The 115,343-nt window shown below is 73.6% G+C and carries 87 protein-coding genes and 1 pseudogene (2 of these 88 running past the window's edge); 52 read left to right on the plus strand and 36 right to left on the minus strand.

All coding sequences use genetic code 11. The annotated features are described in order from the left end of the window. The 6 genes from mmsB to ACH4FX_RS13290 form a co-directional block, all read right to left on the minus strand. Positions 1 to 321 carry the start of a multiple monosaccharide ABC transporter permease gene (gene mmsB / locus ACH4FX_RS13265; protein WP_398478215.1) on the minus strand. The gene continues 921 nt to the left of window position 1, outside the view, so only the first 321 of its 1,242 coding nucleotides appear in the window; the start codon lies at positions 319 to 321; the stop codon falls past the left edge of the window. 7 nt (positions 322 to 328) lie between these two features. Beyond that, positions 329 to 1,912 (minus strand): ATP-binding cassette domain-containing protein, encoded by a 1,584-nt coding sequence (locus ACH4FX_RS13270; protein WP_398478416.1) that lies wholly within the window; start codon positions 1,910 to 1,912, stop codon positions 329 to 331. Positions 1,913 to 1,953: 41 nt separating this feature from the next. Next, entirely contained in the window at positions 1,954 to 3,066 is a 1,113-nt protein-coding gene (chvE, locus tag ACH4FX_RS13275; RefSeq protein WP_398478217.1) for a multiple monosaccharide ABC transporter substrate-binding protein, read from the minus strand. After that, a complete protein-coding gene (locus ACH4FX_RS13280) occupies positions 3,063 to 4,097 on the minus strand; it encodes a hypothetical protein (RefSeq protein WP_398478219.1) in 1,035 nt (344 codons plus the stop codon). The genes chvE and ACH4FX_RS13280 overlap by 4 nt, the downstream gene beginning before the upstream one ends. Before the next feature lie 100 nt (positions 4,098 to 4,197). Then, on the minus strand, positions 4,198 to 5,220 hold the full coding sequence (locus ACH4FX_RS13285) for a zinc-binding dehydrogenase (protein WP_398478221.1): 1,023 nt from the start codon (positions 5,218 to 5,220) through the stop codon (positions 4,198 to 4,200). Continuing rightward, entirely contained in the window at positions 5,217 to 6,377 is a 1,161-nt protein-coding gene (locus ACH4FX_RS13290) for a mandelate racemase/muconate lactonizing enzyme family protein (protein WP_398478223.1), read from the minus strand. Before ACH4FX_RS13290 ends, ACH4FX_RS13285 begins: the two co-directional genes overlap by 4 nt. A gap of 250 nt (positions 6,378 to 6,627) precedes the next feature. On the opposite strand from ACH4FX_RS13290, the gene ACH4FX_RS13295 reads away from it, so the two are divergent. Next, positions 6,628 to 9,231: an alpha-L-arabinofuranosidase C-terminal domain-containing protein gene (locus ACH4FX_RS13295; protein WP_398478225.1), complete on the plus strand. Its 2,604-nt coding sequence runs from the start codon at positions 6,628 to 6,630 to the stop codon at positions 9,229 to 9,231. A gap of 25 nt (positions 9,232 to 9,256) precedes the next feature. Here ACH4FX_RS13295 and ACH4FX_RS13300 read toward each other — a convergent pair whose 3' ends face one another. After that, complete coding sequence (locus ACH4FX_RS13300) at positions 9,257 to 10,081, minus strand: hypothetical protein (protein WP_398478227.1); 825 nt, start codon at positions 10,079 to 10,081, stop codon at positions 9,257 to 9,259. A gap of 383 nt (positions 10,082 to 10,464) precedes the next feature. On the opposite strand from ACH4FX_RS13300, the gene ACH4FX_RS13305 reads away from it, so the two are divergent. From ACH4FX_RS13305 to ACH4FX_RS13325, 5 genes are all read left to right on the plus strand, one after another. Continuing rightward, complete coding sequence (locus ACH4FX_RS13305; RefSeq protein ID WP_398478229.1) at positions 10,465 to 12,903, plus strand: SpoIIE family protein phosphatase; 2,439 nt, start codon at positions 10,465 to 10,467, stop codon at positions 12,901 to 12,903. 45 nt (positions 12,904 to 12,948) lie between these two features. Beyond that, on the plus strand, positions 12,949 to 13,320 hold the full coding sequence (locus ACH4FX_RS13310) for a hypothetical protein (protein WP_398478231.1): 372 nt from the start codon (positions 12,949 to 12,951) through the stop codon (positions 13,318 to 13,320). Further along, positions 13,293 to 13,724, plus strand: coding sequence for a winged helix-turn-helix domain-containing protein (locus ACH4FX_RS13315; RefSeq protein ID WP_398478233.1), 432 nt, complete (start codon positions 13,293 to 13,295; stop codon positions 13,722 to 13,724). The genes ACH4FX_RS13310 and ACH4FX_RS13315 overlap by 28 nt, the downstream gene beginning before the upstream one ends. Positions 13,725 to 13,850: 126 nt before the next feature. Next, positions 13,851 to 14,363 (plus strand): DinB family protein, encoded by a 513-nt coding sequence (locus ACH4FX_RS13320; RefSeq protein WP_398478234.1) that lies wholly within the window; start codon positions 13,851 to 13,853, stop codon positions 14,361 to 14,363. A 177-nt stretch (positions 14,364 to 14,540) separates the two neighbouring features. Next, positions 14,541 to 15,302 carry a hypothetical protein gene (locus ACH4FX_RS13325; protein WP_398478236.1) on the plus strand — a complete coding sequence of 254 codons (762 nt, stop codon included), beginning with the start codon at positions 14,541 to 14,543 and terminating at the stop codon, positions 15,300 to 15,302. A gap of 66 nt (positions 15,303 to 15,368) precedes the next feature. Here ACH4FX_RS13325 and ACH4FX_RS13330 read toward each other — a convergent pair whose 3' ends face one another. Beyond that, positions 15,369 to 15,776: a winged helix-turn-helix transcriptional regulator gene (locus tag ACH4FX_RS13330; protein ID WP_398478238.1), complete on the minus strand. Its 408-nt coding sequence runs from the start codon at positions 15,774 to 15,776 to the stop codon at positions 15,369 to 15,371. A gap of 233 nt (positions 15,777 to 16,009) precedes the next feature. Between ACH4FX_RS13330 and ACH4FX_RS13335 the strand changes: the two genes are divergently transcribed. The 8 genes from ACH4FX_RS13335 to ACH4FX_RS13370 all read left to right on the plus strand — a co-directional run bounded on the left by ACH4FX_RS13335 (position 16,010) and on the right by ACH4FX_RS13370 (position 27,375). Next, the gene (locus ACH4FX_RS13335; protein ID WP_398478418.1) at positions 16,010 to 16,825 is read left to right on the plus strand and encodes an alpha/beta fold hydrolase; all 816 of its coding nucleotides are present in this window, start codon (positions 16,010 to 16,012) and stop codon (positions 16,823 to 16,825) included. Between the two features lie 439 nt (positions 16,826 to 17,264). Then, positions 17,265 to 19,109, plus strand: coding sequence for an asparagine synthase (glutamine-hydrolyzing) (asnB, locus tag ACH4FX_RS13340; protein WP_398478240.1), 1,845 nt, complete (start codon positions 17,265 to 17,267; stop codon positions 19,107 to 19,109). Between the two features lie 31 nt (positions 19,110 to 19,140). Continuing rightward, a complete protein-coding gene (locus tag ACH4FX_RS13345; RefSeq protein WP_398478242.1) occupies positions 19,141 to 19,569 on the plus strand; it encodes a MarR family winged helix-turn-helix transcriptional regulator in 429 nt (142 codons plus the stop codon). A gap of 77 nt (positions 19,570 to 19,646) precedes the next feature. Then, the gene (locus tag ACH4FX_RS13350) at positions 19,647 to 21,092 is read left to right on the plus strand and encodes an MFS transporter (protein WP_398478244.1); all 1,446 of its coding nucleotides are present in this window, start codon (positions 19,647 to 19,649) and stop codon (positions 21,090 to 21,092) included. A gap of 142 nt (positions 21,093 to 21,234) precedes the next feature. Further along, positions 21,235 to 22,350: a polyprenyl synthetase family protein gene (locus tag ACH4FX_RS13355; protein WP_398478246.1), complete on the plus strand. Its 1,116-nt coding sequence runs from the start codon at positions 21,235 to 21,237 to the stop codon at positions 22,348 to 22,350. A 94-nt stretch (positions 22,351 to 22,444) separates the two neighbouring features. Next, positions 22,445 to 23,614: an FAD-dependent monooxygenase gene (locus ACH4FX_RS13360; protein WP_398478248.1), complete on the plus strand. Its 1,170-nt coding sequence runs from the start codon at positions 22,445 to 22,447 to the stop codon at positions 23,612 to 23,614. Positions 23,615 to 23,777: 163 nt separating this feature from the next. Then, positions 23,778 to 24,998, plus strand: coding sequence for an acyl-CoA dehydrogenase family protein (locus ACH4FX_RS13365; RefSeq protein WP_398478250.1), 1,221 nt, complete (start codon positions 23,778 to 23,780; stop codon positions 24,996 to 24,998). 127 nt (positions 24,999 to 25,125) lie between these two features. Beyond that, positions 25,126 to 27,375, plus strand: a complete 2,250-nt coding sequence (locus tag ACH4FX_RS13370; RefSeq protein ID WP_398478252.1) for a tetratricopeptide repeat protein — start codon at positions 25,126 to 25,128, stop codon at positions 27,373 to 27,375. 44 nt (positions 27,376 to 27,419) lie between these two features. Here the strand turns inward: ACH4FX_RS13370 and ACH4FX_RS13375 are convergent, their stop codons facing one another. Then, on the minus strand, positions 27,420 to 28,733 hold the full coding sequence (locus ACH4FX_RS13375) for a glycoside hydrolase family 27 protein (RefSeq protein ID WP_398478254.1): 1,314 nt from the start codon (positions 28,731 to 28,733) through the stop codon (positions 27,420 to 27,422). A 155-nt stretch (positions 28,734 to 28,888) separates the two neighbouring features. On the opposite strand from ACH4FX_RS13375, the gene ACH4FX_RS13380 reads away from it, so the two are divergent. After that, positions 28,889 to 30,445 carry a phytoene desaturase family protein gene (locus tag ACH4FX_RS13380; protein ID WP_398478256.1) on the plus strand — a complete coding sequence of 519 codons (1,557 nt, stop codon included), beginning with the start codon at positions 28,889 to 28,891 and terminating at the stop codon, positions 30,443 to 30,445. Between the two features lie 17 nt (positions 30,446 to 30,462). Here the strand turns inward: ACH4FX_RS13380 and ACH4FX_RS13385 are convergent, their stop codons facing one another. Next, positions 30,463 to 31,641: an FAD-dependent oxidoreductase gene (locus ACH4FX_RS13385; RefSeq protein WP_398478258.1), complete on the minus strand. Its 1,179-nt coding sequence runs from the start codon at positions 31,639 to 31,641 to the stop codon at positions 30,463 to 30,465. Positions 31,642 to 31,792: 151 nt separating this feature from the next. On the opposite strand from ACH4FX_RS13385, the gene ACH4FX_RS13390 reads away from it, so the two are divergent. Next, positions 31,793 to 32,896, plus strand: coding sequence for an NAD(P)H-dependent flavin oxidoreductase (locus ACH4FX_RS13390; protein ID WP_398478259.1), 1,104 nt, complete (start codon positions 31,793 to 31,795; stop codon positions 32,894 to 32,896). 16 nt (positions 32,897 to 32,912) lie between these two features. Further along, positions 32,913 to 34,478 (plus strand): acyl-CoA synthetase, encoded by a 1,566-nt coding sequence (locus ACH4FX_RS13395; RefSeq protein WP_398478261.1) that lies wholly within the window; start codon positions 32,913 to 32,915, stop codon positions 34,476 to 34,478. A gap of 3 nt (positions 34,479 to 34,481) precedes the next feature. On the opposite strand, the gene ACH4FX_RS13400 is transcribed toward ACH4FX_RS13395, so the two are convergent. Next, the gene (locus ACH4FX_RS13400) at positions 34,482 to 36,908 is read right to left on the minus strand and encodes a penicillin acylase family protein (RefSeq protein WP_398478262.1); all 2,427 of its coding nucleotides are present in this window, start codon (positions 36,906 to 36,908) and stop codon (positions 34,482 to 34,484) included. A 217-nt stretch (positions 36,909 to 37,125) separates the two neighbouring features. Between ACH4FX_RS13400 and ACH4FX_RS13405 the strand changes: the two genes are divergently transcribed. From ACH4FX_RS13405 to ACH4FX_RS13415, 3 genes are all read left to right on the plus strand, one after another. Beyond that, positions 37,126 to 38,673, plus strand: coding sequence for an acyl-CoA synthetase (locus tag ACH4FX_RS13405; protein ID WP_398478264.1), 1,548 nt, complete (start codon positions 37,126 to 37,128; stop codon positions 38,671 to 38,673). Between the two features lie 175 nt (positions 38,674 to 38,848). Beyond that, a complete protein-coding gene (locus tag ACH4FX_RS13410; protein ID WP_398478266.1) occupies positions 38,849 to 39,643 on the plus strand; it encodes a VOC family protein in 795 nt (264 codons plus the stop codon). A gap of 195 nt (positions 39,644 to 39,838) precedes the next feature. Beyond that, positions 39,839 to 40,399, plus strand: coding sequence for a GNAT family N-acetyltransferase (locus ACH4FX_RS13415; RefSeq protein ID WP_398478268.1), 561 nt, complete (start codon positions 39,839 to 39,841; stop codon positions 40,397 to 40,399). Between the two features lie 327 nt (positions 40,400 to 40,726). On the opposite strand, the gene paaK is transcribed toward ACH4FX_RS13415, so the two are convergent. Beyond that, positions 40,727 to 42,124 carry a phenylacetate--CoA ligase PaaK gene (paaK, locus tag ACH4FX_RS13420; RefSeq protein ID WP_398478270.1) on the minus strand — a complete coding sequence of 466 codons (1,398 nt, stop codon included), beginning with the start codon at positions 42,122 to 42,124 and terminating at the stop codon, positions 40,727 to 40,729. A gap of 119 nt (positions 42,125 to 42,243) precedes the next feature. On the opposite strand from paaK, the gene ACH4FX_RS13425 reads away from it, so the two are divergent. The 6 genes from ACH4FX_RS13425 (at position 42,244) to ACH4FX_RS13450 (ending at position 47,783) form a co-directional block, all read left to right on the plus strand. Then, a complete protein-coding gene (locus tag ACH4FX_RS13425; RefSeq protein ID WP_398478272.1) occupies positions 42,244 to 42,942 on the plus strand; it encodes an alpha/beta fold hydrolase in 699 nt (232 codons plus the stop codon). A gap of 166 nt (positions 42,943 to 43,108) precedes the next feature. Beyond that, entirely contained in the window at positions 43,109 to 43,351 is a 243-nt protein-coding gene (locus ACH4FX_RS13430) for a hypothetical protein (RefSeq protein WP_398478274.1), read from the plus strand. Between the two features lie 100 nt (positions 43,352 to 43,451). Further along, positions 43,452 to 44,525 (plus strand): RNA polymerase subunit sigma-70, encoded by a 1,074-nt coding sequence (locus ACH4FX_RS13435; RefSeq protein ID WP_398478276.1) that lies wholly within the window; start codon positions 43,452 to 43,454, stop codon positions 44,523 to 44,525. A 246-nt stretch (positions 44,526 to 44,771) separates the two neighbouring features. Beyond that, entirely contained in the window at positions 44,772 to 45,164 is a 393-nt protein-coding gene (locus ACH4FX_RS13440; protein ID WP_398478420.1) for a hypothetical protein, read from the plus strand. A 278-nt stretch (positions 45,165 to 45,442) separates the two neighbouring features. Next, complete coding sequence (locus tag ACH4FX_RS13445) at positions 45,443 to 47,026, plus strand: adenosine deaminase (protein WP_398478278.1); 1,584 nt, start codon at positions 45,443 to 45,445, stop codon at positions 47,024 to 47,026. Between the two features lie 130 nt (positions 47,027 to 47,156). Then, positions 47,157 to 47,783 carry a chorismate mutase gene (locus ACH4FX_RS13450; RefSeq protein ID WP_398478280.1) on the plus strand — a complete coding sequence of 209 codons (627 nt, stop codon included), beginning with the start codon at positions 47,157 to 47,159 and terminating at the stop codon, positions 47,781 to 47,783. On the opposite strand, the gene ACH4FX_RS13455 is transcribed toward ACH4FX_RS13450, so the two are convergent. Together ACH4FX_RS13455 and ACH4FX_RS13460 are read right to left on the minus strand one after the other, a co-directional pair. Next, on the minus strand, positions 47,778 to 49,067 hold the full coding sequence (locus ACH4FX_RS13455) for a cytochrome P450 (RefSeq protein WP_398478282.1): 1,290 nt from the start codon (positions 49,065 to 49,067) through the stop codon (positions 47,778 to 47,780). The genes ACH4FX_RS13450 and ACH4FX_RS13455 overlap by 6 nt on opposite strands. 348 nt (positions 49,068 to 49,415) lie before the next feature. Continuing rightward, positions 49,416 to 51,050 (minus strand): acyl-CoA synthetase, encoded by a 1,635-nt coding sequence (locus ACH4FX_RS13460; RefSeq protein ID WP_398478284.1) that lies wholly within the window; start codon positions 51,048 to 51,050, stop codon positions 49,416 to 49,418. A gap of 215 nt (positions 51,051 to 51,265) precedes the next feature. Between ACH4FX_RS13460 and ACH4FX_RS13465 the strand changes: the two genes are divergently transcribed. Genes ACH4FX_RS13465 through ACH4FX_RS13480 form a run of 4 tightly spaced genes read left to right on the plus strand, consistent with a single transcriptional unit; the run spans position 51,266 to position 55,421 of the window. Further along, on the plus strand, positions 51,266 to 52,066 hold the full coding sequence (locus tag ACH4FX_RS13465; protein ID WP_398478286.1) for a crotonase/enoyl-CoA hydratase family protein: 801 nt from the start codon (positions 51,266 to 51,268) through the stop codon (positions 52,064 to 52,066). A gap of 42 nt (positions 52,067 to 52,108) precedes the next feature. Further along, on the plus strand, positions 52,109 to 53,161 hold the full coding sequence (locus ACH4FX_RS13470) for a Zn-ribbon domain-containing OB-fold protein (RefSeq protein WP_398478288.1): 1,053 nt from the start codon (positions 52,109 to 52,111) through the stop codon (positions 53,159 to 53,161). Beyond that, positions 53,161 to 54,228: a lipid-transfer protein gene (locus tag ACH4FX_RS13475; RefSeq protein WP_398478290.1), complete on the plus strand. Its 1,068-nt coding sequence runs from the start codon at positions 53,161 to 53,163 to the stop codon at positions 54,226 to 54,228. The genes ACH4FX_RS13470 and ACH4FX_RS13475 overlap by 1 nt, the downstream gene beginning before the upstream one ends. After that, positions 54,225 to 55,421 (plus strand): thiolase domain-containing protein, encoded by a 1,197-nt coding sequence (locus ACH4FX_RS13480; RefSeq protein ID WP_398478292.1) that lies wholly within the window; start codon positions 54,225 to 54,227, stop codon positions 55,419 to 55,421. Before ACH4FX_RS13475 ends, ACH4FX_RS13480 begins: the two co-directional genes overlap by 4 nt. Before the next feature lie 23 nt (positions 55,422 to 55,444). Here the strand turns inward: ACH4FX_RS13480 and secA are convergent, their stop codons facing one another. The 4 genes from secA to ACH4FX_RS13500 form a co-directional block, all read right to left on the minus strand. Continuing rightward, positions 55,445 to 58,165: a preprotein translocase subunit SecA gene (gene secA / locus ACH4FX_RS13485; RefSeq protein ID WP_398478422.1), complete on the minus strand. Its 2,721-nt coding sequence runs from the start codon at positions 58,163 to 58,165 to the stop codon at positions 55,445 to 55,447. A 55-nt stretch (positions 58,166 to 58,220) separates the two neighbouring features. After that, entirely contained in the window at positions 58,221 to 58,589 is a 369-nt protein-coding gene (locus ACH4FX_RS13490; protein WP_398478294.1) for a hypothetical protein, read from the minus strand. Positions 58,590 to 58,892: 303 nt separating this feature from the next. Further along, positions 58,893 to 59,657: a GNAT family N-acetyltransferase gene (locus tag ACH4FX_RS13495; protein ID WP_398478424.1), complete on the minus strand. Its 765-nt coding sequence runs from the start codon at positions 59,655 to 59,657 to the stop codon at positions 58,893 to 58,895. A gap of 216 nt (positions 59,658 to 59,873) precedes the next feature. After that, positions 59,874 to 60,467: a TetR/AcrR family transcriptional regulator gene (locus ACH4FX_RS13500; protein ID WP_398478296.1), complete on the minus strand. Its 594-nt coding sequence runs from the start codon at positions 60,465 to 60,467 to the stop codon at positions 59,874 to 59,876. Between the two features lie 127 nt (positions 60,468 to 60,594). On the opposite strand from ACH4FX_RS13500, the gene ACH4FX_RS13505 reads away from it, so the two are divergent. The 3 genes from ACH4FX_RS13505 to ACH4FX_RS13515 all read left to right on the plus strand — a co-directional run bounded on the left by ACH4FX_RS13505 (position 60,595) and on the right by ACH4FX_RS13515 (position 64,610). Further along, positions 60,595 to 62,154 (plus strand): carboxylesterase/lipase family protein, encoded by a 1,560-nt coding sequence (locus tag ACH4FX_RS13505; protein WP_398478298.1) that lies wholly within the window; start codon positions 60,595 to 60,597, stop codon positions 62,152 to 62,154. Next, positions 62,154 to 63,149 (plus strand): L-threonylcarbamoyladenylate synthase, encoded by a 996-nt coding sequence (locus tag ACH4FX_RS13510; protein ID WP_398478300.1) that lies wholly within the window; start codon positions 62,154 to 62,156, stop codon positions 63,147 to 63,149. The genes ACH4FX_RS13505 and ACH4FX_RS13510 overlap by 1 nt, the downstream gene beginning before the upstream one ends. 1,221 nt (positions 63,150 to 64,370) lie before the next feature. Then, complete coding sequence (locus tag ACH4FX_RS13515) at positions 64,371 to 64,610, plus strand: DUF397 domain-containing protein (protein ID WP_398478302.1); 240 nt, start codon at positions 64,371 to 64,373, stop codon at positions 64,608 to 64,610. A 22-nt stretch (positions 64,611 to 64,632) separates the two neighbouring features. Here the strand turns inward: ACH4FX_RS13515 and ACH4FX_RS13520 are convergent, their stop codons facing one another. From ACH4FX_RS13520 to ACH4FX_RS13540, 5 genes are all read right to left on the minus strand, one after another. After that, complete coding sequence (locus ACH4FX_RS13520; protein WP_398478304.1) at positions 64,633 to 65,370, minus strand: leucine-rich repeat domain-containing protein; 738 nt, start codon at positions 65,368 to 65,370, stop codon at positions 64,633 to 64,635. 107 nt (positions 65,371 to 65,477) lie between these two features. Further along, a complete protein-coding gene (locus tag ACH4FX_RS13525; RefSeq protein ID WP_398478306.1) occupies positions 65,478 to 66,692 on the minus strand; it encodes an RICIN domain-containing protein in 1,215 nt (404 codons plus the stop codon). A 258-nt stretch (positions 66,693 to 66,950) separates the two neighbouring features. Next, positions 66,951 to 67,637, minus strand: coding sequence for a hypothetical protein (locus tag ACH4FX_RS13530; protein ID WP_398478308.1), 687 nt, complete (start codon positions 67,635 to 67,637; stop codon positions 66,951 to 66,953). A 436-nt stretch (positions 67,638 to 68,073) separates the two neighbouring features. Further along, positions 68,074 to 68,868 (minus strand): DUF2637 domain-containing protein, encoded by a 795-nt coding sequence (locus tag ACH4FX_RS13535; protein WP_398478310.1) that lies wholly within the window; start codon positions 68,866 to 68,868, stop codon positions 68,074 to 68,076. 66 nt (positions 68,869 to 68,934) lie between these two features. Continuing rightward, positions 68,935 to 69,183, minus strand: coding sequence for a hypothetical protein (locus ACH4FX_RS13540; RefSeq protein ID WP_398478312.1), 249 nt, complete (start codon positions 69,181 to 69,183; stop codon positions 68,935 to 68,937). A gap of 541 nt (positions 69,184 to 69,724) precedes the next feature. Between ACH4FX_RS13540 and ACH4FX_RS13545 the strand changes: the two genes are divergently transcribed. From ACH4FX_RS13545 to ACH4FX_RS13570, 6 genes are all read left to right on the plus strand, one after another. After that, entirely contained in the window at positions 69,725 to 71,251 is a 1,527-nt protein-coding gene (locus ACH4FX_RS13545) for a cytochrome P450 (protein ID WP_398478314.1), read from the plus strand. Positions 71,252 to 71,267: 16 nt separating this feature from the next. Then, positions 71,268 to 72,452, plus strand: coding sequence for a terpene synthase family protein (locus ACH4FX_RS13550; protein ID WP_398478316.1), 1,185 nt, complete (start codon positions 71,268 to 71,270; stop codon positions 72,450 to 72,452). A gap of 156 nt (positions 72,453 to 72,608) precedes the next feature. Next, positions 72,609 to 73,985, plus strand: a complete 1,377-nt coding sequence (locus ACH4FX_RS13555; protein WP_398478318.1) for a protoporphyrinogen/coproporphyrinogen oxidase — start codon at positions 72,609 to 72,611, stop codon at positions 73,983 to 73,985. Positions 73,986 to 74,249: 264 nt separating this feature from the next. Further along, entirely contained in the window at positions 74,250 to 77,180 is a 2,931-nt protein-coding gene (locus tag ACH4FX_RS13560) for an ATP-binding protein (RefSeq protein WP_398478320.1), read from the plus strand. A gap of 42 nt (positions 77,181 to 77,222) precedes the next feature. Beyond that, on the plus strand, positions 77,223 to 77,723 hold the full coding sequence (locus ACH4FX_RS13565; protein WP_365844847.1) for a hypothetical protein: 501 nt from the start codon (positions 77,223 to 77,225) through the stop codon (positions 77,721 to 77,723). Continuing rightward, entirely contained in the window at positions 77,720 to 78,220 is a 501-nt protein-coding gene (locus ACH4FX_RS13570; protein WP_398478322.1) for a hypothetical protein, read from the plus strand. The genes ACH4FX_RS13565 and ACH4FX_RS13570 overlap by 4 nt, the downstream gene beginning before the upstream one ends. A gap of 69 nt (positions 78,221 to 78,289) precedes the next feature. Here the strand turns inward: ACH4FX_RS13570 and ACH4FX_RS13575 are convergent, their stop codons facing one another. Beyond that, on the minus strand, positions 78,290 to 80,290 hold the full coding sequence (locus tag ACH4FX_RS13575; protein WP_398478323.1) for an N-acetylmuramoyl-L-alanine amidase: 2,001 nt from the start codon (positions 80,288 to 80,290) through the stop codon (positions 78,290 to 78,292). Between the two features lie 247 nt (positions 80,291 to 80,537). Next, on the minus strand, positions 80,538 to 81,671 hold the full coding sequence (locus ACH4FX_RS13580) for an aminoglycoside phosphotransferase family protein (RefSeq protein WP_398478325.1): 1,134 nt from the start codon (positions 81,669 to 81,671) through the stop codon (positions 80,538 to 80,540). A gap of 259 nt (positions 81,672 to 81,930) precedes the next feature. On the opposite strand from ACH4FX_RS13580, the gene ACH4FX_RS13585 reads away from it, so the two are divergent. Further along, entirely contained in the window at positions 81,931 to 83,439 is a 1,509-nt protein-coding gene (locus ACH4FX_RS13585) for a hypothetical protein (RefSeq protein ID WP_398478327.1), read from the plus strand. 172 nt (positions 83,440 to 83,611) lie between these two features. On the opposite strand, the gene ACH4FX_RS13590 is transcribed toward ACH4FX_RS13585, so the two are convergent. Next, positions 83,612 to 85,075, minus strand: coding sequence for a PP2C family protein-serine/threonine phosphatase (locus ACH4FX_RS13590; protein ID WP_398478329.1), 1,464 nt, complete (start codon positions 85,073 to 85,075; stop codon positions 83,612 to 83,614). A 322-nt stretch (positions 85,076 to 85,397) separates the two neighbouring features. On the opposite strand from ACH4FX_RS13590, the gene ACH4FX_RS13595 reads away from it, so the two are divergent. From ACH4FX_RS13595 to ACH4FX_RS13610, 4 genes are all read left to right on the plus strand, one after another. Then, complete coding sequence (locus ACH4FX_RS13595; RefSeq protein ID WP_398478331.1) at positions 85,398 to 86,822, plus strand: HEAT repeat domain-containing protein; 1,425 nt, start codon at positions 85,398 to 85,400, stop codon at positions 86,820 to 86,822. 124 nt (positions 86,823 to 86,946) lie between these two features. Then, the gene (locus ACH4FX_RS13600) at positions 86,947 to 88,074 is read left to right on the plus strand and encodes a glycosyltransferase family 4 protein (protein ID WP_398478333.1); all 1,128 of its coding nucleotides are present in this window, start codon (positions 86,947 to 86,949) and stop codon (positions 88,072 to 88,074) included. A 182-nt stretch (positions 88,075 to 88,256) separates the two neighbouring features. Next, on the plus strand, positions 88,257 to 88,700 hold the full coding sequence (locus tag ACH4FX_RS13605; RefSeq protein ID WP_398478335.1) for an Rrf2 family transcriptional regulator: 444 nt from the start codon (positions 88,257 to 88,259) through the stop codon (positions 88,698 to 88,700). A gap of 174 nt (positions 88,701 to 88,874) precedes the next feature. Then, on the plus strand, positions 88,875 to 90,116 hold the full coding sequence (locus tag ACH4FX_RS13610; RefSeq protein ID WP_398478337.1) for an amidohydrolase family protein: 1,242 nt from the start codon (positions 88,875 to 88,877) through the stop codon (positions 90,114 to 90,116). A gap of 35 nt (positions 90,117 to 90,151) precedes the next feature. On the opposite strand, the gene ACH4FX_RS13615 is transcribed toward ACH4FX_RS13610, so the two are convergent. Genes ACH4FX_RS13615 through ACH4FX_RS13625 form a run of 3 tightly spaced genes read right to left on the minus strand, consistent with a single transcriptional unit; the run spans position 90,152 to position 92,527 of the window. Next, entirely contained in the window at positions 90,152 to 91,213 is a 1,062-nt protein-coding gene (locus ACH4FX_RS13615; RefSeq protein ID WP_398478339.1) for a bile acid:sodium symporter family protein, read from the minus strand. After that, a complete protein-coding gene (locus ACH4FX_RS13620) occupies positions 91,206 to 91,649 on the minus strand; it encodes a hypothetical protein (RefSeq protein ID WP_398478341.1) in 444 nt (147 codons plus the stop codon). The genes ACH4FX_RS13615 and ACH4FX_RS13620 overlap by 8 nt, the downstream gene beginning before the upstream one ends. A gap of 14 nt (positions 91,650 to 91,663) precedes the next feature. Then, positions 91,664 to 92,527, minus strand: coding sequence for an oxaloacetate decarboxylase (locus ACH4FX_RS13625; protein ID WP_398478343.1), 864 nt, complete (start codon positions 92,525 to 92,527; stop codon positions 91,664 to 91,666). A 345-nt stretch (positions 92,528 to 92,872) separates the two neighbouring features. On the opposite strand from ACH4FX_RS13625, the gene ACH4FX_RS13630 reads away from it, so the two are divergent. Further along, complete coding sequence (locus ACH4FX_RS13630) at positions 92,873 to 96,559, plus strand: hydantoinase B/oxoprolinase family protein (RefSeq protein ID WP_398478345.1); 3,687 nt, start codon at positions 92,873 to 92,875, stop codon at positions 96,557 to 96,559. Here ACH4FX_RS13630 and ACH4FX_RS13635 read toward each other — a convergent pair. The 3 genes from ACH4FX_RS13635 to ACH4FX_RS13645 are packed head-to-tail and all read right to left on the minus strand — an operon-like array spanning position 96,536 to position 98,870. Next, on the minus strand, positions 96,536 to 97,423 hold the full coding sequence (locus ACH4FX_RS13635) for a biotin-dependent carboxyltransferase family protein (RefSeq protein ID WP_398478347.1): 888 nt from the start codon (positions 97,421 to 97,423) through the stop codon (positions 96,536 to 96,538). The two genes, ACH4FX_RS13630 and ACH4FX_RS13635, sit on opposite strands and share 24 nt — an antisense overlap. Then, a complete protein-coding gene (gene pxpB / locus ACH4FX_RS13640; RefSeq protein WP_398478349.1) occupies positions 97,420 to 98,097 on the minus strand; it encodes a 5-oxoprolinase subunit PxpB in 678 nt (225 codons plus the stop codon). Before pxpB ends, ACH4FX_RS13635 begins: the two co-directional genes overlap by 4 nt. Further along, positions 98,094 to 98,870, minus strand: a complete 777-nt coding sequence (locus tag ACH4FX_RS13645; RefSeq protein ID WP_398478351.1) for a LamB/YcsF family protein — start codon at positions 98,868 to 98,870, stop codon at positions 98,094 to 98,096. The genes pxpB and ACH4FX_RS13645 overlap by 4 nt, the downstream gene beginning before the upstream one ends. 252 nt (positions 98,871 to 99,122) lie before the next feature. On the opposite strand from ACH4FX_RS13645, the gene ACH4FX_RS13650 reads away from it, so the two are divergent. The 7 genes from ACH4FX_RS13650 to ACH4FX_RS13680 all read left to right on the plus strand — a co-directional run bounded on the left by ACH4FX_RS13650 (position 99,123) and on the right by ACH4FX_RS13680 (position 109,874). After that, positions 99,123 to 99,848, plus strand: a complete 726-nt coding sequence (locus ACH4FX_RS13650) for a GntR family transcriptional regulator (protein ID WP_398478353.1) — start codon at positions 99,123 to 99,125, stop codon at positions 99,846 to 99,848. Positions 99,849 to 99,969: 121 nt separating this feature from the next. Beyond that, positions 99,970 to 100,680, plus strand: a complete 711-nt coding sequence (locus tag ACH4FX_RS13655) for a DUF969 domain-containing protein (RefSeq protein ID WP_398478355.1) — start codon at positions 99,970 to 99,972, stop codon at positions 100,678 to 100,680. Further along, positions 100,677 to 101,645 carry a DUF979 domain-containing protein gene (locus tag ACH4FX_RS13660; RefSeq protein ID WP_398478357.1) on the plus strand — a complete coding sequence of 323 codons (969 nt, stop codon included), beginning with the start codon at positions 100,677 to 100,679 and terminating at the stop codon, positions 101,643 to 101,645. The genes ACH4FX_RS13655 and ACH4FX_RS13660 overlap by 4 nt, the downstream gene beginning before the upstream one ends. Positions 101,646 to 101,770: 125 nt before the next feature. Then, complete coding sequence (gene pcp / locus ACH4FX_RS13665; RefSeq protein WP_398478359.1) at positions 101,771 to 102,424, plus strand: pyroglutamyl-peptidase I; 654 nt, start codon at positions 101,771 to 101,773, stop codon at positions 102,422 to 102,424. Between the two features lie 55 nt (positions 102,425 to 102,479). Beyond that, positions 102,480 to 104,021: a hypothetical protein gene (locus tag ACH4FX_RS13670; protein WP_398478360.1), complete on the plus strand. Its 1,542-nt coding sequence runs from the start codon at positions 102,480 to 102,482 to the stop codon at positions 104,019 to 104,021. 130 nt (positions 104,022 to 104,151) lie between these two features. Further along, positions 104,152 to 105,048 carry a hypothetical protein gene (locus ACH4FX_RS13675; protein WP_398478426.1) on the plus strand — a complete coding sequence of 299 codons (897 nt, stop codon included), beginning with the start codon at positions 104,152 to 104,154 and terminating at the stop codon, positions 105,046 to 105,048. Positions 105,049 to 105,137: 89 nt separating this feature from the next. Further along, complete coding sequence (locus ACH4FX_RS13680) at positions 105,138 to 109,874, plus strand: hypothetical protein (RefSeq protein ID WP_398478362.1); 4,737 nt, start codon at positions 105,138 to 105,140, stop codon at positions 109,872 to 109,874. Here ACH4FX_RS13680 and ACH4FX_RS13685 read toward each other — a convergent pair. The 4 genes and pseudogenes from ACH4FX_RS13685 to ACH4FX_RS13700 form a co-directional block, all read right to left on the minus strand. After that, positions 109,852 to 111,003: pseudogene (locus ACH4FX_RS13685) on the minus strand (aromatic ring-hydroxylating dioxygenase subunit alpha); the annotation flags it as partial. The gene ACH4FX_RS13680 and the pseudogene ACH4FX_RS13685 sit on opposite strands and share 23 nt — an antisense overlap. Then, positions 111,000 to 112,205: an N-methyl-L-tryptophan oxidase gene (solA, locus tag ACH4FX_RS13690; RefSeq protein ID WP_398478364.1), complete on the minus strand. Its 1,206-nt coding sequence runs from the start codon at positions 112,203 to 112,205 to the stop codon at positions 111,000 to 111,002. The gene solA and the pseudogene ACH4FX_RS13685, both read right to left, overlap by 4 nt. Before the next feature lie 63 nt (positions 112,206 to 112,268). Then, positions 112,269 to 114,740, minus strand: coding sequence for an FAD-dependent oxidoreductase (locus ACH4FX_RS13695; RefSeq protein WP_398478365.1), 2,472 nt, complete (start codon positions 114,738 to 114,740; stop codon positions 112,269 to 112,271). After that, a protein-coding gene (locus tag ACH4FX_RS13700; RefSeq protein WP_398478367.1) for an S-(hydroxymethyl)mycothiol dehydrogenase crosses the window boundary here: on the minus strand, positions 114,737 to 115,343 show its 3' portion. It continues 479 nt past the right edge of the window; 607 of the gene's 1,086 nt are visible here — the last part of the coding sequence; its start codon lies beyond the right edge, outside the window; the stop codon is at positions 114,737 to 114,739. Before ACH4FX_RS13700 ends, ACH4FX_RS13695 begins: the two co-directional genes overlap by 4 nt.

The raw sequence follows: 115,343 nt of genomic DNA on the forward strand, positions 1-115,343 counted from the left end.
CACGGCGCCGACGAACGCGGCCAGCGAGCCGACGGACAGGTCGATGTGCCCCGCCACGATCACGATCATCATGCCCATGGCCAGGATGAGGATGTAGCTGTTCTGCTGGACGAGGTTGGAGACGTTGTTGGGCAGCAGCAGGGTGTTGCCGGTCCACACCTGGAACAGCACGACGATGACCGCCAGCGCGATGATCATGCCGTACTGCCGCAGGTTGCCGCGTACCACGGCCAGCAGCAGGGCGCCGGCGGACCGGCCGGGCCCGGCACCGGACGGCGGGCCCGCGGGGCGGTCGGCGGACGGTCGGACTGCGGTGGTCATGGGGGCCTCAGCTCTCGTCCGTGGGGGCGGGGCGGGCGGCCGGCGGTCCCTCGGGACGCGGCGGCCCGGCGGTCATCAGGCGCATCAGCGCCTCCTGCGACGCCTGCGCGCGGGGCAGCTCGCCGGTCACCCGTCCGGCCGCCATCGTGTAGAGGCGGTCGCACAGGCCCAGCAGCTCGGGGAGTTCGGAGGAGATCAGCAGCACCGCCTTGCCGCGCGCGGCCAGCTGCCCGATCACCGTGTGGATCTCGTACTTGGCGCCCACGTCCACCCCGCGGGTCGGCTCGTCGAGGATCAGCACCTCCGGATCGGCGAGCAGCCACTTGCCCAGCAGCACCTTCTGCTGGTTGCCGCCGCTGAGCCGGCCGACGGGCTCGAAGACGGTGCGGGACCTGATGCCCAGCGACCCGCGCAGGTCCTCGGCGGCCCGCCGCTCCGCGTGCCGGTCGACCACCCCGCGCCGGGCCAGCCCGGGCAGCGCGGCCAGCGAGATGTTGCGGTGCACGGTGTCCAGCAGGTTCAGGCCGTACGTCTTGCGGTCCTCCGTGACGTACGCGAGGCCGTGCGCCACCGCCTGCGGCACGGTGCGCAGCACGACCGGCCGGCCGCCGAGCCGTACGGTGCCGCCCGTGTACCGCCCGTAGGACCGGCCGAAGACGCTCATCGCCAGTTCGGTACGGCCCGCGCCCACCAGCCCCGCGAGGCCGACGATCTCGCCGCGCCCGACGTGCAGGGACGCCCCGTCCACCACCTTGCGCCGCTGGTCGGCGGGGTGCCGCACGGTCCACCGCTCGACGGCGAGCGCCGGGGCGCCCGCGTCCGGGCCCGCGTAGTGCGTCCGTGGCGGGAAGCGGTGGTCCAGGTCCCGGCCGACCATGGCGCGGATGATCCGCTCCTCCGGGACGGCCGGGGCGGCGCCGGGCCGGTCCCGTACGGTGAGCGTCTCGACGGTGCGCCCGTCGCGCAGCACGGTCACGGTGTCCGCGACCCGCCGGATCTCGTCCAGCTTGTGCGAGATCAGGACACACGCCACGCCCTGGTCCCGCAGCCGGCACACCAGCTCCAGCAGGTGGTCGCTGTCCGCGTCGTTGAGCGCGGCGGTCGGCTCGTCGAGGATCAGCAGCCGCACCTCCTTGGCCAGCGCCTTGGCGATCTCCACCAACTGCTGCTTGCCGACGCCGAGACCGGCGACGCGGGTGCGCGGGTCCTCGGCCAGGCCCACCCGTGCCAGGAGCGCGGACGCCTGCCGCAGCGTCTCGTACCGGCCGATGACGCCGCGCCGGGCCCGCTCGTTGCCGAGGAAGATGTTCTCCGCCACCGACAGGCAGGGCACCAGGGCCAGTTCCTGGTGGACGATGACGATGCCGCGGCGCTCGCCGGCCCGGACGTCGCGGAACGCGCAGCGCGCGCCGTCGAAACGGATCTCCCCGGTGTAACTGCCGTGCGGGTACACCCCGCTGAGCACCTTCATCAGGGTCGACTTGCCCGCGCCGTTCTCCCCGCAGACGGCGTGGATCTCCCCGGCGCGCACCGACAGCCGTACGTCGTCCAGCGCGCGGACGCCGCCGAACGTCTTGGTGATGCCGCGCATCTCCAGTACGGGCGCGTCCGTACGCACGGCTCCGCGCCCGCTCACCGGGCACCGCCCAGGTCGGCTGCCTTCAGGTAGCCCTCCTCGACCAGCAGCCGGGTGTTGCCGCGGTCCACGCTGACCGGGTCGAGGAGGAACGCGGGCACCACCCGCGCACCGTTGTCGTACGTCCGCGCGTCGTTGACCTGCGGCTTCCGGCCGTGCAGCACGGCGTCGCCCATCAGCACCGCCTGCCGCGCGAGCTTGCGGGTGTCCTTGTAGACGGTCTGGGTCTGCTGCCCGGCCAGGATGGACTTCACGGCGGCCAGCTCCGCGTCCTGCCCGGTCACGACCGGGTACGGGCGGCCGGCGCCGCCGTACCCGACGCTCTTGAGCGCCGAGATGACGCCGAGGGAGATGCCGTCGTACGGGGAGAGCACCGCGTCCAGCCGGGTGGCGCCGTAGTACTTGCTGAGCAGGTCGTCCATCCGCTTCTGCGCCGTACCGCCGTCCCAGCGCAGCGTGGTCGCCTGGTTCAGTGCCGTCTGGCCGCTGCCCACCACGAGCTGACCGCGCTTCAGGTACGGGCGGAGTTCGGCCAGTGCGCCGTTCCAGAAGTACCGGGTGTTGTTGTCGTCGGGCGACCCGGCGAACAGCTCGATGGTGAACCGCTCGCCCGGGCGCGCGTCGAGCCGCAGCTTGTCGGCGATGTAGCGGCCCTGGAGCCGGCCGACCCGGGCGTTGTCGAAGGAGGCGTAGTAGTCGACGTCCGGGGTGCCGAGCACCAGGCGGTCGTAGGCGATCACCGCGGCTGCGGCCTCCTTCGCGCGGCGCAGCACGTCGGTGAGCGCGGAGCCGTCGATCGCCGCCACGACCAGCAGCCGGTGCCCCTTGGCGACCATGTTCTCCAGTTGCGCGACCTGGTTCTCCACCCGGTCGTCGCCGTACTGGAGGTCCGTCCGGTAGCCCTTGGCGGCGAACTCGCGGGCCATGTTCCGGCCGTCGGCCAGCCATCGCTCGGACGATTTGGTCGGCATCGCGATGCCGACGGCGCCGCCGGAGCCGCCGGGCCGGTAACGGCTGCCGCCCCTGGCCTCCTGGCCGCACCCGGCCAGGCCGAGGGCGAGTGCCGCGGCCACCGCGGTGCGGCGGGATATGCGCGCGGGGCCGCTCACCGGCCCTCCTCGGGTACCGGGAAGCGGCGCAGTTCGCCCGGCAGCCGTGCGCCGGGCGGTGACATGCGGCCGTCGGCGCCGAGCCGGGCCAGCAGGTCCAGCACCAGCCGGCCGCGCCGCACCCGTTCGCGCGCGCTGTCCAGGGCGGCGGCGCGCAGCTGGGCGCCGTACGGGTACAGCACGGGGGCGCGGCTGAGGCCGAACTTGAGGTACAGCGGCGCGCCGCGCCGGACCAGCTGCGCCACGTCGTACATCCGCACGTAGCCGCCGAGGTCGTCGGGGGCCTCGACGTAGAAGTCCATGGGGGCGCGGGAGACCCGGCGGATCTGGGTGAGCTGGTCCAGGGAGAGGTCGCTGGGCACGTTCAGGGAGTCGGCGCCGAGCCGCTCGTAGATCTCGTACGCCGCCGGGTTGACCGGTCCGATCAGCGCGGAGACCTTGAAGGTGGTGTCGGCGGGCAGGGTGCCGGCCGCGCGCAGCCGGTGCAGCAGCCACAGCACGCCCTCGTCGGCGACGAGCAGGCAGCGCACGCCCAGGCCGGTGGCGCGCAGCGCGTCCTCGACGCAGCCGGCCACCGCCTCCTGACCCCGGGCGCGCGGCCCGGTGGCGCCGCCGACGTCCCAGGTGCCGCGCGGCCCGGTGAACAGGCACAGCTCCGTGCCGTGCGCGACGCAGGCCCCGAGCATGTCGCCGATCTCGGTGTCGGTCAGCATCCACACACCGCTGCCCTGGCTGACACGGTGGACGGGCACGCCGAGCCGCCCGGCCTCCGCGAGGACCGCCGTCAGTACTTCCGGCCCTTCCACGGAGGGTATTTCGGTACGCCAGGTGCCGCCGTCGGGGAACGTGTGCGGGGAGGCGTCTGCGGGGTCGTCGTCCGGGGCGGCGTGGCCGAGGGGGGCGAGGGCGCGGTTCGCGGGGTGGCGGAAGGGGAGGGGGACGGCGTCCGGAGGGGATTCGGGGGCGGAGTGGGGTTGGGGGCGGGGTTGGGGGTGGGTTCCGGATTCGGGGGTGGAGAGGGGTACGGACATGGGGCTCCTCGTTCGGTATGCCGGACGACGTTCGGTGGCGCGCACAGCCTGGTGCGTACCGCTGGGACACGGGCTCTTACGGCACCTGGGACACGGGCTCTTACGGCGCCGGACGCACCAGCACCTTCCCCACCTCCGGATCACCGCTCCCCACCAGCGCGAGGGCCTCGCCCCAGCGCTCCAGCGGGAAGGTGTGCGTGATCAGCGGCGCCGGGTCCAGCAGGCCCGTGCCGAAGGCCCGTACGGCATGGGTCCAGGCGGCGGACGGCGCGCCGAAGACGCCGCGTACGGTGAGGTGACCGGTCACCAGACGCACCGGGTCGAGGCCGTGGGCACCGGCTCCCGGCAGCCCGGTGAGGATGATCCGGCCGCCCCGGCGGGTGAGTTCGGCTGCCGCCGCGGCGGTTCCGGGCGCGCCCGCGGTCTCCACCACCACGTCGAAGCCGCCGGTCGCCGTGCCGGGGGAGTGGATTCCGGTCGCGCCCAGCGCCAGGGCCTGTTCGGCGCGGGCCCGGCGCGGATCGACGGCGATCAGCTCGGCGGGGGAGACGGCGGCCAGGAACCGTACGGCCAGCAGTCCGAGGGTGCCGGCGCCCAGCACCGCGATCCGCTCACCGGGCACCGCGCGGGCGGCCAGTGTGGCAGCGGCGGCCACCGCGGCCGGTTCCAGCAGCGCGGCGGCTCCGAGGTCCGCGTCGTCGGGCAGCGGGTGCAGCAGCCGGGCGGGCACCACCAGGGTGTCCGCGAAGGCGCCGGGCCGGGTGAAGCCGGTCTCGTCGTAGGCGGCGGCGCACAGCGAGGTCTCGCCGGCCCGGCAGCGCTCGCAGGTCAGGCAGGTGCGGAAGTTCTCGCCGACGACCTTGCGGCCGGTCAGCCCGGCCGGCACCCCGTCGCCGACCGCCACGACCGTGCCCGCCCACTCGTGGCCGGGCACGAGCGGGTAGCGGACGTACGGGGCGGGCCGCCCGCCGTCGTACACCTCGCGGTCGCTGCCGCACAGGCCCGCCGCCGCCACCCGCACCAGCGCCTCGCCGGGCCCGGGGGAGGGGGTGGGCGCGTGCACCAGGCGGTGCCGTCCCGGCCCTTCCACCAGGACGGACCGGGTGCGCGCGGGCGCGTTCACCGGCGCCCGGCGCCCGCTTCGCGCCGCTCCCACCCCTCGGCCCAGAGGTCGAAGCGGGCGGGCTGCTGCGGGAACTCGGCCGCCGCGTCGGTGTCCAGCTCGACGCCCAGACCGGGCGCGTCCGGCAGCGTGAAGTACCCGTCCACCACCTCGGGCGCGCCCTTGACCACCCGCTTGATGCCGGCGTCGGCGAAGTCGTTGAAGTGCTCCAGGACCTTGAAGTTCGGGGTGCAGCCCGCGAGTTGGAGGGAGGCCGCGGTGAGCACCCCGCCGCCCACGTTGTGCGGTGCGATCAGCATGTAGTGCGTCTCGGCGGTCGCGGCGAGCTTGCGGGTCTCCAGGATGCCGCCGAAGTGGCCGACGTCCGGCTGGACGATGTCCGCCGCCTGCGACGCGAACAGCTCGCGGAACTCGGTCCGGTCGTGGATGCGCTCCCCGGTGGCGATCGGCGTGTCCACCTTCCCGGCGACCTTGGCCAGCGCCTCCAGGTTCTCCGGCGGTACGGGCTCCTCCAGCCACGCCGGGCCGAAGGGCGCCAGTTCGCGGGCGAGCCGGACCGCGGTGGCCGGGCTGAACCGCCCGTGCATCTCCACCATCAGCTCCCGGTCCGGGCCGATCGCGTCCCGTACGGCCTCGATGAGCGAGACGGCGTAGCGGGTGGCGGCCGGGTCGAGTTCGAGGTGGCCGGTGCCGAACGGGTCGATCTTCAGTGCCTGGTAGCCGCGCTCCACCACGGCGCGGGCGGCGGCGTGGTAGCCCTCCGGGGTGCGTTCGGTGGTGTACCAGCCGTTGGCGTACGCCTTGACGCGGTCGCGCACCCGGCCGCCGAGGAGCTGCCACACCGGTACGCCGAGCGCCTTGCCCTTGATGTCCCAGCAGGCCGTCTCCACGCATGCGATGCCGGACATGACGATCTCCCCGGCGCGCCCGTAGTCGCCGTACTTCATGCGCCGCACCAGGTCCTCGACGGCGAACGGGTCGGAGCCGGTGATGTGGTGGTCCGCCGCTTCGGCGAGGTAGCCGAGGAGGGCGTCGGTGCGGCCCAGCATGCGGGTCTCGCCGACGCCGGTGAGCCCCTCGTCGGTGTGGACCTGTACATAGGTGAGGTTGCGCCAGGGGGTGCCGACGACGTGCGTGCTGATACCGGTGATGCGCACGGGAGCTGACCCTCCATCGTGTTCGATATTTCGTCACGTGTCCGAAATGGTGGCGTGACCGTAGTGAGCGCTGCCGGACGGTGTCAATGGGGGCGCGGGAAGCCGCCGCCGTTCGGCGGGAACGGTTCCCGCGCGGTGTGTGTGACGGGTGTTGACGCGGCGGCGCGCGGGGCGCATCCTCCCTCGCAAGCCGGGCGGTATTCCGCACGGCGTTCGATATACCGTACGCAGACGAGTGGAGGGGTACCCCATGGCGAGCGACGACGACCAGCGCCCGGGAGCGGTCCCGGGCGGGCCCGGACGAAGAACCGTGATCGCCGCACTGGGCGCGACGGCCCTGACCGAGGCGCTGCGCACCGGCGCCGCGCCGCCCGCCGCGGCGGAACCGGGCCCCGGGCTGCCCGCTCCCGTCGCCCACTGGGCCTTCGAGGAGGGCCGCGGCCCCACCGCCGCCGACAGCTCGGGCCACGGCCGCACCCTCACCCTGCGCGGCGGGGCCGCCTGGGGCGACGGCCACACCGGTCACGGCCTCGCGCTGGCCGGGCGCGCCTGCGCCACCGCCGACGGGCCCGCCGTCGACACCGCGCACGGCTTCACCCTGGCCGCCCGTGTCCGGCTCACGGCCACGGACGGCTTCCGCACCGCCGTCGACGGCACCGCCGTCAGCGCCTGCTACCTCCAACTGCGCGACGACACCCGGGCGTTCGCCTTCACCCGGCTGCCCCGGGACGCGGCCGACGCCAACGGCGCGGCCGCGATCGCCGGCGCGGGTTTCGCCCCCGAACCGGGGCGCTGGTACCACTTGGCCGGTGTCGCCGACGCGGCGGCGGGCGTCTTACGGCTGTACGTGGACGGCGTACTGGAGGGCGAGGTGCCCGACCCGGGAGGCTGGCGGGCCACCGGCGACACCACCGTCGGCCGCGGCCTGTTCGCCGGCGCCGAGGCGGACCACTTCCGGGGCGGCATCGACGACGTACGCTGCTACGACACCGCCCTGAGCGGCGCCCAGATCGCCCGGCTGGCCGGCGTACCGGAGCAGGCGACCACGCCGCTGCTGACCATCGACGCCCGCCGCCCCGGCCCCACCGTCCCGCCCCGGCTCGGCGGCATCTTCTTCGAGGACATCAACCACAGCGGCGAAGGCGGCCTGTACGCCGAACTCGTCAACAACCGCAGCTTCATGGCCGACGCCCGCACCCCGGTGCACTGGAGCGCCCTCGGCGGCGCCTCGATCGCCCTGGACCCCACCGCGCCGCTCAACGAAGCGCTCACCAGGTCCCTGCGGATCACCGTGCGCGGCCCCGGCTCCGGTACGGCCAACAACGGCTACTGGGGCATCCCCGTCCGCCCCGCCACCACCTACCGCGCCTCCTACTTCGCCAAGGCCGATGGCCGCACCGGGCCGCTCACCCTCGCCCTCACCGGCACCGACGGCACCGTGCACGCGCGGGCCGCCGCACCGGCCCCCGGCCGCGACTGGCGCCGCTACGACCTGACCCTGCGCACCCCGCCCACCGCCCCGCACACCACCGAAGCGCGCCTGACGCTGACCACCGCGGGCACCGCCGGCACCACCGGCACGCTCTGGCTCGCCCAGGTCTCCCTGTTCCCGCCCACCTACCGGAACCGCCCCAACGGGCTGCGCCCCGACCTGATGGCCGCGCTCGCCGCGCTGCGCCCCGCCTTCCTGCGCTTCCCCGGCGGCAACTACCTCGAAGGCAACGTGATCGCCGACCGCTTCGACTGGAAGAAGACCATCGGCCCCGTCGAACGGCGCCCCGGCCACCGCAACTCCGCCTGGGGCTACTGGTCCACCGACGGCCTCGGCCTGCCCGAATACCTCCAGATGGCCGAGGACCTCGGCTGCGAGCCGGTGCTGTGCGTGTACGCGGGCTACTCGCTCCACGGCGAGCACGTCACCGGTGACGCCCTGCGGCCCTTCGTGCAGGACGCGCTGGACCAGATCGAGTACGTCACCGGGCCCGCCACCTCCCGCTGGGGCGCCCGGCGCGCCGCCGACGGCCACCCGGCGCCGTATCCGCTCACCTACGTGGAGATCGGCAACGAGGACTGGTTCGACGTCTCCGGCTCCTACGAGGAGCGCTACGCGGCCTTCCACGACGCGCTCACCCGGGCGTACCCGCACCTGAAGCTCATCGCGACCACCCCCGTCCGCAGCCGCCCCCACGACCTCATCGACGAGCACTACTACCGCTCACCCGCCGTCTTCGCGGCGGGCTCCCACCTCTACGACCGGCGGGACCGCGCCACCCCCAAGGTCTTCGTGGGCGAGTGGGCGGCCCAGGAAGGCCGCCCCACCCCCAACCTGCGGGCGGCGCTCGGCGACGCGGCCTGGCTCACCGGCATCATCCGCAACAGCGACCACGTGGTGATGGAGTGCTACGCGCCGCTGTTCAGCCACGTACGCGACAACACCTGGGCCACCAACCTCATCGCGTACGACGGCCTGACCAGCTACCACTCGCCCAGTTCCTACGCGCAGCAGCTGCTGCGCACCCACCGGGGCGACATCGTGCTGCCCACCGCGGTCCGCGCCCTGCCCGGCCTGAGCGCCGTCACCACCCGCGACCGCCGGACCGGACGGCTCCATCTCGCCGTCGTCAACACCGGGGGGACGCCGCGCACCACGGCCGTACGGATCGACGGTGTCCGGGACGTCGGCCGCACCGGCCGCGCCGAGATCCTGACCGGACCCGGTCCGGAGGCCACCAACACCCTCGGCGAGCCCACCGCGGTGGCGCCCCGCTCCGTGCGGGTGAACGGCCTGGGTACGCGGTTCACGTACACCTTTCCGGCGTACTCGGTCAGCGTGCTGCGGTTGGAGGGGGACTGACGGGCCGGGGCACGGGTGCGGGCGCTCAGCCGAGCATCGGGCCGTCGGCCGCCGGCATGGGGGTGACCTTGCCGGGCGCGGGGGCGGTGACCTGCACCGGCTTTCCGAAGCCGGTGAGGTTCATCGTCGCCGTGGTGCCACCGGCGCCCAGCGGCCAGGAGAGCCGGGTACGGACGACACGGCCCTCGCGGTCCACCCAGGCGTCCGCCCATACAACCAGGTCGCCGAGGGCCTGCCGGGCGCGGGCGAGCTTCGCCCGGCCGCGCTCCGACATCCGCAGCGTGATCGTCTCGTCGTCGAGCCGGCCGCGGTAGCGCACGGCCGGCCTGCCGCCGACCTGCTCCTCGCCCGCCTTCTTCGCCTCGCGCATCCGGGACACCTGCTCCAGGACGTGCGCGGGGTCGTTCACGGGCGCCCGCAGGAGGTTCTGCGCCTCCGCCTCGTCCCGCCGGACCGATCCCCAGGTCCCCTGCTGGTCGGCGAACCCGCCGACGTAGACGGTGCCACCGGTGAAGATCTGCTCCATCTGCGGACCGGTGCCGGCGGCCGAGGCGGGGCCCTGGTGGAGGCCGGTCCTGAGCCGCCCCTTGCCGCCCGCCCAGTCGAAGTCGCCCTTGACGGTGAGGGTGTACGTCGTGGTGCCGTCGCCCATCTCGATCGTCTCGTCGATCCGGGCGCTGCTCCTGGTGGTGGCGGCCACGGCGGCCCGTACCGCCGCCCCGTGATCGACGGCCGGCGCCGACGCGGAGGCGGACGCCTTCGCGGGCCGCTTCGCCTCGTCCGCCGCCCCTCCGGAGCAGCCGGCGCACAGCAGTACCGCGGCGCCGAGGGGGATGAGGGCACGTCGCATGGTCTCTCCGTGGGAGGTGGGGGCCGAGTCGCCGACATACCCGCTCATGCCGGGAATGCGATCTTACGCGCACCTTATCGAGCACATGTGCGATGGGTGAGGGCGGAGCCGGGGACGAGGGCGGGCCGGGGCGGACTCCACCCGACGCCGGGCGCACCCCGCCACCGGGAGTACCCGCGGCGCCTCCCTTCGGGTGACGTTCGGTGCCCCTCCGCCCCCCCCGCCCGGCCGGGCGCCCGGCACCCCGCGCGCAGCCCGGGGCGCGGGGCGCGCGGGGCGAAACGATACTGGGGCAGAGCTGCGCGCATCATGGTTCCGGCCGTCCCGGGAGTCGCCGGAGGACGACGGCCGGGGCCCGGTCGGCGAGTCGAAGGGGCGAAGCGATGGACGCACCGGTGCCGGAGTTCGCCGAGCGCCCGGAGGACCCGTTCGCGTCGCGCCGGGCCGCTTCGGCGGTGCTCGACGAACGAGGCACGGTCGCGGGCTGGAGCGACTGCGCCGAGGACCTGCTCGGCTACCGGCCGCAGGACGTGCTGGGGCGGCGGGCGGACACCGTCCTGCTCCACGACGACGACCGGGCCGCCGCGGCGGCGGCCGCGGCCACGGCCCGGCGCGACGGCGGCTGGTCCGGCGTCCTGCCGGTGCTGCACCGCGACGGACGGCGCGTCGAACTGGGCTTCCGGGTCCGGCCCGTGGTCCGGGGCGACTCCGTGCACGAGTGGTTCCTCGTCGCCGCGCCCGCGGCCGAGGTCGCCCAGTGGGAGATCGACCGCTCCGTGCTGGACGGCCTGTTCCGGAACTCCCCCATCGGGCTGTCCGTCCACGCCCCGGACCTGAGCATCCTCCGTATCAACCGGGCCATCGCGAACATCAGCCGGCGCCCGGCCACCGCCCACCGGGGCCTGCGCATGGAGGACTTCCTGGTCGGGCCGGACGTGGCCACCATCGAGGAGCGGCTGCGCCGGGTGCTGGAGACGGGCCGGCCGCTGATCTTCACCGAGCAGTCGTGCCGGCTGCGGATCGACCCCGGCCGCGAGCGCATCGTGTCCGTGTCCGCGTTCCGGATGCGCGACTCCTCCTCGGGCCAGGTGCTCGGCGTCACCCAAATGGTGGAAGACGTCACCGACCGGCACCGGGCCCAGCACCGGCTCGCGGTGCTCAACCGGGCGAGCGCCCGCATCGGGACCACCCTGGACGTGGCGCAGACCGCCCGCGAACTGACCGAGGTCGCGGTGCCCGACCTCGCCGACGCGGTCTCCGTGGACCTGCTGGAGCCGGTCACCCGCGGCCAGGACCCCACCCGGGGGACGTATGTGCCGGTCCACCGGACAGCCGTGCGCTCCGTCGTCGCGGAGGGCCTGGACGTCATGTACCCGGTCGGCGAGGTGTTCCGGTTCGCCCCGGGTACGCCGCAGGCCGAGTGCCTCACCGAGCAGCGGCCGATCCTCGAACCGGACCTGGCGCAGAAAACCGGCTGGTACATCCAGGACCCGGAACGCTCGCAACAGGCCCTGCGCCTGGGGGCCCACTCGCTGATCGTCGTGCCGCTGGCCGCCCGGGGCCTGGTGCTCGGCCTGGTGAGCCTGTGGCGGGCGGAACGCTCCGAGCCGTTCGAGCGGGACGACCTCGTCCTGGCCCAGGAGTTCGTCTCCCGCGCCGCCATCTGCATCGACAACGCCCGCCGCTACACCCAGGAGCACCACGGCGCGCTGACCCTGCAACGCAGCCTGCTGCCGCGCGAGCTGCCCGAGCAACTGGCCGTCGAGGTCGCGCACCGCTACCTGCCCGCCGATCCCGCCGCGGGCGTCGGAGGCGACTGGTTCGACGTCATCCCGGTCTCCAGCGCCCGCGTCGCCCTCGTCGTCGGCGACGTCGTCGGCCACGGGCTGCACGCCGCGGCCACCATGGGCCGGCTGCGCACGGCGGTGCACACACTGGCCAACCTCGACCTCGCGCCCGACGAAGTGCTCTCCCACCTGGACGACCTGGTCAACCGCCTGGCCGAGGAGCAGGAGTCGGCCGCCGGCGGCCCGGAGAGCCCGCAGATCATCGGCGCCACCTGCCTGTACGCGGTCTACGACCCGGTCTCCCGCCGCTGCACCATGGCCCGCGCGGGCCACGTACCGCCCGCCGTGGTCGCCCCCGACGGCCGGATGAACCTGCCCGACCTGCCGGCCGGGCCGCCGCTCGGGCTGGGGGGCCTGCCGTTCGAGTCCGCCGAACTGGAACTCGCCGAGGGCAGCCTGCTCGCCCTCTACACGGACGGACTGCTGGAGGTACGCAAGAGGGATCTCGACGAAGGGCTGGCACTGCTGCGCAGAGCGCTGGAGCAGCCCGCATGCCGCCTGGAGGACCGCTGCAAAGCGGCGGTGGAGACGCTGTTGCCCGTCCACCCGCAGGACGATGTCGCGCTGCTCCTCGCCCGTACGCGCGCGCTGCCGCCGGAGAGCGTCGCCTCCTGGGAACTGCCCGCGGAACCGACCGCCGCGGCCGAGGCACGCGAACTGACCTCCGCCAAGCTGACCGAATGGGGCCTGGAAGAGCTGGCGTTCACCGCCGAGCTGGTGGTGAGCGAGCTGGTCACCAACGCCTACCGGTACGGCGGCACGCCCATCATCCTGCGGCTCATCCGCGACCGCTCGCTGATCTGCGAGGTCTCCGACCCCAGCAGCACCGCGCCGCATCTCAGACGCGCACACAGCACCGACGAGGGCGGGCGCGGCCTTCTCCTAGTGGCCCAACTCACGGACCGCTGGGGCGCCCGCCACACACGGGAGGGCAAGACTGTGTGGACCGAACTGCCGCTGCCGTCGGGGAGTTGAGACAGGCCGGGGTTTCGGGGGCGGCCGTTGGAGCGGGCTGCCGCGGTGGAGCGAGCGGCACGGTTACGCAGCGGCTGGTACGCGCGCTACCTCTGGACGTACGCCGCCGGGCAGTTGGTGCTCGTACCGATCGCCCTGCTGTGGCACGGGACCGTCGCCGCGACGGTCTTCGCGCTGGTCAACACGTGCCTCGTCACCGGGCTCACGGTGTACGCCGCGCGGCAGCGCAGCGTGCGGCGCGGTTTCGGGGCCCGGCACGGAGCGCTGATGGCCTGCTGGGGCGTCCTCTACAGCGCGGTGCTCCTCCTCGGGAACCTGGCGTTCGCGGACAGCCGGGTGTTCGCGGCCGTGGCCGCCGTGGCGTGTGCGCTGCCGCTCGCCGTGGGGGCGTGGCTGGAGACGCGGCGATCGTCGTGACGGCACAGCGGTTTCCGGCCGGATCGCGCGGCAGCCATCCTCGGCACGCCCTCGTGCCGCTGCTCAACTCGCCCGTCCGGCTCTCCGTGGTGGCGGCCCTCGCACCGGTGGAGAAGTCCGAGTTCGCCGTGGTGCGGGAGCTGGTGGAGGTCACCGACTCGGCCCTCTCCAAGCAGGTGGCGGCACTGGAGGCGGCGGGCTGGGTGGCCGTCGGCAAGGGGCGGGCCGGCCGCCGCCCGCGTACGTGGCTCTCACTGACGGCCGCGGGGCGCGCGGTCTACGAGCAGCATCTGGCGGCGCTGCGAGCGATCGCCGCAGGGCCCGGCGCGCGAGCCGACGCGTACGGCGGTGCCGTCTCCGACGGGGGCGGCCCCGCCGTCTCCGACGGGGGAACCGTGGGCTGAGACCGCGGACCGCTGGGGCCGCAAACGGCTGACGCCGAGGGCGCCGGCCGTAGGCCGGTCCGTGGCGGCGGCGCTCGCCCGCCGCTGTCCGGCCGCGTTGTCAGACCCCCGTGTCACGATGAGGACATGATCACACCCGAACGCCCACTGCCTCCCATGGACGCCGACGAGCGGACCTCCCTGGAGAGCTGGCTCGACTTCTACCGCACCACGCTCGCCCAGAAGTGCGACGGCCTGACCGAGGAGCAGGTCCGGGCGGCGTCCGCGCCGCCTTCGCAGCTCACCCTGCTCGGCCTCGTCCGGCATCTGACGGAGGTCGAGCGGACCTGGTTCCGCAGGGTCCTGGTCCACGAGGACGCCCCGTCGGTCTTCAGCGGCGACGCCGACACCGCCCTCGCCGACCGGGGATTCGTCTTCGACGAAACGGCCACCTACGAGGACGCCCGGCGCAAATGGCAGGCCGAGATCGAGCGCGCCCGGGAGAACTGCGCCCCCCGCGCGCTGGAGGACACCGGCACCTACCGGGGCGGTCAGGTCACCCTGCGCTGGATCTACACCCACATGATCGCCGAATACGCCCGGCACTGCGGCCACGCCGACCTCATACGGGAGCGCATCGACGGCAGCACGGGCGTCTGAGTCGGCGCGGCGGCCGCGCGGTCGCGGCGGGTTCAGGTATACCGCGCGGCGGGCCGCGGTGCGCAGACTGGCGCCGGAGCACACGTCACCGCGGCAAGCCACCGGCGCGGTACGGCGGCGTGCGGCAGCGCCCACCGCCGCCCACCGCACCGCGGGCCACACCGGGCGGAGGGCATCGTGGCGGACGACTCGACGACGCAGGACCGGCAGCTGTTGCGCGCCTACTCCCGCGAGACCCGCGACCCGTACGTCCAGCGGCTCCTGAGGGAGCTGCTCGGCCACCTCGACCGGGCCGCTTTCGAGCGAACGTCGGGCGCCGGCGGCGGCAGCACACGCGCCCTCGGCCAGGGGCGGTACGCCGTCTCCTACGCCCACCCGCCGGACATGTCCCGCACCGACCACCTCGCGGTGATGGTCCACGAGCTGACCCATGTCGCGGTCGACCAGGCGTACGACTCCCGCATGCTGAACTTCCGGGTGCCCCCGCTGTCCGCGGCCGAGGAGGACCAGGTGCGGAACGAGACACCCGGGCGCGAGGAGGACCACCAGAACGCCCGGCTGGGGCGGGTGGACGCCCGGCGCCGCGACGCCTTCGTCGACCTGGTCATCGGCAACGTACAGCGGCTGCTGGACGAGTTGCCCGGCTCCGGCCTCCCGCCCGAGCGGCAGCGGGCGGTCCGGACCAAGCTGACCGACCACATGCGGGCCCGCCCGTACCACGAGTACGACGGTGTCCTCTCGCACCTGCTCACCTGGGCCGACCTGGACGGAGCCGACCGCTCCGCGGCCTTCTGCCGCAGCCTGACCGCGATGGTGGCGCAGGCGGCCGACTGGCGGGCCGCCGGTGACATCACCCTGCCCCGGCGACGGCAACGGCGCGGCATCTTCCGCCGGACGGGCAGCGCCCTGGGCCGGGCCCTGCACATATTCCGCCGGTAGGGGAAGGGGCAGGAGGAGAGGACAGAGGGCGGGCGGGGAAGCGGCCGGCGCCCCGGCCGGCCGTGATCAATCGCCGACGGCGGCTTCGTCGCTGCGCCGGTTGGCGCGGTCGATCTCCGCCATGTGGCGCTCGGCCCAGGACCGGACCGCGGCCAGCGGCTCTTCCAGCGACAGACCGAGCGGTGTGAGCCGGTAGTACACACGCGGCGGCACCGACGGCTCCACCCGGCGGCCGACCAGGCCGTCCCGCGCCATGCCCTGAAGCGTGACCGACAGCATCTTCTGCGAGACCCCGGGCATCCTGCGCCGGAGCTCCGCGAAGCGCACCTCCTCCGGGGACGCCTCCGCCAGCACCTTGACGGCCATCGACAGCCACTTCGTGCCGATCCGGTCGAGCAGCCGGCGGGTCGGGCACTCCGGGTCGAACAGGTCCCCACGCTCGCCGCCGGGGGACCGCCGGGGTGCGGAGGTCACCTGAAGCTCACCACCTGAGGCAGAAGTGCGGTCTTGGCTCCCTCACCCTAGTTACCTAGCGTTCTGTTGTCACCAATGGTGACCACCCGCTGTGCCGTCCCGCCCGGCGGCGCCGCGCGGCACGGCAACGACCTCCCAACCGCCTGGAGCATCACGTGACGTACGCACCACCCCCGACGCCGAACCGCACCGGCAACCGTCAACAGCCCGAGCCCGGCGTCGAACTCCGGCGGATCACGGTCAACGGCACCGGCCTCAACGTGGCCCTGGCGGGCGAGGGGCCGGCCGTACTCCTGCTCCACGGCTTCCCGCACACCTGGCGCCTGTGGACCCACGTCGTGGCCGGGCTGGCCGGCCGGCACCGCGTGATCGCACCCGACCTGCGCGGCTTCGGCGCGAGCGACCGGGCGGCCGACGGCTACGACGCCGGTACGCTCGCGGCCGACGCCGAAGCCCTGCTCGCCGCACTCGGGGAGAGCGACGCGGCCGTGGTCGGCATCGACGCGGGCACTCCGCCCGCTTTCCTGCTCGCCCTGCGCCGCCCCGGCCTGGTCCGCCGGCTGGTGGTGATGGAGTCGCTGCTGGGCGGGCTGCCGGGCGCCGGGGAATTCCTCGCCCACGGGGCGCCCTGGTGGTTCGGCTTCCATGCGGCACCCGGCCTCGCGGAATCCGTACTCGTCGGCAACGAAGCCCGGTACGTCGACTGGTTCCTGCGCGCCGGCACCCTCGGTCAGGGTGTGCACCCCGACGTCCGGGACGCGTTCGTCCACGCGTACACCGGGACCGACGCCCTCCGCTGCGCCTTCTCGTACTACCGCGCCCTGCCGACGAGCGCCCGGCAGATCGAGGAGGCCGTCCGTACGGGACGGCTGACCGTACCGGCCATGGCCATCGGCGCCCACCCGGTGGGCAGGGCACTCGAACAGCAACTGCGGCCGGTGGCCGATCACCTCGTCGGCCACCTCATCGAGGACTGTGGCCACATCATCCCCCTGCACCGCCCCGACCGGCTGCTCGCCCTCCTGAAGCCGTTCCTGGCCCAGGCGTAGCCAACTCCACAACCTTGCGCCCCTCGTGGTGGCACCGCACAGCGGCCCGAGGGCGGACGGGCGGTCAGGTGACGTGCGGCTGCCTGTCACACCGGCCTGCCGACTGCCGTAACACCGTCAGCTCCTGGTAAAGCCTTCCCCACGGTGCCGTAAGCCGCTGCCCCTCCACCGCCGTGCCCGGCCGCTGCGTCGATTTCGCGAACCCGCAGATCAGAACGCCGGAAGGGGCTCAAATGCCGGGCGTTTGCTCGCCGTTGCGCGGCCCGACAGCGTGTTACGGCCCGGTTGACGGCGCGGTGGGCCGAGGAACACCCTCGATATATAGGTGCTCGATACAACTGACCCGTGAGGGTGCCGAGCCGCCGGGCTCCACCGTGTCCGCGCACGGTGTGCCGGTGCCCGGCGGACCGCCCTCCGGGCCGGAGCAGGAGGACATGGCATGTGTGGCATCACCGGCTGGATTTCCTTCGACCGTGACCTGCGCTCCGAGCAGGAGACCGTGGACGCGATGACCGAGACGATGTCCTGCCGCGGGCCCGACGACCGCGGTACGTGGGTGCAGGGGCCCGCAGCCCTCGGCCACCGCCGCCTGGCGATCATCGACCTCCCCGGCGGCCGTCAGCCGATGACCGTGCACCGGGCGGACGGCAGCCCGGTCGTCATCGTCTACTCCGGCGAGACGTACAACTTCGGCGAGCTGCGCGAGGAACTGGCCGGCCGGGGACACCGGTTCACCACCGACTCCGACACCGAGGTCGTGCTGCGCGGTTACCTGGAGTGGGGCGAGGCGGTCGCCGAACGGCTTAACGGCATGTACGCGTTCGCCGTCTGGGACGAGCAGCGCCGGCGGCTCGTGATGATCCGCGACCGGATGGGCATCAAGCCGTTCTACTACTACGAGACGTCCGACGGCGTGCTGTTCGGCTCCGAGCCGAAGGCGATCCTCGCCAACCCGCTCGCCGACCGCAGCGTCGGCCTCGACGGCATCCGCGAACTCTTCGCCTTCGTCAAGACGCCCGGCCACGCCGTGTGGGACGGCATGTACGAGGTCGAGCCCGGCACGGTGGTCACCGTCGACCGCGGCGGTCTGCGCCGGCACGTGTACTGGTCGCTGGAGACCCGCGCCCACGAGGACGACCGGGACACCTCCGTCGCCCACGTCCGTACCCTGCTCGACGACATCGTCCGCCGCCAGCTCGTCTCCGACGTGCCGCGCTGCACCCTGCTCTCCGGCGGCCTGGACTCCTCGGCCATGACCGCGCTGGCGGCCCGCCGGCTGGGCGAGACGGGGGAGACGGTCCGCAGCTTCGCCGTCGACTTCGTCGGCCAGACCGAGAACTTCGTCGCCGACGCGCTGCGCGCCACCCCCGACACGCCGTACGTCCACGACGTGGCCCGCCTCTCCGGCACCGACCACCAGGACATCGTCCTGGACTCGGACGCCCTGGCCGACCCCGAGGTGCGTGCCAAGGTCATCCGGGCGCGGGACATACCGATGGGCTTCGGCGACATGGACGCCTCGCTCTACCTGCTGTTCAAGGCGATCCGGCAGCACTCCACCGTCGCCCTGTCCGGAGAGTCGGCCGACGAGGTCTTCGGCGGCTACAAGCAGTTCTTCGACGAGGAGGCCCGCCGGGCCGACACGTTCCCCTGGCTCGTCCGCTTCGCCGAGCAGTTCGGGGACGATGGCAGCATCCTCGTCCCCGCGCTGGCCGACTCCCTCGACCTGCCCTCGTACGTCCAGGACGGCTACCGGACCGCGATCAAGGACGTACAGCGGCTGGACGGGGAGAGCGACTTCGAGTTCCGGATGCGCAAGATCTGCTACCTGCACCTGACCCGGTTCGTGCGCCTCCTCCTGGACCGCAAGGACCGCGCCAGTATGGCCGTCGGCCTGGAGGTGCGCGTCCCGTTCTGCGACCACCGGCTGGTCGAGTACGTCTACAACACGCCGTGGGCGCTGAAGTCGTTCGACGGGCGGGAGAAGAGCCTGCTGCGCGAGGCCACCGCCGATGTGCTGCCGAAGTCGGTGTACGACCGGGTCAAGAGCCCGTACCCGTCCACGCAGGACCCCAAGTACGCCGTCGCGCTCCAGCAGCACGCCAAGGACCTGCTGGCCGGCCCCGCGCACCCGGTCTTCGACATCGTGGACCGCGACTGGCTCAAGCGGGCGGTCGAACACGACGCGCCGCAGGTCACCCAGGCGTCCCGCAAGGGCCTGGAAAAGACGCTGGACCTGGCCCTGTGGTTGGACATGTACCGGCCCCGCCTTACGCTTTCCTGAACCCGGACCGGGCGGCGCGATGGGCTGAGCGATGACAATCGGTGACGATGCGGCACTGCAACTGGTGATCTCCCTGCACCGGCTGACCCGGAGCCTGCGCAGGGCCGCGGCGGCCGGCGGGATACAGCCGACACAGCTCGCCGTCCTGGCCCTGCTGACCCAGCAGGGCCCCTCCCGGATCGGCGAGATCGCGGCCTGGGTCCCCTGCTCCCAGCCGACCGCCACCGCGGCCGTACTGGGGCTGGAGTCGGCCGGGCTGATCCGCCGGGAGCCCGACCCCACCGACGGGCGGGCCAGCCGCGTCCTGGCCACCGAGCGCGGCGCGACCGCACTCGCCGACATCGCCCGCGGCGAGGCCGAGGTGCTGACCAAGCGCCTCGCCTCGCTGCGGCCCGACGAGGTCCGCCAACTCGCCGAGGCGGGGCCGCTGCTGCGGCGGCTGGCGGAAGCCGCGGACTGAGGAGCGGGCCGGGCGGGTACGCGGTGCCGGGCGGCGGGGTCCGCCGTTTCCACCGTGTGAGGGGCCAGGCTGGGGGCATGACGGAGCGATCACCGATGACCGGGCCGGCCGCGACGGGACCGTCCGCCACCGGACCGCCCGCCGCGGACCCGCCGGCCACCGTGTCCCGTGCGCGCCGCTGGGCCGCGCTCGCGGTGATGCTGTGCGGGACGCTGCTGGCCAACCTGGACGTGTTCATCGTCGTGGTGGCGGTCCCGGCCTTCTCCCGCGACCTCGGCGCCGGTGCCGGCCAGCAGCAGATGGTGCTGGCCGGCTACCAGCTCGTCTACGCGCTGGGGCTGATCACGGGCGGTCGCCTGGGCGACATGTACGGCATCTTCCGTGTCTTCGCGGCGGGCATGGCCGTGTTCGTCCTCGCCTCGGTGGGGTGCGCGCTGGCCCCCGGCGCCGCGGCGCTCGTCGCGGCCCGGCTGGTGCAGGGGGCCGGTACGGCCCTGCTGGTGCCCCAGGTCTACAACGCCGCCCGCACCCTGTTCCGCGAGCGCGAACAGCGGGCGGCCTTCGCCGCCACCGGAGCCGTCATGGGACTGGGGGCCGTGTCCGGACAGTTGCTGGGCGGCTGGCTCATCGGCGCCGACCTGTTCGGCCTGGGCTGGCGGTCGGTGTTCTGGGTCAACGTGCCGGTCGGGCTGGCGGCGCTGTGCGCGGTGCCCTTCGTCGCGGTACGGGGCGGGCGCCGGCGGATGGGGCTGGACGGCGCGGGGCTGCTGCTCGGCGCGCTCGCGCTGGCGGCGTTCTCCGTACCGCCCGCCTTCGGCCGCGACCTGGGCTGGCCCTGGTGGATCTGGCTGTGCCTGAGCCTCTCGGTCCCGGCGGGCGCCGCCTTCGCGGCCCATGAACGCCGGGCCCAGCGCCGGGACCGGGCCCCGCTGCTGCCCCCCGGACTGCTGACCGGCCGCTTTCCCCTCGGCCTGCTGCTGATCGCGCTGTTCAACAGCGGCCTGAACGCCTTCTTCCTCGTTCTCGGCCTCCACCTGCAACAGGGCCTGGGCTGGGACCCGATGCAGGCGGGGAGCGCGATGCTGCCGCTGGCCGGTCTCTTCGCCGTACTGTCGCTGCTCGTGCCGCGGCTGCGGAAGGCGAGCCTGAAGCACCTCCTGGTGTGGGGCGGTTCCGTGGCGGCGCTGGGGTACGCGGCAGCCGCCGGCAGTGCCCTGTGCCGGCACCCGCTCTGGCTGCTCTGCTCGCTCGCCGTCGTCGGCGCGGGCCAGGGCCTGTTCATCACGCCGGCGCTCACCGCGACGCTGCGTACCGCGCCGGAACGTTTCACGGGATCGGCCTCCGGTGTGGTCTCCACCGTCCAGCAGACGGCCGCCGCGGTCGGCGTCTGCCTCCTGGGGCTCATCTACTACGGCGCGGTGGACTCCGGAACGGCGACCGGCACCGCCTTCGCGCTCACCTCGGCGGCCATCGCGGCCGTCTCCGCGGCTGCCGCCGCGCTGGCCTGCCGCCTTCCCGCGTAACGGCGACACCGTACGGCCGTTCCGCTACGGCCGTTCCGCTACGGCCGGGCATGGACCCCGGCCGCACGGGTACCCAAGCGGCGCACCCCTTCGCCCACTTGACGGAGCAGCACCTTCACCAACCGCCTTACCGGAGGTACGCATGTCCAGCACGACGGCACGGGCCGACGAGGTGACCGCCCGGCTGCTGCCCGAAGTGACCGCGTTCGTCGAACGGCAGTTGGACGACTACCCCGACGCCTGCGGACCGCTGCGCACCACCATGCGGAAGGTGATCGACCGCGGCCGCCACGAGCGCAACGAGACCGCCCTGCCGTTACTGACCCACGCGGCCATCACGGGCTTCCCCGAGCCGGCCGTACCGGTCGCCGCCGCCCACGCGCTGTGGTGGCGGGCGGCCAACGCCTTCGACGACATCGCCGACGGGGACGCGGGCGCCACGATGTACGGCGTCGGCACCGGGCCCGCCCTGATGGCCGCGCTCGAATGCGGCCACGGGCTGCCGCTGCGCGCCCTCGCCGCCCTCGACCTCCCGGCCGCCCTGCGGGAGAGCCTGATCAGCGACTACCTCGACGGCTGGACGCTGACCAACGACGGCCAGATCAGGGACCTGGTCACCACCGTGACGACGGCCGACCCGCAGTCCGTGCTGACGACGTACGAGCACAAGAGCGGCTCCGCGTACGCGATGGCCTGCGGCATGAGCGCGCGCATCGCCGGCTGCGCCGACGCCGTGACCGCGGCCTGGCGGGAGTTCGGGCACGCGGTCGGCACGCTGCTGCAGTTCCGCAACGACGAGGAGGACCTGCGCGACGAGCGGGAGGAGGACATCCGGAACGGCACCGCCACCTACCGCCTGGTCTGCGCCGTACAGCGGCTCACCGGCCGGGAACGGCAGCGGGCGCTGCGGCTCCTGGCGGAGGCGGCCGACAGCCCCGACAGCCGCGCGGAGATCAGGGGCATGCTCCTGGCCCCTGCCGTACAGGCCGCCACACTCGCGGCGCGCGACAGCCTGTACCGGCAGGCCCACGACCTGCTCGACCGCCTGGCCATGTCCTCGGACTTCACGGCGGCGCTGCGCGGCCTGGTCGACGACGCCGCGACAGCGGCCACGACGGATGGCGCGGGTGACGGCCGACCGCCGGAAGCGGCCTCGGACCGGTGGCAGGAATCGTTCGCGGCCCGGTGGACGGCCGAAGCGGCCCCGGGCAGGCGACCGACGGCCACGGCGGGTCACGCGGCACCGTCCGCCCACTGAAGCCACGAGCCCGGCCTTGCACAGTCGGCCGCGCTCCCAGCCACTCGCGGCCGACCGCCCCGCCCCGCCACTCACGCCCGAGGACCCCTGACTGATGCTGCCAGCCCCCGCCGCACGCCCGCACGCCCTCGTCATCGGTGCCGGCATAGCCGGTACGGCCGCGGCCCTGGCCCTGCGCGCCGTCGGCTGGGACGCGACGATCGTGGAACGGGCCCCGGGCCGCCGCAGAGGCGGCTACCTGGTCTTCTTCCGGGGCAACGGCTACCGCGCGGCCCGCCGTCTGGGGCTCACCGACCACCTCAGCGACCGGCTCGGCCCGGACAGCCGGTGGTTCGAGATCGACCGCCGTGGCCGCACGCTGCCCGGCATGCGCCTGCCGGCCGACACACGCCGCCGCTCCCTGACCCTGCTGCGGAGCGACATCGAGGCCGCGCTGCACGACCGGCTGCCCGTCGACGTCCCGATCCGGTACGGCCGGTCACCGGTACGCGTCGCCCAGACCGCGGACCACGTGCTGACCACCCTCGACGACGGCACCGAGATCCGCTCGGACCTCCTCATCGGCGCGGACGGCAGCCACTCGGCGGTACGCCGCCTGACCTTCGGCCCCGAACGGCACTTCCGCTACGACTTCGGCCACATCGTCGCCGCGTGCCTGGCCGGACGGCCCCTGCCGGGGCTGCGCACGGGCGACACCGCCGTCATGCCCGACGCGGGCCGCGCCGCGTGGGTGGCCGGCTTCCGCGACTGCGGGCCCGTCGCGTACTTCCTGTACCGCAGCGACGACCCCGCGGCCGAACTGCGGCAGCCGCCGGCCGCCGTACTGCGCCGGGTCTTCGGCGACTACCCGGGGCCGCTGATGCCCGGTCTCCTCGACGCGGCCGACGCCGCCGGAACCGTCCACTTCGACCAGGTCAGCCAGATCCGCATGCCGCGGTGGACGGACCGCCGCGTCGTCCTGCTGGGCGACGCCGCCTGGAGCCTCAGCCTGTACTCGGCGTACGGCGCCTGCCTGGCCGTCGAAGCCGCCGCGGACCTCGCGGACGCGGTGCGCGACGGCCGCCCGCTCGTCCGGGCGGTCGCCCGGTGGGAACACCGCATCCGTCCCACGGCCCGTCACCACGCCGATCAGGCCCGCCGTATGCAGCACCTGTTCCTGCCCGCCAACCGCACCGTGGCCCGCGCCCGCCGCGCCGCGATCCGCCTGTCCCACAGCCCCCTCACCCGGCCGCTGGCCCTGCGCCTCCTGCCGCAGCCGCTGTAGCGCCGCCGCCGCGGCCCGGCCGTGCCCTTCCCTATTAATGGAACACGTTCTACCGTGCCCCACGACCCGTTACCCGACGGCCCGTCAGGTGCGTCGCCGACCGCGCGCGCCACCGCACCATCGGGCCTGCCGGGGCCGTCAGGCCGTCAGACCAGGAGGGGCCGTGCACCTCGAATACACCCCGGAACAGCAGCGGCTGCGGGCCGAACTGCGGGAGTACTTCGCCGCGTTGGTCCCGGACGGCGCGTACACGCGCTTCCGCGGTCCCGACGGGTCACCGGACGTACCCGGCGACGGCCCCACCGCCCAGAAGCGCTACTACCGCGCCACCATCCGCCGGCTCGGCGCGGACGGCTGGCTCGGGGTCGGCTGGCCCGCGGAGTACGGCGGCCGGGGCATGACGCCGATGGAGCAGTTCATCTTCTTCGACGAGGCCGCGCAGGCGGGGGTGCCGCTGCCGCTGATGGCGCTGAACACCGTCGGCCCGACGATCATGCGCTACGGCACCGACGAGCAGAAGGCGTACTTCCTGCCCAGGATCCTCGCCGGGGAGATCGACTTCGCGATCGGGTACAGCGAACCCGACGCCGGCACGGACCTCGCGTCGCTGCGCACCCGGGCCGTCCGCGACGGTGACAGCTACCTGGTCAACGGGCAGAAGATCTGGACCACCAACGGCGACACGGCCGACTGGGTCTGGCTCGCGGTGCGCACCGCCCCCGTCGAGGACGGCGTACCGCCCCACAAGGGCATCAGCCTGCTCCTCGTGCCCACCTCCGACCCCGGCTACTCCTGCACCCGCATCAACACCCTCGCCTCGCACGACACCACCGCCGGCTACTACGAGAACGTCCGCGTCCCCGTCTCCCGCCGCGTGGGCGAGGAGAACCAGGGCTGGCGGATCATCACCAACCAGCTCAACCACGAACGGGTCACCCTCGCCGCCCACGGCACGACGGCGATCCGCGCCCTGCACGACGTCCAGCGCTGGGCCGCCGAGACGAAACTGGCCGACGGGCGGCGCGTCATCGACCTCGGCTGGGTACGCGGCCGGCTGGCCCGTACGCACACCCGGCTGGACGCCATGAAGCTCCTCAACTGGCAGATGGTGGACGCGCTCCAGCGCGGCACCCTCACCCCGCAGGACGCCTCCGCGGTGAAGGTCTACGGCTCCGAGGCCCGCCGCGACGCCTACGCCTGGCTGATGGAGGTACTGGCCGCCGCCGGCCCCCTGAAGGACGGCTCGTCCGGCGCCGCCCTCCACGGCGACCTCGAACGCGGCTACCGCTCCGCGGTCATCTTCACCTTCGGCGGCGGCAACAACGAGATCCAGCGCGAGATCATCTCGTGGATCGGCCTGGGGATGCCACGGGTGCGGCGGTAGCGCCGACACTCGCGCGCCCCCGCCCCGCCCCCCTCCAGCGCCCTACACCCCGGCCCCGGGCGGCGCCATACTGGGCGCGGGCAGGCAGGGGGAGCCGCGGGGGCCGGGGACGGGGGCGCGGTGGGGTATGGCGGAGAGCGGGCTGGTGCAGGGGCGTTACCGGTTGCTCGATCTGATCGGTCGCGGTGGGATGGGGGAGGTGTGGCGGGCGCGCGACGAGTCGCTGGGGCGGCAGGTGGCGGTCAAGTGCCTCAAGCCGCTGGGGCCGCAGCACGACCCGTCGTTCCTGCGGGTGCTGCGCGAGCGCTTCCGGCGGGAGGCGCGGGTGGCCGCGGCCCTCCAGCACCGCGGCATCACGGTCGTCCACGACTTCGGCGAGGCCGACGGGATCCTCTTCCTCGTGATGGAGCTGCTCGACGGGCGCAACCTCGGTCAGCTGCTGGAGGACAACCGGCACGGTCCGCTGCCGGTGCCGGACTTCGCCGACATCGCCGAGCAGGTCGCGGCGGCCCTCGCGTACACGCACGAGCAGTCCGTCGTGCACCGCGACCTCAAGCCGGCGAACATCGTGCGGGTCGCCGACGGGACGGTGAAGATCTGCGATTTCGGCATCGCCCGGCTGGGGCACGACATCGGGTTCACCGCCCGGCTGACCGGGACCGGCATAGCGATGGGCACCCCGCACTACATGTCGCCCGAGCAGATCGGTGCCGGTACCGTCGATCACCGCAGCGACCTGTACTCGCTGGGGTGTGTCCTGTACGAGCTGGCGACGGGGGCGCCGCCGTTCGACCTCGACGACGCGTGGGCGGTGCTCGTGGGGCACCGGGACACCGCGCCGGAGCCGCCGCGCGGGCGCCGGCCCGATCTGCCGGAGGCGTACGAGCGCATCGTCCTGGACCTGCTGGAGAAGGACCCGGAGGACCGGCCGCGGGACGCCGCCGAGCTGGGGAAACGACTCGTCTCGGCCCGCCGGGAGCAGGAGAAGGAGCCGTTGTCCGGCGGGGCGCGGGGGGCCGCCGGGGCGGGTGACCGGACGCCGGCGCGCGCCGTGCGTCCGCTGCCGTCCTGGACGCGGGGGATGACCGTCGGGTTCCCGGCCGGCCCCCGTACGCGACGGGGCGCCGGCGCCGACCGGACCGCCGGGCTCACCGGGGCGTGGACCAGCGGACTGCCGCCGCTCAGCCGCGACACCCCGGCGCCGTACGTCCCCGCGCGGCCCGTGCCGTCGCCCGAACACCTCGCCGCGCTGGCCGCCCGGCACAACGCCGGGCTCAGCCTCGGCCGGCTCGGCCGCTGGGCGGAGGCGGGGGAGGTGCACCGGGCGGTCGCCGCCGAACGGGAGCACGCGCTCGGCCCCGACCACCCCGACACCCTCGCCAGCCGCTTCGAGGTCGCGTTCACGCTCGGCCGGTGCGGCCGGGCCGCCGACGCCCTGCGCGAGTACGAGGCGGTCGCCGCGGGGCGTGCGCGGGTGCTGGGCCCCGACCACGTGGACACCCTGGCCGCCCGCCAGGAGACGGCGTACGCGCTGGGCAGGCTCGGGCGGCACTTCGAGGCGCACCAGGTGTACGTGTCCGTCCTCGCGGCCCGCGAACGCACGATGGGCCCCGACCACCCCGACGCGCTGCGCTGCCGGCACAACCTCGCCTTCAACCTCAGCCGCCTCGGCCGGCTGGAGGACGCGTACCGGATGGCGCGCGACGTGGCGTCGGCCCGGACCCGGGTGCTGGGGCCGCAGCACCCGGACACCTTGGTGACGCGGTACGAGGTCGCCTATCTGCAAGGGCAGTTGGGGAGGTGGGCGGAGGCCCTCCAGACGTACCGGGAGGTGGCCGCCGACCGTGCCCAGGCGCTGGGGCCGGGGCACCCGGACACCCTCGCCGCCCGGTACGAGGTGGGCATCAGCCTCGGGCGGCTCGGGCGCAGCGCCGAGGCGCTGGAGCTGTACCGGGACCTCGTCGGGGCCCGTACGGTCGCACAGGGCCCTGCCGACCCGGAGACGCTGCGCGCCCGGCACGGCCTCGGCGTCAACCTCGGCCGCCTCGGACGCTGGGAAGAGGCGCTGGCCGAGGCCCGGTCGGTGGCGGCGCTGCGGGAGCAGGTGCTGGGCGCCGGCCACCCCGACACGCTCGTCAGCCGCCGGGAGATCGCCGTGGCCCTGGGCTGGCTGGGCCGCTGGCCCGAGGCCCTGGCCGGTTACCGGCAGGTGGCCGCGGCCCGGGAACGGGTGCTGGGCCCCGACCACCCCGACACGCTGGCCAGCCGCGGCGACGAGGCCCAGTGCCTGGAACAGCTCGGACGCTCCGCCGAGGCGGTGGCGCTGTACCGGCGGGTCGCCGCGTTACGGCAGCGGCGTGCGCCGGGCCGGGGCTGAGGGCGGGCCGGCCGTACCCGCCGCGCACCCGGCCCGGCGTCCGCTCACCGCCGCGGGTGCACCCGGTAGAGCACCGTCGCGTGCGCCGGCACCCGTACGGAGATCTTCCCGGTGGTGCGGGAGGTGCGCTTGGTGACCAGGTCGCGCAGCTCGTACGAGCCGGCCTTCGGGAGGCCGGCCGTCTTCGCCGTGGTGGTCAGCGTCTGGTCCGCGTCGCCGGAGTTGAACAGCGCGACCGCCCGGTCCCCGTTCTGCAGCGGCTTGGACAGCACGTCATGGCCCGCGCCCTGCTGGACCACGCGCCCCTGGAGGCCCTTCGGGTCCTGGTCCACCGCGATGATGTCCCGGTTGCCGAGCACCTTCAGCGCGGCCGGGGAGATCTTCGTCAGGTCGGTGCTGGAGATCAGCGGCGCGGCCATCACGGCCCACAGCGACATCTGGCTCTGGATCTGCCGGGTGGACAGGCCGGAGTCGCCGGCGAGCAGGAAGTCCGGGTCGTTCCAGCGGCCGGGCCGCTGGAGGTGCGCCAGCTTGGCGTTGTAGGCGTAGTTGTACTTGATCGAGGACCACTTCCTGGCGCCGCTGTGCTTCTCCACCGCGATGTCCCGGCCCTCCCGCCACAGGTTGCCGACCTGCGAGGACCAGCGGATGACCCGGTGCCAGACCTGATCGCCGTCGTACTGGAAGTAGGCGGGCGCCGAGACCGAGAAGACGATGTCGCGGCCGGTCTTCCGGAGGGCCTGGCCGACCGCCCGGTAGGCGTCGTGGTAGGTCTGCTCCTTCGTCCTGCCGGGAGCGGTGGGCAGGTTGCACCCGTCCATCTTCAGATAGTCGACCTTCCACTTGGCGAAGAGGTCGGCGTCCTGTTGGTAGTGGCCCAGGCTGCCCGGGTACTTCTCGCAGGTCAGCGTGCCGACGTCCTCGTAGATGCCGAACTTCAGCCCCATCCGGTGCAGTTCGCGGCCCACGTACGCCATGCCGCGCGGGAAGCGCGCCGGGTCCGGTACGAGGTTGCCCCGGGCGTCGCGCTGCTTGAGCATCCAGCAGTCGTCGACGGTCACCGTGTCGTAACCCTTCTTCGCCAGGCCGGACTTCACCAGCGCGCGAGCGTTGTCCAGGATCACCTTCTCGTTGATGTCGCACATGTAGTACGACCAGTTGTTCCAGCCCATCGGGGGTTTCGGGGCGAGGTTCGGGTAGACCGCCGCGGCACGCGCGCCGCCCTCGCCCGCTGCGGCGGGGAGGGCGGCGGCCGGGACGGCGGCGGTGGCGGACAGGGCGCCCGCCGCGCACAGGGCGGCGGTGCTCAGGCCGATGAGGGTGCGTCTCGGGGGACGCGGTACCGACGGAACGAGCACAGGGCACCTCACGGGTGGACGGAGCGGGCCGATACGACGCATCGTCGGACGTTAGGAACGTAGGAGTAAGCGGGGCAAGGCGCCGCGCTGGCCGGTCCCCGGAATTCAGCCGTCCGTACCTGGCCGCGCCGATCACCGCGTGCTACCAAGGGGGAATGCCGGAACGGACGTTCTACGACGCGGTCATCGTCGGCGGCGGGCACAACGGGCTGGTCGCCGCCGCCTACCTCGCCCGGGCCGGGCGCAGCGTGCTGGTCCTGGAGCGGCTGGACCACACCGGCGGCGCGGCGGTCTCCGCCCAAGCCTTCGCCGGCGTGGACGCGCGGCTGTCCCGCTACTCGTACCTCGTCAGCCTGCTGCCGCCGAAGCTCGTGCGGGACCTCGGCCTGCGGTTCGCGGTCCGCAGGCGCGCGGTCTCCTCCTACACGCCGGCCGTGCGCGGCGGCCGTCCCACCGGGCTGTTCGTCGGTGCCGACGAGGGCGCCACCCGCGCCTCGTTCGCCCGGCTCACCGGCTCGGACCGCGAGTACGCGGCCTGGCGGCGCTTCTACGGGATGACGCGCCGGGTCGCGGAGCGGGTCTTCCCCACGCTCACCGAACCGCTGCCGGACCGGGAGGCGCTACGGGCCCGCATCGATGACGAAGCGGCCTGGGAGGCGCTGTTCGAACGGCCGCTCGGGGAGACGGTCGAGGCCGCGTTCGCCGACGACCTGGTGCGCGGCGTGGTGCTCACGGACGGGCTGATCGGCACGTTCGCGCACGCCCACGACCCGGCGCTGGCACAGAACCGCTGCTTCCTCTACCACGTCGTCGGCGGCGGCACCGGCGACTGGGACGTGCCGCTCGGCGGCATGGGCGCGCTCACCGACGCACTCGCCGGCGCCGCCCGCACGGCCGGCGCCGAGATCGTCACCGGCTGCCCGGTGACCGGGATCGCCACGGACGGCAGGACGGCCGAGGTGACCTGCGCCGAGGGGACGGTCGGCGCGCGCCACGTCCTGGTCAACGCCGCTCCGCACACCCTCGCCGGGCTCCTCGGCGAGCGGCCTCCCGCGCCCGTCGAGGGCGCCCAGCTCAAGGTCAACATGCTGCTCACCCGGCTGCCCCGGCTGCGCGACCCGGACGTCGATCCGCGCCTGGCCTTCTCCGGGACCTACCATGTCGCCGAAGGTTACGGCCAGTTGGAGGCGGCCTACCGGCAGGCGGCGGCCGGTGAGCCGCCCGCCGCGCCGCCCTCGGAGATCTACTGCCACTCCCTCACGGACCCCTCCATCCTCGGCACCGGACTGGTCCGCCAGGGCTACCAGACGCTCACCCTCTTCGGCCTGCACACCCCGGCCCGCCTCTTCGCGGAGGACCACGACGCCACCCGCGAGCGCCTGCTGGCGGCCACCCTCGCCCAGCTGGACGCCGTACTGGCCGAACCGCTCACCGACTGCCTGGCCACCGACGCGGACGGCCGCCCGTGCATCGAGGCCAGGAGCCCGCTCGACCTGGAGCGCGACCTGGGACTGCCGGGCGGCCACATCTTCCACCGGGACCTGGCGTTCCCGTACCGCACGGAGGCCGACGGCGACGACGCGGCGGCCCGCTGGGGGGTGGCGACGGGGCACGCCAACGTGCTGCTGTGCGGCGCGGGCGCGGTCAGGGGCGGCGGGGTGAGCGGAATTCCCGGCCACAACGCCGCGATGGCGGTGCTGGAACAGGGCTGACGGGGTGCTGAAGCAGGTCACGGGGCGCCCACGGTGCCGCTGCCCCGGAGACCGGCCGCCCGCACCGCACCCGCGGCGGCCCGCACGGCACTGTTGATCGCGATCTCGCCGCGCATACCGGGCGCCGCGACCTGGTCCCCGGCCAGGAACACGCCGTCGCCGCGGTCGATGGCCGGCCGGTCCCGCCAGGTCAGCCCCGGCAGGTCCAGGGCGCCGGTCCGGCCGCGTGCCGTGCCCTGGCGGTGCCATACGGCGCGCTCGTGCCATCCGGGAACGGCCAGCCCGGCGAAGCGTTCCAGCCGCTGCCGGGCGCTCGCCAGGCTCTCCCCGGCGCGGACCGGCATGTCCAGCTGGAACAGCGACCGGCCGGGCGGCGCGGTCGTCGGGTCCTGCATCGAGTAGCTCTCGTGGAAGCCGCCCGCGTCCAGGTCGAAGGTGAGGAACCGGTCCTGTCCGCCGCGCGGGACCGCGAGGTCCAGGAGGACGCAGTGGCCGCTCTCCCAGTGCAGCGAGTCGTCGCCCAACAGGGCGCGCGCCGAGGAGAGTTCCGTGGCGACGATGGTGGGGTGGCCGGGCAGCGCGGTGACCCGGGAGCCGAGTTCGACGCGTACGCCCAGCTGCCGGGCGCGGGCCGCCAGCCGGTCGACGACCGCCTGCCAGCCGCCCACCACCCACCGCACGGTCGGCATCCGGGGTGCGAACACCCGGCGGACCAGGTTCCACACGAACGCCGCCGAGAGCCGGCCGGTGTCCGCGTCGTACGTCACGACGGCGATGGCGTTGGCCGCGGCGCGCGCTGCCGCCTCGCCGAAGTGCCGGGACGCCCAGCTGTGGAAGTCCTGGTCGACCGGCGCCGTACGGGACCGGCCCACCGTGATCATCCGCAGGAATCCGGCAGGCGGCCGGAGGGTGCGCCGCCCGTCCCGTACGAAGGAGGTCCGCAGCAGGTCGCGGGCCGACGGCCACCCCAGCCGGCCGGTCAGGCCGCGCTCGGCCAGCCAGGTCCAGTGCGGGCCGTCGCAGTAGAAGACGTGCGGTCCCTCGTGGGCGATGTACGGGGCCGCCGTGGCCCGGCCGCGCCCGCCCAGCGAGCCGTGCGCCTCGTGCAGCGTCACCGCCGCTCCGGCCTCCGCGCAGGCGATGGCCGCCACCAGGCCCGCCGTACCGCCGCCGATGACGGTGATGTCCGTCCGCATGATGTGCCTCCCGGGTCCGCCGTGCAGGTGTCCGTCCATCCGGACGGATGGTGGCACCGCGGACGTGACACGGCGATGCCCACGGCTTTTTTGCTGACGCAGCATCAGAAAATCTCTTCCCTCGTACGGCGCCCTGCGGCATCCTGCGGCCATGCAGACGGAGCTGAGCAACCGGCTGGGAGTCGAGCACGCCGTCTTCGGGTTCACCCCGTTCCCCGCCGTCGCCGCCGCGATCAGCCGGGCCGGCGGCTTCGGTGTCCTCGGCGCGGTCCGCTACGCGGCGGCCGGGGAACTGGCCCGCGACCTGGACTGGATCGACCGGCACACCGACGGCAAGCCGTACGGCCTGGACGTCGTGATGCCCGCCAAGAAGGTCGAAGGCGTCACGGAGGCCGACATCGAGGCGATGATCCCCGAAGGGCACCGGCAGTTCGTCGCGAAGACGCTCGCCGAGCACCGGGTGCCCGAACTGCCGCCCGGCGAGGCGTCCGGCTGGCGCATCACGGGATGGCTGGAGCAGGTCGCCCGCTCCCAGCTCGACGTCGCCTTCGACCACCCGGTCAAACTGCTGGCCAACGCGCTCGGCCCACCGCCCGCCGACGTCGTCGAGCGCGCCCACGCGCACGGCATCCTCGTCGCCGCCCTCGCGGGCAGCCCCCGGCACGCCCGGCACCACAAGGACGCCGGCATCGACATCGTCGTGGCCCAGGGCTACGAAGCCGGCGGCCACACCGGGGAGATCGCCACCATGGTGCTCACCCCCGAGGTCGTCCGCGCCGTGGACCCGCTGCCCGTCCTCGCGGCCGGCGGCATCGGCACCGGCGAGCAGATCGCCGCCGGGCTGGCCCTCGGCGCCCAGGGCGTCTGGCTCGGCTCCGTCTGGCTGACCACCGAGGAGGCCGGACTGCACTCGCGGCGGCTCACCGAGAAGCTGCTCGCGGCGGGCTGCGGCGACACCGTCCGCTCCCGCGCGCTGACCGGCAAGCCCGCCCGCCAGCTCCGTACGGCGTGGACGGACGCCTGGGACGACCCGTCAGGACCCGGCCCGCTGCCCATGCCGCTGCAAGGGCTGCTGGTCGCCGAAGCCGTCTCGCGCATCCAGAAGTACGAGGTCGAGCCGCTGCTCGGCACGCCGGTCGGCCAGATCGTCGGGCAGATGAACTCCGAACGCAGTGTGCAGGCGGTCTTCGACGACCTCACCCGCGGGTTCGAGCGGGCCGTCGACCGTATCCACCACATCGCCGGGCGCGGCTGAGCCGAGGAGGACACACATGCCGGCATCCATGGCGTCACCACCCCCGAACGGCTTCTGGGCGCAGGCCGCCGCCGATCCGGAGCGTACGGTCCTGATCGACCCGGACGGCACCCGGTGGACCGCGGCCCGGCTGCACGCCGCCTGCAACCGCCTGGTGCACGGGCTGCGCGCGGCCGGCCTGGAGCGGGGCGACGCCTTCGCGGTGGTGCTGCCCAACGGCGTGGAGCTGGTCACCGCCTACCTCGCCGCCACCCAGGCGGGCCTCTACCTCGTGCCGGTCAACCACCACCTCGTCGGCCCGGAGATCGCCTGGATCGTCGCCGACTCGGGGGCCGGGGCGCTGATCGCGCACGAACGCTTCGGCGACGCCGCCCGGGCCGCCGCCGACGAGGCGGGACTGCCGCCGGAACGGCGCTACGCGGTCGGCGAGGTGGCCGGCTTCCGGCCGTACGCCGCGCTCCTGGACGGACAGCCGGAGACCGCGCCGGAGGACCGCACCCTCGGCTGGGTCATGAACTACACCTCCGGCACCACCGGACGCCCCCGCGGCATCCGCCGCCCGCTGCCCGGACGCCCGCCCGAGGAATCCCATCTCGGCGGCTTCCTCGGGATCTTCGGCATCCGGCCCTTCGACGGCAACGTGCACCTGGTGTGCTCGCCGCTGTACCACACGGCCGTCCTCCAGTTCGCGGGCGCCTCGCTGCACATCGGCCACCAGGTCGTCCTGATGGACAAGTGGACGCCCGAGGAGATGCTGCGCCTGATCGACACCTACCGCTGCACCCACACCCACATGGTGCCCACCCAGTTCCACCGCCTGCTCGCCCTCCCGGAGGAGGTACGGGCCCGCTACGACGTGACGTCGATGCGGCACGCGATCCACGGCGCCGCGCCCTGTCCCGACCACGTCAAGCGGGCGATGATCGACTGGTGGGGGAGCTGTGTGGAGGAGTACTACGCGGCGAGCGAGGGCGGCGGCGCCTTCGCCACCGCCGAGGACTGGCTGAAGAAGCCCGGGACGGTCGGCCGGGCCTGGCCGATCAGCGAACTGGCGGTCTTCGACGACGACGGCAACCGCCTGCCGCCCGGCGAACTGGGCACCGTCTACATGAAGATGGCCACCGGCGGCTTCAGCTACCACAAGGACGCGGACAAGACCCGCAGGAACCGCATCGGCGACTTCTTCACCGTCGGCGACCTCGGACACCTCGACGAGGACGGCTATCTGTTCCTCCGCGACCGCAAGATCGACATGATCATCTCGGGCGGGGTCAACATCTACCCTGCCGAGATCGAGTCCGCCCTGCTCGCCCACCCCGCCGTCGCCGACGCAGCGGTCTTCGGCATCCCGCACGACGACTGGGGCGAGCAGGTCAAGGCCGTCGTCGAGCCCGCCGACGGGTACCCGGCGGGCCCGGCCCTCGCCGCGGAGATCCTGGCGCACTGCGCGCAGCGGCTGGCGGGCTACAAGTGCCCCAGGTCCGTCGACTTCGTGACGGCGATGCCGCGCGACCCCAACGGCAAGCTCTACAAGCGGCGGCTCCGCGACCCGTACTGGGCGGGCCGGGAGCGCGCCGTGTAGCCGTCACCGCCGGCGTACGTGCACCACCCGCAGCTGGGGCGAGGCGAGCACGTCCCGCTCGCAGAAGCGGGACCGGATCATCCGGTTCGCCGCGTACAGCTCGGTCTGGTCGCTGTAGTGCGGCGAGCGCGGGTTCGAGGACTGCGCGTACGTCAGCAGCGTACGGGCCTCCACCGGGCAGCCGCCGGCCGCGAAACCCACCGCCTGGATGTAGCTGGAGCCGTGCCGCACCTCGGTGTAGCCGCCGCCCGCCGGGTCCCACCGGCCCACGGTCATGTTCCAGACGCCCAGTCCGTGCGCGCCGCCGCTGACCGGGATGCGCTTGCCGTTGCGTACCACGAACTGGTGCTCGCCCAGCGGGGCGGCCAGCGGGATACGCGCGGCGCGCAGCTCGGCCACCGCGTCGGCGAGGGCGGTCGCCAGGCCTCGGGCCGCGGTGTTCAGGGTGCGCGGGGTGTGCACCGGATCGGCCGGGTCGAAAGGCGTCTTCCAGAGGTCGGTCTGCGGCACCGTGGCGGTCAGCCGGCGCCAGAACCGGTCGAAGAGGAGCGCGCCCTTGCTGTCCGTCCGTACCGTACGGTCCCAGGCACCGATCACCCGGCACGCCTCCGTCACGTCGACGGCCTTGCCGTCACTGCCGGTCGCCGTCCCGCCGGGGAGCGCGGCACAGGCCCGCGCGGTGCCGGCGGCGGCCAGGTCACCGGCCGGCACCCGGTTGGCGAACTGCTGGCGCTGGAGGCCGGCCACCGTCAGGCCGCCCCGGTCCGCCAGGGCGGAGACGTCCTCCAGAGCGCCGCGGGTGCGCAGTTCGCGCGGGGTGCCGATGTCGCCGAAGACGCGCGGGTAGCCCGTGAGCGGCCGGTCCGCGTTGGCCAGCCAGGCGCTGTCGTTGGAGTTCTCCACGTACGGGGCGTCCGTGAGCGTGGGCATCGCGGACGGACCGAAGATACCGGGCTGTACGGCGTCCCGGTCGCGGCCCGGCGCGCAGCCGGAGCGCGCGCCGTCCAGCACGGCCAGCCCGGTGGCCGGGTACAACTCCCGGCCCAGCGCGGTGGAACAGCGCTCGGCCAGAGCGTCGGTGATGCGCGGCAGCACCTGCGACTGGGTGAAGAGGGTACGGCCCGCAGAGTCGGCGGCGATCGTGTTCACCCAGGGCAGGCCCTGCGTCCGGCGCAGCACCCGCTGCATGCCCGCCACGTCCCGGGCCTTGCCGAAGCCCAGCGAGGTGTCGACCAGGCGCAGCTGCGCCGCGTTGGGATCGCCCAGCGCGTACGCCGTGCGGTCCGTCCACGGCAGATCGAGGCCGCCGTAGCCGGTGACGACCGGGCCGTAGCGCGTCCACCACTGGGTGCGCACGACGTCCGGGCCGTCCTTGACCGGGACCCGCACGGTCCGCCGCGTCATCCGCTCCGGCACGCCGTCCACCAGGTACGCGGTCGGGCCGGCCGGGTCCAGGGTGAGCTGGTGGAGGTTCATGGGCACGCCGGTGGCGACCGTGTGACTCCACGCGACGCGGGCGTTGTGGCCGATGGAGGGGGTGGGCGAGCCGAGGAGCAGGCCGCCCGCCGCGTTGAGTTCGCCGGGGATGGTCACCTGCGCCTGCCAGAAACGGCGGCCACCGGACCACGGGTAGTGCGGATTGCCCAGGAGCAGGCCGCGGCCGTTGGCGGTGGTGTCACCGCGGAACGCGACGGCGTTGGAGCCCAGGCCCCCGGCGCCGCGCGCCAGGCGGGAACGGACGGCGGCGACGGCCTCCCGGGCGGCCTGCTGCCGGCCCCGGTGGGCGGTGGGGGCGGGCGACCGGCCGGCGGCGGGCGGCCCGGCCGCGGTGATGCCGTCCACCGCGTCGGCCTGGCCGGCCGTGATCAGGAGCGCGTGGGCGTTGGCCGCCACGTCCAGCTGGGTGACCGGTTTGACCCAGTCCTGGCCCGCACAGGCCGGATCGGTGATCTTCTGCTGCGCCAGCCAGGCGTTGTACCCCGCCGCCCAGCCGCGCATCAGCTCCTTCGCCGCGTAGCTCGGCCCGGCCGGTGCGGGCTGCCGCAGCAGCTTCTCGACGGTGCCGGCCTGCCGCACCCCCTTGAAGAAGAGGTCGCTGGCCAGGTTGGTGCTCGCGGAGGAGTGCGAACCGTCGGGGCGGCCCGTGGCGCCGAAGTGCCGGGAGCGTTCGCCGCGTACCGTGACGAAGCCGTCGGCGAGGGTGCAGACCTGGTCGGCGGCCTGCGCCCAGCCCACGCCGAAGCCCAGACCGGGGTAGTCGCCGGCGACGATGTGCGGAATGCCGTATTCGGTGTAGCGGATGTCGGCGGAGAGGCCGCCGCCCGACCGGTGGGACGTTCCGGCGGCGGCCGCGCCCGGGGCGGGGGACAGCGACGCCGCGGTTAGCACCACCACCCCGGCCGCGGCGAGCCTGCTGAATCGGTTGCGCATATCGGGTGATCCTCCCTGTGGTCCTGAAGGTGCCGTACACGGAGCACGTGCGAACTTGCGGGAGTACAGAGGAGTTTGAGCACAAGGAGGCGAGCATAACCAGGACCGGCCGCGACCGGCCCGGCGCGTCCCGGCCTTTGGCTCGCTCCGCGCCCCGGAATGTCCCGCCCCGCCCCGCTCCCTTGACCGGGCCGGGGCCCGGGCACAGGATCACGCCATGACGGGAGTGCGGACGAACACGGTCGACGGGGTCCTGCGGCGCAGCGCGCACCGGACACCAGACCGCACGGCGGTGCGCTACGGCGACCGGTCCTGGACCTACCGCGAACTGGACGACGCGGTGACGGCCGCCATGCGCGCCCTGCTGGACGGCGGCGCGGAGCCCGGCGACCGGGTCGCCGCCTACGGGCACAACTCCGACGCGTACGTGATCGCCTTCCTGGCCTGCGCGCGCGGCGGGCTCGTGCACGTACCCGTCAACCACCACCTCACCGGCGACGAACTGCGCTACATCATCGAGCAGTCGGGCAGCTCCCTCGTCCTCGCCGATCCCGCGCTGGAACACCGGCTGCCGCCCGGCGTCCGCACCATGGCGCTGCGCGATGCCACCGGGTCACTGCTGGAACGTGCGCGGGAGGGGCTACCCGAAGGCACGGCGGTCGTCCAAGCGGGCAGGTCGGGCGGCCCGTACGGCTCGGGCTCCGACGAACTGGTCCAGCTGCTCTACACGTCCGGCACGACCGGGCTGCCCAAGGGCGCGATGATGACGCACGGCGCGCTGGTGCACGCGTACACCTCGGCCGTCGTCGCCCTGGACCTCGAAGCGACCGACCGGCCCGTGCACAGCCTGCCGCTCTACCACTCGGCGCAGCTGCACGTGTTCCTGATGCCCTACCTCGCCGTGGGCGCGGAGAACGTCATCCTCGATGCCCCGGACCCGGACCGGATCTTCGAACTGGTGGAGGCGGGGCGGGCCGACAGCCTGTTCGCGCCGCCCACCGTGTGGATCGGTCTCTCCCGGCACCCCGGCTTCGCCTCCCGCGACCTCGGCGGCCTCCGCAAGGCGTACTACGGCGCGTCCGTCATGCCGGTGCCCGTGCTGGAGCGGCTGCGCGCCCGGCTGCCCGGACTCGCCTTCTACAACTGCTTCGGACAGAGCGAGATCGGCCCGCTGGCCACCGTGCTGGGGCCGGACGAGCACGAGGGACGGCTGGACTCGTGCGGCCGGCCGGTGCTGTTCGTGGAGGCGCGGGTGGTGGACGAGCGGGGCGCGGAGGTGCTCGACGGCACGCCCGGGGAGATCGTCTACCGCTCGCCCCAGCTGTGCTCCGGCTACTGGGACAAGCCGGCGGAGACCGCGGCGGCGTTCCGGCACGGCTGGTTCCGCTCCGGGGACCTGGCCGTACGGGACCCGGCGGGCTACTTCACCATCGTCGACCGGGTCAAGGACGTCATCAACTCGGGCGGTGTGCTGGTGGCCTCGCGCCGGGTGGAGGACGCGCTGTACGCCCACCCCGGGGTCGCCGAGGTGGCGGTGATCGGGCTGCCGGACGAACGCTGGATCGAGGCGGTGACGGCCGTGGTCGTCCCGCGCGCGGGCACGGCGGCGCCGGACGAGGCGGAGCTGATCGCGTACGCGCGCGAACGGCTGGCCGGGTTCCAGGTGCCGAAGCGGGTGCTGTTCGCCGAAGCGCTGCCGCGCAATGCCAGCGGCAAGATCCTCAAGCGGGAACTCCGGGCCCGGTACGGCCCCGGACCGGCGTGACGGCCCTCGCTCCGCCGGCCGTGGAGGGCGATTGTCAGACCCCCCTGCCATGCTGAAAAGTGCCGGGGGTCAGGAACCGACGGACCCCGTCCGTGCCCCGGTGACGAGGGCGTACGTGCTCGCTCGGCGGCCGCCCGCGTCGTACAGCGACGACAGGACGCCGGAGGAGATCACCATGCTCACCACCCAGTACGTCCCGGGAGCACCGAACTGGCTCGACCTCGGAGTGCCCGACATGGACGCGGCCGTCGCGTTCTACGGCGGCGTCTTCGGCTGGACCTTCCGGCCGGCCGTGCCCGACGCCGGCGGGTACGGCTTCTTCCAGCTCGACGGGAAGACCGTCGCCGGGGCCGGACCGCTGACCGAGGAGGGCGCCCGCCCGGCCTGGACCGTCTACTTCCACACGCCGGACGTGGACGCCCTCGCCAAGTCGGTCGAGCAGGCCGGCGGTACGGTCCGCTTCGGCCCGTGCGACGTGTTCACCGCGGGCCGGCTGGCCGGGTTCACGGACCCGACCGGCGCCGAGTTCGCCGCCTGGCAGGCGGGTGACGTACCGGGCATGGAACTGGCCGGCGCCACGCACGCGCTCTGCTGGACCGAGCTGTACACGACCGACGCGGCTGCCGCGAAGGCGTTCTACCGCTCGGTCCTCGCCTGGGAGACGACCGACCACAAGATGGGCGGGGACGTGGTCTACACGATCGCCTCGCCAGCCGGCACGGATCCGTCCGGCGACGCCGGTCACGCCGGGCTCATGCAGCTGGCCCCGGACAACCTCGCGGCGGGCTCGACGTCGGAGTGGCACCCGTACTTCGCCGTCGAGGACTGCGACGCCGTGGCCGCCGCCTCCACGGAGCGCGGCGCGACGGCCATCCTCCCGCCGACGGACGCCGAGGGGATAGGCAGGCTGGCCATGCTGCGGGACCCGTTCGGGGCGGTGTATGCGCTGATCAAGCCGGACCCCAGGTGAGGTGAGGCCAGGCGTCGGACAGGACCTCGGGAAAGGAGGCGGGGAAGGAGGGCAGGGCAGGCGCGGGAAGCGGAGCGAGGGGCGGGCCGCCGTACGGTGGCGGCCTGCCCGGGTGCCCCTGCTGCGTGGCGGGGCGGCTCTGGCTCCGGTGAAATCGGATTGCTCTGGGGCCGGCGGTCACGTTGGCTGGGCGGCATGACCGAACTGCGCACCGATCGCCTCCTCCTCCGCCGATGGCAGGACTCCGACCTCGCACCATGGGCGGCGATGAATGCCGACCCCGAGGTGCGGGAGCACCTGGGCGACCTGCTCACCCGGGAACAGAGCGATGCCTCCGTGGAGCGCTTCCGGGCCGAGTTCGACCGGCGCGGCTACGGCTGGTGGGCGGTCGAGGTGCGGGCCACGGGCGAGTTCATCGGCTTCGCGGGCCTGGACCGGGTGGACGACGGCATGCCGTTCACGGGGGTGGAGATCGGCTGGCGGCTGGCCCGCCCGGCCTGGGGCCGTGGGTACGCCACCGAAGCCGCCCGGGCCGCCCTGGCCTTCGGCTTCGACACGCTGGCACTCCCGGAGATCCTCGCCGTGACGACCGCCGCCAACGTCCGTTCCCAGGCCGTGATGCGACGGATCGGCATGACCCGCAACCCGGCCGACGATTTCGACGACCCCACCGCCCCCGAAGGACCGCTACGGCCGAGCGTGTTGTACCGGATCGGGGGTGGGGGCGTGGGGCGTGTGGGAGTGGGGCGGGGGTGACGCATGGGGTTTGAGTAGGGGGTGGGGAGGGGGCGGGGGCCGGGGGGGGGGAAGCCCCCCAGAAGGCAGAGGCCAAGTGCGGGCGCGGGTACGGCCCCGAGCGCGGGCACGGGTACGACCACGGGCGCGGGCGTGGCGTGGTCCCGGGCACGACCTCGGGCGTGGGCGTGGGCGCGGGTTCGGATACGACCCCGGGCTCGGGCGTGGTCCCGGGCGCGGATGCTGCTACGGGCACGGGCACGGGCGTAGGCACGGGTTCGGATACGACCCCGGGTGCGGGCGCGGATGCTGCTACAGGCGTGGGCCCGGGCGCGGCCCCCGGCGGGGTCAGTGGCGGGTGTCGATGATGCGCTTGAGTTTGCCCAGGGAGCGTTCCAGCGTTCCGGGGTCGACGATGTCGACGGCCACCGAGACGCCGATGCCGTCCTTGACGCCGCGGGCGATCCGGCCGATGGCGGCCGTCCGGTCCTCCGGGGTCGCGTCCGGCCGTGCCTCCGCCCGTACGGTCAGGTGGTCCATCCGGCCCTCGCGCGTCAGCCGCAGCTGGAAGTGCGGGGAGACGCCCGGGGTGCGCAGCACGATTTCCTCGATCTGGGCCGGGAAGAGGTTCACACCGCGCAGGATGATCATGTCGTCGCAGCGTCCGGTGACCTTCTCCATGCGGCGGAAGGCGGGGCAGGCGGTGCCGGGCAGCAGCCGGGTCAGGTCCCGGGTCCGGTACCGGACCACCGGCATGGCCTCCTTGGTGAGCGAGGTGAGGACCAGCTCGCCGTGCTCGCCGTCCGGCAGCGGCTCGCCGGTGACCGGGTCGACCACTTCCGGGTAGAAGTGGTCCTCCCAGATGTGCAGCCCGTCCTTGGTCTCCACGCACTCCTGCGCGACGCCGGGGCCCATGACCTCCGACAGGCCGTAGATGTCCACCGCGTCGAGGGCGAAGCGTTCCTCGATCTCCCGCCGCATCTCCTCCGTCCACGGCTCCGCGCCGAATATCCCGGTGCGCAGGGACGTGGTCCGCGGATCGACGCCCTGGCGTTCGAACTCGTCGAGGAGGGTCAGCATGTAGGTCGGCGTCACCATGATGATCTCGGGCCGGAAGTCCCGGATGATCTGCACCTGCCGGGCGGTCATGCCGCCGGACGCCGGGACGACCGTACAGCCGAGCCGCTCGGCACCGTAGTGCGCGCCGAGGCCGCCGGTGAACAGGCCGTAGCCGTACGCGATGTGCACCTTGTGGCCCGGCCGGCCGCCGGCCGCGTGGATCGAACGGGCCACGACGTCGGCCCACACGGACAGGTCGCGCTCGGTGTAGCCGACGACCGTCGGACGGCCGGTCGTCCCGCTGGAGGCGTGGATGCGGCGCACGGCCTCCTGGGGGACGGCGAACATGCCGAAGGGGTAGTTGGCCCGCAGGTCGTCCTTCACGGTGAACGGGAAGCGGGCGAGGTCGCCGAGCGACCGGCAGTCCTCGGGGCGGATCCCGGCCCGGTCGAAGGACTGCCGGTAGAACGGGACGTTCTCGTACGCGTGTCGCAAGGAGGCGCGCAGCCGCTCCAGTTGCCGGGCACGCAGCTCGTCGACGGTCAGCCGCCGTACCGCGTCGATCGCGTCCGTACCCGCGCACCCGTCGCGTCCCGCGCCCGCGTCCACGCCCGCGCCCGCATACGGACCCCTATACGGACCCGTTGTCGCCTCCCGCCGCCCGTCCCTGTCGTGCGCATCCGGCATACCCGCCACCGTTCCGTGTGCCGACCGATCATTCGGTTGCCCAGTGCGGTCCAAGTAATCAGCGAGCAGCGAACGCGTCAAGGGGAGTGACGAAGTGCCTCCCGGGTAGCTTCGAGCGCATGACTGACGTTCAGAAGGTGCAGGTCGGTGACGTCCGATTGGCATACCGGTGCTGGGGCGACGCGGACGCGCCCCCGGCGGTGCTGCTGCACTGCCTCGGCGAGGACGGTGAGGACTGGCGCGGCGTGGTCGGCCAACTCGCCACCACCCACCGGGTGTACGCGCTGGATCTGCGGGGGCACGGCAACAGCGACTGGCCGGGGGAGTACGGCTTCGAGCGCTGGCGCGACGACGTGGCCGGGTTCCTCCGGGAGCTGGGCCTGGGCCCCGTCGCGCTGATCGGCCATTCGCTGGGCGCGATCGTCGCGCTGCTGCTGGCCGCCGACCGGCCCGAACTCGTCGAACGCCTGGTCCTGGAGGAAGCGGCGCCACCCCGGCAGGGCGAGCCGCCCCAGGAAGTGCCCCCGCCACCACCGGGGCCGCAGGGCTTCGACTGGCAGGCCAAGACCGCCGTGGTGGCGCTGCGCAACGCGCCGGACCCGGCGTGGTGGGACGCACTGGCGAAGATCACGGCGCCGACCCTGGTGATCGCGGGCGGCTCCACGAGCCACCTGCCGCAACAGCACCTCCAGGAGATGGCCGAGTCCATCCCGGACTGCCGGTTCGTCACCATCGAGGGCGCGGGACACCTCGTCCACGAGGAGCGCCCGCTGGAGTTCCTGGACGCGGTCCGCACGTTCCTGGTCCCCGGGCCCTGAGAGCGGGGCGCGCCCGGCCCGCCGTACGAGGTGCCGTATGAGGCCGCCGTACGGACCTGCCGTACGGGATCGCCGTACGGGCGCCGGGCGCGCCCACGGTCGGCCCAATGGCGAAGTGGTGCCGTCTTCCCGTGGTGCGCTGGCCGCAACCATCGAAAGGAACATCATGCGCACATCACTTCGTACGACCGCGCGTGCGGCGCTCGGCCTGCTCGCCGCCGCGGCCCTGTCCGGCGCGGTGCTGCCCGCCGTGGCCCACGCCGACTCCGACGACGAGCCGGGCGCCCGCCCCGCCTCCGGCAGCCACGGACCGGGTGAACGGCCCGCGAAGAGCGGGTTCCTGTTCCCGGTCGACGGCCTCGCCGAGAACGCCAACGTGGGCGTCACCAGCGTCTCGGACGGGGACTGACGGAGACTGACCGGGACGGATGACGCCTGCCGCTGCCCGCCCGGCCGTGAGACCGCCGGGCGGGCAGCGGCGCGCGCACGGTGAGCGGGAGGGGCCGGTCGTGACTGCGAGGAGTGGTGCGGGCCGTGGGCCGCACGGGGTGGACGAGCAGGCGGAGGCCGCGGTCCGGGAGGGGGACGCGGAAGCGTTCGCGCGGCTCGCCGAGCGCTACCGGCATGAACTACGGGTGCACTGCTACCGCATGCTCGGCTCCTTCACCGATGCCGAGGACCTGGTGCAGGAGGCGCTGCTGCGGGCCTGGCGCAAGCGGCACAGTTTCGAGGGGCGGGCGACGTTCCGGGCGTGGCTCTACCGGATCGCCACCCACGCCTGCCTGGACGCGCTGGCCGCTCCCGCCCGCTCCCGGGAGATCGCGGTGGCGGTCGACAGTGCGGGTGTGCCGACGCGCTCCGCCCCGGCCGAGGTCACCTGGCTCCAGCCGTACCCGGACGCCCTGCTGGACCTGGCCGCACCGGCCGACGGCGGCCCGGAAGCCACGGTGATCGCCAGGGAGACCGTCGAACTGGCCTTCCTGGCGGCGATCCAGCATCTGCCGCCCCGGCAGCGGGCCGTGCTGATCCTGCGCGATGTCGTGGGCCTGCCCGCCGCGGAGACGGCCGGGATGCTCGAACTGAGTGTCGCCGCGGTCAAGAGCGCGCTGCAACGTGCCCGCGCCACGCTGCGTGAGCAGTTGCCCGAGCGGCGCGTGGACTGGGAACGGGGAGCCACCGGACCCAGCGAGGCCGAACGCGCCCTCCTCCAGCGGTTCGTCGCGGCCTCGCAGGCGGCCGACGTCGAGGCGCTGGCCGCCCTCCTGCGTGAGGACGCCCGGCAGACCATGCCGCCCGCCCACCTGGTCTTCGACGGGCGTACGGCCATCATCGCCATGTGGCGCGCGGCCCTGGAGGGCGATCAGGCGTGGGGCGACTGGTACGCCGTACCGGTCGCCGTGAACCGCCAGCCCGCTGTGGCGAACTACGTACGGCTGCCCGGGAGGACGTCGTACACCCCGGTCAACATCGACGTGCTGCGCATCGAGGACGGCCGGATCGCGGAGATCACCACCTTCGCGCCGGACCTGCTGCCCGCCCTCGGCCTCCCGGCCACCGTGGCCCCCGCCGACGTCCACCGATGACCCCACTGGGCACCAGGTGACGTACGCCACAACCGGACGCCGATTCCTTTTCGCGGGCCCGCCGGTCGTATGGCCGTAAGGCGCCGTGGCGCGGGACGGATTCCGTACGGCCACGGTGCGGTGCGACAGCGCGACAGGCGCGGACGGAGAGGCGGGAACGACGTGGCGGAACAAGGTGTCGGCACGGGCGAGCGGGCCGGAGTACCGGGTGGGCCGGCCGAAGGGCCGGACGAGCAGCTCAGGGCGCTGGAGCGGCTGGCGGGCCGCTGGCGGGTCGACGGGGGCGCGCAGGGCGCCGTCACCTACCGGTGGCTGGAAGGCGGCTTCTTCCTGGTGCAGGAAGTGGAACTGGCACAGGCCGGACGGCGGATCACCGGTATCGAGGTGATCGGCCGGGAGAAGCCGTTCGGTGCGCCCACACCGGGCGACGAGATCAGGTCCCGTTTCTACGACAGCGAGGGCCACACGTTCGACTACGTGTACGAGATCGAGGGGGACACCCTGACCATCTGGGGTGGCGAGAAGGGATCGCCCGCGTACTTCCGGGGCACCTTCGCCGCGGACGGGAACAGCCTCTCCGGAGCGTGGTTCTACCCGGGCGGCGGAGGTTACGACTCCACGATGACCAGGGCCGGTTGAGCGGGGAACGGCGACCGGCCTCCGCTGCGGGAGGCCGGTCGCCGGGGCCGTGACGGCCGGTCGCCGGGGCCAAGACCGGGAAGCGGGCACCCGCCCCCGGTCCCGGCCGCGCCTGCGCTCCGGCCGCCCGGCACCGACGCGCGGCTCGGCGGATTCCCGTTCACCCAAGGAGACGCAGCCCCGCCTGCCGCCGCCCAAGAGGCCGCCGGATTCGTCAGGATGAGCGCGTGATCACCAACCCTCATCCTCGCCGACGGCATCGCCGGTCTACCCCGCTCGTGGTGGGTACGGGCCTGCTGGCCGTACTGTCGCTGCTGCCCTCCTCCGCGCTCGCCGCACCGCCCGGCCCCGGCACATCCGTTCCGGACGCGGTGCTCCCGCGCGCGGCCGCCGCCCCCACCGGAGCCGAGCGGCAGGTCGACGCCCACCTCGACCGGATCAGGAACCGGCCCGCGGCGCTGCGCGCCTTCTTCCGCGGCCTGCCCAAGGGCGGCGACCTGCACAACCACCTGTCGGGCGCGGCCTCGACCGAGCTGCTGATCAAGCTGGCCGGGGACGACGGGCTGTGCATCGAGACCAGGACGATGACGGCCCGCCCCGCCCCGTGCGGGCCCGGCACCCGCCCGGCGGCGCAGGCGCGCACCGACCGCGCCTTCCACCAGCGCATCCTGCGGGCCTGGTCGATGCAGGACTTCTCGTCCGCGTCCGGCGAGTCCGGGCACGACCACTTCTTCGCCGCCTTCGGGAAGTTCGGCGAAGTGGCCTGGCGCCACGGCGGCACGCTGCTGGCCGACGTGGCCGACACGGCGGCCCGGCAGAACCAGTTCTACCTGGAGACGATGCTCACGCCCGCCTCGTCCGGCAGCAAGAAGCTCGCCGACCAGGTCGGCTACCACGCGAACCTGCCGCGGATGCACCAACTGCTGGTGGCCGGCGGGAAGCTGGACAAACTGGTGCGCGAGGCGGGCCGGGAGATCGATAAGGGCACCGCGGAGTTCCGCCGGGCGGCGCGCTGCGGCACCCGCAAGCCGGGCCCCGGCTGCCGGATGACCGTCCGGTACATCTCCCAGGTGTCGCGCGGCGGCACACCCGCCCGTGTCTTCACCCAGATGGCCCTCGGCATGCGCCTCGCCGAACGCGACCGCCGGTACGTGGCGGTGAACCTCGTACAGCCGGAGGACGAGGCGAACGCGCTGCGCAACTACCGGCTCCACATGCGGATGCTGGACTACCTGCACGGCGTCTACCCGCGCGCCCACATCACCCTGCACGCCGGGGAACTCGTACCCGGCCTGGTCAAGCCCGAGGACCTGCGCTTCCACATCAACGAGGCGGTGCGCACCGGGCACGCGGAACGCATCGGGCACGGGGTGGACGTCGCCCACGAGGACAACGCGCCCGCGCTGCTGCGCACGATGGCCCGGCGCAACATCGCCGTCGAGGTGCCGTTCACGAGCAACCGGCAGATCCTCGGCGTCTCCGGCGCCGACCACCCGTTCCCGCTCTACCGGCAGTACGGGGTGCCGGTCGTGCTGGCCACCGACGACCCCGGGGTCTCGCGCAGCGACATCAGCACCGACTACCGGTACGCGGCCGTCACCTACGGTCTGCGGTACCGCGAGCTGAAGGACCTGGCCCGCGCCTCGCTGGAGCACGCCTTCCTGCCGGGCCGCGGCCTGTGGGACACCGGGTCGCGCGGGTACGGGCTCGCGCGCGCGTGCCACGCGGAACGTCCCGGGGTACGCCCGCCCCGCACGGCCTGTTCGCGGTTCCTCGCCAAGAACCCCAAGGCCGCTCTTGAATGGCGGCAGGAGGCCGCTTTCGCCCGCTTCGAGCACCGCATCCTGCACCCGCGGCGCTGACCGGGGCGTACGGCCCCGAACGGGCCGGGGCGGGAGCGCGGGCGGCCCCCCGCACTCCCGCCCTGCCATGTCCCCCAGTAGCGTAGGCCGGACGAGCCGGGCCGATCCCCGGGAACGGAAAGGGCCGACCGTGACACGGAATCCGCGTACCTCCCCGCGCCGGCTGCTCGCCGCGTGCGCCGCCGCGGCCGTCCTCCTCACCGCCGCCCCGGCGACCGCGACGGCCGGCGCCGTGCCCCCGACGGCGTCCCGCGGGACGGACGCGCTGGACCCCCTGGCCGCTCTGTCCGCCAGGCGCCTCGCCACCGCGGACCTGGTGGCCGCCGCGAAGTGGGGGACCGGCAGCCCCGTCGACGACCCGGTGCGCGAGCGGCAGGTGCTGGACACCGCCGCGCGGCGGGCCGCGGAGCTGGGCACCGATCCGGGGCGCACCAGGCGGATCTTCCGGGACCAGATCGAGGCGAACAAGACCGTCCAGCGGGGGCTGCACCGCCGCTGGACCGCCGACCCGGCACAGGCACCGGCCGGGCGGCCGGACCTCGGCGAGGTACGCGAGGAGATCAACCGTGTCAACGACGCGCTGGTGCGGGCGATCGCCGCCTCCGGCGCGGCGCGTACGTCCCCGTACTGCGTCCCCTCCCTGGCGGGCGCCGCCGCGCGGATACGCCACGAGCGGCACCTCGACGCCCTGCACACGGTGGCGCTGGCCCGTTCCGTACGGTCGGTGTGCGGGACGGAACCGGGCCGGACGTCATGAGCCGTCGCGAGGGCGTGGCGGCTGCCGCGCGTCGCCGCGCGGGGCGAGGACGACCGGCAGTTCCCGGAGGCCGTTGAAGACCAGGGACGGGCGGCGGGGCGGCGGCTGACCGGGGCCGTGCAGGGCCAGGCCGGGGAAGCGGCCGAAGAGCGCGGGCAGGGCGACGGCCGCCTCCAGCCGGGCGAGCGGCGCGCCGAGACAGTGGTGGATGCCGTGCCCGAAGGTCAGGTGGCGGGTGGGGGGCCGGGTGATGTCGAAGCGGTCGGCCCGGGGCCCGTGCTGCTGCGGATCGCGGCCGAACGCGGTGTACGAGAGCATCACCGGGTCGCCCGCGCGGATGGTGCGGCCGGCCACGTCCACGTCGCACAGCGCGTAGCGGAACGGGAAGTTGGCGACCGGCGGGTCCCAGCGCAGCGTCTCCTCGACCACCGCGCTCCAGGGCACCTGACCACTGCGCGCCAGGGCGAGCTGGTCGGGGTGGGTCAGCAGCGCATGCACGGCGTTGACCAGCAGGTTCACCGTGGTCTCATGGCCGGCGACGATCATCAGCAGCAGGGTGTCGACGAGTTCGCTGCCGCTGAGGTCGTGGCCGGGGGCCACCAGCGCGCTCGTCAGGTCGTCCCCGGGACGGTCGCGTTTCGCGCGGAGCAGACCGGCGAGCGCGGCGCGCAGCTCGCGGTGGACGGCCAGGGCGTCGGCCGGGCCCGACGGGGTGGCGAACAGGGCCCCGCACAGCGATTGCAGCCGGGGGCGGCGGTCGTCCGGGACGCCGAACAGCTCGCAGATGACCCGTACCGGCAGCGGATGGGCGAAGCGGGCGCGCAGCTCGACCGGGTCCGCCGCACGGCCGGCGGCGAGGCCGTCCAGCAGTTCCCCGGTCAGCTCCTCGACGCGCGGCTGGAGCTGCGCCACGCGGCGCGCGGTGAACGCGCGGGCCAGCGGCGCGCGCAGCCGGGTGTGGTCGCCCGCCGTCGCGGTGGTCATGTTCGCCACGGTCAGCAGCGGCGCCAGCGGCCAGGAGCGCGGCACCTCCCCGCTGCGCCAGGCGCGCCAGGCGCCGATGTCCTTGACGAAGCGGCTGTCCGCCAGCACCGCCCGCCCGGCCTGATGCCCGGTCACCAGCCAGGCCGTCACCCCGCCCGGCAGCAGAACGGGCACCACCGGCCCCGCCGCGCACAGCGAGTCCGGGTCGGAGCGGGGATCGTGCTCCGCCGGATCCAGCCGCACCCGGGAGTCGTACGCACCGGAAAGGGCGCCACCGGGCTCCACGCCGTCGAAGTCCATGCTTCAGCCTAGAACCGCCGCCGGGCGCCTTCCCACCCTTGGAACGTGCCCCCGCTTGCTGCATTCGGGCGGCGCGGCGTGTGCCAAGCGGGTGAAGCGGCGGGACCGGTTGTCGTCCCGCCGCGGGGTGCGGGCAACCGTGCGGATGTCCCCTTCCTCCCAATCAGGAGAACGCCAACATGTCCAAGAATCTCGCTGTCATACCCCGGCCCGGCGCGGCGCACATCCGCTCCCGGATGTGTGGGCCGCGCCGCCTCCGCCGCCGTACCGGATGAACCTGCCGGTCAGGGGCTCCGGCCGCCGTCGGGGCGGCGGCCGGAGCCCGGTCGGTTGTGGCGGGCGGCGCGCCTACGGGGCGCCCGCGCCGGACGCCACCGCCTTCGCCCACCGGTAGTCCGCCTTGCCGCTCGGGGAGCGCCGGATGTGCTCGGTGAAGACGACCGAACGGGGCACCTTGTAGCCGGCCAGCCGCGCCCGGCAGTGCTCCTGCACCGCCTCCAGGCCCAGCGGCCCGGCCCCCTCCCGCAGTTGCACGACCGCGGCGACCCGGCTGCCCCAGCGCTCGTCCGGCACCCCGGCCACCAGCGCGTCGTACACGTCCGGATGGGCCTTCAGCGCCTGCTCGACCTCCTCCGGGTAGATCTTCTCGCCGCCGGAGTTGATGCACTGCGAGCCGCGCCCGAGGACGGTGACGATGCCCGCCTCGTCGACGGTGGCCATATCGCCGAGCAGCACCCACCGCTCGCCGTCCGCCTCGAAGAACGTCTCGGCGGTCTTGCGCGGGTCGTTGTAGTAGCCGAGCGGTACGTGGCCGCGCAGCGCGAGCCGTCCCACCTCACCGGCCGCCACCGGGGCGTGCGCCGGGGAGGCCGGGTCGACCACGGCCGTGTGCGCGTTGACGCGTAACCGGAAGCCCTTGTCCGGGCCGGAGTCCTCGGTGGCGGTGCCGTTGAAGCCCGACTCGGAGGAGCCGAAGTTGTTGAGCAGCAGGGCGCCCGGCACGAGCGCGGTGAACTGCTGCCGTACGGTCTCCGAGAGGATCGCCCCGGAACTGCTGACGCTGAACAGCGAGGAGCAGTCGGTGCCCTTGAGCGGGCCCGCCAGCGCGTCCGCGAGCGGGCGCAGCATCGCGTCGCCCACCAGCGAGACGCTGGTCACCTTCTCGCGCTCGATGGTGCGCAGCACCTCCTCCGGCACGTACTTGCGGTGCAGGACCACCTTCTGGCCGAAGTGGAAGGCGATGAAGGCGGTGAGCGTGGAGGTGCCGTGCATCAGCGGGGGAGTGGGGAAGAAGACCAGCCCCTCCCCGCCGGCGGCGACGCGTTCGGCCAGTTCCTCGGGGCGCCGCACCGGTTCGCCGGTGGGCGCGCCACCGCCCATGCCGGAGAAGAAGATGTCCTCGTGGCGCCACATCACGCCTTTCGGCATGCCGGTGGTGCCGCCGGTGTAGATGACGAGCCGGTCACCGCCGGAGCGCGGCGCGAAGTCCCGGTCGGCCGCGCCGGACGCCTCGGCCTGCGGAAACGGTACCGGCGCGAGAACGGGTTCCGGCGCGCCCGCGGGCGGCGTGCCCACCCGTATCAGGTGGCGCAGCCGCTCCGTGCGCGGCAGGACGGCCGCGACCCGGCCGGTGAACTCCGCGTCGAAGACCAGCGCGACGAGGTCGGCGTCCCGGTAGAGATAGGCCAGCTCGTCCTCGACGTAGCGGTAGTTGACGTTGACCGGGACGGCGCGGATCTTCAGGCAGGCGTAGACGGCCTGGAGGTACTCGACGCCGTTGTAGAGGTGCAGGCCGACGTGCGCGCCCGGGGTGACCCCGTGGTCGCGCAGGTGATGGGCGAGCCGGTTGGCCGCCCGGTCCAGCTCCGCGTAGGTCAGCCGGCGCTCCGCCCCCGTACCCGGGTGGTCCAGGTACACCAGCGCCTCCCGGCCGGGAACCGTGTCGACGACCGACTCGAACAGATCGGCGAGATTGTATTCCACGTCTCCTCCAGGGGCGGGCGGCGGCGTCGGTCCGCCGGTCATTAGAGCGCCGCGCGGCGTACGGCGGAAGGGGCGGTGCGACGGAAACTGACTACCTGTCAGAAAACTCTTGAAGTCGGCCCCAGGCTGCTGCAACCTGTTCTACGTTCCGGGCGGACGGGCGCCGGCCGGGCGGCGGACGGGTCCGGCACGCGACCGTACGGACGGGAGGACGCATGGGCGGGACCGAACATCTGACGGTGACACGCGACGGCGCGACCCTGGTGCTCACCCTGAACCGGCCGGAGGCGAAGAACGCGCTGTCGCTGCCGATGCTGGTGGGCCTGTACGACGGCTGGACCGAGGCCGACGCGGACGACGGGGTGCGCTCGATCGTGCTCACCGGCGCGGGCGGCGCCTTCTGCGCCGGCATGGACCTCAAGGCGCTGGCCGGCCGCGGCATGGACGGCGAGCGGTACCGCGGGCGCCTGGAGGCCGACCCCGACCTGCACTGGAAGGCGATGCTGCGCCACCACCGCCCGCGCAAGCCGGTCATCGCCGCCGTCGAGGGACCCTGCGTCGCCGGCGGCACGGAGATCCTCCAGGGCACCGACATCCGGGTGGCCGGGCAGAGCGCCACGTTCGGGCTCTTCGAGGTACGGCGCGGACTGTTCCCCATCGGCGGCTCGACGGTCCGGCTCCCGCGCCAGATCCCGCGCACCCACGCCCTGGAGATGCTGCTCACCGGCCGCCCGTACCCCGCCGAGGAGGCCGCCCGCATCGGCCTGATCGGACATGTCGTACCGGACGGCGACGCGCTCGGAACGGCACTGGAGATCGCCGCGCGGATCAACGCGTGCGGCCCGCTCGCCGTCGAGGCGGTCAAAGCGTCGGTCTACGAGACCGCCGCGATGACCGAGGAGGACGGCCTCAAGGCCGAACTGGCACGCGGCTGGCCGGTCTTCGAGACGGCCGACGCCAAGGAGGGCTCCCGGGCCTTCGCCGAGAAGCGCCCGCCCGTCTTCCGGCGCGCCTGACGGGCCGCCGTGCCCCATCCCGTACGGAAGCGAGGAGCCCGCATGTCACCGACCTCCCGCACCCGCGAGGCGCTCTCGGCGCCCCTCGTGGTGGAGTTCCCCTTCACCCGGTCGCTCGGGCCCGTACAGAGCGCCTTCCTCACCGGGCTGCGCGAGCGGACCGTCCTCGGCGTCCGGACCGGTGACGGGCGGGTGCTGGTACCGCCCGTGGAGTACGACCCGGTCACCGCCGCGGAGCTGCGCGACCTCGTCGAGGTCGGCGGCACCGGCACCGTCACCACCTGGGCCTGGAACCCGGCCCCGCGCCGCGACCAGCCACTGGACACGCCGTTCGCCTGGGTACTGGTCCGCCTCGACGGCGCGGACACGGCGCTGCTGCACGCCCTGGACGCTCCCGGGCCGGACGCCGTGCACACCGGGATGCGGGTGCGCGTCCGGTGGGCGCGCGAGCGCACCGGCGCCATCACCGACATCGCGTGCTTCGAGCCGGACGCGGGCCGGACGGCGGAGGACACGGGCTTGTCCGGCGGCGAGAGCGCCGAACCGGTTCCGCACAGCGCCGAGGCCCCCGAACCGGTCCCACACACTCGCGAGGCCCCCGAACCGCCCCCACACACTGGCGAGTTCGCCGGCCCCGTCACCGGCATCACCACCCCCGCCCGCCTCGACTACACCTACTCGCCCGGCCGCGCCCAGTCCCGCTACCTCGCGGCCCTGGCCGAACGCCGCACCGTCGGCGAGCGCTGCCCCTCCTGCCGCAAGGTCTACGTACCGCCCCGCGGCGCCTGCCCCACCTGCGGCGTGGCCACCCGCGACCAGGTCGAGGTCGGCCCCGAGGGCACCGTCACCACCTTCTGCATCGTCAACATCAAGGCGAAGAACCTCGACATCGAGGTGCCGTACGTGTACGCGCACATCGCCCTGGACGGTGCGGACCTCGCCCTGCACGCGCGCATCGGCGGCATCCCGTACGACCAGGTGCGGATGGGCCTGCGGGTGACGCCGGTGTGGCGCGACGGCAGCCGCTACCCGGACCACTACCGGCCCACCGGTGAACCCGACGCCGACTACGACAGCTACAAGGAGCTGGTCTGATGTCCGCGACCCCCGGCCCGCCCGCGCCCCCGCGCGAGATCGCGGTCGTCGCCTTCGCACAGAGCGGCCCCCTCCCCGACTCCGCCGAGGTCTCCGAGGCCGAACTGCTGCTGCCGGTCCTCCAGGACGCCCTGGGCCAGGCCGGGCTGCGGGCCGGAGAAATCGACTTCACCTGCTCCGGATCGTCGGACTACCTCGCCGGGCGCGCCTTCTCCTTCACCATGGCGCTGGACAGCGTCGGCGCCTGGCCGCCCATCGCCGAGTCGCACGTCGAGACGGACGGCGCCTGGGCCCTGTACGAAGCGTGGGTCAAACTGCTGACCGGCGACGCCGAGACCGCGCTCGTGTACGCGTACGGCAAGTCCTCGTCCGGCGAGGTGCGCGACGTGCTCACCCGCCAGCTGGACCCGTACTACCTCGCGCCGCTGTGGCCCGACTCCGTCGCCCTGGCCGCCCTCCAGGCCCGCGCCCTCATCGACGCCGGCGCCGCCGACGAAGCGGCGCTGGCCTCGGTCGCGGCCCGCAGCCGCGCCGACGCGGCGGGCGGCCCGCGGACGGAGCCGGCGCCGCCCGGCCCGTACGTCGTCCAGCCGCTGCGCACCGGCGACTGCCCGCCCGTGACCGACGGCGCCGCCGCGGTGGTCCTCGCCGCCGGGGACACGGCGCGGCGGCTGTGCGACCGGCCCGCCTGGATCCGCGGCATGAACCACCGCACCGAGGCGCACGCACTCGGCGTACGGGACCTCACCGACTCACCGTCCACCCGGCTCGCCGCGGAGCGCGCCGGCGCCTTCCAGCAGCCGGTCGACACCGCCGAACTGCACGCGCCGTTCACCTCCCAGGAGATCGTCCTGCGCAGGGCGCTGCGGCTGGACGACGGCGTACGGATCACCCCGTCCGGCGGGGCGCTCGCCGCCAACCCCATGATGGCCACCGGCCTCATCCGGATCGGCGAGGCAGCGCTGCGCATCCGGCGCGGCACGTCGCGACGGGCGCTGGCCCACGCCACCTCGGGGCCCTGCCTCCAGCAGAACCTGGTCGCCGTACTCGAAGGGGAGCCGCGATGAACAAGGCCGGAGCGCCGAAGACCGCAGCTTCCAAGGAACCCGTCGCCGTCATCGGCGTCGGCCAGACCCGGCACGTCGCCGCCCGCCGCGACGTCTCCATCGCCGGGCTGGTCCGCGAGGCCGCCCACCGGGCGCTCCAGGACGCCGGGCTGACATGGCAGGACATCGACGCGGTGGTCATCGGCAAGGCCCCCGACTTCTTCGAGGGCGTGATGATGCCCGAGCTCTACCTCGCCGACGCGCTCGGCGCGGTCGGCAAACCGATGCTGCGGGTGCACACCGCCGGCTCGGTCGGCGGCTCCACCGCCCTGGTCGCGGCCGACCTCGTCGCCGCCCGGGTGCACCGCACCGTACTGACCCTCGCCTTCGAGAAGCAGTCCGAGTCCAACGCGATGTGGGGGCTGTCGCTGCCGGTGCCGTTCCAGCAGCCGCTGCTGGCCGGGGCGGGCGGCTTCTTCGCCCCGCACGTACGCGCCTACATGCGCCGCACGGGCGCGCCCGCCACGGTCGGCTCCCTGGTCGCCTACAAGGACCGCCGCAACGCGCTGAAGAACCCGTACGCCCACCTCCACGAGCACGACATCACCCTGGAGAAGGTCCAGGCGTCCCCGATGCTCTGGGACCCCGTCCGCTACTCCGAGACCTGTCCGTCGTCCGACGGCGCCTGCGCGATGATCCTGACCGACCGCGCGGGCGCGCGGCGCGCACCCGGGCCCGCCGCCTGGGTGCACGGCGGGGCGATGCGCAGCGAACCCACCCTCTTCGCGGGCAAGGACTTCGTCTCCCCGCAGGCGGGCAAGGACTGCGCCGCGGCCGTCTACCGGCAGGCCGGGATCACCGACCCGCGCCGGGAGATCGACGCGGTCGAGATGTACGTGCCGTTCAGCTGGTACGAGCCGATGTGGCTGGAGAACCTGGGCTTCGCCGCGCCGGGCGAGGGCTGGAAGCTCACCGAATCCGGGGTGACCGAACTCGACGGCGACCTCCCCGTCAACCCCTCCGGCGGCGTGCTCTCCGCCAACCCCATCGGCGCCTCCGGCATGATCCGCTTCGCCGAGGCGGCCCTCCAGGTCCGCGGCCGGGCAGGCGAACACCAGGTCCCCGACGCCCGCCGGGCACTGGGCCACGCGTACGGGGGCGGCTCGCAGTTCTTCTCGATGTGGCTGGTGGCCAGCGAGCCACCCACGGCTTGAGGCCGGCGACGACCGCTCACTTCTCACCTCCCGCGGCGTTGCCTGCGGCCCTTGGCGGCACGGCGGGACCTCTCGGAAGAGGCGTCGGGAGCGGGAGCGGTGGTGGAGGGCTGTGGCGATACCGTGTCGGTCGGGGGCAGGTCCCTCTCGACGACGCCCTCCGCCGTGTCCATCGTGGGGGCCGTGAGGCGCAGGCCGTCGGCCGGGGTGCGGTGCAAGAGGTCCTGAACGCTCTCGGCCGCGGCGTCGAGGTGGAAGACGTATCCGATGGTCTCTTCCTTGACGGCGTCCATCATGGCGCTGTACATGTCGAAGCCCTCGCGTTCGTACTCGATGATCGGCTCCCGGCCGAGCGTCCAGCGCAGACCGATCCCCTCACGCAGGAGGTCCATCTCGTAGAGGTGCTCGCGCCACTTGCGGTCGAGGACGGACAGGACCACCAGGCGTTCCAGTGCGCGCAGGGCCTGGGAGCCGAGTTCCGCCTCCCGCTGCGCGTACTGGGTGTGCATGTCCGCCGTCACTGCCTCGATGAGAGCGTCGGCGGTGATGCCCGCCCGGCCGCCCGCGTTCTCCTCCAGGTCCTCGACGGTGACCCGGACGGGGTAGAGCTGCCCGAGGGCGCTCCACAGCCGGTCCAGATCCCACTCCTCGGGGAAGCCCTCGCCGGTCTCCTGCCCGATGTACGACCGGACGGTGTCGTCCATGAATTGCCGGATCGGTTCGCTCAGGTCCTCACCCGCGAGAATGCGGCGGCGTTCGGCGTAGACGCTGGTGCGCTGGCGGTTGAGGACCTCGTCGAACTTCAGGACGTCCTTGCGCGACTCGAAGTGCTGCCGTTCCAGCTGGGCCTGGGCGGAGGCGATCGCGCGGGTGAGCATCTTGTTCTCGATCGGTACGTCGTCGGGCACGTTCGCCATCGACATCACGCGATCGACCACCTGGGGACGGAACAGCCGCAGCAGGTCGTCCTGGAGGCAGAGGTAGAAGCGGGAGGCGCCGGGGTCGCCCTGGCGCCCGGCCCGGCCGCGCAGCTGGTTGTCGATGCGCCGTGACTCGTGCCGCTCGGTGCCCAGCACGTAGAGGCCGCCGAGCCCGGTCACTTCCTCATGCTCGGCCGCGGCCCGCGCGCCGACCCGGTCGAGTACGGCCTGCCGGTCCTGGTCGCTCGCGTCCTCGGGGAGCTCGTCGGCCGCCAGCACCTCCGGGTTGCCGCCGAGCATGATGTCGGTGCCCCGGCCCGCCATGTTCGTGGCCACGGTGACGGCGCCCTTGCGGCCCGCCTGCGCGACGATCTGGGCCTCGCGCTCGTGGTTCCTGGCGTTGAGCACCTCGTGCCGGATGCCCTTCTTCGCGAGCAGCCCGGACAGCAGCTCGGACTTCTCGACGGAGGCGGTCCCCACCAGCACCGGCCGTCCCGCCCTGTTGCACTCCTCGATGTCCGCCAGAATCGCGGCGTATTTCGCCTCCTCGGTGCGGTAGACCTGGTCGGGATCGTCTCGGCGGACCATCTGGCGGTTCGTCGGTATGGGAATGACGTGCAGTTTGTAGATCTGGTGGAATTCGGCCGCCTCGGTCATCGCCGTGCCGGTCATGCCGCCGAGCTTCTCGTAGAGGCGGAAGAAGTTCTGCAGGGTGATGGTGGCCAGGGTCTGGTTCTCGTCCTTGACCGTCACCCCCTCCTTGGCCTCGATCGCCTGGTGCAGCCCCTCGTTGTAGCGCCGCCCGGCGAGGATGCGGCCCGTGTGCTCGTCGACGATGAGCACCTCACCGTTCACGACGACGTAGTCCTTGTCCCGCTTGAAGTGTTCCTTGGCCTTGAGCGCGTTGTTGAGGTGGCCGATCAGCGGCGTGTGTTCGGACTCGTACAGACTCTCTATGCCGAACTGGTCCTGGAGGAATTCCACCCCCCGGTCCAGAATTCCCACCGTGCGCTTCTTCGGGTCGTACTCATAATCGTATGTGGCCCGCAACTCGGCGAGCCGGTCCTTGTCCGCCTGCCGGGGAAAGAACTCCTCCTGCACGCTGACGCCCCGCATCCGCCCGACCAGCTTGGCGAACGCCCCGTACCAGTGGGTGGGCTGCTCGGCCGGCCCGGAGATGATCAGCGGGGTGCGTGCCTCGTCGATGAGGATCGAGTCGGCCTCGTCGACAATGGCGAAGTGGTGCCCGCGCTGGACCAGTTCGCCCTGCGACCAGGCCATGTTGTCGCGCAGATAGTCGAAGCCGAACTCGGTGTTGGTGCCGTACGTGATGTCGCAGGCGTATTGCGCGCGGCGCTCAGCCGTAGTGGAATGCGCCGTGACGACGCCGACGCTCAGCCCCATGAAACGGTACGCCGGGCCCATCCACGCGGCGTCGCGCTCCGCCAGGTAGTCGTTGACCGTGACCAGGTGGACGCCCTTGCCGCTGAGAGCGTTCAGGTACGCAGGCAGGGTGGCGGCAAGGGTTTTGCCTTCGCCGGTCTGCATCTCGGCGATGTTGCCCAGATGGAGCGCCGCGCCGCCCATGACCTGGACGTCGAAGGGGCGCAGCCCCAGTGTGCGCCGCGTCGCCTCCCGCATCGCGGCGTACGCCTCGACCAGCAGGTCGTCCAGGCTCTCGCCACCGGCGTAACGCTCCTTGAATTCCGCGGTGAGCGCTCGCAGTTCCTCGTCGCTCAGCCCCCGTAACTCCGCCTCCAGGGAATTGACATGCCTCACCTCCGCCTCAAGCCTGCGGAGCATCCTGCCCTCGCCGGCCCGCATGATCCGGCCGGCGAGGTGATCGAGACCGATACCTGGCACTGGAATTCCCCCACACTCACACGGCGTCCACGAGCATCCGGATCCGGCGACCGGCCCGCTGGAGGATCTGCACACCCTGCCGATTCGCTGCGATCACCTCACGCAGCACGGGGTCCCGGACCACATGGAGCGCACGGCAGAAGAGCTGTTCGATGACGGGCCGCTCGCCCGGGCGCCCCGCGTCCAGCAGGCCGTCGACGTCCCGGATCTCGATCCTGCGGACCCGCGGAGCGTCGAAGGAGGCCACCGGCGGCCTCGGCGTCTCGTCGACAAGAGCCAGTGCGCAGTCGTTCAGCAGGACCGCGAGCGCGTCCCGGTGCGCGTCGAAAGTCCTGGGCGCACGCTCGCTCAGTTCCTCGGCGAGTGGCCACACCTCTTTGCGCACGATCCGCAACGCCTGTACCACTTCGGTGGCGTGCAGCTGACGCCAGACGTCTTCCCGAGCGCGCCGCAGCTGTACAGAAACACCCTGACTGTGTTCTTCCCCGAATATTAGGCGCATGTTCGTCCCCGTTCGCCATTGTGCTCATTGTCAGCGCCCAACTTCCGTGCAGCAAGCAGCAGAAGGGCGAGAGGGGCAGGGGAGCATTCATGGGCACAATGGCGGTGAACGGACCGGTGAGCGGCCTGTTGACGCGCGGGGGCGCGGGAGCGCGAAAACAATCTGACAGGCCGACTGGTGTGGCGTTCAGGCGTTGATGGCGTGTTCGGTGAACTGGCCGCAGGAATGGAAACCCAGGCGGCGGTAGACGGGCTCGCCGTCGGTGGACGCCTGCAAGACCGCGATGCGGTGGTTCCGGTCGCGGGCCGTGTGGAGTGCGGCGAGCGTGATGGCACCGCCGTAACCGCGTCGGCGGTGGGCGGCCAGGGTGGAGATGTTGTAGATCCCGGCAACTCCCGCGTGATGAAACACTTCGGCGGAACAGACCGGTTGGCCGTCTACGTATCCAACCAGGTAACGGGCCGGAGAATGCGCGGCCAGTGCTTGGGGGGCGGCCTGAGCGAAGAAGCGGCGGACGGTGTCGGCGGGCGGGCTCCAGTTCGCAGCGAGCACGGTGGCGTAGTCGGCGAGTTGTGCGGGCGTGCCCACCGCTTGGATGTCCAGTCCTTGGGCGGCAGGCCGCGGCAGGGTGTCGTCCAGCTCGGCCCACATGGCCGTCTCGCGTTCGGATACCGGCAGGCCGGCCGCCGTCAGGCGGGCGCTGAGGTCCGGTGGCGTCGATGCGGGCCCCACCCACCAGGAGAAGCGGCGGCCGGTACCGGCCAGCGCCCGGGCGGTTTCGGTGATACGTGCCGTGGCGGTGGTGGCGGTGAAGCGGGCCGCGGCGACGATGTTGAAGGTGTCGTCGTCCAGGCCGCTGTCGGCGACCAGGAGGTCACCGGCTTCCGTGACGGTCGCGCCGGTCATGTTCCGGTGCAGGTGACAGGCGTGTTCCGCCAGATTCCGCTCCATCCTGTCCACCCTGTCCGTCAAGACGGCTTCGTTGAAACCATGGACATTCATGGCGAACGATCCCAGCAGGTCTGCGCGCAGGATGCACGTGGTTTTGGGCCGCTCGCCGCGACCAGCTTCGTCAGGCACAGCCGCGGCACGGCGCGACGGTGAGGGAAACGGCCCTGGGAAGCGCGGCCCCATGACGGCTCGGCCCCTCCCGGCAGACAGTTCGTCTCAGGTGAACAGCCTGTCCAGGTGCTGGTCGACAGCGGTGAGAGCCTCCTGGGGGCTGGTCACGTCCAGTTCGATGAGGGGAGCGAAGCCGGTGAGCGCGAGGAGCAGGTTGGTCTCGATTGCCGGGTCGCGGTCGGGGCTGATGTGCCCGTCGGCGACAGCCTGCCGGATCAGCTGCTCCACCAGGGCGCGGCCTTGGAACATCCCGTCGCGCGCCCGTGCGTGCACGCTCTCGTCGTGCAGCGCCTCCAGAACGTAGGCCGCGCTCATCCGGCTGGTCGCGCGGGCATCGGCGTGCAAAGGGAGCATCTCGGTGAGCATCACCCGGAGCACGTCGCGGGGATGCGGCCGTTCCCCGAGCTCCTGGACGCCCCGGCCGACGCGCAGGGCGGTCTGCTCGGCCGCGAAGTCCATCGCGAAGGCGAGCATCGCCTCGCGGGAGGCGAAGTAGTGCTGCACCGCCCCGTGGGAGAGGCCGGCCTCCTGCGCGACCTCGCGCATCGTCAGATGCACCGCGCCGCGCCGCTCGACCACCCGCCACAGCGCCCGGGCGATCGTCTCGCGGCGTTCGCGGTGGTCCACCTGCTTCGGCATCGTCGGCCTCTCCGTGACTCTCCTTCTCGGCCCCCGTAGCCTACCTCCGTTCTCATACAGTTGACATAATACAGTTGGCCGATAACGCTGGAGACCTTCGGAGGGGCGATCGGGGAGGGGACACGACATGTCCGGACAGCCATGTGTGCGGACGGCGGAGGGCCTGGTCGAGGGCCGCCACCACCAGGGCCACGCGGTGTTCCGCGGCATCCCGTACGCCCGGCCGCCGGTGGGAGCGCTCCGGTTCGCCGCACCCGCCCCGCTCCGCCCTTGGGACGGGACACGGCAGGCGGCGGAGTTCGGCCCCGTGGCGCCGCAGTCCGTCCCCCACTCCAAGCCGTACGCCGCGGGGGCATCGGCGGGCACCGACTGGCTGACGCTCAACGTCTGCACCCCGGACCCGGGTGCGGCGGGGCTGCCGGTGCTGGTGTGGATCCCCGGGGGCGCGTACGTGACGGCGGACTCCAGCGACCCGATGTACGACCCGGCGGCACTGGCCGCTGCGGGGCTCGTCGTGGTGAGCATCAACTACCGGGTGGGGGCGGAGGGTTTCGCCCTGATCGAAGGCGCACCGCCCAACCGGGGTCTCCTCGACCAGATCTCGGCGCTGGAGTGGGTGCAGCGGAACATCGCCGCGTTCGGCGGGGACCCGGGCCGGGTCACCGTGGCCGGGCAGTCCGCCGGGGCAGGGTCGGTCGCCGCCCTGCTGACGATGAAGCCGGTGCGCTCCCTGTTCCAGCGGGCCATCACCCACTCGGTGCCGGGCTGCCACTGCACCCGCGCACTCGCGCAAGAGGTCGGCGCCGTGCTCGCGGACCGGCTCGGCACCGTGCCCACCGTCGCGGCCCTGCGCGACATCACCCCGCAACGCCTGGCCGAAGAGGTCGCCTCGCTGTCCGTTGACCTTCCTCGCTACGAGCAGCGCTGGGGACGGCTCGCCCGTATCGGTGTCGCCGTATGCCCCGTGGTCGACGGCGAAGTCCTCCGCGAAACGCCCTGGAGCGCATTGTCCAGTGGCCGTGCGAGCGGCATCGACCTTCTCGCCGGCCACACCCGGGACGAATTCCGGCTGTTCAGCGTCATGACCGGGCGGCGGGGCACGTTCACCGACGAGGACGCCCGCACCGCCCTGGACCTGCTCGCCCCGGCACCGGACGGCCCGGAGGCGTACCGCGCCGCCCACCCGCGGGCCACCCCGGAAGAACTGCTGGAAACGGTGTACTCCGATGCCGTCTTCCGGATGCCGTCGCTCCTGCTGGCCGAGGCGAACGCCGCAGCCGGCGGCAGCTCGTTCCTCTTCGAGCTGCGCCTCGCCTCCCCGGCGCACGGAGGGGCGCTGGGCGCCTGCCACAGCCTCGATGTCCCCCTGGCGTTCGGCACGATGGACAGCCCCGTCGGCAAGCAGGTCCTCGGCGACCCGCCGGCCCCCGAGGCCGTCGCGGTGTCGCAGGAACTCCGCCAGGCGTGGGTCCGGTTCGCCACCACCGGGGAACCCGGGTGGCCCGCCTACCGGCCCGAGCAGCAGCTCACCCGCGTCCTGGGCGCCGCATCGAAGACCTCCCCCTACCCCGAGCAAGCTTCCCGCCAGATCTGGCAGGGCCGCCCGCCCACCCCCTTCGACCGGCAGACCTACAAACGGCGCCGTCCTGATGTGGAGAGCGGGGACAGTGAGAGGATTGTGAGGTGATGGCAAGAACCAGTGACATCGAAAAGGCAGCCGGTGTGCTGCGTGGCGGAGGTCTGGTGGCCTTCCCGACCGAAACCGTCTACGGCCTGGGTGCCAACGCCGAGGATCCCGCCGCCGTCGGGCGCATCTTCCAGGTCAAGGGGCGTCCGACCTCCCACCCGCTGATCGTCCACCTGGGCGGCGCGGAGCAGCTGGACGACTGGGTCGAGGACGTGCCCGTAACGGCGCGCGAGTTGGCCGAGCGCTTCTGGCCGGGGCCGATGACGCTGGTCCTGCGGCGCAGTCGCCGGGTGCCCCTCGAAGCGACGGGCGGCCTGGAGACGGTGGCCGTGCGCGTGCCCGACCACCCCGTCGCGCTGGCGCTGCTGTCGGCCTTCGGCGGCGGTGTCACGGCCCCGTCCGCCAACCGCTTCGGCTCGGTCAGCCCCACCACGGCGGACCACGTCCGCGCCGAGCTCGGCGATGGGGTCGACTTCGTGCTGGACGGCGGCTCCTGCGAGGTCGGCGTCGAGTCGACCATCGTCGATGTCACGGGCGGCACCCCGAGCGTCCTGCGGCCCGGCGGGGTGACGCGCGAGGACCTCGAAGCGGTGCTGGGACGCCCGCTCGCGGTGCCTGCGACCAGCCGCGTTCGGGTGCCGGGCCAGCATCCGTCCCACTACGCGCCGCGGGCGCGGGTCGTGCTCGTCGAGCCCGAGAAGGTCGTCGCCGAAGCGGAGCTCGCGCAGGAGCTGGGGCACCAGGTAGGCGTCTTTCTGCCCCGACCCCTCACCGACGCCGAGGTGAAGGCGCACGCCGTGGTGGCGGTCCCCGGTTCCATGGCCGCCTACGCGCGCGGGCTGTACGGGTTCCTGCGCGAACTCGACCAGCGGGGATGCGACCTCATCATCGCGTCCTTGCCCGTGGAGGAGGGGCTGGGACTGGCGATCGCCAACCGGCTCCGCCGCGCCGCCGGCCCCCGGCCCTCCGCCCCCGCCGACATCCCCCGGCAGTGATCACGACTCCCCACCCGTAACGCTTGTGTCCTCCCTCAAGGGCCGGGCTCGCGGGGAATACCCCGTCGCGGTGGTCCGCGCGGCCACCGCCCGGGAGCGGACCGTTCTGTGGCTGTTTCCGTGGGCGCCGTGGGATGAAGGGCCCGGGTTGCCGCCTGGGACACCGGAAAGGAGCATATGAAGAGGGACACCCGCCACCCGGGGGGCGGAAGAGGCCCGTCAGGGGTGCCATATATCCCTGGCCAGGAGCAATCCCGTGCCCAGCTTCTTCGTACGCGTTCGGCTGCACACGCTGGAATGCTATTTGACGACGGATTTCGGTAACTTCCCGCTCTCGACGTCGTGGCGAAGCCCGGTCACCACGGCAACCTCGGTGTCAAGGACATCGCCCGCGGAAAGCAGATAGCGACTCCCGAGGCGATCGGTGCGTTCGGGGCGGGTCTGCGGCCCATTTCCCTTTCGGTGAACGTGGCGGGGCAGACACGTCAGGGTTGGGCTCCCGGACGCATCATGGCCTTGGCCGCCGTACTGGACTTCGGTCCTGTGATCACGGGTTCCGCCGGCCGGGGAGAGGGCGGCGTGCGAGCCGCGGTGGACGCGTTCCTCACCGAGCAGATCCGCGTGTTCCGGCAACAGATGCGGAGCGAGCTCACCGACCTCGCCATCGAGGTCGCCCTCAGGGAGGCCGCACGGGATCCGCTCGACTTCCCGTTCACACCGTGGACATCGCGCCGGCCCAGGAGGCGCCCGCGTGGTATCGCATCCAGGAATCGGCGGACGCGAAGCCGGCTTTTTCTCCTCCTGACATCGAGACGAGTCACCGGAGCGGTAGACCCGTTCGCGGGCCCACGGAGAGCCACACTCCGAACAGGACCTGGCTCTACGTCCCCCCGGGGCCGATCGAGTACTGGCGCGAGTCCATTCCGGAGTCGCACGACATCCTGGTCACCTATCCCTTCTGCACGTACCGGTACTCCATCGAAGGAAGACCGCTGGACGCCGCCAATCCGTACAAGGGACGAGGACCGGACTGTCACCGTTCGGTACAGCCGCAGAGCTGACGCGCAGCGTCCCCAGCTCTCCCACCTCATTCTGGCGGTGGCTAGGTCGTGGCGGAGTTCCCAACGGGTGTCTCCGCGGCGCCGCGCCCTGTCCGCCACCGGTCACGGTGACTAGGCTGACCGCGCAGGCCGAACCGGACGTACCGGGAGGAGCAGCGACGTGACCGAAGGCATCATCGAACAGCGGGTCGTGGACGGGGCCAGGCCGCAGTTGGATCTGACGGGTGCTGCGTGGCAGTCGAGCAGCCAGGGGATGGGGGACGTCCAGGTTGCCTTCGTCGAGGGCTGGATCGCCATGCGCAACCGGCGTACCCCGGAGGTGCCCGCGCTGGTGTTCACCCCGGCCGAATGGCGCGGGTTCGTCCTCGGCGCGCGTGATGGTGAGTTCGACCTCACCTGATCCCAAGTGAGGGGCGTGGGACTCAGGTCAGGACGATGCAGCCACGTTGCCGCAGGGTACGCAGCGGCGTCGCGTCGTGGTCCACGGCGTTCCAGCGCAGGTCCAGCTTCTCCAGGGTCGGCATGTCGGCCAGCCAGGGCGGTACGTCGCGCAGTTCGTTGCCGCGCAGGTCGAGGCGGCGCAGAAGCGGAAGCCCGCGCAGGGCGTCCGGTATCTCGGCCAGAGCGTTCTCCCGCAGCTCCAGCTCTCGCAGAGTCCGGAGGCCGCTCATGGTGGCGGGCAGCCCCGTCAGGTGGTTGCCGCGCAGCCACAGCTCGCGCAGGCGCGCCAGCCGGCCGACGGTGGCCGGGAGTTCCGTCAGGGCAGCGTGCTGGGCGCGTAGTTCGTGCAGGCCGGCCATGTCGCCGAGGGAGCCCGGCAGCCTGCCGAGCGGGTTCTCGCCGATGTTGAGATAGCCGAGCCGGTCCAGCCTGCCGAGGGGGGCGGGGAGAGCGGTGAGGCGGTTGTCGTGCAGGTAGAGGCAGCGAGTGAGTCCGGTGAGGTCGCCGATCTGGTCGGGTAGCCGCGTCAGGGCGTTGTGACCGAGGTCGAGCGTGTGCAGCGCGCGCAGCCTGCCGATCTCGGGCGCGAGCGTGGTCAATTCGTTGTCGGCGAGGATCAGCACCCGTAGCCCGGTCCGTTCCCACACCTCGGCGGGCACCGAACGCAGGCCCGCCTTCCAGTGGTTGATCACCTGTACGGAGCCGGGAGCGTTCGCCATGTCCGCAGGCTAAGGCACGACAGGAGACACGTTCGCGGACGGGGGCGCGGAACCGGGTGGCCGGGCGGCGTCGGCCGCCGGCCACCCGGCCGTGCGCGGCAGGCCCGTTACGCCCACAGCCCCAGCAGGAACGGATAGGCGTTGAGGACCGGCGCGGGCCCCTGGACGAGGTCGCGCAGGGTGAAGACGGTGTACTCGGTGCCCTTGGTGGCGAAGAAGTGGACCTCGTCGCCCACCGTGGCGGAGGCGACCGCGTCCGGAGTCTGCCAGCCCTTGGGCAGCTGGCCCAGCGGCATCGGCTGCACCTCGCGGATGTCCTGCGCGCGGAACCGGCCGTCGATCAGCACCGTGGCCTGCTCGCAGAACAGCAGGTACTGCGAGTCGTCGGGGCGGGCGGGCGCCGCCTCCAGGACCCGGCCGTACGGCGCCAGCTCCCGGGACGGGAAGTACTCCTCGGTCCGGTCGATGCCGCGGTTGCCCTTGTCGGAGAAGGCGACGGTCAGATCGCCCTTGATCCCCAGATACGTCCATTCGCCGCGCCGCGGGGCCCGGGTGACGAAGTCGAAACCGCCGTGGAACTCCTTGGGCAGGTGCGGGAACTGCGTACTGATCTTGCGCGGGCCCGACTCGACACGGTTGCGCGAGGAGAACCGGATGACCTCGTCACCGCGGAAGCCCGCGAACCGTACGAACGGCGTGATGTCGCCCGGCACGTACTTGGCGACGGTGCCGAAGACCCCGCCGGCGGCTTCCAGCGACGCCTTGAAGACATGGGCCACGGTGGAGATGATGCCGCCGCCCGGCTCCACCAGGACCCCGGAGAGCGCGTCGAAGACCTTGTCGCCGCCTTGCGGCTCGACCGGCTCGAAGGTCCACTGCTCGGCGGTGCGGTAGGTGCCCGTGCTCTCCGTCGCCTGCTCGACCGCCGCGCCGGCGGCGGCGGAGTGGTCCCGCACGTTCACCCACAGACCGCTGTGCAGGTTGGCGATCCGGTACGGCTCCTCGTCGGCCAGCTGCCACGACTGGCTCCGGTACGCCGGGGTGTTCTCCTCCAGGTGCTCCTGGACCAGGTGCGCGCCCTTGTCCTTGCTGCACCTGCGGACCTGGAGGTACCCGCCGCTGTGCTGGTTCTGGATCCGGAAGGTGCGCTCGCCGCCCGGCGCGGACTCCAGCCGCCACGCCTGGGCCGCCCGCTGCGGCCAGTCCAGCAGCCGCTCCTGGACGATGTCCGCGGGGGTCTGTTTGGTGTGGCCTTTGACGGTCAGATACAGACCGCTGTTCGCGTTCTTGATCAGGTACGTGCCCTTGGCGCTGACGCTCACGGGAACCTCCTGGGAACGGACGGAAATATTTCCGATTCCGGCGTCCCACCCTAGGAGCCCGCTCCCCGGGGCGCGACGGTACGGCCATCAGACCCGGCCAAGGTCAGGTCCCGGGTCCGGCCCGCCTCCGCACCGCCCACGAGGCCGGATCCCCCGCGGGCCGCGCCCCGCCGATCCGGCCGCCCGCATCAGCAACGACCGGAACAGCACGCCGCGATGGCGGCCGGCACCCGCGCCATGGGCGCCGTCGCCCCCGGATCACTGCTGGTTGGGGATGGACGGGGCCCGTTCCAGCGGGGCCGGCAGCGGGACGCCGTGCTCGGTGCGCCCGCACGGATCGGCGGCACGGGTCGCGTACGCGGCGGCGGGGGGCTCCGCGGGCTGGCCCTGGTGCGGATCCGCCAGGACGGTGGTGGCCAGGTGCCGCAGGACGTCCGCGTGGGCGTGGAGCATCTGGTGGGTGCGGGTGTCCTCCGGGTCGGCCAGCAGGATGCGGGCGGCGGTGTTCACCGCGCGCAGCCGGGGCTTCTGGGCCGTGCGGTGCGCCCGGGGCAGCGACCGCCAGGCGGTGTTGGCGACGGTGATCATCCGCCACAGGTCGTTGGTGGCCGGATCGGTGTCGTAGAACCGCAGGCCGTACCGGGCGACGAGCCAGTACGAGACGGACAGCGTCACGGCCGCCACCAGGTCGAACGTCACCCAGGCGCGCGCCATGTGATCGCGCTCCAGGGCGGCGCCGACCAGCAGCGCCACGCCCGCGCCGCCCGCGCCGAAGAGGACCGAGCCCAGCACGCCGAAGAAAGCGACCGCCGGAACGATGCCGATCCCGTTCTCGCTGTCCACCCGGAGCAGCCCCTGCCAATGGGGGGCCAGGTAGCGGGCGTAACGGACGGGTTTCGGGGCGGGCTCCGTGACGGCGATCCTTTTCGCCCAGCTCACGGCCATCGCTACTCACTCCTTCGTCGGGGGCAGGGACGCAAGGCCACCTCACACCTCCACCAACGAAGAATGGAATTCCCGGATACGCTCACCGAGGGCAAGCAACGTTTCTGCTGCGGAATTTCCTCCGGACAGCCGGGCGCATGCGGGGGTGTGCCGTGGCGAACGCTCGGTATACGTCCGCAATCCGCCGCCGGAAAACGTCCCGGACGCTTCCGTGCGGGCCGGAACGGCTCCGGGGGCGCACTGCCCAGGAGATCAGCGGCTCATACGGACACGGTATTTCCGGAAAATCGACGGCCCGCGGAGCGCGGGTATTCGCCCACCGCCCGAGCGCTGTGGCACCGGAAAGCGGAACGGGCCGGGAAAAGTGGAAACCGAGGTGCCGTTCCCCGGCGGCCGTCCCGTACGGAACGGCCGCCGGGGCGTCCGGCACCGGGCCTCAGCGGCCGGAACGGTGGCGGTGCGCGCCGCGGTTCGAGTACGCGTGCCGGGTGGCGGGCGCGGCCGAAGGGGCGGGTTCGAGCTGGCGGATGAGCTGGTGGAAACAGAGCAGCACGGTCACCGGCGGCAGGCCCGCCACCGTGATGCCCGCCGGGGTGGTGGGGGCTTTGGCGATGCACAGCACCGTGGCGACGGCGGCGAAGAAGATCACCACGCACCACGAGTGGGCGGTGCGGCGCCGGTGGGTGCGGGCCCGCAGGATGGACAGGATGGCGGCCATCCACGGTCCGTAGACCAGCAGCGGCCACAGCTGGGCGATGCGCGGCGACGTGGCCTCGCCGGCCAGTGCCCGCAGCGGCGGGTAGGACGCCACCGCGGCGAGCAGGCCGACCGCCACCACGATCACGGACGTGAGGGTGACGGTGACCAGGCTGAGGATGCGCTGCCAGGACCGCGAGCCGCGCTCCTTGCCGGCGCGGCCGGCGTGCAGGAAGGACGGCTTGCGGTGGCTGTGCGGCTCGGTGGCCGGCAACGCTTCGACGACGGGCGGCTGTTCTGCGGTGTCCAGGAGCTGGGCCAGCTCGGCGTCGAGGTCGTCGGGGACGATCATCGGCGCCGCGTCGTGGCAGTAGGCGTCGGCCAGGCTCTCGTGGGCCGGCTGGTCGCGGAAGAGCGGCCCGTCGGCGAGGCCGAAGGCGGCGGTCAGGTCGGGCTCGGTGGTGACTTGGGCGGGGATCCGGTACCCGTCCGCGGTGGACGGCATCAGCAGGTGGAGGGTGGGGGGATCGTACACGGCAACTTCCCTGCGAGCTGGGCGGCGGCGTCGGGGCCCTGGTCGGTCAGGCGGCGCGGGCCGCCCTCAGCACCGCCGGGGCCCCGGGCCGTACTCGGCGTCCGTGTGCTGCGACCACAGGGCCGCCTTGATCCGGTCGAGTTCCGCGCCGAGGCGGTCCAGCAGATCCGCGGAGAGTTCCGGGCGGAAGTATTCCCTTTCGCATTCCGTCTCGGCCGCCGGCCGGTCGGTTGCGGGGGAGTCGGAGATGCCAACGGGCTTGAAGAAGCGCCGGCCGAGACGTCGTGCCGGCTGATCCACAGGAGTGTCAGGCATACATGCGGAACGAAAAGGCCCGACACAAAGGGACGGGTACCCGGCCCTAATGAACTCAAGAAGAGGTGGAGGGTACGAAGAGGCGGTGATCGGAAAGGTGGAAAAATCAGCCCGGTGCGCGGACGGTCCCCCGCACCGCGCTGAGCGGTGCCGGCGGGCCGTACCGGGCACCGCCCACCGGGGCGGGGCCTATACCACCGGTACCCGCGGTACGTCACCACGGCACCGGACGGCGGGTTTGCCGCGGACGGCCACGGTGGGCCGCCGCTCCCGCGCGAACGGTTGTCCGCCCCAGGGCGCCCACCTCGGAAGCGGAACGTTACTGCCCAGAAGGGAGCGGCTCCGGCGCGCGGCGGACCGTTTCAGCGTATGCACTCCGGTGAGCTGAAACCCACTCCGACGCGCCCCCTCAAGAAAGTATGTCCATGGGACCGGCAGGGCGGCCCGGGTAGGTAATGGTCCGATTCACCTATCTGTCCCTCCCGTTCCCGGACGCCGTCCCGCGGCGGCCCGGAACCCCGGCCGAACGAGGTGGTTCCCGATGGGAATACGTGGTGAGGCGGGCGTGCGCGCACCGCGCGGCCCCGCGGCCGCCGCCCCGGACACCTGGACCGTGTCGACGGCGCCCGGCGGCCTGCCGCTGCTGGGGCACGCGCTCCCGCTGTGGCGGCGCCCGCTCGACTTCCTCGCCTCGCTGCCCGCCCACGGCGACCTGGTCGCCGTCCGCCTGGGACCGCAGCGCGTGTGGCTGGCCTGCGACCCGGCGCTGGTGCAGCAGATCCTCATGGACCCGCGTACGTACGACAAGGGCGGTCCGCTCTACGACACGATGCGCATGGTGCTCGGCAACGGCCTGGTCACCTGCTCCCAGGACGCGCACCGCAGGCAGCGCCGGCTGGCCCAGCCCTGCTTCCGCCCGTCCCGGATCGCCGACTACGCCGCGGTGATGAGCGACGAGATCACCACGGCCGTCGCGCAGTGGCGGCCCGGCCGGACGCTGGACGTCACCGACGCGATGCTGGACCTCTCGGCCCGGGTGACCACCGGCGTGCTGATGTCCACCTCCCTCGCCCCGGGCATCGCGGCCGAGGTCCGCGCGTGCCTGGCGACCGTCATGCGCGGCGTCCTGCTGCGCGCGGTCGTCCCGCTCGGCCCGCTCTACAAGCTGCCCACCCCCGGCAACCGCCGCTTCGACCGGGCCCTCGCCCGGCTGCACCACATCATCGACGGCATCATCGCCGAACGCCGCGCCGGCCCTGCCCGGCACGACGACCTGCTGGCCACCCTCCTCCAGGCCACCGACGACGGCGCCCCCGAACCGGGCGGTCGCCCCGCCGACGGCCCCGCCCCGGAATGCCCGCACCGCACGGCCCCGCCCACCTCCCAGGAGGCACGCCACGCCCAGGAACCGCTCACCGACCAAGAGGCCCACGACCAGTTGATGACCTTCCTCGTGGCCGGGATCGAGACCACGGCGCTGGCCCTCGCCTGGACGCTCCACCTCCTGGCGGCCCACCCCGAGGAAGAACGCCGGCTGCACGCCGAGGTGGACTCGGTGCTCGCCGGCCGCCCGCCCGCCCCCGGCGACCTGCCCCGGCTCGGCCACGCCCGGCGCGTGGTCACCGAAGCGCTGCGCATGTATCCGCCCGGCTGGGCCCTGACCCGTGTGACCACCACCGAGACCACGCTGGCCGGCCACCGGCTGGCACCGGGAAGCACCGTCCTGTACAGCGCGTACGTGCTCCACCAGGACCCGGTGGCCTTCCCCGACCCCCAACGGTTCGACCCCGACCGGTGGTTGCCGGAACGCGCGGGGAGCGTTCCGAGCGGTGCGATGCTCCCGTTCGCCGCCGGCAACCGCAAGTGCATCGGCGACCACTTCGCGATGACCGAAGCCGTGCTCGCCCTTGCCGCCATCGCCGCGCGCTGGCGCCTGCGCCCGCCGTCCGCCAGGACCGTACGACCGGTCCCGGCGGCCGTGCTGAGCCCGGGCCCGCTGCCCATGGTCTGCGAGCCACGCCGCGGACCGGGCGGCGCAGCACCGGCCGTGCCATCTGAAGCACCGTGAACATGGAGAGAGAACCATGCAGGCAACAGGCTATGGCGTCCCGGAATCCGAGCTGCCCGCCGCCCACCGGGCCCAGGGTCCGACGGGGGCCGGCCCGGAGCACGATGCGGACGCCGCCACGGTGGCGCGCGCCGCCGTCGTCGTCCCCCAGCTGTACTGCCCCGTCCCGGCGGCGCCGCACCACGAGACCGCCGGCATCGAGCGGCGTGTGGTGGACTGGATGGCGCGGTTCGGGTTCTGCGACAACGACTTCCACCACGCCCAGGTACTGGCCAATCGCACCGCCGAGTGGGCGTGCCGGATCGCCCCCGACGGCAGCAGCGGCCTGCTGCAGATCGGCGCCGACTGGTCCTGCCTGGGCCTGCTGCTGGACGACGTCTACCTGGACGGCGGACTCTTCAGCCGGCACCCGGAACGTTTCCTCCCGATGGCCGTCCAGGTGATCCACGGGGCCGACCACCCCGAGACCACCGAGGACCGAGCGGTCGACCCCTACACCGCGGCCTTCGGCGAGGTCTCGTACCGCTACCGGCGGCACGCCACCGGCACGGTCGTACGGCGCTGGATCGACGGCGTCGCCGAATGGTTCCTCGCCGCGTGCGTCGGCATGGGCCAGCGGGCCTCGGGCACCGTGCCGAGCCTGGAGGAGTACTTCGTCATCGGCCCCCGGGACCGCGGCACCAAGGCGTCCATCGCGGTCATCGAGATGGCGGAGGGCACCTCACTGCCCAACGAGGAGGCGGAGACTCCCCGAATACGAGCCCTGACGCAGATCGCGTCGGCCCTGGTCACCTTCGCCAACGACGTCTACTCGTACCACCGCGAGGTCAAGGAGCAGTCCCTGGAGTCCAACCTCGTCGGCGTCCTGGAGCACGCGCTGCGGGTGCCGCCCCAGGAGGCCATGGTCCGGGCGGCGGCCCTGCACGACCGGCTGATGTGCCTGTACGTCGCCCTGCGGGAACAGACCGCCGTCCGGGCCACCCCGGAGGTGCGGTGCTACCTCGGCCAGCTGGACCACTTCATCCGGGGCAACCTGGACTACAGCGCCGTCAGCCCGCGCTACCGGGACGATCCGGCCGCCGCCCCCGATCCGGCGTCCGCGTTCGGCGACTGGGCGGACTCGCCCAGTGATGGGAGCCTCGAACCGCTGCCGCTGCGCCCGGTCGCGTGGTGGTGGGACCAGCTGAGCGCCGCGGTGTGAGGCGGCGGTGACGCCTCCTCGCCCACGATCCCCGAGGGGCCCGTTCCCGGCGGGCCCCTCGGCCCCTCGTCTTGTCGGATTGTCGGAACGTCTCGGTACCGGCGCCGGCGCGACCCGCGCCGCCCGGCCCGGTACCGGCAGGAAGGGTGAACCGGTGTGAGTGCACAGCCCCGTGTCGTCGTGGTGGGCGGCGGTATCGCCGGCCTGTCCGCGGCCTTCCGGCTCCAGCGGGCCGGCTGCGAGACCGTCGTCCTGGACGAGGCCGCGCCCGAACTGGCGGGCGGCCGGATGGCCACCGTCCACGTCTCGGGATTCGCCGTCAACCGGGCGGCGACCATCCTCATCCACAGCTATCGCGAACTGATCCGGCTCATCGCCGCGGCCGGCCTGGCGGGCGAGGTGGTGCCCGGCTCCGACCTGTTCGGGCTGGTGCGCGACGGGGAGGTCCGCCGGGTACGCCTGGGATCGCGCCGGCAGCTCGCCACCGGCGGCCTGCTGACCAGCTTCCCCCTCGGTGACGTCGCCAAGCTGCTGCGCGACTACCGGCGGGTGCGCCCGTTGCTGACGCCGCACGACATGTCCCCGATGGCCGCGGCCGACTTCGAGTCCGTCACCCAGTACGCCACCCGCCGCGGCCTGCGGCCCGAAACGCTGGAGTACCTGCTCGACCCGCTCGTCTCCGGGCTGTGCCTGGGCGAGCCCGAAGAGGTCTCCGCCGCGATGCCGTTCGTCTTCATCGACGTGATCCTGTGCGGCGGCGGCTTCTTCACCTCCCGGGAGGGCGTCGGCTTCCTGCCCAAGGGGCTGGCCCGGCAGCTCCCGGTCGAACACCGTGCCCGGGTCACCTCGGTCGAGGACCGCGGGGACGACGTGGCCGTCACCTGGCACCGGCCGGGCGAGCCGGAGCGCATCGAGCGGGCGGCGGCCTGCGTCCTGGCCGTACCACCGCCCCAGGTGCCCCAGGTATACGGGCAACTGGACGCCGAACAGCGGGAGTTCCTGAACGACGCGCCGTACGCCCGCAGCGTCCACGTCGCCTTCGGGCTCGACCGCCCCACCCGGGAGCGGGCGATGCTGGTGCAGGCCTCCCGCGTCGAACACCCCGACCTCTGCGCCTTCGTCCTGGAGCACAACCTCTCGCCGCAGCGCGTACCGCAGGGGACCGGGCTGGTGATGACGCACCTGCGCGGCGCGTGGTCCGACCGCAACTGGGACCTGGGGGACGACAAGGTGGTGGACCACGTGCTGGCGGGCGTCCGGCGGCTGGGCATCCTGCCCGAGCTGGAGCGCCACACCACGATGACCCACATCTGGCGCGTCTCGCCCTGCCTGATCGGCCGGCGGCCGGGGGACTACCGCGCCATCGCCCGGTTCGCGGCCGGATTCGACGCCCACGGCCGCGTCCAGCTGGCCGGCGGCGACTACCTGGGGCACTCGACCACCAACAGCAGCGTGTGCTCGGGTGAGCGGGCCGCCCGCAACCTCCTGGACCGGCTGCGGGCCGAAGGGGCGCTCGCGCCGGTGCACCGCTGACCCGTGCCGGAGGCGGCGCAACTGCCCCTGCGCGCGACCGATTCACCCGTAAGAGTTGCTGCTTACGGGTGGATCGGACGCGCCGGAACGGCTACGTGCGGGCGCGCGTAACACGGTTCGGTCCGCCGTGTGCAGCATGTCACTCATCCTGGTTACCGCGGGTCCGTATGGGCGTACGCTCGGCGCTATCGCAGGCAGAGTGCGGCCGGACGGGCCCGCACTCGCGGCGGGCGGGAGAACCCAGCGCGGCGAACGGATCCGGACATGGCCAACGGGTGGGAGCACGTACGTGACGTGCGGCAGGAGCTGCTCGAACGGAACGCCGAACTCGGCGCCGCGGAGCTGGCGTTGTCCCGGCTCTGCGGGACGTCGGGCGGCCCGGTGGCCGCCCAGCGCGGCGGCCTGCTCACCTTCGCCGGGTCGCCCGGCATGGGCAAGACGGCGCTGCTCGCCGAGGTCCGCGCCCGGGCCGCGGCCCGCGGCTGCACCGTGCTCTCCGCCCGCGGCTGCGAGCAGGAGCACGGCATGGCCTTCCACGTCGTACGCCAGCTCGTGCAGCCGGTCCTGGCCGGGTACGACGAAGCCACCTCCCGCACGGTTCTGGGCAGTTGGTACGACATCGTCGCCCCGGCCCTCGGTCTGGTGGCCGACGCGGGCGGCAGCTCGCCCGATCCCACCGGCGTACGCGACGGCCTGGACTGGCTGGTCACCCGCCTGGCCGTGCAGCAGAAGCCCACCGTGCTGGTCCTGGACGACGCGCAGTGGGCCGACCAGGAGTCGCTGAGCTGGCTCACCGCCTTCGCACCGCGGGCCGAGGACCTGCCGATGCTCGTGGTGGCCGCCTACCGGCCGGACGAACTGCCGCGCAGCGCCGCCGCCTTCCGCAAGCTCGCCGAACGCCACGCCACCCGGCCCTTCGACCTCGCCCCGCTCACGTGCGACGCGGTCACCAGCATCATCCGGGCCGCGGTCGGCGACGGGGCCGAGGACAAGTTCTGCACCGAGTGCTGGGCGGTCACCGACGGCAACCCCTTCGAGGCCGTGGAGCTCGCCGCCGGACTCCGCGAACGCGGCCTCACGGGCCGCCGGGACGACCTGTCCGCGCTGCGCGAACTGGGCTCGGCGGTCAAGGGCAAGGGCCTGGTCGAGCGGCTGGACCGGCTCGGCGGCGCCGCCGTCCGCCTCGCCTGGGCGGTCGCCGTCCTGGGTACCTCGGCCACTTCCGGGATCACCTCCGCTGTGGCCGCGCTGGGCAGCGAGGCCACCGCGGACGCCGTCGCCCAGCTGCGCGAGGCCCGCATCCTGGCGCCGGACGACGGCCCGGACGGCCTCCTGCAGTTCGCCCACCCGCTGATCGCCACCGCCGTCCACCGGGCGATCCCCACCGCGCTGCGCGTCGGCATGCACAACATGGCCGCCGAAGCGGTGGTGGAAGCCGGTCTCGGTCCGACGGTCGCCGCGCGGCACCTGCTGGAGGTGCCCTGCGAGGGTGACGACTGGGTCGTCCAGCGGCTGCGCCAGGCCGCGCAGGAGTTCGTCCGCGCCGGAGCGCCCGACGCCGCCCGCCGCGTCCTGACCCGCGCCCTGCGCGAGCCGCCCTCGCCCGGGGACCGCGCCGCCGTCCTGTTCGAACTGGGCGCCGCCACCTTCCTCGCCGCGCCCGAGGCCACCGTCAACTACCTGCGCGAAGCGCTGGCCGAGCCGGACGTCGAACCCGAGCTGCGCGAGGCCATCACCTACCGGCTGGCCCAGGCGCTGGCCCACACCGACCAGGTGGCCGAGGCCGCGGCGCTGGCCGCCGAGGAGGCCCGGCGCACCAACCTGCCCGCCACCCGGCTGCGCATGCAGGCCGAGAACTTCGTGTGGAGCGCCTTCCGCGCCGACGAACCGGACTCCGCCGCCCGCTCCCGCAGGCTGGCCCGGCTCGCCGACCACCTGACCGGCGACGGCCTCGCCGAGCGCTACATCCTGGGCCTGCGCGCCTGGGACTGCGTGGTGCACGGCGAGCCCGCCGCCACCGCCCTGCGCTACGCCGAAGCCGCCCTGGTCGGCGGGCTGAGCTGGACGGAGGACAACCGCGGCTTCGAGGTCCCGGTCGCCGTCGCCATGACGTTCATGTACTGCGACCAGCCCGGCCGCGCCGAGGAACTGTTCACCCGCGGCATGGCCGAGTGCGAGCGCAAGGGCTGGCGCGGCACCCACCTGGCCTTCGGTCACGCCCTGCTCGGCTACATCCGCTACCGCCGCGGCGCGCTGGCCGAGGCCGAGGCACTGGTCCGCGAAGGGCTGCGGATCGCCGAGCGGGTCGACGGCGCGGTACCCGCCCAGTGGTACGCCATCGGCATCCTCATCGAGATCCTGCTGGCCCGCGGCCGCGTCCAGGAGGCCCAGGAACTCGCCGACCACTTCAACTACGGCGACATGGTGCCCAACGCCGTGGTCTATCCCGACTCCCGCACCGTCTACAGCGAACTGCTGCTGGCCCGCGGCCTGCACCGGCACGCCGAGCACCACCTGAAGGCGGTCGGCAAGCGGCTGGAAGCCCGCGGCATGCGCAACCCCGCCTGGTGCCCCTGGCAGCTGCACCTCGCCCGCGCCACCGCGCTCACCGACAGCCCGCACGCCGTCCGGCTGGCCGAGGAAGGCGTCCGCCGCGCCCGCAGGTTCGGCACCGCCACGGCGGTCGGCGAGGCGCTGCACTGCGCCGCCACCGTGATCGGCGGCGGCCGGGCCCTGAAGCTGCTCGCCGAGGCCGTACGGGAGCTGGAGCACTCACCCGCCGGGTACGCCCTCGCCGAGGCGCTGGTCGACCACGGAGCCGCCCTGCGCCGGGCCGGTCTCCCGCAGGACGCCGCCGAGCGCCTGTACCGCGGGCTGGAGGGTGCGGTCCACTGCGGCGCCGACGCCCTGGCGGAACGCGCCCGCGACGAGCTGTCCGCGGCCGGCCTGCGCCCGCTCCAGCTGCACAGCACCGGCACCGACGCGCTCACCGCGCAGGAGCGGGTGGCGGCCGAACGGCTCGCGCTGGGCTGGTCCACCGGCCGCATCGCCGAGGAGCTGGCCACCCCGGAGACGGTCGTCACCCGCCTGCTGTCCAGCGTCTGCCGCAAGATGGGCACGGACTACACGGGGCTGCCGCGGCTCCTGGAGACGGGCAGCCCGGCCACCACGCCGGACGGGCCGCCACCGGGTTGACGCCGGGCCCGCCGCCCGCCGGCGGCCACGTACGATGGCGGTATGTCCTTCCTCCGCCGCCGCAGCGCAGCCACGCCCGCCGGGCCTGACTTCGACGTCCTCGCCATGGACCCCGGGGACTGGCCCGGCAATCTCGGGGCCGGGCTGCTGCCCGCCCCCGACGGCAGCTGCCAGGGAGTATTCCTGCGCTACGACCTGTTCGGCGGCCGCGGCCCCGCGATGATCATCGGCAACCTCCCGGAGGGCTCCCCGGCGCGCGACCTCGCCGACGGCCAGGTGCCCTTCGAGGTGGCCCAGCTGCTCGCCGCGCTCGGCAACGACGAGCCGGTCACCGTCGTCGAGACCGAGGACACCCCGGTCATGCACGACGACAACCTGCTGATCGTCAAGCGCATCAAGTGCTCCGAGGGCCGGATCTCCTGCGCGCAGTTCGACCGCAGCGACGGCGTCCTGGTCACCATCGCCAGCTGGGACCGCCCCATCACCGACGACCTGTACGCCCTCCTGAAGCCGCTCCCGGCGGAGATGTTCCAGCAGGGATGAGCCCGCGCCCGGCAGGACCCGTTGTCTTCCGTGCCGAGACCGGGCCGACGCTGCCACGGGGAGCGACGGGCTTCTGCCGGCCGAAGGACGGCCCGCTCCCGGAGACCGACGTCCGGACGTTCCGCACCGCGCTGTACGCCGCCGCCCGCCTCGCCCGGGGCACCGTGGGCGAGGTACGGGAACGCGCGTATCCGCTGACCTTCCACAGTGCAACGGTCACCGGCTCCACGGGTGAGCACGTCGTCCTGTGCCACGCCCACCACCCGTGGATCGCCTTCGCACCGCAACGCCCGCACTGGTCCGGAGAGGAGTTCCTCGCGCCGCCGCCCTGGGCCCGCCCCCTCCGCGACGCGGGCTTCGAGGTCCTGAGCGGTGAGCAGCTCGGCACACCGCTCTCCGTCCTGGACGCCTTGGCGCTCACCGAGGGGGAATGGCGTCAAGTGCGCCACCACGGCGTCACCACGGTGGGCGGGGTCCTCTTCAACGCGTGGGACTGACGGACGGGCGAAGCCGCTGAGCGCCGAGCGGGGCCCGGCGCCCGGCCCGTGCGCCGGGCGCCGTGCCCGCTACCGGTTCGACGGCCGTACGTCGACGTCCGCCGCCCGTACGTACCCCACCCGGTGTCCCACCTGGATCTCGTAGTAGACGTCCTGGCCGCGGACGACCGCGTGCCGGGACAGGTCGTACGTCGGGGCGTAGAAGTACTCGCCGCGGACGCGGTTGCCGATGGCGTACCGCTGGCCCGCCAGGAGCTTGTACGGCAGCGGGGTGACGGCCTGCACGGGAACGCCCGCCGGGTAGGCGGACGGCTCCGGGTACGCCCGGCCGTAGACGGGGATGTCCGCCCGGCCGGCCTTCGGGGTGATCACCAGCCCCTTGGCGTCGACCGCGGTGGGCCGCTCCGCCGGGTTGTGGAACCACGCCTTCTGGCCGAGGTACCAGATGGCGGTCCACTCGCCCCGGCGCTCGGCGACCGCGTACCGCTGACCGGTGGTGGCGCGGGCGCCGGTGTCGTTGACGCCGGTCGTCGAGGGGCTGCCGTCCGGCCGCAGCCCGATGTCCCGGACCAGCGGGGCGCTCCCGCTCGGCTCCGTGTGCAGCCGGACCGCGGTCGAGCCGTGCGGCGCGCAGGGCTGCCCCGGCTTCGCGCAGTCGGTGTAGACGGGCCGGTGACGGTCGTAGTCGGGACGGATGGTGACCAGCCCGCCCCGGGGCCCGGCGGTCCGCACGAACGGCTTGCCCAGCAGTCGGAAGTAGTGCGCCCAGTCCCAGTACGGGCCGGGGTCGGTGTGCATGCCCTTGATGGTGGCGGGCGTGGTGCCCGGCACGTTGTCGTGGCCGATGATGTGCTGCCGGTCCAGCGGCAGGTCGTACTTGCGCGCCAGATAGCGCACCAGCCGCGCCGAGGCGCGGTACATCGCTTCGGTGTACCAGGCGTCCGGGGCCGCGAGGAAACCTTCGTGCTCGATCCCCACGGAGTGCGCGTTCACGTACCAGTTCCCCGCGTGCCAGGCGACGTCCTTCGTCGGCACGTGCTGGGCGATCAGCCCGTCCGCGGACCGGATCGTGTAGTGCCAGGACACATACGCCGGGTCCTTGATGAGCTTCAGCGTCGTCTCCCACGACCCCTCGGTGTCGTGGATGACGATGGCGTCCACCCGCTGGTCCCGCGGCCGGTCCGCCTTGTCGTGGTTGCCGTAGTCACCGTCGCCGAACTCCTCGTACGGCGCCGGCACGGAGATGCAGGAGACCGTCCGCGGGCACTCGGGCCGGGCCCCGCCCGCCGGCGCCGCGGCGGACCGCAGCCCCAGGTGCCCGAGCTGGGCCCGGTCCGGCGTCAGTCCGGGGGAGGCGGGCAGCGACACCCGCTGGCCCGCGTCGGTCGTACGGGTCCGGCCCTGCCGCAGGACGTCGTACACGTCGTCCGCGAAGCCCGCCGCGGTCCGGACGTCGTCCGCGCCCGAATAGCGCGCCACGGCCCCGTACCACCGGGCCGGATCGGCGGAGAGCGGCCCGAGGCGGCGCTGCTCCGCGGCCAGCAGTGCCGCGCCGCCGCGGAGATTGGCCGCCGGGTCCCGGCGCAGCCGCTCGGCCGGCAGCCCGGTCAGCCGCGCCGCCCGCTCCAGGGTGCGCAGCCGGGCGGGCAGCGCGCCGGCGGCCGGCGGCTGCGCGTGCACCCGCTTGCGGGCGCGGGACTCGTCGCCGCGCGGGTCCTCGTCGCCCTCACCGTGGTGCGGCCGCTCGGCCAGCGCTGTACGGGCGTCGGTCAGATGCATCGGGCCGTAGCCGCCGGACACGCTGGGCGCACCGCCGTGCCCGTCCCAGCGCGACTCCAGGTACGCGACGGCCAGCAGCACGTTCCGTGGCACGCCGTACTGCCCGGCGGCGTCGGCGAAGGCCTGCTGGAGGGCGCCGGTGTCCGGCTGCACCGCCGCGGCGCGGGGCTGCCCGGCCGGGGCGGACGGGGCGGCCGAGACCAGGGGCAGCAACAGGGCCGCCGCCGCGACGGCGGTGGCGGCCCTGCGCGCTCTGGAACGGGGGGTGCTTCTCTCGTCGGATCCTCGCAATGCAGCCTCCTGTGGCCGACCGGGGCGAGCCGGGGCGTCTGCCGGATGGTGTGCATACGGCCGTGCGCGGAACGGGACCCGAATACAGCTATCGCCTGGCCGACGATCCGTCAATCACCGTTCGCTCCAGGGGCCTCGCATGTCAGCTCGTGCTCCGGAACCCCGTACGAGAGGATGCGACGCCGCCCGCACACACATGAGCGGCACGCCCCGAAACGGCGTGCCGCTCATATACCCCCCTTGCGGATCAGCGGGTGCCGACCGCCGCCCGTACCGCACGCCGCGCCATCTGGCAGTCGTCGTGCAGCCGGCGCAGCAGCAGCCGCTGCTCCTCACCCGCCGCCGGCGCGCCGGGGTGTCCCGGCCCCGGCGCGCCCGCCGGCGTGGGCTCGCGCATGGTGCGCTGCACGGCGGTCTCGTAACGCCGTATTTCGCGGGTGAGCACCAGCATCAGATTGACCAGGAAGGCGTCCCGCGCGGCCGGTCCGGCGGCCTGCGCGAGCTGGCTGATCTGGCGGCGCGCCACGGGGGCGTCGCCGAGCACCGACCACAGGGTCGCGAGGTCGTAGCCCGGCAGGTACCAGCCGGCGCTGTCCCAGTCGAGCAGCACCGGGCCGGCGGGGGAGAGCAGGACGTTGTTCAGCAGCGCGTCACCGTGACAGAACTGGCCCTGGGTGTGGGCCAGACCGTGCAGCAGCTTCTGCAAGTCGCCCAGGTCCCGGTCGGTCAGCAGGCCGAGGTCGTGGAAGCGGCCGATGCGGTTCCCGTAGTCCAGCGGCGCGTCGAACATCCCGGCCGGCGGCCGCCAGAGGTTGACCCGGCAGATCGCGCCGAGCGCGGCCCGTACGTCCGCGCGGGGCGGTGCTTCGGTCGGATGCCGTTGGAGGGAGGCGACCCGGCCGGGCATCCGCTCGACGACCAGGGTGCAGTTGTCGGGGTCCGCGGCGACCAGCCTCGGTACGCGCACCGGCGGGCGGTGGCGTACGAAGGCCCGATATGCAGCTATTTCGTGCCGGAACCGCTCGGCCCACGCTGGGGAGTGGTCCAGTAAACACTTGGCGACCGCGGTCGTGCGGCCGGTGGTGCCCACCAGCAGGACGGACCTGCCGGTGCGGCGGAGCACCTGGACCGGGTGGAACTCGGGGCAGATGCGGTGCACGGAGGCGACCGCGGCGCGCAGCTGGGCGCCCTGGGGGCCGGACAAGTCGAGTCTCCCGCTGAGCGGTTGGGCGCCTCCCCCTTGCGTCCGCCGGTTCCGTCCGCCGGTCAGGCCGGAGACCGCCCCCGGAGACTGGGAGGGGTCGAGGTACGGCCCGCTGCCCGGGGGCTGCGGACGGTACGGCCGGTTCGGGGCGCTCACGGCGGACGATGCTGCGTACATGGGTGAGACTGATCCCTTCGTGCGCCGACGAGTTGCGGTGCCGCTCCCGGCCCGGTGACCGGGGCCCGAGGGCCCCGGATCCGGTGTCCGCACCCTGGGGAATGCGGTACCGGCACCGAGCCGGGGGCTGCACTTCTACAGAACACGCGGGCGCGGGTGGCAGACCATCTGGCGGACCCTGGCGAACCCTGGCGAATGCTCGCAAGCGTCCGGGACGGGCCGTTACTGTCAAGTCAGTCGAGGAACCTGGGGGCTTGACGTGGACAGGGAGCCGAACACCCGTCTCGCGGACCTATTCGGCCTGGCCGGCTGGTCCAAGGGAGAGCTGGCGAGACTGGTCAACCGGCAGGCGGCCGCCATGGGGCATCCGCAGCTGGCGACCGACACCTCGCGGGTGCGGCGCTGGATCGACACGGGGGAGACCCCCCGGGATCCGGTGCCCAAGGTGCTGGCCGCCCTGTTCACCGAGCGTCTCGGCCGTGTCGTAACCATCGAGGACCTCGGGTTCGGTCGTTCCGGGCGCGCGGGGAAGAAGCAGGCCACGGACGGCCTCCCGTGGCCGCCCGAGCGGACGGCGGCGGTCCTCACGGAATTCACGGGAATGGACCTCATGCTCAACCGACGCGGCTTGGTGGGCGCGGGCGCGGCGCTCGCCGCGGGTTCCGCACTCAGCAGCGCCATGCACGACTGGCTGCACACCGATCCGGCGCTGGCAGCCGACGCCCCCCGATTCGACGACCCGTTTGCCGACAACACCATCGACCAGATCGGTTTCGACCGCTACGAGGCGGCCCCCGTCGGGTCGCAGGAGATCGACGCGCTGGAGCGCTCGGTCGAGGTCTTCCGCGCCTGGGACGCGGCCCGCGGCGGCGGGCTGCAGCGCAAGGCCGTGGTGGGCCAGCTCAACGAGGTGGGCGGCATGCTCGCCTACCGCCAGCCGGAGCACCTCCAGCGCAGGCTGTGGGGGGTGGCGGCCAACCTCGCCGTCCTGGCGGGCTGGATGTCCCACGACGTGGGCCTGGAGCCCACCGCCCAGAAGTACTTCGTGATCGCGGCCCACGCGGCACGGGAGGGCGGCGATCGGCCGCGCGCGGGGGAGGCGCTCTCCCGGGCGGCCCGCCAGATGGTGCACCTGGGCCGCCCGGACGACGCCCTGGACCTGATGAAACTGGCCAAGTCCGGCTCCGGCGGCGAGACCCTGCCGCGCACCCGCGCGATGCTCTACACGATCGAGGCGTGGGCCCAGGCGGCCAAGGGGCAGGGCCAGGCCATGCGCCGCACCCTGGGCGAGGCGGAGGAGCTGTTCGTCTCCGACCGGGGCGACGTGCCGCCGCCGAGCTGGATGCAGATGTTCGACGAGGCGGACCTGCACGGCATGCAGGCGCTGGCGTTCCGTACGCTCGCCGAGCACGACCCGAAGACGGCGAAGATCGCGCAGGTGCACGCCAAGCAGGCGCTGCGGCTGCGGGACGCCGGCCGGCAGCGGTCGACGATCTTCGACTACCTCTCGATGGCCTCGGCCTGCTTCATCGGCGACGATCCCGAACAGGCCGACCGGTACGCCCGGCTGGCGCTGGTCTCCATCAAGGAGAACTCCTCCCACCGCACCTGGGACCGGCTGCGCGAGATGTACCGGCTCACCAACCAGTACGCGAACTACGCCAAGATCCAGGACCTGCGGGAGGAGATCCAGCGGGTGATGCCGAAGGCCAAGGGCCAGGGTCTGGGGCCGGGGCTGGGTCCGGTGGGCAAGAGCCTGCGGATCTGACGGCGGGACGTCCACGGGCCGCCCGGACCCCGCGGAGCCCGTGCACGCGGACCCCGAGTACGTGAACGGAACGCACCGCCGACGTACTCGTACGCATCCCCTCGCCCGTGTCCCTTGTCCATGCCCAGGGTTCTGACGGGCGCGCCGTACCCCGTACGGTGCCGCTGCTCCGTCAGCCGCTCACCCTGGCGATCAGCACACACGCGTCGTCCTCGCGCTCGGCACCGCCGAACTCCTCGGCGACGACGCGGACGCAGTCCTGCGCGTCACGGGCCGCGGCGAACCGCGGTGCCAGCGACAGGAGGCGCTCGGCACCCTCGTGGGCGGACAGCGGGCCGTGCGAACGGCGCGGCACCAGGCCGTCGGTGTGCAGCACCAGCAGGTCCCCGGGCGCCAGCTGCTCGCGCCGCTGGGTGTAGTGGGCGCCGGTGGTGGCGCCGAGCAGCACGCCCTCCGGAGGGTTCAGCGGGCTTCCCGTGCCGCCGCGGAACAGCAGCGGGGCGGGGTGCCCGGCCTGCGCCCAGACCAGTTGGCGGGTGGCCGGGTCGAAGCGGCAGCACACCGCGCTGCCCAGGGCGGGCTGCGCGGAGCTGTCGAGCAGCTGGTTCAGATAGCCCATCAGCGGGCCCGGCTCCTGGCCGGACACCGCCATACCGCGCAGCGCGCCGAGCACCATGGCCATGCCGGAGGTGGCGGTGGCGCCGTGGCCGGTGAGGTCGCCGACGCTCAACAGCGTCCGGCCGTCCGGGAGTTGCAGCGCGTCGTACCAGTCGCCGCCGATCAGGGCGCTGGTGCCGGAAGGGAGGTAACGGGCGGCCAGGTCGAGTGCGACGGGGCCGCCCTGCGGGAACCGCAGGGAGCCGCGCCACGGCGGCAGCACGGCTTCCTGCAGCTCGACCGCAAGCCGGTGCTCGGTCTGCGCCCGGTGCCGTTGGCGCTGCAGCGAGTCACGGGTCTCGCGCACCGCCCGCTGGCTGCGACGCAGCTCGCTGACGTCCCGCAGCACGGCCCACATGCATGCGGTGCTTCCGTCGGCGTCGAGCACCGGCTCGCCCACCATGTGCACCGTACGGACGCTCTGGTCGGCGCGTACGATGCGGAATTCGCCGTCGATCGGCCGGCCGTCGACGAGGCAGTCGGTGACCATCGTGGTCAGCAGCTGCTGGTCCTCGGCGAAGACCAGGGACGGCAGCTCGTCCAGGGTCAGCGGGCCCTCGGCCGGGTCCCGGCCGAAGATCCCGAACAGCTCCTCCGACCAGCTCACCTCGTCGGTGAGCAGGTTCCACTCCGCGCTGCCGACCCGGCTGAGCAGCGAGCCGCGCGGGTGGTCCGCGGGCTCCGGCGGGGCCGCGGGCAGCAGCTCCTCCTCCGGGGCGGTGTCGGGGTCGGCGGGCAGGCCCTCCCGGAGCTGGTCCAGGTGTCCGCCGAGGTCGTCGAGATGGTGGACGGCCAGGTCGCACAGCGCCCGCTGCCAGCGCAGCTGCGGGTCCGCATGCTCCTCGCCGACCGCGGAGGTCTCCCGGCGCACGGCGTCCAGACCGCCGCGCAGCCGGCGGGCTTGTGTGATCAGCGCTTCGACCGCGTCGCGCTCGGGGGGCTGGGCGGCTGATCGGTCCGCGAAGAGATGGGACGGCATACGTACTCCGATATCAGGCGGCACCGGGGCCAGGTCTGACGGAAGGGCCGGTAACGACTGTTGCACAGGCTGCGACCGCCCGTAAGGGATTTGGCATTACCCGATACGGTGGTGCGCTCGGCATATGCCCCCGGCCTCCTGGGGCATAGTCCGGCCGAATCGGCGGAACGCGAGGTTCCAGGCTAGGCTGCCGCCGCCGTAGCGCGCTCGGTCCTCACCGATCCATGGTGGGAACGACGCATACGACCCGTGGTCACCGGCAAGAATGCCGGTCAGCGGAAATCCCGTTGCCAGCCTGTCCCCCGCACCGGATGCTGACCTCATGTTCGATCCAGACATAGCGCCCAGTGGCACCCTGCTCGGCCTCCTTCAGCGAGGCCGCGGCGACGGGACCCTGCATGCCCTCGCGGCGCCGCGGGCCGAGGCGCTCGCGGCACTGAACGACAGCGTGCTGCGCGACCCCCGCCGCGACTGGCAGGTCGAGAACCGCTCCCTGTACTACGCACGCCTGTACATGCAGCTCGACGGCGGACTCGAAGAGGTCGAACGGCATCTGTTCCACCCCGACGACCTCACCGACCCCGGTGAGGAGCGCACGGGCCTCGCCCTCTCCGTGCTCGGCCACCTCGCCGCGTACGGCAGGGACGCCGCCCTGCTGCTCCTGCGCAGCTACGCCGCGGCCGGGACGAACTGGCGCTGGGCCCTGGACGAGCTGGCACTGCGCGACGACGACGCGGGCCTGGCCACCCTCGCCCCCGCGATCCTGGCCCGCTTCCCCCGCACTCCCGAGGGCGACGCCGAGCTGGCCGCCGCCGTCCGGGACGCCTTCGAGCCCCGCCCGTGGCGGCTGTGGGCCGAGGACCCGCGCTACGGCGCCCGTATCCGCGCCGCCCAGGAGCAGGGCTGCTTCGACCGCTGGCAGCGCCAGCTGCGGCCGAGCGGACCGCGCCCCGGCTGGAGCGTCACCGAGATCCTGGACTGGGCCCAGCAGGGCCTGGAACTGCACCCGGAAGAGTGGCGGCAGGTGCCGGCCGCGCGCTGTCTGGCGGCCGTCGCGGGCCCCGATGACCGCCCCGAGCTGCTGCGCGCCGCGCGCACCGGACCGGACGCCGCCCGCGCCGCCGCCCTGCGCCACCTCGCCGAACGCGGCGATCCCGAGGCCCTCGACCTCATCGAGACCGCGGCCGCCGACCCCCTTTCCGGCAAGCCGCTCGCCGAGGCCGCGATCGCCGCCTTCGAGCGGATGTGCGCCGTGGCCGCCGTCGAGCGGGCCCGCCGGTGGGCCCCGCGCCCGGACCGCCTCGGCGCGGCCGGCGCCACGATGCTGGCCCGCCGCGGCGGGCGCGGCGACGCCGGCCTGGTCCTGGCCGCGCTGCGCCGTACGGTGCGCACCGAGGGCCCGGACGCGGACGGGCTGTGGGAGCTGGTCGACGGGGTGGGCCGGCTGGGCGTGGCCTGCGCGGCGCCCGTATTGCGCCACATCTACCGCGAGACCTCCTCGTCCCACCTCAGAGGCCGCGCCGCGGCGGCGCTGGCCGTCACCGACCCCGGCTTCCCGGCGGGCTTCGCCGTCGAGTGCCTGTGGGACTGCGAGGAGACGACCAGGGAGCTGGCCGCCCGGTACGCGGCGACCGGCGACGACCGGGTCGTGGAGCAGCTGCGCCGGCTGGCCGCCGATCCGGCCGAGGAGGCCGAGGTGCAGACGGCGGTACGGGCCCGGTTCGGGCCGGACGCGCCGGCGGTCTGACGAGGGGCCGCCCGGGGATCGTTCCGGCCGCCGCCCCGGCCCGGGCGCCAACGCTCACGGGACGTTCCCCGGAAGGACAGATCCCCGTGGCCGGGGCCACGCCCGGCGGGCCGACAACGGGTCCATGCGTGTTGTCATCGTGACCGAGTCCTTCCCGCCCGACGTCAACGGGGTCGCCCACTGTGCCCTGGAAACCGCCCGGCACCTGGTGCGGCGCGGCCACGACCTGCTCGTCGTCGCCCCGCTGGGCGCCGACGGGACGCCGGGCGGCGGACCGGCCGGCCCCTGCCCGGTGGTCCGCGTGCCCTCCGTACCGCTGCCGGGCTACCCGCAGGTCCGGGTGGCGCTGCCGGGCCGCCGGCTGGCCGCCGCGCTGGACGGACACCGCCCGGACGTCGTGCACCTGGCCGGTCCGGTCGTCCTCGGCGCGCGCGGCATGACGGCCGCCGCCCGGCGCGGCGTGCCCACCGTCGCCGTTTACCAGACCGATCTGGCCCGCTACGCCCGCGCCTACCTGGGCACCGGCGGCGCCGCGGCCTGGCGGCGCCTGCGGGCGGTGCACGCCGCCGCCGACCGCACCCTGGCACCGTCCAGCTCCGCCCTGGACGACCTCGCCGCGCACGGCGTGCCCCGGCTGCGGCTGTGGCCGCGCGGTGTGGACTCCGCACGGTTCCACCCCGCCCGGCGCGACGAGGTGCTGCGCAGCTCGCTCGCCGCGGGCCGGGACCTGCTGGTCGGGTACGTCGGGCGGCTGGCACCGGAGAAGGAGGTGCGGCTGCTGGCCCCGGCCTCGCGGCTGCCCGGCGTACGGACCGTGGTGATCGGGGAGGGGCCGAGCGCCCCCGGCCTGCGCGCCGCGCTGCCCGGTGTGCGCTTCCTCGGGCGCCGCACCGGCGACGAGCTGGCCCGCATCATGGCCTCGCTGGACGTGTTCGTGCACACCGGCCGCCACGACACGTTCTGCCAGACCGTCCAGGAGGCGATGGCGGCCGGGGTGCCCGTCGTGGCCCCCGCCGCGGGCGGCCCGCTGGACCTCGTGGAGCACGGCCGTACGGGGCTGCTGGTGCCGCCGGGGGACGGGGAGGCGGTGCGCGACGCGGTGCGGCTGCTGGCCGGGGCCCCGGCGGCGCGCGTACGGCTGGGCGCGGCCGGCCGCAGGGCGGTCGAGCACCGTACCTGGGAAGTGGTCGGTGACGAGCTGCTGGGCCATTACGAGGACGTGCTCGCCGGCCGGACGGTGGTGGCGGCGTGACCGCGCGACCGGGCACCTCCGCGCGCTCCGTACCTGACGAGACCCGGTATACGGGCTGTGCATCGTACGGCTCGCGAACTTCGTGCCCCCGGAGCCGGGTGGGCTCCGCACCCTGGCGGTTGCCCATCGATTCAACTGCAACTAGCCTGGTTCCAGTTAATCGGCGGCGTCAGGAGCAAGCGATGGCGGGGCTCAGCAGCAGGAGCGCGGTCGCGATTCACGCGCTGGCGATGCTGGCGCACCGGCGTGGGGGCTCGCTGACTTCCGCCGAGATCGCGGAAAGCCTTGACAGCAATCCGGTCCTCGTACGGCGCATCCTCGGCCGCTTGCGGGACGCTGGCCTGGTGTGGTCCATGGAGGGGCGAGCGGGCGGCTGGTCCCTCGCCCGCGCCCCGCGGGACATCACGCTCTATGACGCGTACGCGGCCGTCGAGGAGGGGCGGATCTTCTCGCGGCATACGCATCCGCCCAGCGGGGCGTGCGAGATCGGACGCACCATCGGCGACCTGCTCGACGTCGAGTTCCAGAGCGCGGAACGAGCCCTGGAGGAACAGCTCGGCAGGACGACGATCGCCGGCCTGCTGCATCGGATACTGGCCTCCGGCAGCGAGCCGAGGAATCGCTGATCAAATGCTGACGCTCTGCGTCATGGCGCACGACTTGACTGTAACTGTCTTGGTTGCAGTTTTTCCGGCCTGGGCACTCCGGGCCCTCCTGACCCCCGATGTCAGCGGCCGCATGATCCGTCCGCGTACACCGCGGCCCGAACGCCTACGCAGAACGCACCAGGAGTGAGAGCGATGCCCCAGGAATCCGAAGCACTTGCGAACACCGAAGCTCGCGGCCCCGCGACCTACGACCTCGTGATCAGTCGCGCACACGTCTTCGACGGCCGTCAGGCGCTCGCCGGTCTGTACGACATCGCCATCAACGGCGGAGAGATCGCTTCCGTCTCGGCCGAGCCGCTCAGCGGCAGGCAGGAGGTGGAGGCGGCCGGAGGATGGGTCATGCCGGGCCTGATCGACACTCATATCCACTTCTACGACGTGCGCGCGGTCTCCGGTCCGGATTCGATGCGGGCCTTCGAGGAGAACGAGCTTCCCGGAAGGCTCGGGCTGTTCCTCGACCACGGGGTCACCACCATCAAGTCGGTGGGCGATCCGACGGACGGAATCCTGGACACGCGGGCGAGAATCGCCGCGGGCACGCTGCGGGGCCCGCGACTGCTGGCGACCGGTTGCGGTGTCACCGGACGCGACGGGCATCCCGCCGCCACGGTCTTCAGCGGCAACCCCTGGGCGCGCGAGCGCTTCACGGGAGAGGTCGACGGCGTGCAGCAGATCCGCGACCTGGTGCACCATCTCGCCGACCGCAAGGTGGACGCGATCAAACTCCTGTCGGAGGGTGCGTGCGCACACTCCGGCGGGCCGAAGTACCGCTGGCGGAATCCTGCCTTTCCGGATGGTGTCGCGTTGGAACGGCTTCCCCTCGATCTCCTTCGGGCAGGTATCGAGACCGGGCACGAGCGGGGCCTTCGGGTCACCGTCCACACCACTCAGCAGGCCGCGGCGCGCGAGGCGATCGAGGCCGGGGCGGACGGTCTGGAGCACGGTGTCACCGTCGAGCCCCTCACCGACCACTCGCTCATCGACCTGATGCTCGAACATGACATCACCTACACGCCCACGCTCTGGATCGACGATGCCCACCCGGACGCCCGTGGCAATCTCAAGAAGGTCGCCGAGGCCGGCGTGCACATCGCACTGGGCAGCGACACCTTCAGCGGTCGGGGCCTGTTCGGAGCCAACACCCTGGACGAGGCCGAACTCATGGTGGCGGCCGGGATGACGCCCACCCAGGTGCTGGCCGCAGGCACCAGCGGCGCGTCGCGGCAGTGTGTCCGTCCCGACCTCGGCACGGTGGCCCCCGGCAAGCGCGCCGACCTGCTCGTGCTGAACACCGATCCCACTGCGGACATCGGCAGCCTTCGCGACCTCGGCATGGTGATTCTCAACGGCCGCCTCGCCGTCGACAAGCGCTGAGCGCGCGGCGGGACGTCCCCCCGCCGCTTCCCCCGTCAGCCCAGTGACTCGCCCGTATCGACCGGGCGGACCGTGCGGCGCGGTGCCGGTTCCGGCGCGACCGGTGCCTCCGGCCGGCGGGCCCAGCGTCCGGCGATGACCGCGCAGACCATCAGCTGGAGCTGGTGGTAGAGCATCAGCGGCAGGATGACCAGGCCGGCCGCGCCCCCGAACAGCACCGCCGCCATGGGCAGGCCGGTGGCGAGGCTCTTGTTCGAGCCGCAGAAGACGATGGTGATGCGGTCCTCGTGGCAGAACCCCAGCCGGCGGGCGGCGAACGCGGTGGTGACGAGGGCCGTGCCCAGCAGGACCGCCGTCACGGACAGCAGGACGAGGAGGCGGACGGGGGTGATCTGGTGCCAGATGCCCTGCGCCATGCCCTGGCTGAAGGCCGTGTAGACGACGAGCAGGATGGAGCCGCGGTCCAGGAGGCCGAGCTGTTTCCCGCGCCGGGTGAGGAAGCCGCCGATCCAGCGGCGCAGGCACTGCCCGGCGAGGAACGGCAGCAGGAGCTGGGTGGCGATGGCCACCAGCCCGGCCGTCGAGAAGCTGAGGGCCGAGCCGATCAGCCAGGCCGCGAGCAGCGGGGTGGCGGCCATGCCGAACAGGCTGGAGTACGTGCCGGCGCAGATGGCGGCCGGGACGTTGCCCCGGGCCGTGGAGGTCAGGGCGATCGAGGACTGGACGGTGGAGGGGACGACGCACAGGAAGAGCAGTCCCGTGTACAGCCGGTCGGTCAGCAGGAACGGGACCAGGCCGCCGGCCGCCAGGCCGAGCAGCGGGAACAGGGCGAAGGTGCTCGCCCCGGTCAGCAGGTGGAGCCGCCACTGCCGCAGCCCGCGCACCGCCTCGCGGGTGGACAGCCGGGCCCCGTAGAGGAAGAACAGCAGCCCGATGGCGAGGTCGGCGGCGGTGCCGGCGGCTTCGGCGCCCCGCCCGGTCGCGGGCAGCAGGGTGGCGAGCAGGACCGTACCGAGGAGCGCGGCGACGTACGGGTCGACCGCCCGCCGCAGCCGGTCCGCCCACCCCGGCCGGGCGCCCCGCGCCGCCTCACTCATCGTCACCGGTCTGCCAGGGCGGGTGCCCGACGCGCGCCGGGTCGGCGCCCGGACCGTTCGCGTCCCCGGTCCGTACGTCGATGGCGCCGCCGCCACCGTCGTGGTCGCTGCCCGCCGTGCCCTTCCCGGCGAGCAGGGTGTTGAGCGTCCGGTCGACCTCCAGCCAGGAGTCCGCCGAGGAGTTGTCGACCACCAGCAGGCCGAAGGTCGTTCCGGAGCGGGGCGCCGGCGGCTCCTCGTCGTCGTCTTCCGAGGTGCACGGCGGTTCGGGGGCGGGCGGCGGGTGCTGTGAGTCGGCCTGGGCGGCGCCGCCGCCCCACAGCACCCCCATCACCACCGCCACGGCGACGGACACGGTGGAGGGGCGCACGGCCCGGGACCGCAGAACGCGGTCCCGGAACCGTCGGGCGCCGCCCCCGGAGGGGTTCGGTGCCATGCGGGAACCTCGTCTCAGACGGGAGCCGGTTCGCGGTGGGTACGCCGTCGGCTGATGTTCCGTTCCAACAGCTCGGTGGCCGCCTTCAGTTCGACGCTGCCGGTCCGGCCGGTGTCGGGCAGGCGCCCGTCGGCCGCCTTCAGGTCGACCAGCGCGCCTTCGACGGCACCGTGTGCGGCGAACAGGCACGGTGTGCTGTAGATCGCCACGTCCACGCCGAGTTCGGTCAGCTCGGTGAGCGACAGCCGGGGCGACTTGCCGCCCGCGATCTGGTTGAACAGCAGGGGTTTGCCGCCCACCACGGACCGGATCCGCTCGATCCACTCCACGCTGCGCACCCCGTCCACCAGGACCACGTCCGCGTCGGTCTCGGCGAGCGCCGCCGCCCGCCGGACGATCTCCGCCTCTTCCGTGGCGTCCGTGCGTGCCACCACGACGAGGTCCTTGCGGCTCCGCAGGACGAGGTCGAGTTTGTCCAGGTACTCCTCCAGCGGCAGGATCAGCTTGCCGTCCGCGTGGCCGCAGCGGCGCGGTCTCTTCTGGTCCTCCAGGATCACGCCGGAGGCGCCGCAGCGCTCCAGACGCTGGACGACGTGGCAGGCGACCTCGGGGTCCACGTAGCCGTCGTCGATGTCCACGAGGAGGTGGTGGGCCGGGAAGGCCAGGCGCAGCCGTTCCACGAAGTGCACCATGTCGGGCCAGGCGATGAACCCGATGTCGGGCAGCCCGTAATGGGATGCGGCGAAGCCGAACCCGGAGACGAACATTCCGTCGTAGTGCTGTGCCGCGATGGAAGCCGAATACATGTCGTAGATGCCGATGAGCGGTGTCGTACGAGGCGACCGGACCGCCTCGCGCAAGGCGCTGCCGTACTGCATGCTTCTCCCGCCTCCCGGGCTCGCCCGTCGCGAGCCCCTGGGGTGTCGTGCAATCGACGGTGCCAGGAAACCAAGAGCTAGTAAAAGGATTCCGGGCAGCTGCACTCTTTCGAGGAAACGCCGCAGGTCAGGGCGGTAATTGCGGAATTAGTATGGAGTGATGGGCGTACCGCTGAAGTGACGTTTCCGCGGATGGTCAAGGGGGCGTAAAGGCGATGAAGTGAATTGCGCCGGACCGCCGGGCGGGTCCCGGGCGGCCCGCCCGGCCGCACCGGGCGCCGCGGCCGGGCGCGGCCGCCGGGCGGAAAACGCCGGGTCCGCCAAGTCCGCTGTCACAATGGCGGTATGACGGGACGCTGGGAGTTCTGGATCGACCGGGGCGGCACGTTCACGGATGTGGTGGGCCGGCGGCCCGACGGGAGACTGGTCACCGGCAAACTCCTCTCGCACCGTCCGGGCGACGATGAGGACGCCGCCGTGGCCGGCATCCGGATGCTGCTCGGCCTGGCGCCCGGCGCCCCGGTTCCCGCCGAGCGGATCGCCGTGGTCAAGATGGGCACGACCGTGGCGACCAACGCCCTGCTGGAGCGCACGGGCGAGCCGACCGTGCTCGTCACCACCGAGGGCTTCCGGGACGCGCTGCGCATCGCCTACCAGAACCGGCCGCGCATCTTCGACCGGCGCATCGTGCTGCCCGAGGCGCTCTACGAGCGGGTCATCGAGGTCCCCGAACGGGTGGACGCGCGGGGCGCGGTGGTCCGGCCGCTGGACCCGGAACCGGTGCGGGCGGCGCTGGCCCGGGCGTACGCGGACGGGCTGCGCAGTGCGGCGGTGGTGCTGCTGCACGGCTACCGCCACGCGGACCACGAGAAGGCGGTGGCCGCCCTGGCGAGGGAGGCGGGCTTCGCGCAGGTCAGCTGCTCCCACGAGGTCAGCCCGCTGATGAAGCTGGTGCCGCGCGGCGACACCACGGTCGTGGACGCCTACCTGTCGCCGATCCTCGGCCGCTACGTGTCCGAGGTGGCGCGCCGGCTCCCGGGCGTACGGCTGATGTTCATGCAGTCCAACGGCGGGCTGCGGGAGGCCGCGCACTTCCGCGGCAAGGACGCGGTGCTCTCCGGACCGGCGGGCGGCGTGGTCGGCATGGCCCGGACCTCCGCCGCGGCGGACGGCGGGTACGACCGGGTGATCGGCTTCGACATGGGCGGCACCTCCACCGACGTGTCGCACTACGCGGGCTCCTTCGAGCGGATCTTCGGCAATGAGGTCGCGGGCGTGCGGATGCGGGCGCCGATGATGAACATCCACACCGTCGCGGCGGGCGGCGGCTCGGTGCTGCACTTCGACGGGCGGCGCTACCGGGTGGGCCCGGACTCGGCCGGCGCGGTGCCCGGCCCCGCCTGCTACCGGCGCGGCGGGCCGCTGACCGTCACGGACGCCAACGTGATGCTGGGCCGCGTCCAGCCGGCGCATTTCCCCGCGGTGTTCGGCCCGGACGGCGACCAGCCGCTGGACGCCGCGACGGTACGGGAGCGTTTCGCGCGGCTGGCCGAGGAGGCGGCCGAGGCCACCGGCGACCGGCGCGGCCCCGAGGAGGTGGCGGCCGGGTTCCTGGACATCGCCGTGCTGAACATGGCCAACGCGGTCAAGAAGATCTCCGTGCAGCGCGGCTACGACGTCACCCGCTACGCGCTGACCAGCTTCGGCGGCGCGGGTGGCCAGCACGCCTGCGCGGTCGCCGACGCGCTGGGCATCGACACGGTCGTGGTGCCGCCGCTGGCCGGTGTGCTGTCCGCGTACGGCATCGGGGTCGCCGACGCGACGGCCATGCGCGAGCAGGCCGTCGAGGTGGAGATCGACCCGGAGTCGGACGCGGCGGCCGTGCCCGAGGTGCACGGCGTGTGCGACCGGCTCGCCGAGCGGACCCGCCGCGAACTGCTCGCCGACGGCGTGCCGGGGGAGAGCATCAGCACCCGGGCCCGCGTGATGCTGCGCTACGCCGGTACGGACTCCGCCCTCGCCGTGGCGCTGGACACGCCGCGGGCGATGGCCGCGGAGTTCGTGAACGCGCACCGCGCGCGCTACGCCTTCACGATGGACAAGCCGCTGATCGCCGAGGCGGTCTCGGTCGAGGCGGCCGGCGCGGCGGGCGGCACGGCCGGGCACGAGGTGCCGACGGGGGAGCGGACGGGGGAACTGGCGCCGGTCGCGCGGGTGCGGATGTTCGCGCAGGGACGCTGGCAGGACACCGGGCTGTACGCCCGCGACGACCTGCGGCCCGGCGACACGCTCACCGGACCGGCGATCATCGCCGAGGAGGACGCGACGACCGTCCTCGACCCGGGCTGGCAGGCCCGCGCCGGGGAGCGCGGCCATCTGCTGCTGACCCGGGCCCGGCCGCGCGCGGGCGGCGCCGCGGTCGGCACCGACGCCGACCCGGTCATGCTGGAGGTCTTCAACAGCCTCTTCATGGCCATCGCCGAGCAGATGGGCGTGCGCCTGGAGAACACCGCCCACTCCGTCAACATCAAGGAGCGGCTGGACTTCTCCTGCGCCCTCTTCGACCACGAGGGCAACCTCATCGCCAACGCCCCGCACATCCCCGTGCACCTCGGGTCGATGGGGGAGTCCATCAAGGAGGTGCTCAAGCGGCGGCGCGGCGCGGGGGACATGCGGCCGGGGGACGTGTACGCGGTCAACGACCCGTACCACGGCGGTACGCACCTGCCGGACGTCACCGTCGTCACCCCCGTCTTCGACGACGCCGGCCGGGAGCTGCTGTTCCTGGTCGCCTCGCGCGGCCACCACGCCGAGATCGGCGGCATCACCCCGGGCTCGATGCCCGCCTTCAGCCGCACCATCCAGGAGGAGGGCGTCCTCTTCGACAACTGGCTGCTGGTACGGGACGGGAGGCTGCGCGAGGAGGAGACGCGCGCCCTGCTCGCCGCCGGGCCCCACCCCTCGCGGGCCCCGGACGCCAACATCGCCGACCTGCGCGCCCAGATCGCCGCCAACGAGAAGGGCATCCGCGAGCTGCGCAAGATGATCGCCCAGTTCGGGCTGGACGTGGTGCGCGCCTACATGGGACACGTGCAGGACAACGCCGAGGAATCGGTACGCCGGATCATCGCGCGCCTGGAGGACGGTGCGTACCGCTACGAGACCGACGGCGGCGCGGTGATCCAGGTCGCGCTCACGGTGGACCGCGCGGCCCGCGCCGCGGTGCTCGACTTCACCGGGACCTCGCCGCAGCTGCCCGGCAACGCGAACGCGCCCAGCTCGGTGGTGATGGCCGCGGTGCTCTACGTCTTCCGCACGCTCGTCGCCGAGGACATCCCGCTCAACAGCGGCTGCCTGAAGCCGCTGGAGGTCCGCATTCCGCCGGGCTCGATGCTGGCGCCGGAGTTCCCCGCGGCCACCGTCGCGGGCAACGTGGAGACCTCGCAGGCGGTCACCGGCGCGCTCTACGCCGCGCTCGGCGTGCAGGCGGAAGGGTCGGGCACGATGAACAACCTCACCTTCGGCAACGACCGGGTGCAGTACTACGAGACCGTCGCCAGCGGCTCGGGCGCGGGCGACGGCTTCGACGGCGCGGACGCCGTGCAGACCCACATGACCAACTCGCGGCTGACCGATCCCGAAGTGCTGGAGTGGCGCTACCCCGTACGGGTCGAGAGCTTCGCGGTACGGGAGGACAGCGGCGGGCGCGGGCGCTGGCGCGGCGGCCGGGGCGCCGAACGCCGGCTGCGCTTCCTGGAACCGGTGACGGTGGCGCTGCTCACCGGGCACCGGCGGGTGCCGCCGTACGGCATGGCGGGCGGCGGACCGGGCGCGACCGGCGCCAACCTGGTGCGGCGGGCGGACGGCACGGAAGAAGCGCTCCAGGGGTGCGACGTGGCGGAGCTGGGCGCGGGGGACGTCCTGGTGATCCGGACGCCGGGGGGCGGCGGGTACGGGGTGCCCGGACCGGGCCCGGGCGGTCCTGACGCGGCGCCCGGGCCGCCCGGGTCAGGCGCGGCCGGAGAAGCGTGACGGCCGGGGCACGAAGCGGACCGGTGTCCCCGGCACCGCCTGGGCCGCCGCCGCCAGGAACCGCTCCGGCACCACCCCGACGACCGGGTAACCGCCGGTCGTCGGATGGTCGTTGAGGAACAGCACCGGCAGACCGTTCGGTGGCACCTGGAGCGCCCCCAGCGGCATGCCCTCGCTGGGCAGTTCCCCTTCCTTGCGCCGTTCCAGCGGCGGTCCCTCCGTGCGCAGCCCGATGCGGTTGCTCGCCGAGGACACCCGGAAACGCCCGATGGCCAGCGTGCGCAGCCCCGCCTCGGTGAACCAGTCGTCGCGCGGCCCCAGGACGCACGGCAGCACCAGTTCGGCGATCGGCAGACCCGCGCGCACGACGGCGTCCGCCCGCGCGGGCGGACCGTACGGGTCGCCGAGCGGCAGCACCCCGCCGTCGGACAGCGGCGCGGGCCCGAGCCCGGACAGCAGGTCGGCGGCGCGGCTGCCGAGCACCGGCTCCGCCGCGACACCGCCGGCGAAGGCGAGGTACGAGCGGAGCCCGGCGGTGGCGGGACCGGCGTCCAGCACCGCGCCTGCCGGGACGCGCACCGGCGCGCCCCAGGGGGCGGGGCGGCCGTTCACCGTGACCGGGCACGGCGCGCCGGTCACCGCGGCGACGGTGGCCGTGCGGACCCGTACGGCACAGCCGGTCAGGGTCGTCTCCAGGGTGGCGGCTACGGCCGGGTTGCCCACGAGGCGGTTGGCCAGCCGGTGGGCCGGCTCGTCCAGGGCGCCCGCGCGCGGCACACCGAGGTGGGCGTGTCCGGCGCGGCCCAGGTCCTGGACGGTGGTCAGGGCTCCGGCGCGGACGACGCAGAAGGCACGGTCGGTCATCGGGCCTCCAGGGACGGTGCATCCGTAACCGGTATGAAGCGAACACGGGTGCCGGGGGAGAACAGGGCCGCCGGTTCGCGGTCCGGATCCCACAGCTCGACGTCGCTGGTGCCGATGAGCTGCCAGCCGCCGGGGGAGGAGCGCGGGTAGACGCCGGTGTACGGGCCGGCCAGGGCGACCGAGCCGACCGGGACCTTGGTGCGCGGCGTGGCCCGGCGCGGCACGTGATGGCGTTCGGGCAGCCCCGTCAGATAGCCGAAGCCGGGCGCGAACCCGCAGAAGGCGACGTGGAATTCCGTACCGGAGTGGATGCGCACCACGTCCTCGGGGGTGGTGCCCCACAGGGCCGCCACATCGGCGAGGTCCGGGCCGTCGTAGCGCACCGGGATCTCGACGGCCGGGCGGTCGTCGGCGGTGACCGGGCGGATGTCCCAGCCGGGCAGTTCGGCGGCCAGCCGCCCCGGGTCCGCCAGGCCGTCGAGCAGGACGGTGCGCGCGGCCGGGACGATCTCGCGGACCGCGGGGAGGGTGCCCGCTGCGGCCCGGCGCAGCAGCTCGGCGTGGAACGCCTCGACGGCCGCCGCGTCGTCCAGTTCGACGAGCAGCCCGTGGGCGCCGACCGGCAGGGGGCGCAGCGGCAGCCGGGTCCGGCCGGCGCCGTGGCCGGTGCTCACGCGAAGCTGCCGATCCGCACGCCGGCCGCCGTCAGCTCGTCGCGCACCCGCCGGGCGAGGTCCGCGGCGCCGGGGGTGTCACCGTGCAGGCACAGCGAGCGCGCGTCGATCCGTACGGTGCTGCCGTCGATCGCGGTCACCGTGCCCTCCGTCGCCATGCCCAGCGCGCGCTTGACGACCGCGTCGGGGTCGTGCAGCACGGCCCCCGGCTCGCGACGCGGGACCAGTGTGCCCTCAGGGGTGTAGGCGCGGTCGGCGAACGCCTCGCCGACGACGGGCAGCCCGACGCGGCGGGCCGCCTCGTGCAGCTGGGAGCCGGGCAGGCCGAGGATGGGCAGGGGGGTGCCGGCGATGCGTACGCCCTCCAGGACGGCGGCGGACTGCGCCTCGTCGTGGACGCAGCGGTTGTAGAGCGCGCCGTGCGGTTTGACGTAGCCGACCCGGGTCCCGGCGGCGCGCGCGAAGACCTCCAACGCGCCGATCTGGTACGCGATCTCGTCGGCCAGCTCGCGCGGCGGCACGTCCATGGCGCGCCGCCCGAAGCCGGCGAGGTCGCGGTAGGAGACCTGGGCGCCGATCACCACGCCGCGCTCGGCGGCCAGCTCGCAGACCCGGCGCATGGTGCTCGGGTCCCCGGCGTGGAAACCGCAGGCCACGTTGGCGCTGGTGACGACGGACAGCAGGGCCTCGTCGTCGGTGAGTTCCCAGCGTCCGAAGCCCTCCCCGAGGTCGGCGTTGAGGTCGACGAGGGGGGCGGTCACCGGGTCGCTCATATACGTCGTACGTCCGTTCCGGGAGGGGCCGCGCGGGCGGGCGCCCGGCGGCGGGTCACTGATGGCGGGGGCCGGTCGGCCCGTATCCGTAGTGGCTCTCCCCCTGAGGGCACTCGGGCCGACCGGTGATGGGGCCAACGTAGGCGATCGTTCAACGATCCGACAAGGGGTGTGTTGTCTCGTTCTGCCATCTGGGATTGACTGCCGCTCACCACACACGAGGTCGGGCACGGGGCGAAAGCGGGGACGATCATGGCGGGCGGAGTGGCACGGGGCGATCGGCACGGTCTCGCCGAGGTCTCGGAGCTGGCGGGCGACCGGGTGCTGCTGGGGCGCTCCAGCACCGCGGAACGGGTCGCCGACATTCTCCGGGACCGCATCACCGAGGGCTACTTCCCGCCCGGGGCGCGGCTGTCCGAGGAGAGCATCGGCGGGGCCCTCGGCGTCTCCCGCAACACCCTGCGCGAGGCGTTCCGGCTGCTCACGCACGAACGTCTGCTGGTGCACCAGCTCAACCGCGGCGTTTTCGTGCGCATCGTGACGGTGGCCGACCTGGACGACATCTACCGCGTCCGTACGCTCGTGGAGTGCGCCGCGGTCCGCAGCCTGGGCGAGCCGCCGTACCCGGTGGGCGCCATGGAGGCCGCCGTGGTGGCCGGCGAGACCGCTTTCGCGGAGCGCGCCTGGCGCGACCTGGGCACCGCGAACCTCCGCTTCCACCAGGCGGTGGCGGGCCTGGCGGGCAGCCCGCGGACGGACGAGCTGATGCGCGGCGTGCTCGCGGAACTGCGCCTGGTCTTCCACGTGATGGACGATCCGCGGCGCTTCCACGCGCCGTACCTGACCCGCAACCGGCAGATCCTCGAAGCCCTGGAGGCCGGGGACGCGGCCGACGCGGAACGGCTGCTGGAGTCCTACCTGGAGGACTCGCGGGCGCAGTTGTCCGGGGCGTACGCCCAGCGCATCGCCGCGCGCTAGAGCGCTCGGGACGCCGGTATTTCGCTCCCGCCAACCCCTTGTCGGATCGTTCAACAATCACCTAGCCTCCTCGCATCCTCCTCACGGTCCGCGTGAGGTCCCGTATGCGGAAGGCGGACCCATGATCGTGCTTCTCGGCGTGCTCGTGGTCGTGGTCGGCTTCGCCACCAAACGGAATGCCCTGCTGGTCGTGGGCGTGGCGGGCATCGTCACCGGTCTGCTCGGCGGCCTGTCGCCGCGGGAGGTCCTGGCGGCCTTCGGCACCGGCTTCGCGAGCAGCCGGGCGGTGACGATCTTCGCGATCACGCTGCCGGTGATCGGTCTGCTGGAGCGCTACGGGCTCCAGGAGCAGGCCCGCCGGCTGATCGCCCGCTTCGGCAAGCTCACCACCGGCCGCTTCCTCGCCCTCTACATGGCGATGCGGCAGATCGGCGCGGCCGTCGGCCTGACCCAGGTCTTCGGGCACGCGCAGACGGTGCGCCCGCTGGCCGTGCCGATGGCCGAGGGCGCCGCCGAGCGCAAGCACGGGCGGCTGACCGAGAAGTCCCGGGAGAAGGTCCGCTCGTTCTCCGCCAGCGCGGACAACGTGGGGCTGTTCTTCGGCGAGGACGTCTTCCTCGCGGTCGGCTCCATCCTGCTGATCACCACCTTCGTCAACACCACGTACAACACCCACCTGGAGCCGCTGCACCTGGCGCTGTGGGCCATCCCCACCGCGCTGTGCGCCCTGGCCGTGCACGGCTGGCGACTGCTGCGCCTGGACCGGTACCTGGAACGCGAACTGGTCGCCGCCAACATCGAGCCCGTCGCCGTCGAGGGAGCAGCCAAGTGATCAAGGCAGAGTGGTTCTACTGGCTCGTCGGGCTGAGCTTCCTGGTGATGGCCTCCCAGATGCTCACCGACCGCAGCAACCCCAAGCGCTTCGGCACCACCGCCTTCTGGGGCCTGCTCGGCGCCGGCTTCTTCTACAGCAGCTGGGTGGTGGCCGAGAAGGCCCCGCCCGAGCCGCTGGGCGTGGCCGTCCTCGCCATGGTCGTCCTGGCGGGCTTCGGGTTCACCGGCCGCGGCACGCCGCGCACCACCACGCCCGAACAGCGCGAGGCGAGCGCCCTGAAGCTGGGCAACAAGCTGTTCGTGCCCGCGCTGGCCATCCCGGTCGTCGCGCTGCTGTGCGCGGTCCTCGTCAAGAAGCTCTCGATCGGCGGCGAACCGGTCCTCCAGGAGGGCAGCGAGACCATCCTCGGCCTGGGCATCGGTGCCGTTGTGGCGCTCGTCGTCGGCATGGTCCTGCTGCGCGAGAAGCGGGTTACCGTTCCCATACAGTCGGGGCGGTCCATCCTGGAGACGATGGGCTGGGCCATGCTGCTGCCGCAGATGCTCGCCACCCTCGGCACCATCTTCCAGGTCTCCGGCGTCGGCACCGAGGTCGGCAAGCTGACCACCTCGATCCTGCCGAAGGACTCGCTGTACGTCGCGGTCATCGTCTACTGCGTCGGCATGGCCCTGTTCACCGTCATCATGGGCAACGCGTTCGCCGCCTTCCCCGTGATGACCGCGGCGGTCGGCTGGCCGGTGCTCATCGAGCACTTCCACGGCGAGGCGCCCGCCGTCCTGGCCATCGGCATGCTCGCCGGGTTCTGCGGCACACTGGTGACCCCGATGGCGGCCAACTTCAACATCGTCCCGGCCGCGGTGCTGGAACTGAAGGACCAGTACGGCCCGATCAAGGCCCAGCTCCCCACCGCCGGCATCCTGCTCGGCTGCAACATCGTGGTCATGGCCCTGTTCGCCTTCTGAGCCCCTCTTCCGGGGCTGCCTTCCGGGCCCGCTCTCCGGCTCCGCCCTCCGGCCCACTCGTACCGCACCCGCCGGACGCGTACCCTTCGCACCGGCGCGTACCTCATGAACCACAGGAAATGCCCATGACACGGACAACGCGGGTCCTGCTCACCGGATTCGAACCCTTCGACGGCGAGCCCACCAACCCCTCCTGGGAAGCGGTGCGCGCCGCCGCCGCGGCCCCGCCCGACGGCCTGGAGTTCGCCACCGCCGAACTGCCCTGTGTCTACGGGCGCTCGCGCACCGCGCTGCGCGAGGCCGTCGCGGCACACGACCCCGACCTGGTGCTGTGCGTCGGACAGGCGGGCGGCCGGCCCGACCTGACCGTGGAACGGATCGCCGTCAACCTCGACGACGCCCGCATCCCGGACACCTCGGGCGCCCAGCCCATCGACGAGGCCATCGTCCCCGGCGGCCCCGCCGCGTACTTCGCCGCGCTGCCGGTCAAGGCGTGCGTGGCCGCCGTGCGCGAGGCGGGGCTGCCCGCCTCCGTCTCGCACACCGCGGGCACCTTCGTCTGCAACCACGTCTTCTACGACCTGATGCACCTGATCGCCACCGAGCGGCCCGCGCTGCGCGGCGGCTTCGTGCACGTGCCGTACGCGCCCGGACAGGTCACCGACCGGTCGCTGCCCTCACTCCCGGTGAGCGCGGCGGCCGAGGGGCTGCGTGTGATCGCCGCCACCGCCGCCCGTACAAATGCGGACATCAAGGTCGTCGGAGGGGCCACCCACTGACGCGGGCCCCGTGCCGTTTCGTCCGTTGTCAGTGGGAGCGCCTACGCTGTGCGACGTGACTTTTCCTGCCCCGGGGACCGCTGCGTCCCAGCTCAACGGCCCGGCCCGGCCCGAAGGCGCCGCCCGGCCCGCGCCGGGCCCGGCCGCCGACGAGGGCCTCGCCCGCCGGCTGCGCGCCCTCGCGTGCACGGCGCCGCTGCATGACCTGGACGCGCGCAAGGCCAACCTCGCCGGTGAGTACGGGGTGTACGCGATGGCGGAGGTGGCCCTCGCCGCCATCGACCTGGTCACGCTGCACATGGACTTCGACACCGGCGCCGACCACGAAGAGATAGTGGCCAGGCTGCTGCCGCGGATCGCCGCGCAGGCCCCGCACCGCCCCGCCGCCGAGCACGGGCGCGTCGCCCGCTGGGTGCTGGAGAACCTGATCAACGTCGGCAGCGTGGACCGCGGCTTCCGCGCCGTGTACGGCACCTTCGGCCCCGAGGGCGAGTACGTCCGCCGCGACTACGACTTCAAGCTGATCGAAGAGGTCCCCGGCCCCGGCGGCGGGGTGTATCTGCGCACCACCGACGAAGCGGTCAACGTCCTGGTCGGCGCCCTGGACACGGACGTGACGAGCGCCCAGATCGCCGCCGAGGTCAAGCTGGAGGTGCTCATCAGCCGCGGCCGGCTGGCGGACGCCCAGCTCGCCGCCGAGCAGGCCCGCTACCGCACCGTGCAGTACGCCGAGACGCTGCGCCGCACCCTCGACGCCACCCGCCGCAACGTCCGCGCGGTGGACTGGCTGCGCGCCGTCCCCGACATGATCGCCGAGGCGCTGGACCACGTCGCCGAGCGCTACCGCCACGAGAACGCGATCCTCACCAACATCCGCAAGGCCCGCGACGAGGCCGAGGACCAGGAGCACAAGCGCCGCGCCGCCGAGCTGGTGGACATCGTCAAGGACTGCATCCGCCGGCACACCCAGCTCCAGTCCCGGCTGCTGGAGGCCGGCCCGCTCTTCCGCGCCGAGCAGGACCGCCAGGCGTTCGCGCCGCCCGCCGGCCACGCCGGCCTCGACCTGTACGGCCAGCTGGTCGCCCCGGTGCTGCCGCTGCCCGTGGAGCAGGCGACCCGGGTCACCGACGCCTTCTTCGCGCGCGGCACGGGCTTCCGTACGGGCACCTCCGTACGGCTCGGCGACCTCGTCGGCCTGCTCTTCCAGCCGCCCGTCGAGCGCGAGCACCTGGGCGCCGAGATGCCCGAGCCCGACCTGATCGCCACCCCGGACGACAGCCGCTTCTCCGAGGAGCAGCTGGAGGCCGCCCAGGCCCTGCTCGACCTGCCCGCCGACGCGCCGCGCCGGCTGTCCGGCCTGCTCGCCGAGGCCCGCCGCAGCGACCCCGACCTGCCGTATCTGGTCGCCCTGCTGGCGGTCCACGCGGCGAGCCCGCCGGTCGGCACCGCCTACCGCCAGGGCGAACAGCACCTGCTCTTCGCCGTCGACGACGGCACCGTGCTCGACGACCCGGAGTTCGGCGGCGCCGACCTGATCGTCGGCAAGGCCCTGCTGGACGCGGCGGGCATGGCCGCGGACCGCTCGGAGGCGGCGTGAGGCCGGCCGGGCGGGGCGCGCACAGGACGCCGGCGGCAGGGCGTCGGAAGGAAGTTCGCATGGAGGTACGGGCGTGAGTGAGTACGGAACCGGCGCCGAGGGCGGCGCCGAGGACCCGGCGCAGGGGGACCTGCCCGGCGCGGCGGACCAGCCGGCCTGGTCCGCGCCCGGCCCGGGCCCGGCCGAGTCCGCGGGCCCCGCGCCCGTGACACCCGCCGACGCCGCGGACGCCGCCCGGCTCGTCTCCTTCGGGCTCCAGCCCAAGCTGCTGCCCGCCCGCGACGCCGAGTACGGCGAACTCCTCCGCCGCTACCGCGACGAACCCGCCTTCGCCCGCCTGGCCGACGCCGTCGCCACCGGGCTCGGCCTGGTCGTCCTGGAGGTGTCGCCGCGCGCCGGCATGGCCGTCACCGCCGACGAGGACTCGGTCTTCGCCGTACGGATGGGCGACTACGCCCGCCGCGCGTCCGCCGACTCCGCCGACCGCTTCCTGCACGGCCTGGCCCACCTCGCCGTCGCCGCGATGGCCTTCCCCCGCCCCGAGGACCTCGCCGACGACGGCTACATCGGGCGCATCACCGTCAACGGCGTGGACGCCTTCGTCCGGCAGGCGTGCCGCCGCCTGGAGGAGCGCGCCGAGGAGCAGGGCGAGAACACCGACCCGGCCACCGACGCGCCCGGCCTCGAAGCCGCCTGGCGGACGTACGCCCGGCGCAGCGCGACCGGCGCCACCAAGGACGCCCGGCGGCTGGCCGGTTCGACCACCGGCATCATCGCCAAGGCCGTCGCCTTCCTCGTCGACTCCGGCTTCCTCCAGCGCACCGGCGACGACGCCGGCGGCGCCTACCGCACCACCGCCCGCTACCAGCTCCAGGTGCGCGACATGGCGGGCAGCGCCGCCATGGCCGAGCTGCTGGAGCTGGGCGTGGTCCCGGTCGGTGACGGCAGTGCCACCCTGCTGCCCGCCGAGGACACCGACGACCTCGACCTGGTCTCCGACGCGGGACTGCCCTTCCACTCCTCCTGACCGCCCGGGGCCGGGCACCACCCGGCCCCGGCCCCTCCGACCGCCGGTCCACCGACCACCGTCCGCCCACACAACGAGAGTCCGCCGCCATGTACGAGCTGTCCCGGGTCCGCCTCTACTCCATCGGGCCCGCCGGTGCGCGTTACGCCGACACCGTGCTGGACCTGCGGGGAGTCGGCGCGCCGGTGCCCGACCCGGCCCCGGCGCAGGCGGACTTCTTCGAGGACGAGCCGGTCGGTCCGCCGCGCCGGCCCGCCCCCGCCGGCGTCCTCTTCCTGGAGAACGGCGGCGGCAAGTCGGTCCTGCTCAAGCTGATCTTCTCGGTGATGCTGCCGGGCCACCGCAACACCCTCGGCGGCGCCAGCTCCGGCGTGCTGCGCAAGTTCCTGCTCGCCGACGACTGCGGCCACGTCGCCCTGGAGTGGCAGCACACCCGCACCGGCGAGTCCATCGTGGTCGGCAAGGTCAGCGAGTGGCGCGGCCGGCAGGTCTCCAACGACCCCCGCAAGTTCGCCGAGGCCTGGTACAGCTTCCGGCCCGGCCCCGGCATGAGCCTGGACTCGCTGCCGGTGGCCGAGGCGACCGTCGTGCGGCCGCGCGGGGAGCCGGCCGAGGGCGCCTCGGGGGCCCGCGGCCGCCGCCGTACGATGAAGGGCTTCCGCGACGCCCTGGTCGAGGCCGGCAAGAACTACCCCAACCTGGACGTCTCCTGGGTGGAGGTCCACGAGCGGTGGAACGAGCACCTCGGCGAACTGGGCCTGGACCCCGAACTCTTCCGCTACCAGCGGGAGATGAACGCCGACGAGGGCGAGGCGGCCGGACTCTTCGCGGTCAAGAACGACTCCGACTTCACCGACCTGCTGCTGCGCGCGGTCACCGACACCCGCGACACCGACGGGCTCGCCGACCTGGTGCACGGCTTCGCGCACAAGCTCGGCCGCCGCGCCGAACTGACCGCCGAGCGCGACTTCACGGCCGGCTCGCTGGACCTGCTGTCCCGCATCGCGGAGGCCGCCGAGCAGCGCGAGACCGCCCGTGACGTGCACGCCGGAGCCGAGCGCCGCACCCGTACGCTCGCCCAGCGGCTGCACGCCCGCGGCACCGAGGAGCGGGGCCGCGCCGCCGAGTTCGCCGAGCAGGTCGCCACCGCCGCGCACGCGGTCACCGACGCCGAGCGGGTGCGCGAGCGCCGCGCCCTGATCTCCGCCGAGATCGCCTACCGGCACGCGTCGCTGGCGCTCGCCGCCGCCGAGAAGGGCGCCGCCGCCCAGCGCCGCGAGCTGAACGACGCCCGGACGCTGCACTCCGCCTGGCAGGCCGCCGAAACCGTACTGCGCCACCGCGCCGCCGCCGACCGGGCCACCCGCGTCGCCGCCGCGATCCGCGAGGCCGAGCGGGACGCCGCGCCCGCGCTCGCCGCCCGTTCGAAGGCCGCCGGCGAGCTGGTACGGGCCCTCCAGGCCGCCGCCGACGTCAGCGAGGGCATCGCCAACGAGCAGGAGGAGCGCTCGGCCGCTCTCCAGGAGACCGGCGACACCGCGCACCGCGACGCGACCGCCGCCGCCACCCACGCCCAGCGCGCCCGCAGCGAGGCCGAGCACCTCAAGCAGCGGCTCGCCGAGGTCGAGCAGGAGACCGCCGAGGCCGTCCGGGCCGGCTGGCTGGACGACTCGGCCCCGGACGCCGACCCGGCCCGCGCCGCGCTCGCCGCGGCGGACGCGGAGAAGTCCACCGTCGAGGGCTGGGACGCGGCGCGCGAGGCCGCGACCGCCGCCGCCGACCGGGCCCGGGAGGCCGCCACCCGGCTCGCCGCCGCCGAACTGGCCGCGGCCCGCGCCGAGGACGCCGCCCAGGCAGCGGAGCGGGCGTACGAGGCCGAGCGCCGGGCCGCCGAGTCGATCGGCGCCGAGCAGCGGCTCGCCGACCTGCTGGGGCTGCCGCAGGCGCCCGCCACGGCGGGCGTGCCGGGGCAGCGCGCGGGCGACGCACCGGACGAGGGCGACGGCCCGCGCCGCATCCGCCGCCCCGCCTCCGAAGGCCCCCTGTCCGCCGAAGAACTCGACCGCAACGCCGACGACCTGCGCGACCTGCTCGACGAGAGCGTGGCCTCCGCCGAGCGCCAGCTCTTCGACCTGCGCACCGCCGCCGCCGACGACGCCCGCATCCTGGGCGCGCTGGGCGACGGCGGCCTGCTGCCGCCGGGCCCGGACGTGCTCGCCGCCGTCGAGTACCTGGGCGAGCACGGCGTCCCCGCGCTGCCCGGCTGGCGCTACCTCGCCCAGTCCGTCGACCCCGCCGACCACACCCGGGTGCTGGCCGCCCGCCCCGAGCTGGTCGACGGCGTCATCATCACCGACCCGGAGACCCACGCCCGGGCCCGCGACGTGCTCGCGCAGGCCGCGCTGCTGCCGCGCTCCACCGTCGCCGTCGGCACCGCGGCGGCCCTGCTCGCGCCCACCCCCGCCCCGGACGCCCAGGACAGCGGCGTCTTCCTCGTCCCGCCGAACCCGGCCATGCACGACGAGACCGCCGCCGACGCCGAGCGTCAGGCGCTGCGGGCGCGCGCCATAGAGCGGGACGAGGAGATCCGCGCGCTGGCGGCCCGCCTCGCCGGTGACCGCGCGCTGGCCGCCCGCCTCTCCTCCTGGCGTACGGGCTGCCCGCCCGGCCGCCTCGCCGAACTGGCCACCGCCGCCGAGGAGGCCCGTACGGCCGCGGACGCCGCCGCCGCGGAACTCGCCGAGGTGCGCACCGTCCGGGCCGAGGCCGACGAGGAGGCCGCCGAGGCCGCCCGGGTGCGCGACCAGCGGCAGGAGGCCGCACAGCGCGCCCGCCGGGTCGCCGACGCCCTCGCCGGGCTCGCCCACCGGCTGCGCGAGCGCGCCTCCTGGCAGGCCCGGCTGCGGGAACTGGCCGACGAGAGCGCCGAGTTGGAGGCGCGCGCCGAGGAGTGCGTGGACCGGGCGCGGGCCGCGGACGAGGACCGCCGCACCGCCCAGCGCGCCGCCGACGACGCCCGGCGCACGGCCCACGCGCTGCGCGCCGAGCGCGCCGAGATCGCGGGCGTACCGGACGACATCGGCGAGGACGGCACGGAGCCCGCGACCGGCTCGCTGCCCGCGCTGCGCGAGGCGTACCGCGCCGCCTCCCAGCTCTACGAGAAGGTGGGCGTCGGCGCCGACCTGCGCGCCGAACAGGCCCGCGCGGAAGGCGACGAGAGCGCCGCGCTGGCCGAGCTGAACCGGCTCACCAACAAGGTCCGCACCCGCGCCGAACAGCTCCTGGACAGCCCGGACGCCGCCGACGGCCCGTCCCGGCAGGCCGCCGCCGCCCGCGCCGAGGCCCTGGTCTCCCGGCTGGAGTCGCGCGCCTCGGCCGCCAGCGAACAGCTCGGCCGGCTGCGCGGCGAGGCCGAACGGCTCGCCCCGGCCGACGGCGAGGCGCACACCGAGCTGCCCGAGGACATGATCCCCGCCGACGCGGACCGCGCGAAGGAACTGCTGCGCCTGGCCAACGCCGAACTGGCCACCGCCGACGACGCGCTGGAGACCGCCCGCGCCACCCACACCGAGCTGCTGCGCGCCCACCGCGCCGCCGAGGACGCCGCCACCGGCTTCGACGAGATCGCCGCCATGCTGCGCGACCTGCTGCGCGACACCCAGGAGGACGAGGGCGAGCGCCCCGAGCCGTATGCGGGGCGCCTGGAGGACGCACGGCAGGCCGCGGCCGAGTCGCGCCGCTCGCTGCGCGGCTGCGCGAGCGACCTGTCGGCGGCCGAGGCCGCCGTCCGCGAGGCCAGCGACGTGCTCGTACGCCACGCCAACTCCACCAAGTACGAGCAGGTCCGCACCCCCGCCCGGCAGCAGATCCGCGAACTGCCCGCGGCGGCGCTGCCCGACCACGCCGCCAAGTGGGCGGACGCCTTCGCGCCCCGGCTGCGGGTGCTCACCGACGAACTGGCCCAGCTGGAGCGCAACCGGGACAGCATCGTGGACCGGCTGCGCGGCCTGGTCGAGTCGTCGCTGGCGACGCTGCGCTCCGCCCAGCGGCTGTCCCGGCTCCCCGAGGGCCTGGGGGAGTGGTCCGGGCAGGAGTTCCTGCGCATCCGCTTCGACGACCCCGACCAGGCCACGCTCACCGAGCGGCTGGGCGAGGTCATCGACGAGGCCACCCGGTCGGCGGTCAAGAAGAACAGCGACCTGCGGCGGGACGGCATGTCGCTGCTGCTGCGCGGCGTCAGCGCGGCGCTCCAGCCGCGCGGCGTGGCCGTGGAGATCCTCAAGCCGGACGCGGTGCTGCGCGCCGAGCGCGTCCCGGTCGGGCAGATGGGCGACGTCTTCTCCGGTGGCCAGCTGCTGACCGCGGCCATCGCCCTGTACTGCACCATGGCCGCGCTGCGCAGCAACGACCGCGGCCGGGACAAGCAGCGGCACGCCGGCACGCTGTTCCTGGACAACCCCATCGGCCGCGCCAACGCGACGTACCTGCTGGAGCTCCAGCGCGCCGTCGCCGATGCGCTGGGCGTGCAGCTGCTCTACACCACCGGCCTCTTCGACACCACCGCACTCGCCGAGTTCCCGCTGGTCATCCGCCTGCGGAACGACGCGGACCTGCGGGCCGGGCTGAAGTACATCAGCGTCGAGGAGCATCTGCGCCCCGGCCTGCCGCAGCAGGACCCGGAGTCGGAGCCGGTGCACGGGCAGATCACGGCGACGCGGATGTACCGCCGTCCCGAGGACGAGCGGCCGGAGGCCCGTCCGGAGCCCCAGGAGCCCCGGGAGTCTCCGGAGCACCCGGACCCGGGTTCTCCGGCAGCAGCCGGATGACCCACCGGTGGAAGTCGCCGATGTGGTGCTCGCTGGGGACGAGCACCCCGCCGGCCCGGTAGGCCCGCGAGTCCATCGCGGGCTGGGTCCGCTCACAGGCCGCGAAGTCCTGGGTGTTGACCCGGTGGAAGAGCTCCACCGACCGGGACAGGTCGGCCCCCGAGGCGACCACCGCGGGGGCGTAGAGCCAGTCGCACTCCACCACCGTGCGGTCCGCGCCCAGCGGGACCATCCGGTGCACGATGACGTGGTCGGGCACCAGGTTGAGGAAGACCTGCGGCCGTACGGTGATGGCGTAGTAGCGGCGGTCCCGGCCCTCGTCGATGCCCGTGATCGGGGCGAAGCCGCCGCTGCCGTCCACGGTGAAGCCCTCCGCCTCGTCCGCGAACGCCGCGCCGTGCCCCACGTAGTACTGGGCCGCGTACCCGTCCGCGAACTCCGGGAGGACGTCCGTCAGTTCGGGGTGGATGGTGGCGCAGTGGTAGCACTCCATGAAGTTCTCGACGATCAGCTTCCAGTTGGCGCGCACGTCGTAGGTGATGCGCCGCCCCAGGGCCAGCCCCTCGATCCCGTACCGCTCGATGACCTCGGCGCCGCCCAGCCGTTCGGCGACCGCGCCGATCACCGTCTCCTCGAACGACGGCGGCTCGTCGGCCAGGCACACCCACACATAGCCCAGCCACTCGCGCAGCCGGACCGGCAGCAGGCCGCGCTCGGCACGGTCCACGTCCGGCATCCGCCGGAGGTTGGGCGCGGCCACCAGCCGCCCGTCCAGGTCGTAGGTCCAGGCGTGGTACGGGCACTGGAGGTTGCGCCGCACCTCTCCCGACTCCTCGGTGCACAGCCGGGCGCCCCGGTGCCGACACACGTTGAGGTAGGCACCGAAGCCGCCGCGCCGGTTGCGGACGACCAGCACGCTCTCCCGGCCGACCTGGACCGTGCGGAACGCGCCCGGCCGCGGCAGGTCGGCGGCGCGCACCGCGCAGCACCACAGCGACTCGAAGATGTACTGCTGTTCCCGGCGGAACGTTCCGGGGTCGGTGTAGAAGGCGCCGGGCAGGGTGGCGGCGAGGCTGGCGGCGGCCGGAGCGCTTCCGGTGGCTCCGGTGGTCTCGGGGGCGAGGGTCATCGGACGCCTCCTGGGGCGGACGGGGCGGGAGAGGGGGCGGGGGCCGGAGCGGCCGCGAGCAGGCGCTCGGGCGCGAACAGGCCGACGGGGTGCGCGGTGTGCCCGGTCAGCGCCAGGTCGGCGAGGATCTCGCCGACGACCGGGACGAACTTGAAGCCGTGTCCGGAGAAGCCGCAGGCCACCGTGACGGCGTCCGGATGCGCGGGATGCCGGGCGAGGACGAAGTGCTCGTCGGGGGTGTTGGTGTACATGCACGTCACGGACTTCAGGTGGCGGCCGGGCAGCGACGGCAGCAGCCGCGCCGCCTGCCCGGCCATGGCCCGCACCTCGTCCTCGCCCACGGTCCGGTCGATGGTCTCCGGGGTGCAGACCGCGCCCCGGCGGAAGAACGCCACCTTCGCGCCGCGCCCCGGCCCGTCGATGGCGGGGAAACCGTAGATCTGCACGCCGGCCGCGTCCTCCCAGATGTAGATGGGGTGCCGCTCCGGCACGTACGGGCCGGTGCCGCCCGTGGGCTCGAACCAGTGCATGATCTGGCGCTCCACGGTGAACGCCACCCCGAGGCCGGACAGCACCTCCGGCGCCCAGGCACCGGGGCAGATCACCAGCTGCCCGGCGGTATAGGTGTCCTCGGGCGTGTGCACCCGTACGCCACGGCCGCCCGGCAGCGCCTCCCACCGGCTGACCGGCTCCTGGAAGTGCAGGTCGGCGCCGCACCGGGTGGCGAGCTGGAGCTGCGCGGCGACGGTGTTCTCCGGGCGCAGGAACCCGGCACGGGCCTCGTACAGGGCGATGTCGCCGACGTCCGGCGCGAGCGTCGGGAAGCGGCGGCGGACCTCCGCGGCGTCGAGCATCTCGTGCGGCAGGTCCCAGGTGCGGGCCGAGCGCAGCGCCCCGGCGACGGTACGGCTCTCCGGCCGGCCGAGCATCACCCCGCCGCACAGCGTGGCGATGCGCCGCCCGGTGGCACGTTCCAGTTCCTCGTACAGCTCGTAGGCGCGCAGCAGCAGCGGTACGTACGCCGGGTCCTCGAAGTACGACTGGCGCGTGATGCGCGAGCCGCCGTGGCTGGAGCCGTGGGTGTGCACCGGCCCGAACTTCTCCAGGCCCAGCACGCGGGCGCCGCGCGCGGCCAGCCGGTGGGCCGCGGCGCTGCCCATGCCGCCGAGGCCGAAAACGATCACGTCATGGGTGGGGGACAAGCGAACCTCCCGGGTCGGCGGGGGCACCCGACGGGCTGCGGGTGACCGGCTCCCTGCGACGGGTCAGCTGCGGATACGTTCCATCGTCGGGTCGAACAGCGGCTCGGCGGCCACCGTCGCCGCGGTCTTCTCCCCGAAGTACTCGATGTGCACGGCCGTCCCGGGCACCGCGGCCCGCGAGGGCAGCCACGCGTAGGCGACCGTCCGCCCGACGGAGCAGCCGTACGCGGCACTGGTCACATAACCGGCGGGCACGCCGTCCACGAGCACCGGCTCCTTGCCCAGCACCACCGCCGCCGGATCGTCGAGCGTCAGACACACCAGCCTGCGCCGCGCGCTCCGCGCCGACCGCCCCGCCAGGGCCGCGCGCCCCACGAAGTCGCCCTTGTCCATCCGGACGGCCCAGCCCAGGCCCGCTTCGTACGGATCGTGTTCGGTGGTCATGTCCCGGCCCCAGGCGCGGTACCCCTTCTCCAGCCGGAGGCTGTCGAACGCGCCGCGCCCGGCCGCGATCACCCCGTACCGCTGCCCGGCCGCCCAGAGCATGTCCCACAGGCGCAGCCCCAGGTCCGCGCTCGTGTACAGCTCCCAGCCCAGCTCGCCGACGTACGACAGCCGCAGTGCCGTCACCGGCACCTCGCCGATGAACGCCTGCCGCGCCGTGAAGTAGCCGAAGGCACGGTGCCCGAAGTCGGTGCGGGTCAGCGGCTGGACGAGGTCGCGGGCGCGCGGGCCCCAGACGCCCACGCAGCAGGTACCGGGGGTGATGTCGCGGACCTGGACGCCCGTGGGGGCGTGCCGGGCCAGGTGGTCGAGGTCCATGCCGCTGTTGACGCCGACCTGGAAGCGGTCGGCCGCCAGCCGGGCCACGGTCAGGTCGCTGCGGATGCCGCCCGCCTCGTCGAGCAGCAGGGTGTACGTCACCGAGCCCGGCTTCTTGGCGAGCTGGTTGGTGGTCAGGTACTGGAGGAAGGCCGGCGCGCCCGGCCCGCTCACCTCCAGCCGCCGGAGCGGCGTCATGTCGTACAGCGCGACCCGCTCACGGGTGGCGCGCGCCTCGGCCACCGCGACCGGCGACCAGTGGCGGGCGGACCAGGCGTCCCGCTCCGGCAGCGCGATGCCGTCCGCCAGCGGGGCGTTGGCCTCGTACCACTGCGGGCGCTCCCAGCCCGCGCCTTCGAGGAAGTACGCGCCCAGCTCCCGCTGCCGCTCGTACCAGGGGCTCACGCGCAGCGGGCGCGGGCGGCGCAGCGGCTGGAGCGGGTGGATCACGTCGTAGACCTCGGCGAACTGCTGCTGACCGCGCTCGGCGACGTAGGCGGGGGAGAGCTGTGCTGCTTCGAAGCGGGAGACCGCGCACTCGTGCACGTCGGTGGCGGGCCGCCCCTCGGTGATCCACTCGGCCACCGCCCTGGCGACACCCGCCGAGTGGGTCACCCACACCGCCTCGGCCAGCCAGAACCCGCGCAGTCCGGGCACTTCGCCGAGCAGCGGCAGGCCGTCGGGGGTGAAGGAGAAGACGCCGTTGAAGCCCTCCTCGATCCGCGCCCCGCCCAGGGCGGGCAGCAGCAGACGGCTGTCCTCCCAGCTCGGGGCGAAGTCGTCGGGGGTGAAGGGGAGGGAGGAGGGCATGACGGGCGCGTCGTCGAAGGCGGGCACGGCCGCCGGGTCGACGGGCATCGGGCGGTGCGCGTACGACCCGATGCCGATCCGGCCGGTACCCGTGCCGACCGCCTCTCCCTCGACGTGTTCCCGGAAGTACAGATCGCGTTCCTGGAAGCGCAGCACCGGCCGCCGGCCGTCCGGCCCGGCGAGCACGGACGTCTTGGCGTACTGGTGGGCCAGCGGCAGCAGCGGTACGGTCACGCCCGCCATCGCCCCGATCACCGGGCCCCAGAAACCGGCCGCCGAGACCACCATGTCCGCGGGCAAGGTGCCCCGGTCGGTGACGACGGCCGTCACCCGGTCCGCCTCCCGCTCGATGCCCGTGACGGTGTGCCGCTCCAGGAAGCGGGCGCCCCGCGCCCGCGCCCGTACGGTCTGCGCGCGGGCCGCGGGCAGCGCCCTGGCCAGCCCGTCGCCGGGGGTGTGGAATCCGCCCAGCAGCCTGGCCGCGTCCAGCATCGGCCACAGCCGGGCGCACCGCCGCGCGTCGACCAGCTCGCCCTCGATGCCCCAGGAGGCGGCCAGCCCGGCCTTGCGGTGCAGTTCGGCCCACTGTTCCTCGGTGGTGGCGACCTCCAGCCCGCCGACCGCGTCGAAGCACGGCCGCCCGTCCTCGGTGAGCGCGGAGAACTTCTCCACCGTGTACATGGCAAAGTTGCTCAGCGTCCGGGAGATATTGGTACGGAAGACGAGTCCGGGCGCGTGCGAGGTGGAGCCGCCGGGCGCGTGCAGCGGGCCCTGCTCCAGCACGGTGACGACCCGGGCGCCGCGTGCGGTCAGCTCGTCGGCGAGCGCGCAGCCGACGATGCCCGCGCCGATGATCACGATCCGGGGCAGCACCGGGCCGCCCGCGCCGGGCCCGGCGGTCACAGGACCACCACCGAACGGAGCACCTCACCGCGCCGCATCCGCGCGAACGCCTCCTCCACGTCCGTCAGTTGCACGGTCTCGGAGACGAAGGCGTCCAGGTTCAGCTTGCCGCTCAGATGCAGGTCGATCAGGACCGGGAAGTCCCGGCTGGGCAGGCAGTCGCCGTACCAGGAGGACTTCAGGGCCCCGCCGCGCGCGAACACGTCGAGCAGCGGCAGTTCGATGCGCTGGTCCGGTTCGGGGACACCGACCTGGACCAGGGTGCCCGCCAGGTCCCGCATGTAGAAGCCCTGCCGGAACGTCTCCGGGCGGCCCACCGCGTCGATCACCACATCGGCGCCGTGCCCGCCGGTCAGCGCCCGCACCGCCGCGACGGGGTCGGTGCCCCGGGAGTTGACGGTGTCGGTGGCGCCGAAGCGTTCGGCCGCGTCCAGCTTGCCGTCGTCGATGTCCACCGCGATCACCCGGCGCGCCCCGGCCCGGGACGCCCCGGCGATGGCCGCGCTGCCCACGCCCCCGCAGCCGATCACCGCCACGGTGTCGCCACTGCCCACGCCCCCGGTGTGCACGGCGGCCCCGTACCCGGCCATCACCCCGCAGCCG

The organism is Streptomyces sp. NPDC018019, from assembly GCF_044327805.1.
Taxonomy (GTDB): domain Bacteria; phylum Actinomycetota; class Actinomycetes; order Streptomycetales; family Streptomycetaceae; genus Streptomyces.

What these genes read in the sequence shown, in the direction of transcription:
- ACH4FX_RS13270 (WP_398478416.1), bottom strand. Translation starts at nt 1,912, where the DNA reads ATGCGCGGCATCACCAAGACGTTCGGCGGCGTCCGCGCGCTGGACGAC.
- ACH4FX_RS13280 (WP_398478219.1), bottom strand. Translation starts at nt 4,097, where the DNA reads ATGTCCGTACCCCTCTCCACCCCCGAATCCGGAACCCACCCCCAACCC.
- ACH4FX_RS13295 (WP_398478225.1), top strand. Translation starts at nt 6,628, where the DNA reads ATGGCGAGCGACGACGACCAGCGCCCGGGAGCGGTCCCGGGCGGGCCC.
- ACH4FX_RS13300 (WP_398478227.1), bottom strand. Translation starts at nt 10,081, where the DNA reads ATGCGACGTGCCCTCATCCCCCTCGGCGCCGCGGTACTGCTGTGCGCC.
- ACH4FX_RS13305 (WP_398478229.1), top strand. Translation starts at nt 10,465, where the DNA reads ATGGACGCACCGGTGCCGGAGTTCGCCGAGCGCCCGGAGGACCCGTTC.
- ACH4FX_RS13320 (WP_398478234.1), top strand. Translation starts at nt 13,851, where the DNA reads ATGATCACACCCGAACGCCCACTGCCTCCCATGGACGCCGACGAGCGG.
- asnB (WP_398478240.1), top strand. Translation starts at nt 17,265, where the DNA reads ATGTGTGGCATCACCGGCTGGATTTCCTTCGACCGTGACCTGCGCTCC.
- ACH4FX_RS13345 (WP_398478242.1), top strand. Translation starts at nt 19,141, where the DNA reads ATGACAATCGGTGACGATGCGGCACTGCAACTGGTGATCTCCCTGCAC.
- ACH4FX_RS13350 (WP_398478244.1), top strand. Translation starts at nt 19,647, where the DNA reads ATGACGGAGCGATCACCGATGACCGGGCCGGCCGCGACGGGACCGTCC.
- ACH4FX_RS13355 (WP_398478246.1), top strand. Translation starts at nt 21,235, where the DNA reads ATGTCCAGCACGACGGCACGGGCCGACGAGGTGACCGCCCGGCTGCTG.
- ACH4FX_RS13360 (WP_398478248.1), top strand. Translation starts at nt 22,445, where the DNA reads ATGCTGCCAGCCCCCGCCGCACGCCCGCACGCCCTCGTCATCGGTGCC.
- ACH4FX_RS13370 (WP_398478252.1), top strand. Translation starts at nt 25,126, where the DNA reads ATGGCGGAGAGCGGGCTGGTGCAGGGGCGTTACCGGTTGCTCGATCTG.
- ACH4FX_RS13380 (WP_398478256.1), top strand. Translation starts at nt 28,889, where the DNA reads ATGCCGGAACGGACGTTCTACGACGCGGTCATCGTCGGCGGCGGGCAC.
- ACH4FX_RS13385 (WP_398478258.1), bottom strand. Translation starts at nt 31,641, where the DNA reads ATGCGGACGGACATCACCGTCATCGGCGGCGGTACGGCGGGCCTGGTG.
- ACH4FX_RS13390 (WP_398478259.1), top strand. Translation starts at nt 31,793, where the DNA reads ATGCAGACGGAGCTGAGCAACCGGCTGGGAGTCGAGCACGCCGTCTTC.
- ACH4FX_RS13395 (WP_398478261.1), top strand. Translation starts at nt 32,913, where the DNA reads ATGCCGGCATCCATGGCGTCACCACCCCCGAACGGCTTCTGGGCGCAG.
- ACH4FX_RS13400 (WP_398478262.1), bottom strand. Translation starts at nt 36,908, where the DNA reads ATGCGCAACCGATTCAGCAGGCTCGCCGCGGCCGGGGTGGTGGTGCTA.
- ACH4FX_RS13405 (WP_398478264.1), top strand. Translation starts at nt 37,126, where the DNA reads ATGACGGGAGTGCGGACGAACACGGTCGACGGGGTCCTGCGGCGCAGC.
- ACH4FX_RS13410 (WP_398478266.1), top strand. Translation starts at nt 38,849, where the DNA reads ATGCTCACCACCCAGTACGTCCCGGGAGCACCGAACTGGCTCGACCTC.
- ACH4FX_RS13415 (WP_398478268.1), top strand. Translation starts at nt 39,839, where the DNA reads ATGACCGAACTGCGCACCGATCGCCTCCTCCTCCGCCGATGGCAGGAC.
- paaK (WP_398478270.1), bottom strand. Translation starts at nt 42,124, where the DNA reads ATGCCGGATGCGCACGACAGGGACGGGCGGCGGGAGGCGACAACGGGT.
- ACH4FX_RS13425 (WP_398478272.1), top strand. Translation starts at nt 42,244, where the DNA reads ATGACTGACGTTCAGAAGGTGCAGGTCGGTGACGTCCGATTGGCATAC.
- ACH4FX_RS13430 (WP_398478274.1), top strand. Translation starts at nt 43,109, where the DNA reads ATGCGCACATCACTTCGTACGACCGCGCGTGCGGCGCTCGGCCTGCTC.
- ACH4FX_RS13455 (WP_398478282.1), bottom strand. Translation starts at nt 49,067, where the DNA reads ATGGACTTCGACGGCGTGGAGCCCGGTGGCGCCCTTTCCGGTGCGTAC.
- ACH4FX_RS13465 (WP_398478286.1), top strand. Translation starts at nt 51,266, where the DNA reads ATGGGCGGGACCGAACATCTGACGGTGACACGCGACGGCGCGACCCTG.
- ACH4FX_RS13470 (WP_398478288.1), top strand. Translation starts at nt 52,109, where the DNA reads ATGTCACCGACCTCCCGCACCCGCGAGGCGCTCTCGGCGCCCCTCGTG.
- ACH4FX_RS13475 (WP_398478290.1), top strand. Translation starts at nt 53,161, where the DNA reads ATGTCCGCGACCCCCGGCCCGCCCGCGCCCCCGCGCGAGATCGCGGTC.
- ACH4FX_RS13480 (WP_398478292.1), top strand. Translation starts at nt 54,225, where the DNA reads ATGAACAAGGCCGGAGCGCCGAAGACCGCAGCTTCCAAGGAACCCGTC.
- secA (WP_398478422.1), bottom strand. Translation starts at nt 58,165, where the DNA reads ATGCGGGCCGGCGAGGGCAGGATGCTCCGCAGGCTTGAGGCGGAGGTG.
- ACH4FX_RS13495 (WP_398478424.1), bottom strand. Translation starts at nt 59,657, where the DNA reads ATGGAGCGGAATCTGGCGGAACACGCCTGTCACCTGCACCGGAACATG.
- ACH4FX_RS13500 (WP_398478296.1), bottom strand. Translation starts at nt 60,467, where the DNA reads ATGCCGAAGCAGGTGGACCACCGCGAACGCCGCGAGACGATCGCCCGG.
- ACH4FX_RS13505 (WP_398478298.1), top strand. Translation starts at nt 60,595, where the DNA reads ATGTCCGGACAGCCATGTGTGCGGACGGCGGAGGGCCTGGTCGAGGGC.
- ACH4FX_RS13510 (WP_398478300.1), top strand. Translation starts at nt 62,154, where the DNA reads ATGGCAAGAACCAGTGACATCGAAAAGGCAGCCGGTGTGCTGCGTGGC.
- ACH4FX_RS13520 (WP_398478304.1), bottom strand. Translation starts at nt 65,370, where the DNA reads ATGGCGAACGCTCCCGGCTCCGTACAGGTGATCAACCACTGGAAGGCG.
- ACH4FX_RS13530 (WP_398478308.1), bottom strand. Translation starts at nt 67,637, where the DNA reads ATGGCCGTGAGCTGGGCGAAAAGGATCGCCGTCACGGAGCCCGCCCCG.
- ACH4FX_RS13540 (WP_398478312.1), bottom strand. Translation starts at nt 69,183, where the DNA reads ATGCCTGACACTCCTGTGGATCAGCCGGCACGACGTCTCGGCCGGCGC.
- ACH4FX_RS13545 (WP_398478314.1), top strand. Translation starts at nt 69,725, where the DNA reads ATGGGAATACGTGGTGAGGCGGGCGTGCGCGCACCGCGCGGCCCCGCG.
- ACH4FX_RS13550 (WP_398478316.1), top strand. Translation starts at nt 71,268, where the DNA reads ATGCAGGCAACAGGCTATGGCGTCCCGGAATCCGAGCTGCCCGCCGCC.
- ACH4FX_RS13560 (WP_398478320.1), top strand. Translation starts at nt 74,250, where the DNA reads ATGGCCAACGGGTGGGAGCACGTACGTGACGTGCGGCAGGAGCTGCTC.
- ACH4FX_RS13565 (WP_365844847.1), top strand. Translation starts at nt 77,223, where the DNA reads ATGTCCTTCCTCCGCCGCCGCAGCGCAGCCACGCCCGCCGGGCCTGAC.
- ACH4FX_RS13570 (WP_398478322.1), top strand. Translation starts at nt 77,720, where the DNA reads ATGAGCCCGCGCCCGGCAGGACCCGTTGTCTTCCGTGCCGAGACCGGG.
- ACH4FX_RS13580 (WP_398478325.1), bottom strand. Translation starts at nt 81,671, where the DNA reads ATGTACGCAGCATCGTCCGCCGTGAGCGCCCCGAACCGGCCGTACCGT.
- ACH4FX_RS13590 (WP_398478329.1), bottom strand. Translation starts at nt 85,075, where the DNA reads ATGCCGTCCCATCTCTTCGCGGACCGATCAGCCGCCCAGCCCCCCGAG.
- ACH4FX_RS13595 (WP_398478331.1), top strand. Translation starts at nt 85,398, where the DNA reads ATGTTCGATCCAGACATAGCGCCCAGTGGCACCCTGCTCGGCCTCCTT.
- ACH4FX_RS13600 (WP_398478333.1), top strand. Translation starts at nt 86,947, where the DNA reads ATGCGTGTTGTCATCGTGACCGAGTCCTTCCCGCCCGACGTCAACGGG.
- ACH4FX_RS13605 (WP_398478335.1), top strand. Translation starts at nt 88,257, where the DNA reads ATGGCGGGGCTCAGCAGCAGGAGCGCGGTCGCGATTCACGCGCTGGCG.
- ACH4FX_RS13610 (WP_398478337.1), top strand. Translation starts at nt 88,875, where the DNA reads ATGCCCCAGGAATCCGAAGCACTTGCGAACACCGAAGCTCGCGGCCCC.
- ACH4FX_RS13615 (WP_398478339.1), bottom strand. Translation starts at nt 91,213, where the DNA reads ATGAGTGAGGCGGCGCGGGGCGCCCGGCCGGGGTGGGCGGACCGGCTG.
- ACH4FX_RS13620 (WP_398478341.1), bottom strand. Translation starts at nt 91,649, where the DNA reads ATGGCACCGAACCCCTCCGGGGGCGGCGCCCGACGGTTCCGGGACCGC.
- ACH4FX_RS13625 (WP_398478343.1), bottom strand. Translation starts at nt 92,527, where the DNA reads ATGCAGTACGGCAGCGCCTTGCGCGAGGCGGTCCGGTCGCCTCGTACG.
- ACH4FX_RS13630 (WP_398478345.1), top strand. Translation starts at nt 92,873, where the DNA reads ATGACGGGACGCTGGGAGTTCTGGATCGACCGGGGCGGCACGTTCACG.
- ACH4FX_RS13635 (WP_398478347.1), bottom strand. Translation starts at nt 97,423, where the DNA reads ATGACCGACCGTGCCTTCTGCGTCGTCCGCGCCGGAGCCCTGACCACC.
- ACH4FX_RS13645 (WP_398478351.1), bottom strand. Translation starts at nt 98,870, where the DNA reads ATGAGCGACCCGGTGACCGCCCCCCTCGTCGACCTCAACGCCGACCTC.
- ACH4FX_RS13650 (WP_398478353.1), top strand. Translation starts at nt 99,123, where the DNA reads ATGGCGGGCGGAGTGGCACGGGGCGATCGGCACGGTCTCGCCGAGGTC.
- ACH4FX_RS13655 (WP_398478355.1), top strand. Translation starts at nt 99,970, where the DNA reads ATGATCGTGCTTCTCGGCGTGCTCGTGGTCGTGGTCGGCTTCGCCACC.
- pcp (WP_398478359.1), top strand. Translation starts at nt 101,771, where the DNA reads ATGACACGGACAACGCGGGTCCTGCTCACCGGATTCGAACCCTTCGAC.
- ACH4FX_RS13680 (WP_398478362.1), top strand. Translation starts at nt 105,138, where the DNA reads ATGTACGAGCTGTCCCGGGTCCGCCTCTACTCCATCGGGCCCGCCGGT.